Annotated in this window: 114 protein-coding genes (1 of these 114 running past the window's edge); 40 read left to right on the forward strand and 74 right to left on the reverse strand. The window is 59.2% G+C overall.

Going from position 1 to position 110,978, the window contains the following annotated elements:
• The 3 genes from D0544_RS01350 to D0544_RS01360 all read left to right on the forward strand — a co-directional run.
• Window positions 1-383: the 3' portion of a GNAT family N-acetyltransferase gene (locus tag D0544_RS01350; RefSeq protein WP_125014110.1), read on the forward strand. The gene continues 106 nt to the left of window position 1, outside the view; 383 of the gene's 489 nt are visible here — the last part of the coding sequence; its start codon lies off the left edge, out of view; its stop codon occupies window positions 381-383.
• A 112-nt stretch (window positions 384-495) separates the two neighbouring features.
• Window positions 496-999 (forward strand): cytochrome P460 family protein, encoded by a 504-nt coding sequence (locus tag D0544_RS01355; protein WP_125014112.1) that lies wholly within the window; start codon window positions 496-498, stop codon window positions 997-999.
• Between the two features lie 48 nt (window positions 1,000-1,047).
• Window positions 1,048-1,464 (forward strand): MAPEG family protein, encoded by a 417-nt coding sequence (locus D0544_RS01360; RefSeq protein ID WP_125014114.1) that lies wholly within the window; start codon window positions 1,048-1,050, stop codon window positions 1,462-1,464.
• Window positions 1,465-1,551: 87 nt separating this feature from the next.
• On the opposite strand, the gene D0544_RS01365 is transcribed toward D0544_RS01360, so the two are convergent.
• A complete protein-coding gene (locus D0544_RS01365; RefSeq protein WP_125014116.1) occupies window positions 1,552-1,872 on the reverse strand; it encodes a 2Fe-2S iron-sulfur cluster-binding protein in 321 nt (106 codons plus the stop codon).
• Between the two features lie 19 nt (window positions 1,873-1,891).
• Complete coding sequence (locus D0544_RS01370; RefSeq protein WP_125014118.1) at window positions 1,892-3,124, reverse strand: NAD(P)/FAD-dependent oxidoreductase; 1,233 nt, start codon at window positions 3,122-3,124, stop codon at window positions 1,892-1,894.
• Window positions 3,125-3,359: 235 nt separating this feature from the next.
• Between D0544_RS01370 and D0544_RS01375 the strand changes: the two genes are divergently transcribed.
• Window positions 3,360-3,959 carry a glutathione S-transferase gene (locus tag D0544_RS01375; protein ID WP_125014120.1) on the forward strand — a complete coding sequence of 200 codons (600 nt, stop codon included), beginning with the start codon at window positions 3,360-3,362 and terminating at the stop codon, window positions 3,957-3,959.
• A gap of 73 nt (window positions 3,960-4,032) precedes the next feature.
• Here D0544_RS01375 and D0544_RS01380 read toward each other — a convergent pair whose 3' ends face one another.
• Window positions 4,033-5,838, reverse strand: coding sequence for an acyl-CoA dehydrogenase (locus D0544_RS01380; RefSeq protein ID WP_125014122.1), 1,806 nt, complete (start codon window positions 5,836-5,838; stop codon window positions 4,033-4,035).
• Window positions 5,839-6,127: 289 nt separating this feature from the next.
• Between D0544_RS01380 and D0544_RS01385 the strand changes: the two genes are divergently transcribed.
• Entirely contained in the window at window positions 6,128-6,706 is a 579-nt protein-coding gene (locus tag D0544_RS01385; protein ID WP_125014124.1) for a lysophospholipid acyltransferase family protein, read from the forward strand.
• Window positions 6,707-6,730: 24 nt separating this feature from the next.
• Here D0544_RS01385 and D0544_RS01390 read toward each other — a convergent pair whose 3' ends face one another.
• The 4 genes from D0544_RS01390 to D0544_RS01405 all read right to left on the reverse strand — a co-directional run bounded on the left by D0544_RS01390 (window position 6,731) and on the right by D0544_RS01405 (window position 10,642).
• Window positions 6,731-7,804, reverse strand: coding sequence for a patatin-like phospholipase family protein (locus D0544_RS01390; RefSeq protein ID WP_125014126.1), 1,074 nt, complete (start codon window positions 7,802-7,804; stop codon window positions 6,731-6,733).
• Window positions 7,805-7,934: 130 nt separating this feature from the next.
• Window positions 7,935-8,729 (reverse strand): ABC transporter ATP-binding protein, encoded by a 795-nt coding sequence (locus D0544_RS01395; RefSeq protein WP_125014128.1) that lies wholly within the window; start codon window positions 8,727-8,729, stop codon window positions 7,935-7,937.
• Window positions 8,726-9,625, reverse strand: coding sequence for an ABC transporter permease (locus D0544_RS01400; protein ID WP_207905738.1), 900 nt, complete (start codon window positions 9,623-9,625; stop codon window positions 8,726-8,728). Before D0544_RS01400 ends, D0544_RS01395 begins: the two co-directional genes overlap by 4 nt.
• A 42-nt stretch (window positions 9,626-9,667) precedes the next feature.
• Complete coding sequence (locus tag D0544_RS01405; protein ID WP_243647218.1) at window positions 9,668-10,642, reverse strand: ABC transporter substrate-binding protein; 975 nt, start codon at window positions 10,640-10,642, stop codon at window positions 9,668-9,670.
• Between the two features lie 354 nt (window positions 10,643-10,996).
• Here D0544_RS01405 and leuA point away from each other — a divergent pair, with 354 nt between their 5' ends.
• From leuA to D0544_RS01425, 4 genes are all read left to right on the forward strand, one after another.
• The gene (gene leuA / locus D0544_RS01410) at window positions 10,997-12,670 is read left to right on the forward strand and encodes a 2-isopropylmalate synthase (protein WP_125014130.1); all 1,674 of its coding nucleotides are present in this window, start codon (window positions 10,997-10,999) and stop codon (window positions 12,668-12,670) included.
• A gap of 137 nt (window positions 12,671-12,807) precedes the next feature.
• Window positions 12,808-13,713: a 30S ribosomal protein S6--L-glutamate ligase gene (gene rimK, locus D0544_RS01415; protein ID WP_125014132.1), complete on the forward strand. Its 906-nt coding sequence runs from the start codon at window positions 12,808-12,810 to the stop codon at window positions 13,711-13,713.
• A gap of 5 nt (window positions 13,714-13,718) precedes the next feature.
• On the forward strand, window positions 13,719-14,759 hold the full coding sequence (locus tag D0544_RS01420; RefSeq protein WP_243647219.1) for a succinylglutamate desuccinylase/aspartoacylase family protein: 1,041 nt from the start codon (window positions 13,719-13,721) through the stop codon (window positions 14,757-14,759).
• A gap of 35 nt (window positions 14,760-14,794) precedes the next feature.
• Complete coding sequence (locus D0544_RS01425) at window positions 14,795-15,232, forward strand: ATP-dependent zinc protease family protein (RefSeq protein WP_207905739.1); 438 nt, start codon at window positions 14,795-14,797, stop codon at window positions 15,230-15,232.
• 30 nt (window positions 15,233-15,262) lie between these two features.
• Here the strand turns inward: D0544_RS01425 and D0544_RS01430 are convergent, their stop codons facing one another.
• Both D0544_RS01430 and D0544_RS01435 read right to left on the reverse strand, forming a co-directional pair.
• Window positions 15,263-16,234, reverse strand: coding sequence for a zinc transporter ZntB (locus D0544_RS01430; protein WP_125014134.1), 972 nt, complete (start codon window positions 16,232-16,234; stop codon window positions 15,263-15,265).
• Complete coding sequence (locus D0544_RS01435; protein ID WP_125014136.1) at window positions 16,227-18,338, reverse strand: mechanosensitive ion channel domain-containing protein; 2,112 nt, start codon at window positions 18,336-18,338, stop codon at window positions 16,227-16,229. Before D0544_RS01435 ends, D0544_RS01430 begins: the two co-directional genes overlap by 8 nt.
• Window positions 18,339-18,519: 181 nt before the next feature.
• Here D0544_RS01435 and ptsP point away from each other — a divergent pair, with 181 nt between their 5' ends.
• Window positions 18,520-20,778 carry a phosphoenolpyruvate--protein phosphotransferase gene (gene ptsP / locus D0544_RS01440; protein ID WP_164880782.1) on the forward strand — a complete coding sequence of 753 codons (2,259 nt, stop codon included), beginning with the start codon at window positions 18,520-18,522 and terminating at the stop codon, window positions 20,776-20,778.
• On the opposite strand, the gene D0544_RS01445 is transcribed toward ptsP, so the two are convergent.
• The 16 genes from D0544_RS01445 to D0544_RS01520 form a co-directional block, all read right to left on the reverse strand.
• A complete protein-coding gene (locus D0544_RS01445; RefSeq protein WP_125014140.1) occupies window positions 20,775-21,152 on the reverse strand; it encodes a Na+/H+ antiporter subunit G in 378 nt (125 codons plus the stop codon). The genes ptsP and D0544_RS01445 overlap by 4 nt on opposite strands.
• Window positions 21,153-21,161: 9 nt before the next feature.
• A complete protein-coding gene (locus D0544_RS01450) occupies window positions 21,162-21,431 on the reverse strand; it encodes a K+/H+ antiporter subunit F (RefSeq protein WP_125014142.1) in 270 nt (89 codons plus the stop codon).
• The gene (locus D0544_RS01455; RefSeq protein ID WP_125014144.1) at window positions 21,425-21,928 is read right to left on the reverse strand and encodes a Na+/H+ antiporter subunit E; all 504 of its coding nucleotides are present in this window, start codon (window positions 21,926-21,928) and stop codon (window positions 21,425-21,427) included. The genes D0544_RS01450 and D0544_RS01455 overlap by 7 nt, the downstream gene beginning before the upstream one ends.
• Window positions 21,925-23,430 carry a monovalent cation/H+ antiporter subunit D gene (locus D0544_RS01460; RefSeq protein ID WP_125015832.1) on the reverse strand — a complete coding sequence of 502 codons (1,506 nt, stop codon included), beginning with the start codon at window positions 23,428-23,430 and terminating at the stop codon, window positions 21,925-21,927. Before D0544_RS01460 ends, D0544_RS01455 begins: the two co-directional genes overlap by 4 nt.
• Window positions 23,430-23,777 carry a Na+/H+ antiporter subunit C gene (locus D0544_RS01465; protein WP_125014146.1) on the reverse strand — a complete coding sequence of 116 codons (348 nt, stop codon included), beginning with the start codon at window positions 23,775-23,777 and terminating at the stop codon, window positions 23,430-23,432. Before D0544_RS01465 ends, D0544_RS01460 begins: the two co-directional genes overlap by 1 nt.
• On the reverse strand, window positions 23,778-26,573 hold the full coding sequence (locus D0544_RS01470; RefSeq protein ID WP_125014148.1) for a monovalent cation/H+ antiporter subunit A: 2,796 nt from the start codon (window positions 26,571-26,573) through the stop codon (window positions 23,778-23,780).
• 266 nt (window positions 26,574-26,839) lie between these two features.
• Entirely contained in the window at window positions 26,840-27,409 is a 570-nt protein-coding gene (locus D0544_RS01475) for a NapC/NirT family cytochrome c (RefSeq protein WP_125014150.1), read from the reverse strand.
• A gap of 49 nt (window positions 27,410-27,458) precedes the next feature.
• Window positions 27,459-28,919 carry a multiheme c-type cytochrome gene (locus tag D0544_RS01480; protein WP_125014152.1) on the reverse strand — a complete coding sequence of 487 codons (1,461 nt, stop codon included), beginning with the start codon at window positions 28,917-28,919 and terminating at the stop codon, window positions 27,459-27,461.
• Between the two features lie 165 nt (window positions 28,920-29,084).
• On the reverse strand, window positions 29,085-30,029 hold the full coding sequence (locus D0544_RS01485; protein ID WP_125014154.1) for an AEC family transporter: 945 nt from the start codon (window positions 30,027-30,029) through the stop codon (window positions 29,085-29,087).
• 127 nt (window positions 30,030-30,156) lie between these two features.
• A complete protein-coding gene (locus tag D0544_RS01490) occupies window positions 30,157-31,302 on the reverse strand; it encodes an iron-containing alcohol dehydrogenase (protein WP_125014156.1) in 1,146 nt (381 codons plus the stop codon).
• Entirely contained in the window at window positions 31,302-32,693 is a 1,392-nt protein-coding gene (locus D0544_RS01495) for an aldehyde dehydrogenase family protein (RefSeq protein ID WP_125014158.1), read from the reverse strand. Before D0544_RS01495 ends, D0544_RS01490 begins: the two co-directional genes overlap by 1 nt.
• Window positions 32,694-32,836: 143 nt before the next feature.
• A complete protein-coding gene (locus tag D0544_RS01500) occupies window positions 32,837-34,207 on the reverse strand; it encodes a glutamine synthetase family protein (RefSeq protein ID WP_125014160.1) in 1,371 nt (456 codons plus the stop codon).
• A 114-nt stretch (window positions 34,208-34,321) separates the two neighbouring features.
• Window positions 34,322-35,413: a TRAP transporter substrate-binding protein gene (locus D0544_RS01505; protein WP_125014162.1), complete on the reverse strand. Its 1,092-nt coding sequence runs from the start codon at window positions 35,411-35,413 to the stop codon at window positions 34,322-34,324.
• A gap of 108 nt (window positions 35,414-35,521) precedes the next feature.
• The gene (locus tag D0544_RS01510; protein ID WP_125014164.1) at window positions 35,522-36,844 is read right to left on the reverse strand and encodes a TRAP transporter large permease; all 1,323 of its coding nucleotides are present in this window, start codon (window positions 36,842-36,844) and stop codon (window positions 35,522-35,524) included.
• The gene (locus D0544_RS01515) at window positions 36,841-37,350 is read right to left on the reverse strand and encodes a TRAP transporter small permease subunit (RefSeq protein ID WP_125014165.1); all 510 of its coding nucleotides are present in this window, start codon (window positions 37,348-37,350) and stop codon (window positions 36,841-36,843) included. Before D0544_RS01515 ends, D0544_RS01510 begins: the two co-directional genes overlap by 4 nt.
• Before the next feature lie 7 nt (window positions 37,351-37,357).
• Window positions 37,358-38,164 carry an N-formylglutamate amidohydrolase gene (locus D0544_RS01520; protein WP_207905740.1) on the reverse strand — a complete coding sequence of 269 codons (807 nt, stop codon included), beginning with the start codon at window positions 38,162-38,164 and terminating at the stop codon, window positions 37,358-37,360.
• 153 nt (window positions 38,165-38,317) lie between these two features.
• On the opposite strand from D0544_RS01520, the gene D0544_RS01525 reads away from it, so the two are divergent.
• On the forward strand, window positions 38,318-39,190 hold the full coding sequence (locus D0544_RS01525; RefSeq protein ID WP_164880783.1) for a MurR/RpiR family transcriptional regulator: 873 nt from the start codon (window positions 38,318-38,320) through the stop codon (window positions 39,188-39,190).
• On the opposite strand, the gene D0544_RS01530 is transcribed toward D0544_RS01525, so the two are convergent.
• Complete coding sequence (locus D0544_RS01530) at window positions 39,174-40,427, reverse strand: patatin-like phospholipase family protein (RefSeq protein ID WP_243647220.1); 1,254 nt, start codon at window positions 40,425-40,427, stop codon at window positions 39,174-39,176. The two genes, D0544_RS01525 and D0544_RS01530, sit on opposite strands and share 17 nt — an antisense overlap.
• A gap of 201 nt (window positions 40,428-40,628) precedes the next feature.
• Between D0544_RS01530 and D0544_RS01535 the strand changes: the two genes are divergently transcribed.
• The 4 genes from D0544_RS01535 (at window position 40,629) to D0544_RS01550 (ending at window position 45,518) form a co-directional block, all read left to right on the forward strand.
• Window positions 40,629-43,106, forward strand: coding sequence for an acyl-CoA dehydrogenase (locus D0544_RS01535; protein WP_125014169.1), 2,478 nt, complete (start codon window positions 40,629-40,631; stop codon window positions 43,104-43,106).
• A 144-nt stretch (window positions 43,107-43,250) separates the two neighbouring features.
• Complete coding sequence (locus tag D0544_RS01540; RefSeq protein WP_125014171.1) at window positions 43,251-44,000, forward strand: TIGR04219 family outer membrane beta-barrel protein; 750 nt, start codon at window positions 43,251-43,253, stop codon at window positions 43,998-44,000.
• A 196-nt stretch (window positions 44,001-44,196) separates the two neighbouring features.
• Entirely contained in the window at window positions 44,197-44,784 is a 588-nt protein-coding gene (locus tag D0544_RS01545; RefSeq protein WP_125014173.1) for a lipid-binding SYLF domain-containing protein, read from the forward strand.
• 29 nt (window positions 44,785-44,813) lie between these two features.
• On the forward strand, window positions 44,814-45,518 hold the full coding sequence (locus D0544_RS01550; protein WP_164880784.1) for a transporter substrate-binding domain-containing protein: 705 nt from the start codon (window positions 44,814-44,816) through the stop codon (window positions 45,516-45,518).
• 6 nt (window positions 45,519-45,524) lie between these two features.
• Here the strand turns inward: D0544_RS01550 and speB are convergent, their stop codons facing one another.
• The 8 genes from speB to D0544_RS01590 form a co-directional block, all read right to left on the reverse strand.
• Window positions 45,525-46,439, reverse strand: a complete 915-nt coding sequence (gene speB / locus D0544_RS01555; RefSeq protein ID WP_125014177.1) for an agmatinase — start codon at window positions 46,437-46,439, stop codon at window positions 45,525-45,527.
• A 120-nt stretch (window positions 46,440-46,559) separates the two neighbouring features.
• The gene (locus D0544_RS01560; protein ID WP_125014179.1) at window positions 46,560-47,363 is read right to left on the reverse strand and encodes a hypothetical protein; all 804 of its coding nucleotides are present in this window, start codon (window positions 47,361-47,363) and stop codon (window positions 46,560-46,562) included.
• A complete protein-coding gene (locus D0544_RS01565) occupies window positions 47,360-47,893 on the reverse strand; it encodes a DUF2878 domain-containing protein (RefSeq protein WP_125014181.1) in 534 nt (177 codons plus the stop codon). The genes D0544_RS01560 and D0544_RS01565 overlap by 4 nt, the downstream gene beginning before the upstream one ends.
• Before the next feature lie 4 nt (window positions 47,894-47,897).
• Window positions 47,898-49,175, reverse strand: coding sequence for an SAM-dependent methyltransferase (locus tag D0544_RS01570; RefSeq protein ID WP_125014183.1), 1,278 nt, complete (start codon window positions 49,173-49,175; stop codon window positions 47,898-47,900).
• 12 nt (window positions 49,176-49,187) lie between these two features.
• Entirely contained in the window at window positions 49,188-49,997 is an 810-nt protein-coding gene (locus D0544_RS01575; RefSeq protein WP_125014185.1) for a DUF1365 domain-containing protein, read from the reverse strand.
• Entirely contained in the window at window positions 49,994-51,253 is a 1,260-nt protein-coding gene (locus tag D0544_RS01580; protein ID WP_125014187.1) for an NAD(P)/FAD-dependent oxidoreductase, read from the reverse strand. The genes D0544_RS01575 and D0544_RS01580 overlap by 4 nt, the downstream gene beginning before the upstream one ends.
• Complete coding sequence (locus D0544_RS01585) at window positions 51,253-52,026, reverse strand: SDR family NAD(P)-dependent oxidoreductase (RefSeq protein ID WP_125014189.1); 774 nt, start codon at window positions 52,024-52,026, stop codon at window positions 51,253-51,255. Before D0544_RS01585 ends, D0544_RS01580 begins: the two co-directional genes overlap by 1 nt.
• Window positions 52,023-52,463: a nuclear transport factor 2 family protein gene (locus D0544_RS01590; RefSeq protein ID WP_125014191.1), complete on the reverse strand. Its 441-nt coding sequence runs from the start codon at window positions 52,461-52,463 to the stop codon at window positions 52,023-52,025. The genes D0544_RS01585 and D0544_RS01590 overlap by 4 nt, the downstream gene beginning before the upstream one ends.
• Before the next feature lie 290 nt (window positions 52,464-52,753).
• Here D0544_RS01590 and D0544_RS01595 point away from each other — a divergent pair, with 290 nt between their 5' ends.
• Entirely contained in the window at window positions 52,754-53,341 is a 588-nt protein-coding gene (locus D0544_RS01595; RefSeq protein ID WP_207905741.1) for a sigma-70 family RNA polymerase sigma factor, read from the forward strand.
• On the forward strand, window positions 53,338-54,021 hold the full coding sequence (locus D0544_RS01600) for a ChrR family anti-sigma-E factor (RefSeq protein WP_125014195.1): 684 nt from the start codon (window positions 53,338-53,340) through the stop codon (window positions 54,019-54,021). The genes D0544_RS01595 and D0544_RS01600 overlap by 4 nt, the downstream gene beginning before the upstream one ends.
• A gap of 30 nt (window positions 54,022-54,051) precedes the next feature.
• Here the strand turns inward: D0544_RS01600 and D0544_RS01605 are convergent, their stop codons facing one another.
• From D0544_RS01605 to folE, 4 genes are all read right to left on the reverse strand, one after another.
• Window positions 54,052-54,849, reverse strand: coding sequence for a substrate-binding periplasmic protein (locus D0544_RS01605; protein WP_125014197.1), 798 nt, complete (start codon window positions 54,847-54,849; stop codon window positions 54,052-54,054).
• 98 nt (window positions 54,850-54,947) lie between these two features.
• Window positions 54,948-55,319 carry a hypothetical protein gene (locus D0544_RS01610; RefSeq protein WP_125014199.1) on the reverse strand — a complete coding sequence of 124 codons (372 nt, stop codon included), beginning with the start codon at window positions 55,317-55,319 and terminating at the stop codon, window positions 54,948-54,950.
• Complete coding sequence (gene folM / locus D0544_RS01615; protein WP_125014201.1) at window positions 55,316-56,029, reverse strand: dihydromonapterin reductase; 714 nt, start codon at window positions 56,027-56,029, stop codon at window positions 55,316-55,318. Before folM ends, D0544_RS01610 begins: the two co-directional genes overlap by 4 nt.
• A 10-nt stretch (window positions 56,030-56,039) precedes the next feature.
• Window positions 56,040-56,678: a GTP cyclohydrolase I FolE gene (folE, locus tag D0544_RS01620; protein WP_125014203.1), complete on the reverse strand. Its 639-nt coding sequence runs from the start codon at window positions 56,676-56,678 to the stop codon at window positions 56,040-56,042.
• Window positions 56,679-56,874: 196 nt separating this feature from the next.
• Between folE and D0544_RS01625 the strand changes: the two genes are divergently transcribed.
• On the forward strand, window positions 56,875-57,321 hold the full coding sequence (locus tag D0544_RS01625) for a DUF3429 domain-containing protein (RefSeq protein ID WP_164880785.1): 447 nt from the start codon (window positions 56,875-56,877) through the stop codon (window positions 57,319-57,321).
• A gap of 12 nt (window positions 57,322-57,333) precedes the next feature.
• Entirely contained in the window at window positions 57,334-57,771 is a 438-nt protein-coding gene (locus tag D0544_RS01630) for a thiol-disulfide oxidoreductase DCC family protein (protein WP_125014207.1), read from the forward strand.
• An 87-nt stretch (window positions 57,772-57,858) separates the two neighbouring features.
• On the opposite strand, the gene D0544_RS01635 is transcribed toward D0544_RS01630, so the two are convergent.
• The 3 genes from D0544_RS01635 to D0544_RS01645 all read right to left on the reverse strand — a co-directional run bounded on the left by D0544_RS01635 (window position 57,859) and on the right by D0544_RS01645 (window position 61,817).
• Window positions 57,859-59,196, reverse strand: coding sequence for a magnesium transporter (locus tag D0544_RS01635; protein ID WP_125014209.1), 1,338 nt, complete (start codon window positions 59,194-59,196; stop codon window positions 57,859-57,861).
• Window positions 59,197-59,358: 162 nt separating this feature from the next.
• A complete protein-coding gene (locus D0544_RS01640) occupies window positions 59,359-59,670 on the reverse strand; it encodes a hypothetical protein (RefSeq protein ID WP_125014211.1) in 312 nt (103 codons plus the stop codon).
• A gap of 110 nt (window positions 59,671-59,780) precedes the next feature.
• Window positions 59,781-61,817 carry a putative bifunctional diguanylate cyclase/phosphodiesterase gene (locus tag D0544_RS01645; RefSeq protein WP_125014213.1) on the reverse strand — a complete coding sequence of 679 codons (2,037 nt, stop codon included), beginning with the start codon at window positions 61,815-61,817 and terminating at the stop codon, window positions 59,781-59,783.
• Between the two features lie 187 nt (window positions 61,818-62,004).
• Between D0544_RS01645 and bioA the strand changes: the two genes are divergently transcribed.
• The 5 genes from bioA (at window position 62,005) to D0544_RS01670 (ending at window position 66,927) form a co-directional block, all read left to right on the forward strand.
• Window positions 62,005-63,288, forward strand: a complete 1,284-nt coding sequence (gene bioA, locus D0544_RS01650) for an adenosylmethionine--8-amino-7-oxononanoate transaminase (RefSeq protein ID WP_125014215.1) — start codon at window positions 62,005-62,007, stop codon at window positions 63,286-63,288.
• Between the two features lie 58 nt (window positions 63,289-63,346).
• Window positions 63,347-64,666, forward strand: coding sequence for a Xaa-Pro dipeptidase (gene pepQ / locus D0544_RS01655; protein ID WP_125014217.1), 1,320 nt, complete (start codon window positions 63,347-63,349; stop codon window positions 64,664-64,666).
• A 110-nt stretch (window positions 64,667-64,776) separates the two neighbouring features.
• Window positions 64,777-65,025 carry a molybdopterin converting factor subunit 1 gene (gene moaD / locus D0544_RS01660; RefSeq protein WP_125014219.1) on the forward strand — a complete coding sequence of 83 codons (249 nt, stop codon included), beginning with the start codon at window positions 64,777-64,779 and terminating at the stop codon, window positions 65,023-65,025.
• A 106-nt stretch (window positions 65,026-65,131) separates the two neighbouring features.
• Window positions 65,132-65,689, forward strand: a complete 558-nt coding sequence (moaB, locus tag D0544_RS01665; protein ID WP_125014221.1) for a molybdenum cofactor biosynthesis protein B — start codon at window positions 65,132-65,134, stop codon at window positions 65,687-65,689.
• Window positions 65,686-66,927 carry a molybdopterin molybdotransferase MoeA gene (locus D0544_RS01670; protein WP_207905742.1) on the forward strand — a complete coding sequence of 414 codons (1,242 nt, stop codon included), beginning with the start codon at window positions 65,686-65,688 and terminating at the stop codon, window positions 66,925-66,927. Before moaB ends, D0544_RS01670 begins: the two co-directional genes overlap by 4 nt.
• A gap of 64 nt (window positions 66,928-66,991) precedes the next feature.
• Here the strand turns inward: D0544_RS01670 and crp are convergent, their stop codons facing one another.
• On the reverse strand, window positions 66,992-67,630 hold the full coding sequence (gene crp, locus D0544_RS01675; protein ID WP_125014223.1) for a cAMP-activated global transcriptional regulator CRP: 639 nt from the start codon (window positions 67,628-67,630) through the stop codon (window positions 66,992-66,994).
• Between the two features lie 223 nt (window positions 67,631-67,853).
• Between crp and D0544_RS01680 the strand changes: the two genes are divergently transcribed.
• Window positions 67,854-68,264 (forward strand): OsmC family protein, encoded by a 411-nt coding sequence (locus D0544_RS01680; protein ID WP_125014225.1) that lies wholly within the window; start codon window positions 67,854-67,856, stop codon window positions 68,262-68,264.
• A 27-nt stretch (window positions 68,265-68,291) separates the two neighbouring features.
• Here D0544_RS01680 and coq7 read toward each other — a convergent pair whose 3' ends face one another.
• Window positions 68,292-68,939: a 2-polyprenyl-3-methyl-6-methoxy-1,4-benzoquinone monooxygenase gene (coq7, locus tag D0544_RS01685; protein ID WP_125014227.1), complete on the reverse strand. Its 648-nt coding sequence runs from the start codon at window positions 68,937-68,939 to the stop codon at window positions 68,292-68,294.
• 86 nt (window positions 68,940-69,025) lie between these two features.
• Here coq7 and D0544_RS01690 point away from each other — a divergent pair, with 86 nt between their 5' ends.
• Window positions 69,026-70,507, forward strand: coding sequence for an AAA family ATPase (locus tag D0544_RS01690; RefSeq protein ID WP_125014229.1), 1,482 nt, complete (start codon window positions 69,026-69,028; stop codon window positions 70,505-70,507).
• Between the two features lie 7 nt (window positions 70,508-70,514).
• On the opposite strand, the gene D0544_RS01695 is transcribed toward D0544_RS01690, so the two are convergent.
• The 3 genes from D0544_RS01695 to D0544_RS01705 are packed head-to-tail and all read right to left on the reverse strand — an operon-like array spanning window position 70,515 to window position 71,665.
• A complete protein-coding gene (locus D0544_RS01695; protein WP_125014231.1) occupies window positions 70,515-70,706 on the reverse strand; it encodes a hypothetical protein in 192 nt (63 codons plus the stop codon).
• 1 nt (window position 70,707) lies between these two features.
• Complete coding sequence (gene efpL / locus D0544_RS01700; RefSeq protein WP_125014233.1) at window positions 70,708-71,274, reverse strand: elongation factor P-like protein EfpL; 567 nt, start codon at window positions 71,272-71,274, stop codon at window positions 70,708-70,710.
• Between the two features lie 4 nt (window positions 71,275-71,278).
• Entirely contained in the window at window positions 71,279-71,665 is a 387-nt protein-coding gene (locus D0544_RS01705) for a DUF3301 domain-containing protein (protein ID WP_125014234.1), read from the reverse strand.
• Between the two features lie 90 nt (window positions 71,666-71,755).
• On the opposite strand from D0544_RS01705, the gene D0544_RS01710 reads away from it, so the two are divergent.
• From D0544_RS01710 to D0544_RS17210, 3 genes are all read left to right on the forward strand, one after another.
• Window positions 71,756-72,496: a glutathione S-transferase family protein gene (locus D0544_RS01710; protein ID WP_125014236.1), complete on the forward strand. Its 741-nt coding sequence runs from the start codon at window positions 71,756-71,758 to the stop codon at window positions 72,494-72,496.
• A complete protein-coding gene (locus D0544_RS01715) occupies window positions 72,474-72,755 on the forward strand; it encodes a GIY-YIG nuclease family protein (RefSeq protein ID WP_125014238.1) in 282 nt (93 codons plus the stop codon). The genes D0544_RS01710 and D0544_RS01715 overlap by 23 nt, the downstream gene beginning before the upstream one ends.
• 219 nt (window positions 72,756-72,974) lie before the next feature.
• Window positions 72,975-73,916, forward strand: a complete 942-nt coding sequence (locus tag D0544_RS17210; RefSeq protein ID WP_207905743.1) for a M15 family metallopeptidase — start codon at window positions 72,975-72,977, stop codon at window positions 73,914-73,916.
• Between the two features lie 92 nt (window positions 73,917-74,008).
• Here the strand turns inward: D0544_RS17210 and D0544_RS01725 are convergent, their stop codons facing one another.
• The 11 genes from D0544_RS01725 to napF all read right to left on the reverse strand — a co-directional run bounded on the left by D0544_RS01725 (window position 74,009) and on the right by napF (window position 83,089).
• Entirely contained in the window at window positions 74,009-74,857 is an 849-nt protein-coding gene (locus tag D0544_RS01725; protein ID WP_125014240.1) for a polyphosphate kinase 2 family protein, read from the reverse strand.
• 15 nt (window positions 74,858-74,872) lie between these two features.
• On the reverse strand, window positions 74,873-75,871 hold the full coding sequence (yejK, locus tag D0544_RS01730; protein ID WP_125014242.1) for a nucleoid-associated protein YejK: 999 nt from the start codon (window positions 75,869-75,871) through the stop codon (window positions 74,873-74,875).
• Between the two features lie 93 nt (window positions 75,872-75,964).
• Window positions 75,965-76,714: a substrate-binding periplasmic protein gene (locus D0544_RS01735; protein ID WP_164880786.1), complete on the reverse strand. Its 750-nt coding sequence runs from the start codon at window positions 76,712-76,714 to the stop codon at window positions 75,965-75,967.
• 145 nt (window positions 76,715-76,859) lie between these two features.
• On the reverse strand, window positions 76,860-76,994 hold the full coding sequence (locus D0544_RS01740; protein ID WP_125014246.1) for a TIGR02808 family protein: 135 nt from the start codon (window positions 76,992-76,994) through the stop codon (window positions 76,860-76,862).
• A 9-nt stretch (window positions 76,995-77,003) separates the two neighbouring features.
• On the reverse strand, window positions 77,004-77,597 hold the full coding sequence (locus tag D0544_RS01745; RefSeq protein WP_125014248.1) for a cytochrome c3 family protein: 594 nt from the start codon (window positions 77,595-77,597) through the stop codon (window positions 77,004-77,006).
• Between the two features lie 39 nt (window positions 77,598-77,636).
• Window positions 77,637-78,086 (reverse strand): nitrate reductase cytochrome c-type subunit, encoded by a 450-nt coding sequence (locus D0544_RS01750; protein ID WP_125014250.1) that lies wholly within the window; start codon window positions 78,084-78,086, stop codon window positions 77,637-77,639.
• Window positions 78,083-78,949 (reverse strand): quinol dehydrogenase ferredoxin subunit NapH, encoded by an 867-nt coding sequence (gene napH, locus D0544_RS01755; RefSeq protein WP_125014252.1) that lies wholly within the window; start codon window positions 78,947-78,949, stop codon window positions 78,083-78,085. Before napH ends, D0544_RS01750 begins: the two co-directional genes overlap by 4 nt.
• Window positions 78,946-79,710, reverse strand: a complete 765-nt coding sequence (gene napG, locus D0544_RS01760; RefSeq protein ID WP_125014254.1) for a ferredoxin-type protein NapG — start codon at window positions 79,708-79,710, stop codon at window positions 78,946-78,948. The genes napH and napG overlap by 4 nt, the downstream gene beginning before the upstream one ends.
• Before the next feature lie 22 nt (window positions 79,711-79,732).
• Window positions 79,733-82,258, reverse strand: a complete 2,526-nt coding sequence (gene napA / locus D0544_RS01765; RefSeq protein WP_125014256.1) for a nitrate reductase catalytic subunit NapA — start codon at window positions 82,256-82,258, stop codon at window positions 79,733-79,735.
• On the reverse strand, window positions 82,255-82,596 hold the full coding sequence (locus D0544_RS01770; protein ID WP_125014258.1) for a chaperone NapD: 342 nt from the start codon (window positions 82,594-82,596) through the stop codon (window positions 82,255-82,257). Before D0544_RS01770 ends, napA begins: the two co-directional genes overlap by 4 nt.
• Window positions 82,580-83,089, reverse strand: coding sequence for a ferredoxin-type protein NapF (gene napF, locus D0544_RS01775; RefSeq protein ID WP_207905744.1), 510 nt, complete (start codon window positions 83,087-83,089; stop codon window positions 82,580-82,582). Before napF ends, D0544_RS01770 begins: the two co-directional genes overlap by 17 nt.
• A 274-nt stretch (window positions 83,090-83,363) precedes the next feature.
• Between napF and D0544_RS01780 the strand changes: the two genes are divergently transcribed.
• Entirely contained in the window at window positions 83,364-83,864 is a 501-nt protein-coding gene (locus tag D0544_RS01780; RefSeq protein WP_125014262.1) for a hypothetical protein, read from the forward strand.
• A 29-nt stretch (window positions 83,865-83,893) separates the two neighbouring features.
• Here D0544_RS01780 and D0544_RS01785 read toward each other — a convergent pair whose 3' ends face one another.
• Window positions 83,894-84,211, reverse strand: a complete 318-nt coding sequence (locus D0544_RS01785; protein ID WP_125014264.1) for a hypothetical protein — start codon at window positions 84,209-84,211, stop codon at window positions 83,894-83,896.
• Window positions 84,212-84,388: 177 nt separating this feature from the next.
• Between D0544_RS01785 and D0544_RS01790 the strand changes: the two genes are divergently transcribed.
• The 3 genes from D0544_RS01790 (at window position 84,389) to D0544_RS01800 (ending at window position 86,327) form a co-directional block, all read left to right on the forward strand.
• Window positions 84,389-84,829, forward strand: a complete 441-nt coding sequence (locus D0544_RS01790) for a GNAT family N-acetyltransferase (RefSeq protein WP_125014266.1) — start codon at window positions 84,389-84,391, stop codon at window positions 84,827-84,829.
• A gap of 95 nt (window positions 84,830-84,924) precedes the next feature.
• Window positions 84,925-86,007 carry a serine hydrolase domain-containing protein gene (locus tag D0544_RS01795; RefSeq protein WP_125015837.1) on the forward strand — a complete coding sequence of 361 codons (1,083 nt, stop codon included), beginning with the start codon at window positions 84,925-84,927 and terminating at the stop codon, window positions 86,005-86,007.
• Window positions 86,007-86,327 (forward strand): amidase, encoded by a 321-nt coding sequence (locus D0544_RS01800; RefSeq protein WP_125014268.1) that lies wholly within the window; start codon window positions 86,007-86,009, stop codon window positions 86,325-86,327. The genes D0544_RS01795 and D0544_RS01800 overlap by 1 nt, the downstream gene beginning before the upstream one ends.
• A 19-nt stretch (window positions 86,328-86,346) precedes the next feature.
• Here D0544_RS01800 and D0544_RS01805 read toward each other — a convergent pair whose 3' ends face one another.
• Together D0544_RS01805 and D0544_RS01810 are read right to left on the reverse strand one after the other, a co-directional pair.
• On the reverse strand, window positions 86,347-87,117 hold the full coding sequence (locus D0544_RS01805) for an enoyl-CoA hydratase (protein ID WP_125014270.1): 771 nt from the start codon (window positions 87,115-87,117) through the stop codon (window positions 86,347-86,349).
• Window positions 87,118-87,181: 64 nt separating this feature from the next.
• Window positions 87,182-88,153, reverse strand: a complete 972-nt coding sequence (locus D0544_RS01810; protein ID WP_125014272.1) for a 2Fe-2S iron-sulfur cluster-binding protein — start codon at window positions 88,151-88,153, stop codon at window positions 87,182-87,184.
• Window positions 88,154-88,390: 237 nt separating this feature from the next.
• On the opposite strand from D0544_RS01810, the gene D0544_RS01815 reads away from it, so the two are divergent.
• On the forward strand, window positions 88,391-89,920 hold the full coding sequence (locus D0544_RS01815; protein WP_125014274.1) for a fumarate hydratase: 1,530 nt from the start codon (window positions 88,391-88,393) through the stop codon (window positions 89,918-89,920).
• Window positions 89,921-90,001: 81 nt separating this feature from the next.
• Here the strand turns inward: D0544_RS01815 and D0544_RS01820 are convergent, their stop codons facing one another.
• Window positions 90,002-90,271, reverse strand: a complete 270-nt coding sequence (locus tag D0544_RS01820) for a late competence development ComFB family protein (RefSeq protein ID WP_125014276.1) — start codon at window positions 90,269-90,271, stop codon at window positions 90,002-90,004.
• A gap of 374 nt (window positions 90,272-90,645) precedes the next feature.
• On the opposite strand from D0544_RS01820, the gene D0544_RS01825 reads away from it, so the two are divergent.
• Window positions 90,646-90,930, forward strand: a complete 285-nt coding sequence (locus tag D0544_RS01825) for a hypothetical protein (RefSeq protein WP_125014278.1) — start codon at window positions 90,646-90,648, stop codon at window positions 90,928-90,930.
• 392 nt (window positions 90,931-91,322) lie between these two features.
• Here the strand turns inward: D0544_RS01825 and yacG are convergent, their stop codons facing one another.
• The 5 genes from yacG to pilB all read right to left on the reverse strand — a co-directional run bounded on the left by yacG (window position 91,323) and on the right by pilB (window position 96,258).
• Window positions 91,323-91,529: a DNA gyrase inhibitor YacG gene (gene yacG, locus D0544_RS01830; RefSeq protein ID WP_125014280.1), complete on the reverse strand. Its 207-nt coding sequence runs from the start codon at window positions 91,527-91,529 to the stop codon at window positions 91,323-91,325.
• The gene (gene coaE, locus D0544_RS01835) at window positions 91,519-92,142 is read right to left on the reverse strand and encodes a dephospho-CoA kinase (RefSeq protein WP_207905745.1); all 624 of its coding nucleotides are present in this window, start codon (window positions 92,140-92,142) and stop codon (window positions 91,519-91,521) included. The genes yacG and coaE overlap by 11 nt, the downstream gene beginning before the upstream one ends.
• 53 nt (window positions 92,143-92,195) lie before the next feature.
• Window positions 92,196-93,071: a prepilin peptidase gene (locus D0544_RS01840; protein ID WP_125014284.1), complete on the reverse strand. Its 876-nt coding sequence runs from the start codon at window positions 93,069-93,071 to the stop codon at window positions 92,196-92,198.
• A gap of 85 nt (window positions 93,072-93,156) precedes the next feature.
• Window positions 93,157-94,374 (reverse strand): type II secretion system F family protein, encoded by a 1,218-nt coding sequence (locus D0544_RS01845; protein WP_125014286.1) that lies wholly within the window; start codon window positions 94,372-94,374, stop codon window positions 93,157-93,159.
• Between the two features lie 180 nt (window positions 94,375-94,554).
• Entirely contained in the window at window positions 94,555-96,258 is a 1,704-nt protein-coding gene (gene pilB / locus D0544_RS01850; protein ID WP_125014288.1) for a type IV-A pilus assembly ATPase PilB, read from the reverse strand.
• 415 nt (window positions 96,259-96,673) lie between these two features.
• Between pilB and D0544_RS01855 the strand changes: the two genes are divergently transcribed.
• From D0544_RS01855 to D0544_RS01875, 5 genes are all read left to right on the forward strand, one after another.
• Complete coding sequence (locus D0544_RS01855) at window positions 96,674-97,144, forward strand: pilin (RefSeq protein WP_125014290.1); 471 nt, start codon at window positions 96,674-96,676, stop codon at window positions 97,142-97,144.
• Between the two features lie 68 nt (window positions 97,145-97,212).
• Window positions 97,213-97,662 carry a pilin gene (locus tag D0544_RS01860; protein WP_164880787.1) on the forward strand — a complete coding sequence of 150 codons (450 nt, stop codon included), beginning with the start codon at window positions 97,213-97,215 and terminating at the stop codon, window positions 97,660-97,662.
• Between the two features lie 9 nt (window positions 97,663-97,671).
• Window positions 97,672-99,582 carry a hypothetical protein gene (locus D0544_RS01865; protein ID WP_125014294.1) on the forward strand — a complete coding sequence of 637 codons (1,911 nt, stop codon included), beginning with the start codon at window positions 97,672-97,674 and terminating at the stop codon, window positions 99,580-99,582.
• A complete protein-coding gene (locus tag D0544_RS01870; protein WP_125014296.1) occupies window positions 99,569-100,447 on the forward strand; it encodes a glycosyltransferase family 2 protein in 879 nt (292 codons plus the stop codon). Before D0544_RS01865 ends, D0544_RS01870 begins: the two co-directional genes overlap by 14 nt.
• Window positions 100,447-101,646, forward strand: coding sequence for a glycosyltransferase (locus D0544_RS01875; protein ID WP_125014298.1), 1,200 nt, complete (start codon window positions 100,447-100,449; stop codon window positions 101,644-101,646). Before D0544_RS01870 ends, D0544_RS01875 begins: the two co-directional genes overlap by 1 nt.
• Here D0544_RS01875 and D0544_RS01880 read toward each other — a convergent pair.
• The 8 genes from D0544_RS01880 to sodB all read right to left on the reverse strand — a co-directional run bounded on the left by D0544_RS01880 (window position 101,598) and on the right by sodB (window position 110,878).
• On the reverse strand, window positions 101,598-102,533 hold the full coding sequence (locus D0544_RS01880) for a glycosyltransferase family 2 protein (protein WP_125014300.1): 936 nt from the start codon (window positions 102,531-102,533) through the stop codon (window positions 101,598-101,600). The genes D0544_RS01875 and D0544_RS01880 overlap by 49 nt on opposite strands.
• Before the next feature lie 9 nt (window positions 102,534-102,542).
• On the reverse strand, window positions 102,543-103,415 hold the full coding sequence (locus D0544_RS01885; protein ID WP_125014302.1) for a glycosyltransferase family 2 protein: 873 nt from the start codon (window positions 103,413-103,415) through the stop codon (window positions 102,543-102,545).
• A gap of 8 nt (window positions 103,416-103,423) precedes the next feature.
• Entirely contained in the window at window positions 103,424-104,143 is a 720-nt protein-coding gene (locus tag D0544_RS01890) for a hypothetical protein (protein WP_125014304.1), read from the reverse strand.
• Between the two features lie 201 nt (window positions 104,144-104,344).
• Entirely contained in the window at window positions 104,345-104,980 is a 636-nt protein-coding gene (locus tag D0544_RS01895; protein ID WP_164880788.1) for a sulfotransferase family 2 domain-containing protein, read from the reverse strand.
• Window positions 104,981-105,009: 29 nt separating this feature from the next.
• Window positions 105,010-106,290 (reverse strand): oligosaccharide flippase family protein, encoded by a 1,281-nt coding sequence (locus D0544_RS01900; protein ID WP_125014309.1) that lies wholly within the window; start codon window positions 106,288-106,290, stop codon window positions 105,010-105,012.
• A gap of 96 nt (window positions 106,291-106,386) precedes the next feature.
• On the reverse strand, window positions 106,387-107,397 hold the full coding sequence (gene galE / locus D0544_RS01905; RefSeq protein WP_125014311.1) for a UDP-glucose 4-epimerase GalE: 1,011 nt from the start codon (window positions 107,395-107,397) through the stop codon (window positions 106,387-106,389).
• An 88-nt stretch (window positions 107,398-107,485) separates the two neighbouring features.
• Window positions 107,486-109,462, reverse strand: coding sequence for an acyltransferase family protein (locus D0544_RS01910; RefSeq protein WP_164880789.1), 1,977 nt, complete (start codon window positions 109,460-109,462; stop codon window positions 107,486-107,488).
• A gap of 837 nt (window positions 109,463-110,299) precedes the next feature.
• The gene (gene sodB, locus D0544_RS01915; RefSeq protein WP_125014315.1) at window positions 110,300-110,878 is read right to left on the reverse strand and encodes a superoxide dismutase [Fe]; all 579 of its coding nucleotides are present in this window, start codon (window positions 110,876-110,878) and stop codon (window positions 110,300-110,302) included.
• Window positions 110,879-110,978 lie beyond the last annotated feature (100 nt).

Below are 110,978 nucleotides of genomic sequence, written 5' to 3' on the forward strand. Positions count from 1 at the left end.
AAAACGAAGGGAAAAAGCTATGGATGGAGTTGCCGCGCAAAACCTATGTGGTAGAAAACAATGAAGGAATACTAGGGACCTACTACATCAAAACAAATCAAGCTGGGCCGGGTAGTCATGTATGCAACTGTGGCTACATGGTTGCGTCCTCTTCTAGAGGGCAAGGTATCGCTACCGTCATGTGCGAGCATTCTCAAAAAATGGCAGTTGAGCTTGGCTATGAAGCAATGCAATTCAACTTCGTGGCCTCAACCAATGAAGGGGCTGTGCGCCTATGGCAAAAGCTCGGCTTTGGAATCGTAGGGCGGTTGCCACAGGCGTTTAAGCATCCGTCGAGAGGCTATGTTGATGCGCTGATCATGTATAAATGGCTCAAAACATAACAGGGTGCTCGCGTCGTTCGTCATTTTTCTCCTCACTGAGACCCACAGCTTAGCTGGCAGCCCCATAGCATGGCGTAAGCGTTTAAAAAAACTCAGGTATAGGGAAACCATTATGAAAAAAATTAGAATTTTAGTTTTAGGTCTACTTGCTGCTTCAGGTTGGGGAGCAGTTGCTTCAGAAAAAACACCGGAAGCGTCTCATGGGATTGAATATCCTAGTGGTTGGCAGAACTGGTCAACAATCGCCGTATCTCATAGAACAGATAACAACACGTTAAGGGTTATACTCGGAAATGAAATTGCAGTAAAAGCCGCTCGCTCTGGAAAAGTTAATCCATGGCCGGAGGGTTCAATCCTGGGTAAAGTGGTTTGGAAAGATACCGAATTAGAAAACTGGAAAACAGCAATTGCACCTGGAGATTTTGTTCATGCTGAATTCATGTTCAAAGACTCAAACAAGTATTCCAAAACTTATGGTTGGGGATGGGCGCGTTGGGTTGGTCTTGAGCAGGAGCCGTTTAAAAACGGGGCTCAAGTATGCACCTCGTGCCACACGCCTGTAAAAGAGCGTGATTGGGTGTTCACTGATCCAGCACCCTTTCCAGCATTAAATTAAGCTAACCAGTGGCCGCAGAACCATGCGATTTTGCCAGGAAGATAAGCCATGAACTCACCAACCGTCATTGCATTGTTAGGGTTTATTGGGTGGAGCCTCTTCTTACTCGTACTTATGGAGTCCATACGATCAAAGATGGTGCTTGCCAAAGAGATAGCTCCAAACGGCTTTAATCCAGAAAACTCCAATCTGTCGCCGTTTATGCAAAGGTTGGCTCGCGCGCATGCCAACTGCATCGAAGGGCTACCTGTCTTTGGGGGGCTGCTGCTTGTAGCGGTGGTTACCTCCAATACTTCCATTACAGATCCACTTGCTTATGTCTTCCTGGGCGCAAGAATAGCCCAGTCTTTAATTCATCTTGCCTCACTCAGCCCCTTGGCGGTCACGCTGAGGTTCAGTACTTTTGCCGTTCAAATGGGTATCGGTGTGTATTGGTGCTACACACTGTTTGAGGCATTGGTCTGAGGGTAATCCAGCTTAACTAGCGGGGTGTGTGTCCCGACCAACAAAAAACCCCGCCTGGGCGGGGTTTTGGTTACAGGCCCTGGCGGCTCAGAACTGGGCGGCGGGCAGGTGCACCACGACGCCGTCGAGTTCGGCGGTGACCTCGATCTGGCAGCTCAGGCGGCTGCGCTCGTCAGCGCCGGGAATCGCCTCCAGCATCTCCTGCTCGCTGTCGCCGGCCTCACCGGTCTTGTCACTCCAGTCGGTATCGACAAAGCAGTGGCAGGTGGCGCAGGCACCGGCACCGCCGCACTCCCCGAGGATGCCGTCGATCATGTTGTCGACGGCGCCCTGCATAATGGTATTGCCCACCGGCACTTCGGCCTCGTATTCGTTACCCTCGGCGGTAATGTATCGTACTAACGGCATTTCTCTCCCCTGTCAGGTCTTATTGGGTTGGATCGGCGAGCAGTGCTTTGGGGGCGACCTGTTCGTCGGCCAGCTGCTCTGCATCCACTTCGCCCCCCCGGCCGATCAGCTGTTTGGCTACCATAAACTCTTTGGGGCGGTTGATACAATCGGCCGCCAGCAGTTTACCCTGTTTCAGGTACCAGGCAACAAAGCTGGCGCTGTCCGGGTCGCCTCGCAGCACCACCTGGTCGTAGTGGCTGTTGAGGCCGGCGATCTGCAGCTTGAGGTCGTACTGATCGGACCAGAACCAGGGCAGGCTGGTGTTGGGAGTGGGGTGGCCGCAGAGGGTGGCGGCGGCGCAGCGGGCCTGTTCCATGGCGCTGGGCACCGACTCCAGGCGGATCGGCGCGGCGGCGTAGGGGTTGGGTTGCTGGCAGCAGTCCCCCAGGGCGACGATATCGGGGTCGCTGGTCTGGCCGCAGGCATCGACCACCACGCCGTTGGCAACCTCCAGTCCTGTCTCACTGGCCAGCTCCTGGTTGGGGATGACGCCGATCCCCACCACCACCAGGTCGGCGTCGAAGCAGCGTCCGTCGAGGCACTGCACCCGCTCCACTCGCGCGCCCCCCTCGAAGGCCTGCACCTGGCAGTTGAGCTCGAGGTTGACCCCCTGCTGCTCGTGATAGCGACGGTAGAAGTCGGAGACCGGGGGGGCGGTCACCCGCGCCAGTACCCGCCCCATCATCTCCAGTACCCACACCTGCATCCCCAGCTGGCGCAAGGAGGCCGCGGTTTCGAGGCCGATATAACCGCCGCCCACGATCACCGCCTTGCCGCCGGGGGTAACCCGCTGGCGGATACGCTCCACATCGGCACGGGTGCGCAGGTAGCAGACCCCCTCCAGACCGGCACCGGGCACCTCAATGGGGCGTACCCGCGCACCGGTGCAGAGGCCCAGCTTGCTGTAACCCAGGCGTTCGCCACTGCCGAGCTCAACCTCACGGGCGGCGCGGTCGATGGCGATGACCCGGCAGCCGGTGCGGAGCTGGATATCGTGTTTGGCGTAGAGCTCGGCCGGGCGGATCAGCAGGTGCTCGGCATCGCGCTTGCCCGCCAGGTACTCCTTGGAGAGCGGCGGGCGCTGGTAGGGGGGGGAGGGCTCATCGCCGATCAGAGTGATGGCGCCGCCCCACCCCTGCTGGCGCAGGGCGGTGGCCAGCTGGGCGCCGGCGTGGCTGGCGCCGATGATAATGGCGTGGTCGCTGTGCATGGATCGGTCCCGCATCGGTTAGCGGGGGCTCTGCCCCCTTTTTCGAATAACTCTAACGGGTATTCGATAGCGAGGCCAGATGGGTGCGGGCTAGTACGGAGCATGCGCCAATCATCACACTCACTGATGCCCGCTATGACGACAAATCGTTTTATGGGCTGCTCTCCTGCGCGTTACCCTGTGGCAAACCCATGCGCCGGTGATTGCTCCGGCCCCAACGCCCCAAGGAGACCCGATGAAACTGTACCTCAATACCACCTCCCCCTACGCCCGCATGGTGCGCATTGTGCTGCTGGAGACGGGGCTTGAGGAGCGCGTCGAGCTGTGCTGGTGTGATCCCTGGAGCGATGATGCTGCCCTGCTCGAGGCCAATGCATTGGGTCGCATCCCAACCCTGGTGACCGATCAGGGGGTGGCGCTGGCGGAGTCGCTGCTGATCGCCCTCTACCTCAACGACCTGGCCCCGGCTCCGCTGCCGATGCCCGCCGGGCGGGAGGCGACCCTGCAGCTGGCGGGGCAGGGGCAGGGGTTGATGGATGCGGCCTTTAACAGCGTCATTGCGCGTAAATACCAGGGGGAGGCGGCGGATGAATCGGAGCTGGGGCAGCGAAGGGCGCGGGCGATCGAGCGCACCCTGTCGCGGCTGGAGTCGCAGATCGACCGTCACTCCGGCGCGAATGGCCTCAGCCTCGGCGACATTGTGCTGGCAGTGGCGCTCGACTACCTGGCCTTCCGACTGCCGGAGCAACTGGACGCTGAGCGCTATCCCCGGCTGCAGGCCTGGCGCCAGGGGATCACCCATCGCCCGAGCTTCGACAGCACCGCCTTCGGTTAGGGGGGGATAGGGGCGCACCTGGCACCCACAAAAAAGGGGGCCGTAGCCCCCTGCTGTTTGGCACCGCCAGCGGCTAGAACCAGGCGTCCTGCATCTCGAAGGGTTCCGGGGCAAAGCGCTGCAGCAGCTCGGCCTGGGGCTTGATCTCCGGCAGCTCCCAGTTGATGAAGTAGCGGGCGGCCTGCAGCTTGCCCTGGTAGAAGTGGGCATCGTCACTGTCCGCCGGGCTGTTGGCCAGCCCCCCGGTCGCCACCAGGGCCTGCTTGATCCAGATCCAGGCCACCAGCACGCGTCCAAACATATCCAGGTAGACGGTGGCGTTGGCCAACGTGCGGTCCGGGTCGGCGGCCAGGCGGCTAAGGAGGGTGGCGGTGGTTTCGTTGAGCAGTGTCAGCCCTTCGGCCACGGCATCGGCCAGGGGGGCAAGCTCGGGGTGGGCGCGGGCGCTCTCCAGGTCGCGGTGGGCGGTTTCTGTGAACAGGCGGTAGGCCGCCATCTGCGCCATCGGTACCTTGCGGCCCAGCAGGTCGAGGCCGTGGATCGCCTCGGTGCCTTCATGGATCGGGTTGAGGCGGTTGTCGCGGTAGTACTGCTCCAGCGGGTATTCGCGGGTGTAGCCGGAGCCCCCCAGCACCTGGATGGCCAACTCGTTGGCCTTGAGGCCGTAGCGGGAGGGGAAGGATTTCACCATCGGGGTCAGCAGGTCGAGCAGGGCGAAGGCCTGCTCGCGCTCCTCGGCAGTGGGGGCCGTGTGGCTGTCCTCATAGAGGGCGCTGGCGTAGAAGCAGAGCGCCAGGGAGCCCTCGCAGTAAGCCTTCTGGGCCAGCAGCATGCGGCGCACGTCGGCGTGCTGGATGATCGGTACCTGTTTGGAGGACGGGTCCCGGTTGGAGGGCAGGCGCCCCTGGGGCCGGTTACGGGCGTAGTCGAGGGAGTGGTTGTAGCCCTGGTAACCGAGAATGGCGGCCCCCATCCCCACCCCGATACGGGCCTCGTTCATCATCTGGAACATGTAGCCCAGCCCCTTGTGAGGTTCACCCACCAGCCAGGCCTGGGCCCCCTCCTGCTCGCCAAAGCTGAGGACGGTGGAGGTGGTGTTGCGGTAGCCCATCTTGTGCAGCAGGCCGGCCAGGGCCACGTCGTTGCGCGCGCCGAGGCTGCCGTCGGCGTTGACCAGCACCTTGGGGCAGATAAACAGCGAAATCCCCTTGGCGCCGGCAGGCGCGCCTTCGATCTTGGCCAGCACCATGTGCACGATGTTCTCGGTCAGCGACTGGTCACCGCCGGAGATAAACATCTTCTGGCCATAGAGACGGTAGCTGCCATCGGCCTGGGGGCGGGCGGTGGTGGTGATGTCCGCCAGCGCTGACCCCTGTCCCGGCTCGGTGAGGGCCATGGTGCCGGCAAAGCGCCCATCCTGCATCGGCGGCAGGTAGAGCGCCTTCTGCTCCTCGCTGCCGAAGGTACGGATCAGGTTGGCGGCGCCGATGGTGAGGAAGGGGTAGCCGGAGCTGGAGACGTTGGCGGCGCTGATGTAGGCCATGGCGCTGCGCAGGATGATCTCCGGCATCTGCAGCCCCCCCTCGTCAAAATCGGCGTGGGCGGCCAGGAAACCGGCCTCTGCGAAGGCGTCCCAAGCGGCCTGGGTCTCCTCGATCATGTGCACCCGCTCGCCATCGAAGCGGGGCTCATTGGCGTCCCCCTTGGCGTTGTGGTTGGCAAAGTATTTGGTGGCGATGGTGCGGGCGGTGTCGAGGGTGGCGTTGAACACCTCCCGCGAATGCTCCTGGTAGCGCTCGCGGCTCAACAGCTGCTCGGTGTCGAGCAGTTCATAGAGCAGGAAATCGATATCGCGGTCGTTGATTAGCTGGTCGGTCATGGCGCTCTCCGGGTGGCCGTCAGGAGCCCTGGGGCTCGGCAAATAGGGTTGCGCCGACTATAGCATGGTGGCTCAGGGCTGGGTCGCCGCAGGGGTTATGGTGCTTTATCACACTGGTGAATGGGCTCGGGCCGGGCGGCCGTGTCTCAGGGGGCGCGGGTGGGCGAAATAAATGGGGGCCAGACTTAACCGAGGTTAAGCGGGGCGGACTATTATCGTGCTATAGTGCGCGCCTTTTCCGGGCCAGCCCTGCGCTACCCCCACCCACCCGGTTCTGAGGGCCAGGATCATGAGATTTACCGTATACGACACCCCCGTGGTGAGACCCCTGTGTGTGGGTCTGTCCTGGTGCCTGTTCAAACTGACCGGATGGACGCTGAAGGGGGCACCGCCGAAGGAGCGCAAGTTTGTGCTGATTGCGGTGCCCCACACCAGCAACTGGGATTTCCCCCTCACCATCGGCCTCGCCTTCCTGTTTGGCTTCAAGATCTTCTGGATGGGCAAGGCGTCGCTGTTTCGCGGCCCGGCCGGGCCGATCATGAAGTGGCTGGGGGGGATCCCCATCGACCGCTCCAAGGCCAACAATGTGGTCGAGCAGGTGGTCGAGGCGTTCAACCAAACTGATGAGCTGGTGGTCACCATCCCCCCCGAGGGGACCCGCTCGCGGGTGGATCAGTGGAAAACCGGCTTCTACCATATCGCCAGCGGTGCCGGGGTGCCGATCGCCCTGGGCTTTCTCGATTACGCCACCAAGACCGGCGGTTTTGGACCCACCTTCTACCCCAGTGGTGATATCGACAAGGATATCGCCGAGATTCGCCAGTTCTACGCCGACAAGATCGGCAAGCACAGCGACCGCTACGCCTGAGTCGGAGCGCGGGGTTGAGGGGGCTTAGCGGGGGGCGAAGGGCAGCGGCCTGAGCTGGTCGGCGAGCCGTCCCCCCTCCAGCGCCTCGTGCAGCTCATCCGCCAGCTGGCGGGTCATCTCCAGTACCTGTTGCCAGCGCGCGATGCGGGTGTCGTTATCCAGCTTCACGAAATCGTTGCGGTCGGGGATCTTGCCCCCCGGCAGGCGGGCAATGAACGCCGGGCTCGGGGTGACCAGGAGTACGTCCCGGTAGTGGTCGCGGCTCGGCTGGCGCCAGCGCAGGGCCTTGTCGAACCAGCCCGGTGCCACCCGCGGGGAGAAGTGGGGGTAAAGCACAATGCCTGGCCCTTCGCCGAAGGGGATATCGAAGTGGTAATCGGTTACGCCGCCGTCGCGGTAGGTACCGGCGGGCGCCTCGGCAAAGCCCCTGACCCCGGCCATCACCAGCGGAATCGAAGCCGAGGCCATCAGGGCCGGCTCGAGATCGTCCCGGGTCAGGGGGTAGATGCGGTGGGGCAGGTCCTGCAGTTGCCCGAAGGGGGTGGTGGTGGGATTGACGCTGAACAGGGCGCGTTCGAAGCTGAGCCCCAGGCTGCGGCGGCTGGCCAGGTTGCCCAGCGCCGCCAGGGTGACCCCGGCCGCCAGCAGCGGTTTGCGCTCGGAGGCGCACAGCCCCCGGCCCCGAACCGCCATGATGTTAAGGCGAAAGCGCGACTGCTCGATGGCGTACTCCGCCCCCCCGGGACCCAGCAGGGCCCGCAGGATGTCACGGCTCACCTGGCTTACCTCGGCGGGGGTGGGTTTGCGCTCATAGCGCTGGCCGAGGTAGGCCTGCTCGAAGCGTTCGAAGGCCGCCAGCGGGTCGGCACTGGCGTAGCAGGCGAAGCGCCAGCTGCCGATGGAGGAGCCCAGCAGCTGCACCGGTTGTTCGCTGTGGGGAAAGAACTGTGACAGCAGGTAGCGGTCAATTGCCCGCAACACCAGCCACTTGGGGCCGCCGGAGGCACCGATCATGGCGCGGATATCGGCCGGGTTGAGGCCGCGCTCTCGAATCCAGTGGCGGGCACCGTCGCCGGCATACAGGTGTAGGGAGGACATCGATCGACTCTCGGGTGGCTTCCTTGTGGCGGGCAGTGTAACAGTGAGCGGGGCGGGCGGGCCGATTATCGAGGCCTGCGATGGCGTGCCATAGCTCCCGCTTATGGCACGCCGCCCGTGAGGGGCGATCCTAGCCCAGCAACAGGCTGTCGTCCGCCAGCTCCTCCCCCTTGTTGTGGGCGAACAGCTCCAGCAGGTCCGCTACCTGTAGCCCCTCGCGCTCGCTTCCTGCAATATCGAAGGCGATCTGCCCCTCGTGCAGCATCACCGTGCGCTGGCCCACATCCAGGGCCTGGCGCATGCTGTGGGTCACCATGAGGGCGGTCAGCTGCTGCTGCTCGATGATGTCGCGGGTCAGGCGCAGGACAAAGTCGGCGGTTTTTGGGTCGAGGGCGGCGGTGTGCTCGTCGAGCAGCAGGATCTTCATCGGCTGCAGGGTGGCCATCAGCAGGCTGACCGCCTGGCGCTGGCCGCCGGAGAGCAGCCCCATACGGTCCTGCAGGCGGTTTTCCAGACCCAGACCGAGGGTGGACAGGCGCGCACGGAACTGCTCCAGGTATTCGCGACGGTTGGCCAGGTGCAGCCCCCGACGGTGGCCGCGGCGCATCGCCAGGGAGAGATTCTCCTCAATGGTGAGGTTTTCGCAGGTGCCCGCCATGGGGTCCTGGAACACGCGGGCGACATCGCCGGCACGCTGGTGGGTGGCCAGGCGGGTGACCTCCCGGTTGTCGATACGAACCGCACCGCTGTCGATCATCACCTCGCCGGAGAGGGCGTTGAGGAGGGTAGATTTGCCGGCCCCGTTACTGCCGATGACGGTGACAAACTGGCCCTCGGGAATGGTCAGGCTGAGACCGCGCAGGGCGGGGTTTTCCAGCGGGGTGCCGGGGTTGAAGGTGACGCGGATGTCGTCCAGCTGGATCATGGGTTGGCCCCCTGTCGCTTGCCGAACCAGCTTTTCCTGAGCCCCGGGAGCACGATGGCAACGGTCACCAGCAGGGCGGTGATCAGGTTCAGGTCCTGGGCCTTGAGGCCGATAAAGTCGGCGTTGAGGGCGAAGGCGATCGCCAGCCGGTAGAGGATCGCCCCCAGCACGCAGGCGATCACCGCCAGCACCACGGTGCGGGTCGACATGATCGCCTCCCCGCCAATGACCGCGGCCAGGCCGATTACAATCACCCCCACCCCCATGGTGACGTCGGCGCTGCCCTGGCTCTGGGCAAAGAGGGCGCCGGCCAGGGCCACCAGGGCATTGGCCAGGGCCATACCGAGAATGGTCATCCAGCCGGTGGCGATCCCCTGGGCGCGGGCCATGCGGCTGTTAGAGCCGGTGGCCCGCATCGACAGGCCGATCTCCGATTTCAGGAACAGGCACAGCAGCCCCATGATGACCACCAGCAGGAGGGCGAAGGCCAGCGGGATGCTGAAGTAGTAGGGCATGGCCCAGTTCTCTACCGGTGTCAGCAGGGTGGTCTCCCCCAGCAGGGCCACGTTGGGTTTGCCCATGATGCGCAGGTTGACCGAGTAGGGGGCGATCATCACCAGGATGGAGGCCAGCAGGTGGAGGATCTTCAGGCGTACGTTGAGCCAGGCGGTGAGGGCACCGGCCAGCGCACCGCCACCAATCGCCAGGGCGGTGGCCAGCCAGGGGTTGATCCCGGCGACGATGGCGCTGGCGCTGAGTGCGGCCCCGAGGGGGAAGCTGCCATCGACGGTGAGGTCGGGAAAGTCGAGGATGCGGAAGGAGATGTAGACGCCCAAAGCAACGAGACCGAACAGCAGTCCGGTCTCGATGGCGCCCATAAAGGCAATTAAGCTCACGGCGGGTCCTTTAATCTGGCGGGGTAGCGTTAGGGATGCCGGTTACTCGACAACGGATTTGGCGCTGTCGACCAGGGCGCTGTCGAGGGTGATCCCCATGCGCTGGGCGGCACCGGGGTTCACAAACAGCTCCACCCGCTCCACCCCCTCAACCGGCATATCGGCGGGGCTTTCGCCCTTGAGAATGCGCGCCACCATGATGCCGGTCTGGCGTCCCACTTCGTAGTAATTGAAGCCCTGAGCCGCCACCGCACCGCGGGCGACCGAGTCGGTATCGCCGGTGATGACCGGGATCCGGTTCTGCTCCGCCACCTTGATGATCGCCTCAAGGGCGGAGATCACGGTGTTGTCGGTGGGCAGGTAGATGGCGTCTACCTTGCCGACCAGGGAGCGGGCAGCGGTCTGTACGTCAGAGGATTTGGTGGCGGCAGCCTCGACCACACTCATCCCCTGCTTGGGGGCCTCCTCGTTCACCAGGGTCACCAGGGAGACGGAGTTGGCCTCTCCGGGGTTGTAGATCACCCCGAGCCGCTGGGCACCGGGTACCACCGCCTTGACCAGGGCCATGTGCTTGTTGATGGGGGACATATCGGTCATGCCGGTGATAAAGCGTCCGGGCTGGTCCAGCCCCTTCACCAGCTTGGCGCCTACCGGGTCGGTGACGGCGGTGAACACCAGTGGGATGCCGCGGGCCGAGGCCGCCGCGGCCTGGGCGGAGGGGGTGGCGATGGCGACGATTACATCGGGTGACTCGCCGGCAAACTTCTTGGCGATCTGAGCGGCGGTGGCGGGGCTGCCCTGGGCGCTTTCGTAGCTCCACTTGAGATTGGTACCCACGCTGTAGCCACGCTCGGCCAGCTCGTCCTGAACCCCCTGGCGAACGGCGTCGAGGGCGGGGTGCTCAACAATCTGGGTGATCGCCAGGTGTTTGTCGGCGGCCTGCAGGCCGGTGGCGGCCAGGGTCAGCAGGGCGCTGGAGGCGAGGGTCAGCAGGGATCTCTTGATCGGGGTCATCATGGGTACATTCCGGTGTGTGGTTGTCGTTATGCGGCTACCCTAGCACAGTTGCTCGGCCGGGAAAAAGTGAGCCCCTGTGGCCCGGGCGAGCGGCGCTGTAGGGAGGGATGTCGGGGGCAGCTGGAAGGGGTGATACATTGCTTTTTTAGGTTTATGGTTGGTTTATTGTTGCTGATTGATCTGTGTGGTTGGCTAATAAGCAATTAAAATGCGCGCCGTGTTGGTTATAATGTTTTTCATTGTCCGGTGCCTCGGGTTGTCCTGAACCGCTCAGCCCGTTGCCGCACCCCCCTATTCACATGACTGACCCCCGCCCCGCTGGCGGGGTTTTCGATAGACAGAGCGAGACCTGCCATGACGGCCTTCGATCACCGTAAGTACCAACCCTTTCCCCCCGTCAAGTTGACGGACCGCCAATGGCCCGATCGGGTTATCGATCGTGCCCCCCGCTGGTGCAGCGTGGACCTGCGGGACGGTAACCAGGCGCTGATGGAGCCCATGAGCGTGGAGCAGAAGAAACGCCTGTTCCTGCTGCTGGTGGATATCGGGTTCAAAGAGATCGAGGTGGGTTTTCCTGCCGCTTCGCAGCCCGACTTTGACTTCCTGCGCCTGCTGGTGGATGAGCGGCTGATCCCCGATGATGTCACCGTGCAGGTGCTGACCCAGGCCCGCGAGCCGCTGATCAAGCGCACTTTCGAATCGCTGGTGGGGGTCAAGAGCGCCATCGTGCACCTCTATAACTCCACCTCAAGGGTGCAGCGTGAGCAGGTGTTCGGGCTGGATACCGATGGCATCAAGCAGATCGCCGTCAAGGGAGCGAAGCTGCTGTCCGAGTACGCTGCCCGTTATCCCGACACCCACTGGACCTTCCAGTATTCGCCGGAAAGCTTTACCGGCACCGAGCTGGAGTATGCAGTTGAGGTGGTGGATGCGGTCACCGAGGTGTGGCAACCGACGGCCCAGCGTCCGGCGATCATCAACCTGCCGGCGACGGTGGAGATGTCGACCCCCAACGTCTACGCCGACCAGATCGAATGGTTCTGCCGCCGGGTGGCGCGTCGTGAGGCCCTGCTGATCAGTGTCCATACCCATAACGACCGCGGCTGTGGGGTGGCGGCGGCGGAGCTGGCGGTGATGGCCGGCGCCGACCGGGTTGAAGGCACCTTGATGGGTAATGGTGAGCGCACCGGCAACATGGACATCGTTACCATGGCGATGAACCTCTACAGCCAGGGGGTTGACCCCTGCCTGCAGCTGGGGGATATGGACCGTATCACCCGCACCTATAAGGAGTGTACCCAGCTGCCGATCCATCCCCGCCACCCCTATGTGGGGGAGCTGGTATTTACCGCTTTTTCCGGTAGCCACCAGGATGCGATCAACAAGTGCCTTTCCAGCTATAACCCTGGCGATTACTGGCAGGTGGCCTATCTGCCGATCGACCCCGCCGACCTCGGGCGCTCCTACCAGGAGGTGATCCGCATCAACAGCCAGTCCGGCAAGGGCGGGGTAGCCTATGTACTGGATCGCGAATATGGCTTGCAGCTTCCGCGCTGGATGCAGATCGACTTCAGCCAGGCGGTGCAGCGGCAGGCGGAGCAGGAGGCGACCGAGCTGTCGCCCACCGCCATCTGGAAACTGTTCAAACAGACCTACGTCTCCTGCAAATTGCCCTACCATCTGGAGGGCTATCAGGTGACCCGGCGCGATAAGCAGGACAGCCTGGTGGCCGAGGTCAGTATTGGTGGTGAACCGGTGAGCATTTCCGCCGCAGGCGGTGGTGTGGTCGATGCCTTTGTGCAGGCCTTGCAGGCCCAGAGTGATCACCGTATCGGTGTGGTGGAATACAGCGAGCACGCCATCGGTCAGGGGGAGGACGCCAAGGCCATTGCCTACGTGCTGCTCTCGGTCAATGGCGAGCGGGTGTGCGGTGTGGGCATCAGCGAAGATATCGTGAATGCCTCACTGAGTGCGATACTCAGTGCCCTTAATCGCTCTCCTGCCGCGGCCCAACCCCGCGCAGCCTAGCGACCGGGTGGTGAAAAGGTGCCTTGAGAGGCGCCTTTTTTATTGCCTGGCCGGGGCTCCGCAAAAGGCTAACGGCGCTGGGTAAGTTGTCATATACTTTATTGATTCAGCTCAATAGAGCGCAACAGGATAGTTAAATGAAAATTGCCATTCTTTCCCGCAACCCCAAACTCTACTCTACCCGACGCTTGAAGGAAGCGGGTGAGGCGCTCGGACATGAGGTCGATATCATCGATACCATGCACTGTTATATGGACATCACCAGCAGCAAGCCTTCTGTTCGCTACTATGGCCAGGCGCTTCCCAAGTACGATGCCGTGATTCCAAGAATAGGAGCATCTGTCACCTTTTATGGGGCGGCGGTTGTGCGCCAGTTTGAGATGATGGGCACTTTCAGCATCAACGAGTCGGTAGCCATCAGCCGCTCCCGCGACAAGCTGCGTTCACTTCAGCTATTGTCGCGCAAGGGGATTGGGCTGCCGCGCACCGGCTTTGCCCACCACCCCGACAAAATTGATGACCTGCTGAAAAATGTGGGCGGTGCGCCGGTGGTCATCAAGTTGCTGGAAGGAACCCAGGGGATCGGTGTGGTGCTGGCGGAAACCAAGAAAGCCGCTGAAAGCATCATTGAGGCCTTTATGGGGCTTAAAGCCAACATACTTGTGCAGGAGTACATCAAGGAGGCCGGCGGTGCTGACATCCGTTGCCTGGTGATCGGCGACAAGGTGGTGGCGGCCATGAAACGCCAGGCGGCTGAAGGTGAGTTTCGCTCAAATCTTCACCGGGGTGGCAAGGCGGAGATCGTGCGCCTCAGTCCGGCAGAGCGAAAAACCGCCGTGGATGCGGCACGCACCATGGGTCTTAATATGTGCGGGGTGGATATCTTACGCTCCAATAACGGCCCGGTGGTAATGGAGGTGAACTCCTCGCCCGGGCTGGAGGGGATTGAAAACGCGACCGGCAAGAACATCGCCGGGATGGTATACGATTTCATTTCCAAGAACGCCAAGCCGCACCGTACGCGAACCCGGGGTAAGGGGTAATCTCCGTGGCAGAGAGGCTGGAGATTGCCGGGTTTGAGATAAAACCGGGAGAGAGTAAACAGCTGGAGCTGCCAACCGTCCGTTTGTACACCGATACCAGTATGGGGATTCCGGTGTACGTGAAGCGGGGAAAGCGTGCCGGCCCTACCCTCTTTGTCAGCGCCGCCATCCATGGTGATGAGCTCAACGGGGTAGAGGTGATCGGTCGATTGCTAAAAAGTAAATCGATCAACAACCTGCGCGGCACCCTGATTGCCGTGCCGATTGTGAACGTGTACGGGGTGCTGGGGCAGAGCCGTTACTTTCCCGACCGCCGCGACCTTAACCGCTCCTTCCCTGGTTCCATGCGGGGCTCCTTTGCCGGCCGGGTGGCCAACCTGTTTCTCAAGGAGATCGTCACCAAGTGTGACTACGGCATCGACCTCCATACCGGGGCTATCCATCGCAGCAACCTGCCGCAGATTCGAGCTAACCTGGATGACGAGGAAACCCGTGCGATGGCCCGCGCCTTTGGCGTACCGGTGATGATCAACTCCAACCTTCGCGACGGCTCGCTGCGTGAAAGTGCCTCGGAGTTGGGGGTTCGGGTATTGCTCTACGAAGCGGGTGAGGCGTTGCGCTTTGATGAACTCTCGATCCGGGCGGGTTACCGGGGGGTGATCAATGTGATGCGCCATCTGGGGATGCTGGCCAGGGGGCGCAAAAGCGGACAACCCGAGCCCTTCGAGGCGCGCCAGAGTGCCTGGGTTCGCGCCTCGGAGAGTGGATTTATTACCCATCTGAAGCAGCTGGGGGATTACGTCAGCAAGGGAGATGAGCTGGCGGTGATCAAGGACCCCTATGGTGAGGTGCTGAACAAGGTGGTGACCAAATACGACGGCATTATCATCGGCAAACAGAATATCCCCCTGGTGCAGGAGGGGGAAGCGATGTACCACATCGCCTACTTCAAGAAGCCGGACGAGGTGATCGAGAGTCTGGAGATGATGCAGGACGAGCTGATTCCCGAGGATGAGTCCTATCCGCTGGGTGAACTCCCTGCTTAATGCCGGGTCAGGTGGATTGAGATAGAGGTTAGGTCATGGAAAGGGTGAACGGGAAAATGTTGGTGGGCGCCATCGAACAGTGCGACCTGCCGGAGTTTGAGATCAATGGCCTGCACGTGCGCATCGACACGGGAGCGCAGACCTCCTCGCTGCATGTCGATAACATCGAGGAGTTTGAGCAGGCGGGGGAGAGCTGGGTGCGCTTCGACATCCACCCCGATATTCACAAGGTGGAGTCGATTGTAAGGCGTGAAGCTCGGGTGGTGGCCCTGCGCAAGGTGATCAGCTCCAACGGTACCTTCCAGAAGCGTTACCTGATCGATACCCGGCTCTGCATGGGGGGCGAGGAGTGGCTTATTGAGCTGACCCTGACCGACCGCTCCGGTATGTCCTACCTGATGCTGCTGGGGCGCCAGGCGATGGGGGATCACATGATTGTCGATCCCTCGCGTGAGTACCTGCTGCGCAGCTAGACGTCGCGCTTTCTCCCCCTGGGGCGGGTTTTAAAACCAGCCCTTTTTCTTGAACAGCCACACCTGTAAACCGACGATGATGGTCAGGAACAGGCAGAAGGCGATAAAGGAGTAGGGGTTGTCCGCCCCGGGAATGCCCCCCACATTGATGCCCAACAGGCCGGTCAGGAAGCCCAGCGGCAGGAAGATCGCCGCCACAATGGAGAGCACGTACATGCGGTTGTTCATGTGCTCGGTGATGCGGTTGTTGAGTTCCTCATGGGCAACGGCGGCGCGGTCGCGTACGGAATCCAGGTCCTCGATATAACGAATCAGAACGTCGGTGGTTTCCCTCAGGCGGAGGCGGCAGTCGGGTGAGATCCAGGTGATCTTGTCCGATTGCAGTTGTGTCATGGCTTCACGCTGCGGCGACAGGTAGCGACGTATGCTAATCGCCTGCTGGCGCAGGGAGGCCACCTCACCCCGCTGGGGTGGCGTGTCGCCAATGGCCAGGGCCATCTCCAGTTCATCCAGCTTGTCGTTGATGCTGTCGATGGAGTGTTGCATGCGGATGATCAGGCGTGAGGCGAATTCGGTTACCAGTTCACCGGCGTTGTAGGGCCCCTCGCCGGAAGCGATGCTGTGTGAAAGATCCGCCGCCGACAGCAGGCGTCGCTTGCGGGTGCTGATGACGTGATGGCCGTCGCTCCAGAGCCGCAGGGAGACCATGTCCTCCGGATTGGAGTCGGGGTTGAGGTTGACACCGCGCAGGGCCAGCAGTAACCCGCCGTGAATGGAGCTGGCGCGGGGCCGGGTCTCCTCCGACAGCAGGGAGTCGGCAGCGATGGGGTCGAGCCCTGAGAGCTCGCGAATCCAGTGCTGGGTGTCGCTGTCGGTGTAATCGAAGTGCAGCCAGACGGCCTCGGCGGGAAGCCCGTTGGCCAGGCTCTCCCAACTGCAGGCGGTTCCCTTCAGGGCCGGGTCAAGGAAGTGGCCATAGACGAGGCCTGCCGGGTTACTCATGGTCTGGGGTGCCTTTCAGGTGCTGGGGTGGCTGGTAACGCGCCAGCAGTTTGTCGTCAACGCTTCTCAGGTGCAGGTCGCGTTGCGGGAAGGGGATCTCAATGTTATGGGCGCCCAGGGAGGTTTCAATGGCCCACAGGTAGGCGGCAATTGGATTCGTGTGCTTGGGGAGGCGATTGCCGCGAATCCACACCACCAGTTCAAAGTCGAGGCTGCTTTCGCCCATGTTGACCAGCCATACATCGGGTCCCCGGTCGCGGGTGTTGAGGGTGTAGTCGATGGTCAGGGCGGCTTCGATGGCGGCGGCCTTAACCTGCTCCTTGTCGGTCCCGTAGGCCACGCCGAAGGGGACGTGCAGTCGCCTGAGGTCGTCGGTATAGGTGTAGTTGGTGACTCGGCCACTGATGAACTCGGAGTTGGGCACCAGTATATCGATATTGTCCCAGGTCGCGATCTGCGTGCTGCGTACGTTGATCGACTTGATGCGCCCGCGGACTCCCGATTCCAGCTCAACCAGATCGCCGACCTTGAGGGGGCGTTCGAAAAGCAGAATCAGGCCGGAGATAAAGTTGTTGAAGATCGACTGCAGGCCAAAACCGATACCGACGCCCAGGGCACCGGCGATGATGGCCAGGTTGGAGAAATCAAGGCCGAGGGCAGAGAAGCCGATCAGCAGACCGGCGGTAATGATGATGTAGTGAAGAATGCGGCCGATGGTGAACAGGGCCGATTCGGAAACGGTCGTGCGGGACTGGCCAACGCGGGAGATCCCCTTGCGAATCAGGGAGGAAGCGACAAAGGCCAATAGCAGGATAAGCATAAAGCCGGACAGGCTGGCGATGGTGACGGGGGCTTCGTTCACCAAGAAGATGGGGTAATCCCACAGCTCATAGGCTCCGGTAAAGGCTTGTTTGAGTAGACGCCCTAAGGCAAATTTTTCGGGCTCCCACCAGCTGCGCTGTGCGAGGGCAACGGTTTCGTAACCGCTGAACAGATAATTGGTCTGGCGGCTACGGTAGGCCACGCTCTGCATCATCTGCCGCGCCTCGCTGAGGGAGTTCCAGGCCTCTTTCATGCGGGATGGTTTGTCGGAGCTGGCGGTGATGTCGAGGGTAGTCAGCAGGTCGGTAAAGTTGCTGTCGGCCTTTTGCAGGAGCGACTCCAGCTCGCTCCAGATCGCCTTTTGGGGTGGAGGCAGGGGGAGGTGGGTACCGGACAGCCCGCGTTCCAGCATCAGTTCAAGATCCAGGCTGCCCTGCTGCGCCCTCAGGTTGAGCCATTGTGCGTAGGTTTGGAACTCGCTCAGTCGCTCATCAATATTCTGTGCAGAGGGTTGCGCTGTGGTGGAGCCCGTTAGCTCGCGGAGCTTGGCTTTATAGGCTTCGACACTGTTGCTCTCGATGCGCTTTTGCAGTTTGTCCAGCTGCTCCTGCAACCCTTTCTGCCGCTCCGGAGTGGGGGTCAGGTTGCGGACGGCAAACTCCTGCAGGGCGAGCAGCTCCTTCTGCCGGGCCTCCAGCTGGGCGATCGCATTGGTAAGGCGCGAATTCTGGTGGCGGGAGATCACCAGCTCCAGTTGGTTGCGCACCACCAGCGCGGCCAGTTGCAAGCGTTCAATGGAGGCCTCGGGGGTGGCCCGGTAGCTGACCAGGTCGTTGGCGATGCTGCGGCGCAGCTCATCGATAAAGGTGGCCAGCCGCTCCTGGCGATGGCGATAGGTGAGCAGCTGGTTTTCATATTGAACCTGCAGCTGAAACAGTTCGAGCCATTGGGGGATGCTGTAGCTGTCGTTTTTGAGGGGAAGGTTGGCAATCACCAGCGGGGTGTCGTCGCCTTTGATCACCCGATCCATCAGCGAGTAGATCAGCTTCAGGGTTTGTTGGGTGTTGAGGTCACTGCTGCTGTCGAGTTGCGTCCTGAACTGGGACTCGATCCCTTTAAGGTAGGACGCTCGCTCCTCGCTGTTCATCCCCTCCAGCACACTCCACCAGCCGGGTTCGATCTTCTGGATTTTGATCACCGGGAGGTTGGCGAGGGGACCTTCGGCGCCAAGGGCAACGGCGGGAAACAGGAGGATAAACAGGCTTAAGAGGAGGGCTCGCATCGTGGTCCGGTGTTGGGGTAGGCAAAAGACTGGTGAGGAACAGTATAGTAAGAGGGGGGACACTTTATAGGAAGCTTTTTGACAGTTGCATCACAGTCGCTCCAAAGGCTTGCGCCCACGGTGCCATATACGGTTAAGTACAGGGTAGCGGGGCCCCCCGGACCTTATGATGGGTAAACCGATGAAAAATGTAATACTCGAGTTGGCCCGGATCGCGCAGGCGGTGTCGGGCAGCGAAGACCCCAAACAGCAGGCGGTCACCATTGTGGAGCTGATCAGCGACTCGATGGCGGTCGATGTGTGCAGCCTCTATATGGCCGATGAGGGGGGGGATATGCTGCTGCTGGCGTCCCACGGTCTGTCGGCGTCGGCGGTGGGTCGCGCCCGCCTGCCCAAGGGTAAGGGTCTGGTCGGGCTGGTGGCCAGCAGCCGCCACTCCATCAACACCGATAACGCGCAGCAACACCCGGCCTACCTCTATCTGGCTGAAACCCACGAGGAGCGTTTCGAAAGCTTCTGTGGTGTGCCGCTGGTGCGCAAGGGGCGAGTGGTGGGGGTGCTGGTGGTACAGGGGCGGCAGTCGCGCAAGATCAGCCAGGAGGAGGAGGCGTTCCTGGTGACCCTCGCATCGCAGCTCAGCCTGCTGCTCGACGGGGTCTCCCTGTCGATTGAACAGCCTGGTGATCGGGTGGACGCTCCGGGTATCAATCTGCGCCAGTCGGGTATCAAGGGGGCCAGCGGTATCGGCATCGGTGGCGTCTGGCTGTGCCGTGGTGCCGAACTCTATGGGGTCTCCGATTGCGGCTGCGATGATATCGACCAGACCGTTGCCCAGTGGCACCAACTGTTGCTGCAGGTGCGAACCGAAATCAGTGAACAGCAGCGTGACCTGACGCCGCAGCTGTCGGGTTCCATTTCGGCAATCTTTGACGCTTACCAGCTGCTGTTGGCCGACAAGGCCCTGATCGACAGTGTGGAGCAGCTGATTCGCCAGGGACACGACCTGCCCAGCTCCCTCAAGCGCAGTATCCAGAAGCTCTCCGAGCTCTTCCTCTCCATGGACGACCCCTATTTGAGGGCGCGCCACGAGGATATTCACCATTTGGGAAACAAACTCTACGGCGCCTGGCTGGGCGAAAGCCAACAGCGTGCCCCGATAGAGGGCCCCGTGGTGCTGGTCGGGGCACAGGTAGGGATTGCCGAGATCGCCCTGGTTCCCCCTGAACAGCTGATGGGCGTGATCTGTTACGAGGGATCATCGCTTTCCCACACCGCGGTAGTGGCCAAGGCGATGGGGGTTCCTGCCGTGCTCGGGGTCGGATCCCTCAGGGGGATCAGCGGAGGGGAGACCATCATCGTCGATGGTAACCAGGGTCAGGTGATTCTGCACCCCAGCCCTTCGCTGATCGCCGAGTATCGCAAACTGGTGGATGAGGACAAGGGGTTGCTGGCACAGCTGGCAGACCTCAGTGACCAGCCGGCGATTACCCTCGATGGGGTAGTGGTACGACTGCTGACCAACGCTGGGTTGCAGGCGGATATCGAGCCGGGCTTGCGGCATGGCGCTGAGGGGGTGGGTCTCTATCGAACCGAGATCCCCTTTATGGTACACAGCAGCTTCCCCTCTGAGGAGGAGCAGGTGTCGATCTATCAAAAGGTGATCCGCGCTTACCAGGGCAAACCGGTGACCATGCGCACGCTGGACATCGGGGGCGACAAGCAGCTGCCCTACTTTCCTATCAGCAACGAGGAGAATCCCGCGCTGGGGTGGCGGGGAATCCGTTTCTGTCTCGACAACGTGCAGCTGTTGATGACCCAGGTGCGGGCGATGCTGCGCGCGGCCGAGGGCCACGGCAACCTGCGTATACTGCTGCCGATGATCAGTTGCACGGAGGAGCTGGAGAGTTTTATCGAACTGCTGGATGACGCCTGCCGTCAGCTCAAGGCGGAGGGCTATGAGGTGGTACGCCCCAGGCTGGGGGTGATGGTTGAGATTCCTGCCACCATTTCGCAGTTGGAGCGCTGGGCCTCACGGATCGACTTTGTCTCCATTGGCTCCAACGACCTGAGCCAGTACCTGCTGGCGCTGGATCGTAACAACGCGCGGGTTTCGCAGCGTTACGACTCGTTGCACCCCTCGGTATTGGCGGAGATCAGCCGGGTGGTGGAGATCGCCGGTCGCTGCAAGCTCTCCCTCAGCCTGTGTGGGGAGATGGCCTCGGACCCTTCGGCGGTGTTACTGCTGCTTGGGATGGGGGTCAGGACACTGAGCCTGAGTGCCCCGCGCCTGCCCCGCATCAAATGGCTGTTGCGCTCCCTCAAGGAGGCCGAAGCTCGTGCCTTGTGGCAGGAGGTGGCAAAACTGGACAGTGCGACTGCGATTCGCGGGCGCGTGGAGCGCTTCCTGGACGAAAGAGGGCCGCAGGCGCTCGTCCGTTAGTCCTGGGGGGTGGAGGGCTCCGGCGGCTCCTGGGCGCGGGCGCGTTCCAGCAGTGCCTGGTTCTGGGTGCGGCGCACTGGATTCAACTGGTGGTGCAGGGCTGACTTGCTCAGCATGTGGGCGGTGACCGGGGCGGTGATCAGCAAGAACAGGGCGATCACCGGCTCCTTGAAGGTCAGGGTATCCAGATTGAGACCGAAGTCGAGCATGGAGGCCAGCGCGATACTACCGATTCCCAGCGTGGTGGCTTTGGTCGGCGCGTGCAGGCGGGTATAGAAGTCCGGCAGGCGGGCCAGGCCAATGGAGCCGATCAGCAGCATGGTGCCGCCGAGCAGCAAAATCGAAGTGATCAGTATCTCTGTCGTCGTATTCATGGGGCTGTCCTATTCGATGATATCGCCGCGCAGCAGGTATTTGGTGACGGCCACGGTGCTGATAAATCCCAGCATGGCGATCAGCAGCGCTCCCTCGAAGTAGAGCGGCGACTCCATGTGCATCCCCAGCAGCAAAAGCAGGGCGATGGCGTTGATGTACATGGTATCCAGGGCAAGTACGCGATCCTGCAGAGTGGGCCCCTTGAGCAGGCGCCACAGGTTGAGTAGCAGGGCGAGACCGATAAAGGCTCCGCAGAGCAGCATGGCACTCTCTAGCATCCAAAGATCTCCTTCAACGGGGTTTCGTATCGCTGCTTGATGGTGCGGATAAGCTCTTCCTCATCCTCCAGGTTGAGCACGTGTACATAGAGCCAACGGTGGTCTTTGGAGAGGTCCGTACTAACGGTCCCCGGGGTCAGGGAGATGGTGTTGGCGAGGATGGTGATGGCTACTTCGGCCTCGATATCGAGGGGAATGGCGATAAAGGCGGGACGGAGGCGACCGATCGGCCCCAGCACCTGGCGCGCCACCTGGAAGTTGGAGACGATGATGTCCCATACCACGCGCAGTACGTAAAGAAACGCTATCCAGGGTTTGTGGAAGGTCGGCTGGGGGTACTGCAGTGGAGCGGTCAATAGGGGAATTGCCACCGCCAGCAGGCTGCCGAGCACCACTTGCCCCGCCGACAGGCTGTTGTTCAGGAGCAACCAGACCAGCAGCAGCAGCAGGCTGGTACCCGGATGAGGGAAGAGTTTGAAGCCCTTGTTCTCGTTCATGGTTGATTCACCGCATTCATCATCTCTTTCACCGTTGGGTAGGCGAGCTGCATCTGGGCGGCGGCCGCTTCGGTGAACTCCGCGGCGGGGCCACCAAAGATCACCAGCAGGGGGGAGGCCAGCAACAGCCAAACCACCGCCGCCAGCTGCAGGCGAGTCGCGAGCGGGCTATCTCCCGGGTCGCCGGAGACCTTCCAGAACAGGGTGGTACCCGCGCGCGAGACCGCCACCAGGGCGGCGAGGCCGCTGAGCAGAATCAGCGACCAGACCCACAGCATCCCCGCACTGCCGTTGGAGGCCTGCAGGATCAACACCTTGCCCACGAAGCCGGAGAGGGGAGGAAGACCGACCACCGCCATGGCGGCGATAAAAAACAGGGCGCCCAGTACCCCTCCCTGAGTGATGGGGCGGGAGGGGACGAAACGGTCCTCCGCCTTGCCCCGCTGTTTGCCGATCAGGTCGGCCAGCAAGAACAGGGCACCGGTCACCAGCGTGGTATGGAGCATGTAATAGAGGCCGGCACCGAGTCCTGCGCCGCCCACCACCAGAGTTAACAGCAGGGTGCCTACCGAGACCAGCACCAGGTTGGCGGTCAGGGTGCGCAGGGTGGGGCTTGCGAGGACGCCGATGGTACCAATGATCAGGGTGAGGATCGCCAGCGGCCAGAGCCAGGGAAGGGCGACGTCGGCCAGCAGTCCGGCACCCTCACCAAAGATGACGCCGTGGACGCGGTAGATACTGTAGACCCCCACCTTGGTCATGATGGCAAACAGAGCGGCGACCGGTGCACTGGCACTGGCGTAGGTGCGTGGCAGCCAGAAGTGGAGCGGCAGCATCGCGGACTTGAGTCCAAACACCAGCAGCAGTAACAGGGCTCCGGTTTGGGCCAGTACGGCCTCCTGGGGGTGAAGGAGGGTCACCCGCTGCGCCATATCCGCCATATTGAGGGTGCCCAGGGTGCCGTAGAGGATACCGAGGGCGAACAGGAACATCGCCGACCCCACCAGGTTCAGGGTCACGTAGTGGACGCTGGCCTGGGTCTTCTGCTTGCCTCCACCGTGGATCAGCAGCGCATAGGAGGCGATCAGCAGGATCTCGAAAAAGACGAACAGGTTGAAGATGTCGCCGGTAAGGAAGGCGCCATTGATGCCGGTGAGCTGGAACAGGAACAGGGGGTGAAAGTACATCCCCGTGTTGTCCTCGCCTGCACAGGCGTAGAGCAGCGCGCCAAAGCCCAGCACGGTGGTCAACAGCACCATCATCGAGGAGAGGCGGTCGGCGACCAGGACAATGCCGAAGGGTGGGGTCCAACCCCCCAGGCTGTAGACCTGGGTGGCGCTGGTACTGGTGACCAGCAGCAGGGTCGCCACCGCTAATAGCGCCAGTACCGCCAGCAGGGAGCTGACCCGCTGGCGAAAGATATTGCTCTGCAACGGCGGTAGCAGTTGCAGGATCCCAACCAGCATGGGAACCAGGATCGGCAGTATCGCCAGATGCTGCATCATGAACGGCCCCCGTTCTTTTCGGGGGGGGCGCTGCCATCGACGTGATCGTCGCCCAGGTCGGCACGCGCACGCATGGCCAGGATCACTACGAAAGCGGTCATGGCGAAGCCGATGACAATGGCGGTGAGCACCAGCGCCTGGGGAAGCGGGTCGGCGTAGTGGGTGGAGATCCCCAGGATGGCGGCACCGTTAAGGCTCAGCCGTCCACTGGAAAAGAGGAACAGGTTGACGGCGTAGGAGAGCAGGGTGATCCCCATGACCACCGGAAAGGTTCGCCCCCGCAGGGTGAGAAAAATACCGCAGGTGGTGAGAACGCCCACACACAGGGCATAGAGCGCTTCCATCTATTCGTGCTCCGTTTGGGTGGGCCGCTCACCGGTGGTGAGTTTGCCCAGGTTGGCGAGAATCAGCAGTACCGCCCCGATCACGGTCAGGTAGACACCGAGGTCAAACAACATGGCACTGGCCAGCTCGAACTTGCCCACCACTGGCCAGTTGACGTAGTCGAACCAGCTGGTGAGGAAGGGGCGGTCAAAGAACCAGCTGCCCGCGCCGGTGGCGAAGGCGATCAGCAGGCCGCTGCCGATCAGCCATTGGTAGTCGATTTTCAGGCGCTCCTTCATCCAGTCGACACCGTGGGCTACGTACTGCTGGATCAGCGCGATGGCGGTGATCAGGCCGGCGATGAAGCCGCCCCCCGGCAGATTATGGCCGCGCAGGAAGATGAAAACCGATACCAGCAGGGCCAGGGGCAGCAGACCCTGGGAGATGACACCCAGAATCAACGGGTGTTTGTCCTGCGCCCAGGGGCGTCCGTCCATATCACTGGTGGGCATGAAAAGGCGCATCTGGGCGATCAGTTTGTAGATACCCAGGGCTGCGATCCCCAGCACGGTGATCTCACCGAAGGTGTCGAAGCCGCGGAAGTCGACCAGGATGACGTTGACCACGTTGGTGCCGCCCCCGCCCGTTTTGGCATTGGCGATAAAGAAATCGGAGAGTGTCTCGAAGGGGCGCGTCATGAGGGCGTAGTTGATGGTGCCGATGACACCACCGATCAGGGCCGCGATTCCCAGGTCACGAACGATCCGCGATGGGCTCGACTCCTTGGGGGTACGCTGGGGCAGGAAAAAGAGCGCCAGCATCAGCAGAATGACCGTGGCCACCTCCACCAGCAGCTGGGTGAGGGCGAGGTCGGGTGCCGAAAAGACCGCGAAGCTGATGGAGACGATCAGCCCTACCACCGAGAGCATCAGCAGGGCGATCAGGCGCTTACGGTGCCAGATCACGGTCGCCAGGGAACAGAGACAGAGCAGTATCGCGGCCGCGGCCATGATGTTGCTGACCGGAATCTGGGGACGCAGGCCGGCGGTGGTGTTGAGCTCCATCATGGGGATGCCGATCAACGCCAGTGCCAGCAGCATCAGGCAGAGCATGTAGCGCTGCAGGGAGCCGTTTTCCAGCCAGCCCATAAAGCTGGCGCAGCGGGCCAACACCCACTGGACCACGTCATCAAACACCACTTTGGCGTCGGGCTCCGGAAACTGGGCCTGGAAGCGGAACAGGTTGCGGCGGTTGTGGTAGATCAGCAGTCCGCCCCCCATCGCCACCAGGCTCATGACCAGGGGCAGGTTGAATCCGTGCCAGACCGACAGGCTGTAGCTGGGAGGCAAGCCCCCCAGTACCGCACTGGAAGCGGAGGCGAGCAGGTCACCCACCACAAACTCGGGGAAGACCCCCACCAGCAGGCAGAGTGCTACCAGAATCTCCACCGGTACCTTCATGTAGCGGGGGGGCTCATGGGGGGTACGGGGCAGGTCGACCGGCTCACCATTGAAGAACACATCGTGAATGAAACGGATGGAGTAGGCGACCGAGAAGGTGGCACCCACGGTGGCCAGTACCGGGATCATCCAGGAGAGGGAGCCAAAGGCGCCCTGGTCGAGGGTCTCGGCGAAGAACATCTCCTTGGAGAGGAACCCGTTAAAGAGCGGCACCCCGGCCATTGAGGCGGCGGCCACCATCGCCAGGGTGGCGGTGTAAGGCATGTAGTTCCAGAGTCCGTTGAGTTTGCGCATATCCCGCGAACCGGACTCATGGTCGATGATCCCCGCGGCCATAAAGAGGGAGGCTTTGAAGATCGCGTGGTTGATGATGTGGAATACCGCCGCTACCGGGCCGAGGTGGCTGTCGAGCCCGAGCAGCAGGGTAATCAGCCCCAGGTGGCTGATGGTGGAATAGGCCAGCAGTCCCTTGAGATCATGCTTGAAGAGGGCGATGTAGGCGCCCAACAACAGGGTCGCCAAGCCGGTCAAACTGACAATCAGGAACCAGAGTTCGGTGCCCGCCAGCACCGGGTAGAAACGGGCCAGCAGAAAGAGCCCCGCCTTGACCATGGTGGCCGAGTGCAGGTACGCACTCACTGGAGTGGGAGCCGCCATCGCATGAGGAAGCCAGAAGTGGAAGGGGAACTGGGCCGACTTGGTAAACGCCCCCAGCAGCACCAGCACCAGCACCACCGGGTAAAGGGGGTTGTTGCGGATCAGTTCACCGCTGGCCAGCACGGTCTGCAGGTCGTAACTGCCGACCATATCGCCAATCATCAGCAGGCCCGCCAACAGCGCCAGGCCACCTGCGCCGGTGATGCTCAGGGCCATCCGTGCCCCTTTACGGGCATCGCTGCGCTCCGACCAGAAACTGATCAGCAAAAAGGAGCTGATGCTGGTGAGCTCCCAATAGAGCCATAACTGGATCAGGTTGTTGGAGAGCACGATGCCCAGCATGGCCGTCATGAAAAGGATCAGGTAGGCGTAGAACCGACCCATGGAGTCCTTCTCGGAGAGGTAATAGCGAGCGTAGAGGATAATCAGCAGTCCGATTCCCAGGATCAGCAGGGCAAACAGCAGCGCCAGTCCATCCAGGCGAAAGGAGAGTTCCAGCCCGATGGCGGGTATCCAGCTCAGGGTCTGCTGTAAGGGTTGCCCGGCGAATACCTGTGGCAGGTAGCTCAGCACAATGGCCAGCGCCAGTGCGGGTGCCAGCGCTGTCACCAGCGCACAGGTGCTGCGGCCCCAACGCGCGCTGAGCAGAGGCATCAGGGTACCGAACATCGGCAGTAACGGTATCCAGAGAAGGCTCATAAGTTGAAGGAGTTCCTGTCTGACGGTTGATGTGTCCCGTGGCTGACGCTGAAGTGCACCGGACGTCCGAGGGACCGTTAAGGATATCCAGATTAAAAACGGTAGTCTATAAAGCTTCCGTTTATGAAAAAAACCGGGGAGCAGGCCTATGGCGGTTGGAAAGACGAACCTCTGTCACACGCATACTGCTGCTGGCCGAGATATAGGGTTTGCGCCAGAGGGTGAGGGAGAACAGGGGGCCTGATTGGCTTCAAGCCCCCTGGGCATCACCGGCTGGTGATTCGGTTGTGGGTAAGCCCCTGGTGACAGTCGATACAGGTCTCGCCGCGCTCATCCATCTGCTGGTGGTTGAGTCGGGCTCGCTGGGGTTGCGCTGCGAGATTAAAGTTGTCGCCCTGGTGACAGTGACGGCAGTTGGCTGAATTGTCAGCCTCCATCTGTTTCCAGACCGACTCGGCCATCGCCGGACGCAGGCTTTCAAAATTCTCCTTGGTCACGGTGCCTGCCAGCATATGGTAGATGTCGGCGGTAGCGACAATCTTGACCTTCATCTTGTCGATAAAGGGGTGGGGGACGTGGCAGTCGGCGCAGGTGGCCGGGATATCGACGCCATCGCCATAATGGCTCGATGCCTGGTACTCCTGCACGATGGTATCCATCTTCAGGTGGCAGCTGAAACAGAAGGCGTTCTGGTTAGAGAGAACCATGACTCCCTGAAACGAGGCCGCTCCTGCCACTAGCAGCACCACGCCAATGGGGATGCCCAGTAGCAAGGGGGTTTTGAGCCAGCTCCAGAGCCGTTGCCACCGGGTCGGTTTGTGTTCATCCGCGTTCACAATGACCTCCTCGGTTGAGGGGGGAGGGGCAAGCCCCTCCCGCCGGTTGCTATTTGGCGTCGTTCAGGTAACGGGCCTTAAACGCGTCCTGCGCTTCCTTGCGGGCCTTTTTCACCTCTTCGGGCTCATTGCCGCTGAACCAGGCGTGCTCGGGTCGGTTAAGGATCTCTTCCAACACTTTGCGGGCCCGGGCGGCACCCTCGGTGTTGCCGGCATGCTCCGCCTTTTCAACGGTCTCCAGGTATTGCGGTACCATCTCCACGTAGAAGCGTTCGGCCACCTCGAACATGCCGTGCCACTGCACGTAGTCGGGAGCCTGCATGGCGGCACCGTGGCGAGCTCGACGGCCTTCGTGGTGCCAGAGGTAGAACCAGGTCCACTCGATCTCCTCGTCAAAGCCGATGTCGGTGAGCATCTTCTCCTTCTTGAGGGTATCCATCAGGGTCTTGCCGGGGCTGGCGAACTTGTCGTTGTAGAGGTTCACCAGTGAGTCGAACTGCTGGTAGAAGTTATCCACCATGGACTTGGTATGGCAGGACTGGCACACCTCGGCCATATCCTTGCGACGTTCCTGCCAGCTCTTGATCTGCTTGCCCTGGGCCTTGGCCTTGGCGTCGATCTTTTCGGAGATGGCCGGGCGCAGGGTCCAGCTGATGCGATCACCAACGTCGTGGGTGACTGCCTGTTCGCGGGTAGCAGACATGTGGCAGGTAGCACAGGTAGGGGCCGCATCGTAATCCTCACCCACGATCCACTTGGCTGAGTCGAGGTTCATGCGGTCGACGTTGGCGTAGAAGTTGATACCGTGCTTGGACTCTTCGTAGATCTCCTTTTGCGGATGATCGGGGCCCAGGTGGCATTTGCCGCAGGCTTCGGGACGGCGCGCCTGCACCATGGAGAATTCATGGCGCTGGTGGCACGCGGTACAGGCACCAACGGAACCATCGGGGTTGAGACGGCCGATACCGGTGTTGGGCCAGGTAGCCGGGTCCAGGTCACCGTTATCCATCACCTTGACCACCGAACCGTGACACTGCCAGCAGCCATTGACCGCTGCCGGTGACTCTCCATTGAGGGTGAGCGCACCTTCTACCACCTCGGCGAGGAAGTTATCCAGCGAGCCGATAATCTGGCCTGCCTTGGCGTGGTGGCTCTTGGCAAACTGGTCGACTTCGGACTCGTGGCAGGTGGCGCAATCTTTCGGGGAGACAATCACCGCAATCGACTGGCCCTCATGTTTGATGGCGTCCGGGTCGGAGGGGTCGGCCTGGTGGCACTCATAGCAGCCCACATTGGCGCCGTAGTGCTTGGAGCGTCCCCATTGGGCGTAGATCGAGGGGTTCTTGTCCCTGTGGCAGGCGGCGCACTCGGCGCTCTCCTTGCTCAGTTCCTTGAAGGGTTTGAGCACCATCGGCTTGGGGGCGGCCATGCCGGGGGATGCGATAAAAAACAGGAGTGCTGCCAGCACGGTGCAGAGCACGGCGGGCAGGGGGAGTCGTTGGGTGTTCATGGGAGGGTCCTCTCAAGCGTCCTGCTGGGCTTTGATTCAAGCCAGGTACTGCCATCTCCGGGCAACTCATGACTGATACTAGGACAGGCTCAGGGAACCACCTTGATTGATGTCAAGAAACTGGTTTTTTGCTAATCCGGGTCGCCAGACTCGTCCGGCACGCGGTCAGGGGCGGATCCATGACAGCAGGGAGGGAACCCAGGGCAGCCAGCAGAGGAACACCAGGTTGCTCAACAGCCAGCAGGCGTTGGCAAGCCCCTGGTTCAGCCCGTAGAGAGAGGCCGGTACGATGGTGAGAACGGCCGCAGGCATACTGGCCAGGATCAATACGCTAGCGGCCAGCAACCCGTCGCCAAAGGTCTGCAGCCCCAGCAGCCACACCAGTCCCAGCCCCAGCGCGGGCAGCAGGATGACCCTTAAAAGTGCCAGCGGCAGGGCGCGCCCCAGCTCCGGCAACAGGGCGCGGAAACGAAACACCAGCCCCACGGAGATCATCAGCAGAAAGGAGCTGAGTGGCACCAGCAGCGAGGTGATCGACCCCATCCAGGCGGGGCGTGAAATACCTCCCAGGTTAAGTAGCATGCCACACAGCCAGCAGCCCACCACCGCCAGCAGCACCGGGTCGCGCCAGACGCGGGAGGGGGTGTCGACAGGGAACTGGCCATGGCGACGGGCGTAGGGGAACAGCAGGCCGAAGTAGATCAGCTCCTCGAACAGCTTGTAGAGGGGCAGGAGGGCGAGCCCCGGCTCGCCGAGATAGACAAACAGGGTGAGGGAGCCCAGGGCTCCCAGGTTGACGAATCCGCCGCCGGGTCCGTAAACCGCCAGTTCCGCGCCGCTCATACGCAGCTGCCGACCGACCACTAACCCCAGCTGAAAACCGGCCAGCATGATGGCGCCGCCGATGAGGGGGAGCCAGACGAGGGCCCAGTGCAGTTGCTTCAGGTTCCAGATCGCCAACAGAATGGAGAGCGGGACGGTGATACGCAGCGCCAGGGCGACGGCCAGGTTGCGCAGGCGGCCGCTGGTCTCGGGGCGCCAGGCAAAGAGCAGCTGTCCCAGCGTAAAACCGGCAACCATTACAACAAAGATCAGGACAAAGTCATTCACTGCGCCGGCTCGACGAGAAGGGCGGGCGGCCAGTGTGGGGCAAAGCGGCGCGCGTTGCCATTAGTCGCTGGTCGCAGGAACGCTGGCCCCCTTACCCCGCCGAGGCGGTGATCAGGGGGCGCGCGGCTCAGGTCAGCTCTTCGTAGAGGGCGCGAGTGGCCTCTACCGTCAGCGGGATCGGGTTACCGCCGGCGCTGGGGTCATCCACTGCCATCTGCGCCAGGAGATCGAGCTGCTCGCGGTCTACCCCGAGGGCACTGAGTTTCTCCGGGACCTCGAGGCGGCGCGAGAAGTCGATCACCCAGTCGTAAAAACCGTCAAAGCCGCCGGGGATGCCGAGGTAGGCCGCCAGCGGCGCAACCCGCTCCTCAATGGCGGGGCGATTGAAACGGATCACGGCGGGCAGGGCAATGGCGTTGGTCATGCCGTGGGGGGTGTTGTAGACCGCTCCCACCGGATGGGAAAGCGCGTGTACGGCTCCGAGCCCCTTCTGGAAGGCGGTCGCCCCCATGGCCGCGGCGCTCATCATATGGCCGCGGGCCTCGATATCGCTGCCATCGGCGAAGGCGCGGGGCAGGTACTCCTTCACCAGTCGCATCCCCTCGAGGGCGATACCCTGGGACATGGGGTGGTAGAAGGGAGAGCAGTAGGCCTCGAAGCTGTGAATAAACGCATCCAGCCCGGTTCCTGCGGTAATCACCGGCGGCATTCCCACCGTCAGCTCGGGATCGCAGATCACAATGGAGGGCAGGATTTTGGGGTGGAAGATGATCTTCTTTACATGGGTGCTGGAGTTGGTGAGGATGGAAGCGCGCCCCACCTCCGAGCCGGTGCCGGCGGTGGTGGGGACGGCGATAATGGGGGCGATGGCGCTGGCATCGGCCCGGGTCCACCAGTCATCGATATCCTCGAAATCCCACACCGGGCGGGTTTGGCCCGCCATAAAGGCGATCAGCTTGGCCAGGTCGAGCCCGGAGCCGCCGCCAAAGGCGATGACGCCGTCGTGCTGGCCAGAGCGATAAATCTCAAGGCCAGCTTCCAGGGCGTGATCGTCGGGGTTGGGGTGAACCTCACAAAAGAGGGCTCGACCCAGTCCCGCCTGTTCCATCAGGCCCAGGGTTGAGGTGGTAATGGGCAGCGAGGCTAACCCCTTGTCGGTCACCAGCAGAGGGCGTTTGATGCCCAGCTGCTGGCAGGCATCGGCCAGCTCGGCGATGCGCCCGGCGCCAAAACGGATAGCGGTTGGATAACTCCAGTTGGCGGTCAGTGACATCAGATGATCCTCTTGAAGTGGTACGACTTGGGGCGGGTCAGGTTGTGAAAACCGATCACCGAGAGGGCGCCGCCCCGGCCGGTGTTTTTGCAGCCGGTCCAGCACAGGGCCGGATCCAGGTAGTCGGCCCGGTTCATAAAAACGGTGCCGGTTTGCAACTGGGCCCCGATGGCCGCCGCGCGCTCAGCGTCAGCGGTCCAGAGGGAGGCGGTGAGCCCGAACTCGCAGTCATTCATCAGCTCGATCGCCTCGGCATCGTTCTCCACCTTCATGATCCCCACCACAGGGCCAAAGCTCTCGTCGCGCATGACCCGCATACGGTGGTCGACATTGGTGAGGATTTGTGGCGCCAGGTAGGCACCGCCATCGTCCTCAGGGAAGAGGGCAGGGTCGATGAGGGCGGTGGCGCCATCGGCAATCGCCTCCTGGATCTGCGCCCTGACCTCGGTGGCAAAGCGTTTGTTGGCCATGGGGCCGAGGGTGGTGGCCTCGTTGAGGGGGTTACCCAGTTTGTAGGTGGAGACCAGTTGCACCGCCTTCTCCACGAAAGCGTCGTAGAGGCTGGCGTGCACGTAGATACGTTCGATGCCGCAGCAGCACTGGCCGGAGTTGAACATGGCGCCGTCGATCAGGGTGTCGACGGCGGCGTCCAGATTGGCGTCCTCCATCACATAGCCAGGATCCTTCCCCCCCAGCTCGAGCCCGAGCCCGGTGAAGGTACCTGCAGCGGCGCGCTCGATCGCCTGTCCTCCGCCGACCGAGCCGGTAAAATTGATGAAATCGAACTGGCGCTGGGCGATCAGCTGCTCCATGGTGTCGTGGTCACAGAAGATGTTGATAAAGAGGTCCGCCGGCAGCCCCGCCTCAAGGAAGGCCTGTACCATCCGCTCGCCCACCAGCAGGGTTTGGGTCGAGTGCTTGAGCACCACGGCGTTGCCCGCGATCAGGGCCGGCGCCACCGTGTTGATGGCGGTCATGTAGGGGTAGTTCCAGGGAGCGATCACCAGCACCAGGCCATGGGGCTCACGCAGGATGCGACGCTCGAAAGCCTCCGACGCCTCGACCACCATTGGGGCCAGGGCTTCGGTGGCGATGTCAGCCATATAGTTGGCGCGCTCACTGACGCCCCCGAACTCGCCGCCATAGCGGATGGGACGCCCCATCATGCGAGCCAGTTCGGGGACGATCTCGTCGTTCATCTGCCCGAGTCGCTCGACACCGGCGCGTACCAGTGCGATCCGTTCGCGCAGCGGTTTCGTGGACCAAAGGGTTTGCGCCTTGCGAACCGCCTGGATTCGTTGCTGCGCGTCGGAAATCGACAGCACCTCGCGTTCGGCATAGACCGAGCCATCGATGGGGCTGATGCACTTCAGGGTGGTGGCAGTATTCATGGGTAGGATCTCAATGGCCAACGTCGTGTCGGCGGGTTTTACGCAGTCGGCCCCCGTCACAGGGGCCGAGTTATCGGCTAACCGGGTGGCTGTCGGCCACGGGGTCGTTGTACACACCGGTACCCGAAGGGACCGGCGCTCAATCAGGCGCGCTCGAAGCCGCGCTGTACCTCCCAGTCGGTGACTCGGCGGTCGTACTCGAGCTGTTCCCAGCGGGCGGCGTGGACGTAGTGATCGACCACTGCATCACCGAATGCGCTGCGTAGCAGGGTCGACTGTTCCAGGGCATCGGCGGCATGGCGCAGGGTGGTGGGGATCTCCCTCACCTCGGCGCCACCCTTGTAGGCATCCCCCTTGAATTCCGGCTCCAGCTCGCGCTGGTTTTCGATGCCGTCGATGCCGGCGGCGATCAGTGCCGCCATCGCCAGGTAGGGGTTGAGGTCGGCGCCCCCGACCCGGCATTCAACGCGTACCGACTTGCTGTTCTCTCCGCACACCCGGTAGCCTGCGGTGCGGTTATCGAGACTCCAGATCGCCTTGGTGGGGGCGAAGGTACCTTCGACAAAGCGCTTGTAGGAGTTGATGCAGGGTGCCAGGAAATAGGTGATGTCACTGGCGTTGTGGAGCAGGCCCGCCATGTACTGGCGCATCAGGGGCGACATGCCATGTTCCGCCTCGCGGTCGTAAAAGAGGGGGGTGCCCTCCAGCGACCAGAGCGACTGGTGCACGTGGGAGGAGCTGCCGGCGGTGTCGAAGTGCCACTTGGCCATAAAACTGACGGCGTGGCCCTGCTGCCAGGCGATCTCCTTACAGGCGTTTTTGATGATGGCGTGGTTGTCCGCCATGGTCAGGGCCTCGGCGTAGCGGACGTTGATCTCCTCCTGTCCGGCGGCCGCTTCCCCCTTGGAGTTCTCCACCGGGATATTGGCCCCCTGCAGGCCGTTGCGGATCGCCCGCATCACATTCTCCTCCTTGGTGGTCTGGAAAATGTGGTAATCCTCGTTGTAGGGGCTGATCAGCTCGAGGTTGCGATAGCCCTTGGCGTGGGCCTGTTCAAAACTGTCCCGAAACAGGAAAAACTCCAGCTCGGTGGCCATATAGGGTTTCATTCCCATGGCGTGCAGGCGCGCTATCTGCTTTTTCAGGATGGCGCGCGGCGAATGGGCAACCTCCTGGTGAGTGTGGTGATCCAGCAGGTCGCACAGCACCAGGGCGGTCCCTTCGAGCCAGGGGATGCGCCTGAGGGTGCCGAGGTCGGGCTTCATGACGTAGTCACCGTATCCCGCCTCCCAGCTGGTGGACTGGTAACCGGGGACGGTTTCCATCTCCATGTCGGTGGCCTGCAGGTAGTTACAGCTGTGCGTTTCCTGCCAGGCGCTGTCGACAAAGAATTCGGCCTGGAAGCGCTTGCCCATGAGGCGTCCCTGCATATCGACCTGACACGCGAGCACGGTATCGATCTGTCCATTGTTGACCTCGGATTTGAGCTCTTCGAGGGTCAGTTTTCCCGCCATGTTGTTACCCTTTGCTGTTTGCTGATGAGTGTGTAAGGGCTAGGTTGCCCTTGTGGCTGGACTGGAAAACCCGGCGTACAGCTTCCGGGTGCTCCAGGTCCAGGGGTGGATGAGCTAGCTGCAGCGATAGGGCTTGCCGGCTTTTTCCATCACCGCGGAGTACTCCTTGAGGATCTTAACCACCCGGGCGTTACGCTCACTCTTGGCAGCGATCTCATCCCAGAACTTGTGCGCCTCGGCTTCCACGGTCGCCCATTCGGCATCGGGGATCGAGGTCAGCTTCATCTTGGTGCCGCTGGTACGCAGATGAGCTTCCCCTCCCCAGTACCAATGCTGGCGGTAGTAGTGGGAGCTGTCCATACAGAGTTTGAACAGGGTCTGGAGGTGCTCCGGCAGCTCATTCCAGCGGTCGCTGTTGGCGAAGTAGGAGCCCACCCAGGCGCCGGAGATGTTGTTGGTGAGGAAGTAGTTGGTGACGTCGGCCCAGCCTACCGTATAGTCCTCGGTGATTCCGGACCAGGCGATTCCATCGAGCTCACCGGTTTGCACCGCGACCTCGATATCTTCCCAGGGCAGGGTGACCGGCACCACGCCGAAACGGGAGAGGAACTTGCCCGCGGTAGGGAAGGTGAAGACCCGCTTGCCCTTGAGGTCAGCCAGGCTGTTGATCGGTTCCACCGTGGCAAAGTTGCAGGGATCCCAGGAGCCGGCACCCAGCCAGGTTACCCCCTCCACTTCGCTGTAGGCCTCTTCCCAGATCTCGTTGAGGCCGTACTGGTTGAACAGCACGGGGACGTCAAGGCTGTAACGGCTGGCGAAGGGGAAGTAGCCGCCGAACACCGAGATATCCACCGGCGCCGCGATCGAGTCATCGTCACTCTGTACCGCATCGATGGTACCGCGCTGCATGGCCCGGAACAGCTCACCGGTGGGAACCAGCTGGTCGGCGTAGTAGAGCTCAATCTCCATCTCACCGTTGGCGACCTTATTAAAGGCATCAATGGAGGGCTTGATGACGTGCTCAGCCAGGGCCGGGCCGGCGTAGGTTTGCAGCCGCCATTTGATCTTCTTGTTGCTGGCCGCGTGAACGGCGGGCGCGCCCAGCACTGATGTTCCGACTACGGCGGCGGATGCCGCTCCGGCTTTCTTGAGAAAATCGCGACGAGTATTGGACTCGTTTATATCCTTATCTTTCTTGTCAGTCATGTTTTTCTCCTGCTTAGGGATCTTGGGTACATGGATCATCAGATTCAAATGACGGTCTTGGTTACAGCGGACTCCTCCTTGGTGATGTGTGGCTAATCAGTCAAAATATCAGTTTCCATAGTAGGCTTCCGGAAGCCAGAGCGCGATCTGCGGGAAGGCCATGATGAGCACCAGTGCACAGGTCATGATCAGAACAAAGGGGATGACGGAGCGGTAGATATCCCCCAGGGAAACCTCCGGTGGTGCCATGGCCCGCATCAGGAACAGGTTGTAGCCGAAGGGCGGCGTCATGTAGGCGATCTGGCAGGTGATGGTGTAGAGAATGCCGTACCACACCAGGTCGAAGCCGAGGGCCCCCACCAGGGGAATAAAGAGCGGTGCAACGATCACCAGCATGGCGGTGTCATCGAGGAACATCCCCATGATGATGTAGGAGAGCTGCATCATGATCAGTATCTGCCAGGGACCCAGACCGAGCTGGTCCACAAAGAAGCCTTCGATGGCCCGCACGGCCCCCAGGCCGTCGAACACGGCGCCGAAGCAGAGGGCGGCCAGGATGATCCACATGAACATGCAGCTGATGACTAGCGTCTTCTTCAGGGTCTGGTCCATCACCTGGCGGGTCAGGCGGCGCTTAAAGAGGGCGGCCAGGGTGGCGGCAGTGGCGCCGTAGGCGGCGCTTTCCACCAGGCTGGCATAGCCCATCAGGAAAAGGCCAGTCATGGAAAAGAAGATCAGCAGCGGCAGTATGCCGGCCCGGAGCAGCGCCAGTTTTTGTGGCCAGGGTACCTTGCGCTCCTCCTGGCTGAGGGCGGGCCCCATCTCCGGCTGCAGGCGGCAGCGTACTACGATGTAGATGACAAACAGGGCGGCCATCATCAACCCCGGTAGCACTCCCGCCATCCAGAGTTTGCTGACCGGCTGGCGGGCGATCATGCTGTAGAGCACCATCACCACGCTGGGGGGAACCAGAATGCCGAGGGAGCTGCCCGCCTGAATCACCCCGGTCACCATAATCTTGTCATAGCCGCGCCTGAGCAGTTCAGGCATGGCGATGCTGGCCCCGATCGCCATGCCGGCAACGCTGAGGCCGTTCATGGCGGACACCACCACCATCAGGCCGATGGTGCCGATGGCCAGTCCGCCGTTGAGGGGCCCCATCCAGACATGGAACATCTTGTAGAGATCTTCGGCGATGCCGGACTCCGACAGCATGTAGCCCATGTAGATGAACAATGGCAGGGTCAGTAGGGGATACCATTTCATCAGTTTCATGGCCGCACTGAAGGCCATTTCCGATCCCCCGTCACCCCACATCAACAGGGCAGAGATCACGGCCACAAAGCCGATGGCGGCGAATACCCGTTGACCGGTCATCAGCATCACCATCATGGAGGCGAACATCAGCAGTGCGATCATCTCGTAACTCATGAGAGCTGCTCTCCTTTCAGCTTGGCGACATCCTTGAACAGGCAGGAGATCGCTTGCAACAGCATCAGGAAGATACCGATGACCATAATGATCTTGATGGGCGCCATGGAGGGCGCCCAGGCGGAGTAGCTCTCCTCACTATATTTGATGGCGTACTGGGTGCTGAAGAGTCCGCCGTAGAGCAAAAAGCCCAGGTAGGTGATCAGGAAAAGGACGGTGACCGCGTCAACCAGGGTGCGGGTGCGGTCGCTCCACTGGCTGTAGAAGAGATCCATGCGCACATGGCCATCCTCTTGCATCGAGTAGGCTCCCCCCACGAGGTAATAGGCGACCATCACAAACTGCGCCATCTCCAGGCTCCAGAGGGCAGGAATGAAAAAGGTTTTCATAAACGAGGAGTAGAGCAGTATTCCCATCATGGCGAAGATCAGGTACATCGCGCAGCGGCCGACCACCCGGTTCACCTTATCAACGTAATGGACATAGAGGCGGATCGCTTTTGGCATATCGGGGTTACTCGGTAGGGGGTGGGGTGGGGTGGTCGCTGAGCAGGGAGCGGGCGGCGCGCTGCAGCTGCTGCTGCAACAGGTCGGCAATCTGCTGTTGCCCGGCGCTCTGCTGCAGTAGGTCGTTGCGTATCTCGATCATGACGTTGGGCAGGCCCAGGGGCAGCGCGTGCTCCTTCAAGGTGTGGGTTACGCCGTCTGCAGGGCCGTAGGGCTCATTGCGACGAACGACCCGTGGCGGGCTGTTGAGGGGAGCCTCGAGCATCAGGTCCGCGAGACGTGAGTCACTGTCATGCAGGATGCCGATCTCCACCTCGCGGGGCACCCCTTTATAGACCGGGACAAAGGAGTGGAGGGTCACCAGCAGGGTGGGTTGCTGTCTGGTGACCCGGTTGGCGAGCAGGTTGGCGAGGGTTTGGCGAAAGGGCTCGTAAACCTGCTCGACCCGTGCCTGGTGCTGGGCTGGTGTCAGGTTGAGGTTGCCCGGTATGGGGTCGTTTTCGCTGAGGGTGCAGACCGCGTCGGGCGACTCAGGTGGGCGGTTGCAGTCGTAGACCAGGCGTGACACGCAGGCGGCGACCAGGGGTGCATCCAGGGAGCTCGACAATCGCCTGGCTACCTCCAGGGCGCCCGGGTCCCAGGCGATATGGCTTTCGATCTGCTCGGGAGAGAGCCCCAGCCGATCAAGGGCAGGAGGAATCCGGTTGCTGGCGTGCTCACACACCAGCAGGAAGTGACTGGAGCCCTCCGGGTTGATGGTTTCAACGGCTTTATGAACCCACTGCGGCATATCCTTTGGCGCGTTGTGTTTCACGTGATCGTCTCGTTGTGAAAGTGTTGGTCGAGTATTTCAGAAATAAAAAAAACAGGCAAATTTATTTCTGAAACAAATGCTACAATATAGGGCACACTGGATTCAGGCCTTTGACATGCTATGGTGCAGGCCGCCAAAACGAGGACACCAATAGTGAGCAAAGCCCCCTTTACCGTTGCCGAGCGCATCCGCAATCAGTTCGAGCGCCTGACCCGTACCGAGCGACGGCTGGCTAACGCCCTGCTGGAGAACTATCCGGTCTCCTGTCTTGGTAGTATTACCGCGATCGCTGCAACGGCGTCGGTTTCAACCCCTACCGTGGTAAGGATGGTGAAAAAGCTGGGCTTCAGTGGGGTGGCGGATTTCCAGGCATCGCTGCATGCTGAGCTGGAAGAGAGCATCAGCAACCCGATCACCAAGTTTAACCGCTGGAGCGACAGCGCCCCGGACGAGCATATCCTCAACCGGTTTGCGGACGCGACCATGAACAACCTGCGCCAGTCCCTCAAACAGATCGACCCGGCCACCTTTGATGCGGTGGCTGAGTTGCTATCGGATACGGAGCACGCGATGCATGTGGTGGGCGGGCGCATTACCCACTCCCTGGCAGACTATCTCTTCACCCACTTGCAGGTGATGCGCAAGGGGGTCACCCGGGTGGCCTCCAACTCCAATACCTGGCCCCACTACCTGCTGAACATGGAGGAGGGGGACCTGCTGGTGGCCTTTGACATCCGCCGCTATGAACACAACATCCACCACTTTGCCAAGATGGCCCGCGCCCGGGGGGTACGGCTGGTGCTCTTTACCGACCAGTGGGGATCACCGGCGGGGCAATACGCCGAACAGGTGTTCAACCTGCGCATTGAGGCACCCTCAGCCTGGGATTCTTCGGTGGTGATTCTGTTTGTGATCGAAGCCCTGATCGCGGCGGTTCAAAGTCGCATCTGGGATCAGAGCAAGGAGCGCATGGGCGAGCTGGAGTCCCTGTTCGATGAGACCCGCCTGTTCAAGAAGTTTTTCTGATCCCTACCTCGGCATCGGCGCGGGTGGGCACGGGGGTCGGGGGGGCACCGTTGCTGGCGCTGAGGTCGAAGAAGGATTCGATCGCTGCCCGCTCCCACATGGTGTCCTTGTAGCCGAGGTCGATCAGGGTGCCACAGAAATCCGCGGTAAAGAGCAGGTAACTGGCTGCGGTAGCGCCGCCGCCGCGTTTGGTGGCCCCCACGGCGTTGAGGGCAAAACGCAGTGCGCGGGACAATGAGCGCACCTTACGTCCGGCGATCAGGTCAATCTCCTCGGATGGGGAGACAATCAGGCTCTCGACTCGCCTGAGGGGGAGCCCCTCCTGGCGTCGGGTCTCTTCGGGTATGAGTCCGAGCAGGCGATTGATTCGCTCCAGGTGCTCAATATCGCTTTCCATTGCATCAATAAAAGCGCTATTGAACATCTGCCCCATGATCTGGGCCATGGAGGGGGTGTGGCGGACCGAACGTCGCCTTCCCCAGTGCACCGGATTGCGGTTGCCACTGACTCCGACCACCAGTATGTGATTGGCCCCCAGGTGGAGGGCGGGGCTGATGGGGGCCATCTGCCGCAGGGCGCCGTCGCCAAAGTACTCCCGGTGGATCTTAACGGCGGGAAAGATGGTGGGGATGGCGGAGGAGGCGAGCAGGTGGTCGTGGGTCAGCTCGCAGGGGGAGCCCACCCGCTGTGCCCGTCGCCAGGGGAGCAGCTGTGGATGTCCCTGGAAAAAGCTGACCGACTGGCCGGTACTGTAACCCATGGCGGTGACACAGAGGGCCTCAAGGGCGCCGCTACCGATGGCGTCATCGAGACGGTCGAAATCAACTTCCTCCCTGAGCAGGGTCATGAGGGGGGCATTGTCGAGCAGCGAGAGGGGTTTTGTTTCGGTGGCGCCCTGGTTAAACAGGGAGAGGCCGATCCGCAGCAGGCTACGCAGTAACGAGCGGGTACTGGTGTGGTAGATACGCTCGGGACTAAGGTTGCGCCAGACCCTCTCCAGGTTATCCACCGACTCCTGGAATGTGCCCGGGTGGCTGGCCAGGGTCGCGGCGTTGATGGCCCCGGCCGAGGTGCCGCAGATGATGGGGAACGGATTAGGGGCTTGCTCGGGAAGAATTTCGGCAATCGCCTTGAGAACGCCCACCTGGTAAGCCGCCCGGGCGCCGCCGCCGGAGAGCACCAGTGCGCGCTTGTCGATAATAGGGTCGGGGAGCTGCTTTTTTTTCCTGAGCATCATTGTCGGGCTTACATCCTTGGCCAATCCATAGGGAAATTCTAACCGCTTTTGAGCGCCAGCGTAGCCCTCTGTCGATTCGTGCCCAGTTTTTTCCGGGGCTTTGGGGGGAAGATGGCTAGGGGAGGTGCCAGCTCCTATACTGGACCAGCAATGGCCCTGCATGAGGGCGGCTGACGACGACAAGAGGGAACTGGGACCACTATGAACCACTTATTGCTGATTATCCTCGTGATAGCGGTGCTACTGCAGCTGCTTAAACGCGAATCCGGTGCGCTGATCATAACCCTGACGCTGGTTGTGCTGGCCGTGGTGGGGCGCCTGATGGGCTCGTCCCTGCTTGCAGTGTTGCTACTACTGGGCGCTGTAGGTGTCGCGGTTTGTGGCCTGCCCGCCATTCGCCAGCAGTGGTTGAGCCCGAAATTGTTAGCCCTGTTCAAATCGGTTGCTCCCAAGGTCTCCGAAACCGAACGGGTGGCGCTGGAGGCGGGCACCGTGGGCTGGGACGGTGAACTCTTTTCCGGTCAGCCGGACTGGAACCGCTTGCTGTCGAACCCCGATAAGGGGTTGAGCAAGGAGGAGCGTGCCTTCTTGAAGAAGCAGTGCAGTGTCGCGGCCGGCATGTGCGACGGCTGGGAGATCTCGGTTGAGCGGGCGGACCTGCCCGGTGATCTATGGAAATACCTCAAGAAAGAGAAGTTCTTCGGCATGATTATCCCGCAACAGTACGGTGGTCTCGGCTTTTCCGCCAAGGCACAATCGGCGGTGCTGCAGAAGCTGGCGTTCAATGACACCCTGATGGTGGTGGTAGGGGTGCCCAACTCACTGGGCCCGGGAGAGCTGTTGCTCAAGTACGGTACTGAAGAGCAGAAAAACTACTACCTGCCCCGCCTGGCCGACGGGCGCGAGATCCCCTGCTTCGGCCTGACTGCCCCCCGCGCCGGTTCCGATGCCACCTCCATCCCCGATGTGGGGGTGGTCTGCAGGCAGGAGGTGGACGGAGAGGAGGTGCTGGGGATTCGGCTCAGTTTTGAAAAGCGCTGGATCACCCTGGCACCGATCGCCACCGTGGTGGGGTTGGCGTTTCGCATGTTCGACCCCGAGGGGCTGCTCGGTGATACCGACGATATCGGCATCACCTGTGCACTGATCCCAAGGGACACCGAGGGGCTCGAGATTGGGCGACGCCACTACCCGATTGGAGCTCCTTTCATGAATGGTCCCCTGCGGGCGAAGGATCTCTTCATCCCACTGGACTGGATCATCGGTGGCCCCAGGATGGCCGGACAGGGCTGGCGCATGCTGGTGGAGTGCCTGTCGGTCGGGCGCTGCATCACTTTGCCCTCAGGTGCCAGCGGTTGTGGGCGCTATGTGACGGGCTATGCCGGCGGCTTCACCCGCATTCGGCGCCAGTTCAATATGCCAGTGGCCGAGATGGAGGGGGTGCAGGCGCCCCTGGCGAGGATCGCTGCTCAGGCCTACATCGCCCGGGCCACCGTTCGTCATACGGCCAATATGATTGATGCCGGTGAAAAGCCGGCGGTCCCCTCCGCTATACTCAAGAGCCAGTTGACCGAGTTCCAGCGCCAGATGCTGATCGATGCCATGGATGTGCATGGCGGCAAGGCGGTGACCCTGGGTCCCCGCAACTACCTTGGGCTGAGCTATGCCGCTACCGCCACCTCCATCACCGTGGAGGGGGCCAACATCATGACCCGCAGCCTGATGATCTTTGGCCAGGGCGCGGTGCGTTGTCACCCCTGGGTGCTGCCGGAGCTGGAAGCGGCCAACAGTGACAACCTGAGCGCTTTTGATAAAGCGATTTTCTCTCATATTGGTATGGTGGCCGGCAATGCGGCCCGCGCTTTCAGTGCCGGACTGGGGCTGCCGATGGAGCAGACGCCACTGCCGGGCGAAGCACAGGTCTATGGCTGGGCCGTTAACCGTTACAGCGCCGCCTTTGCCCTGCTGGCCGATGCCGCCATGGCCAGCCTGGGGGCTTCTCTCAAACAGCGCGAGATGCTCTCGGCCCGGTTGGCTGACATGTTGTCCAACCTCTATATGACGACCATGGTACTCAAGCACTGGCACGAGACGCGGGGGGTTCAGGCCGAAGAGGCCCTGTTCCGCTACAGCTGTGAATGGCTGCTCTACCGGACCGAGCAGGCAATGGTGGAGCTGTTGGAGAACCTGCCCGGACGTGGATTGGCTCGAGGGTTGAAGATGCTGGTGATGCCCTTCGGCCGTAGCCGCAAACTGCCGTCGGATGACCTGACCCGCACCATCGCCGAGGCGGTCTCCACCGACTCCGCGTTGCGACGCTTCCTGCTGGAGGACACCTGGCAGGAGCAGGCCAAGGGGCAGAAAAATAACCCACTGGCACGCTACAACCATCTGCTGGAGGAAAACCCGCGGGCCACCGAGCTTTACCGGCGGGTGGACAAGGCCTACGCCAAAGGAGAGCTTCCCAACCAGGCGCTACACCCTGAGGAGCGCTTCGCCTGCGCCCTGGACAAGGGGATTTTGAGCCAGGAGGAGTACGACTTTATGCAGGGCTATGAGGCAGAGGTACTGGAGATGCTGACAGTGGATGACTTTGCCCTCAACGAGCTGGCCCGCAACAAGAGCAAGGTGATCTGGCATAACGGTAAACCCAAAACCATGCCCAAGCCGATCCATTAGCAGGCTTTTACCATCCAATCTGGCCCGGGATCGCAAACTGTGATCCCGGGCGAGCTTCCCGCTGTTGATTTGCCGTAGAATCCGCGACTGAGTTCCCGACCACAGGCGGGACGTATTCATTTTACAGGCAGGGGAGTAACACGAATGCAGAAGATCAGCAAAGCGCTGGCATGGACTACACTGGCGCTGGCTGCCCAGGCGTCGGCAGATACGGTGTTGGGGGTGTACGCCGGAGCCGGCTACTGGGATGTCGACTACAGCGGGGATATCGGTAAAAGCAATGCCAGGCTCAACCCGCTGGATATCAAGGACGACAACCATAATTTCTACTATATCGCCCTGGAACATCCGGTCCCCCTGCTGCCCAATATCCAGTTGCAGCACAATGACATCTCCACTCAGGGGACCAGCGTCCTGGCGGCTAACCAGGTGGTGCTGGGGGGGAACTATGGTGCCGGGAGTACCCTGCGTACTGAGCTCGACCTGACCCATACCGATGCACTTTTCTACTACGAGCTGCTGGACAACTGGGTGAATCTCGACCTCGGGGCCGGGGTGCGCAAGTTTGACGGCTTCGCCAAAACCACCGATGGCACCAGCACTAGCCGCCGGGATCTTGATGGTTACCTGCCGATGGCTTACCTTAAAGCTCAGGGGGACCTTCCTCTCACCGGTTTCTCTGTAGCGGCGGATCTGCGCATTCTGCGGGGCCTCGACGACGAGGTTACCGATTACAGCGTCAAACTGGCCTATACCACCGATCTGATACCGCTGTTTGATCTTGGCATTGAGCTGGGTTATCGCTCCATGGAGTTGAAGCTGGAGGACCTCGACCAGCTGGAAACTGACCTCAAGCTCGATGGCCCCTACGCCGGTGTCAACTTCCACTTCTAAGGGTTGTTCCTGACCCGGGAGCACCCCGCTTCCGTTTCCCGCTGCCCCGCTTGATAAGGGGGGGTGGCGGGGGCAAACTCCCGTATCCTAACTATACTTGCAGGCGGAGCTGTGCCAGTGCCGGGTTGGCGAAAAGTAACCCGTTGTGCGGCGCCTGGTCAGCTGTGCCCGCCCCCCATCGATCGAGGAGAAACCCATGAACACCTTTGTAAGACGCTCACTACTTTGGCTCTCCCTGTTGCTGGCGCTGCCCGCCTTTGCAGCCCAGAAAGTTGAGGACTACTCGGAAACCATCAACAATTTCAAAAAGATTGACCAGGTTAGGCCCTTCTTTTCCTCGGCCCACGGCTACGCCGTATTTCCTACCATTGGCAAGGGGGGGATGTTTATCGGGGGCGCCTACGGAAAGGGGCAGGTGTACCGGGGGGGGAAGGTGGTCGGCGTGACCTCGGTGACGGATCTTTCGATCGGTTTCCAGCTCGGCGGGCAGGCCTACAGCCAGGTTATCTTTTTCAAGGATCAGCGCGCCTTTGATGCCTTCACCCAGGGCAATTTCGAGTTTGGAGCCAAGGCAGGCGCCATCGCGGTGACCAGCAGTGCTAACGCGCAGACCAGCACTGGGGGTGGAACCTCTGCGGGAGCCGCGACTTCGGCCGAGGCCGGCGGCAAGCAGGCCAGGGCGGATTACTACAAAGGAATGCTGGTGTTTGTCCTGGGCAAGGGGGGGTTGATGTTTGAGGCCACAGTTGCCGGCCAGAAGTACAGCTTTGAGGCCCTGAAATAGCTGTGTACCCACTGCCTAGATGGCTACTGGTGGTATTGCTCCTGCCCGTTCCTGGGCAGGCCGATGAGCCGCTTCGCTGCGGGGTGGCGACGGGTTTCCCTCCCTTTCAGTATGTGCTCGATGGCCAGCCTGCGGGGCTGGATGTAGCGGTGATCCACGCCCTAGCGCGTGAATTGAATCATCCGGTCGAGATTGTGCAACGGCCCTGGGAAGAGGTGCTCAGGTTGCTGCGCAAGGGTGAGATCGAGTGCGTTGCCGGCATGGAGGTGACCGAGGAGCGATCCCGCTACAGCCGCTTTACGGTGCCCTACTACTCACGCCAGGCGGTTATTTTTGTGCGCGCGGACAATGCCAAGGTGATCGATGAGCGCTCACTGGAGTGGTCGATGGTGAGCGGCGATCACGATTCCGAGATCGAGAGGCGCATCCAGAGCTCGACCGGGGATGGTTCGCACCCTCGTTTCTTCCCGGTGGCCAGCAAACGGGACGCCATGGAGCTGCTGCAACGGGGGCTGGTGGAAGCCAGCATTATGCCGCGTGAGGTGGGGTTTTACCTGGCCGCCGAACTGGGGCTGAAGGTAAGGGTGGTGGGCAGGCCGGGCAAAGCATCACCGGTGGTGATCGGTGTTGCCCGGGACCTGCCCCAGCTCCATCTTTCGATAGAGCGGGGACTGGTCAGCCTCATCGAACGGGGCGAGATCAAGCGCCTGTCGAAGGAGGCTTTCCTCCGTTAACCGGCGTTAGCCCCGGCGGCTGGCCACCAGGTAGAGCATCTCCAGTCCCAGGGTGGCCCCGGCCAGGGAGGTGACTTCGGCGTGGTCGTAGCAGGGGGCCACTTCCACCACATCCATTCCTACGATGTCGAGATCCTTGAGCCCGCGCACAATGGCCAGAGCACGATCGCTGCTGAGCCCGCCGATCACCGGGGTGCCGGTACCGGGCGCGAAGGCGGGATCGATGCAGTCGATGTCAAAGGTCAGGTAGGCCGGTCCCTCCCCCACCACCTGCTTGATGCGTTCCACCACCTGTTCGACCGACTGCTCATTGGCCCAGCGGGCGTCAAGTACGGTGAAGGGGTGGTCGTCGTAGCCGTATTCGGTACGAATGCCCACCTGCACCGAGCGACTGGGATCGATCAGCCCTTCGTTGGGGGCGTGGTGGAACATGGAGCCGTGGTAGTAGCGACTGGGGGTGCTCTTTTCAGTGTCGGTGTGGGCGTCGAAATGGATCAGCGCCATCTTGCCGTGGTGCTTGGCGTGGGCCCGCAGCAGCGGCAGGGTCACGAAGTGGTCACCGCCAAAGCTGAGCAGGGTCTTGCCGGCCGCGATGATCTCGCTGGCAGTCTCCACCACGGCGTCGACCATGGTCTGGCTCTCGCCCGGGGTGAACTCGATATCGCCGTAGTCGATCACATTCAGGCGATCGAAAGCATTGAAGCGCCAGGGCCAGCGCATCTCCTCCCAGCGCAGGTTGCTGGAGGCGGAGCGGATTCCCTGGGGGCCAAAGCGGCTGCCGCTGCGACCGGAGGTGCCCAGGTCGTAGGGGATTCCCAGGACAACGGCATCGGCGCTGCGGTAATCGCGGCTCAGGGGGCGGCCCAGGTAACCGAAGTTATTGCCGAAGAGAGAGTAGGTAGGAAAACTGTTATCGGACATTGATCAATTCCCGTGAAGTATCGAATGACAGGGAACGGCGTGTAGCGCTCTCTCAGAGTGCCCCATGGTGAACTCTGACGGACATCTGGTTTGGGTCGTGATGTTTGCGACGCTGATATGCTAATCAAACACCGCAGCGGGTTCAATGTCACCTCGAGAGGATACCCGGCCAGGGGAGGCGTCGCAGGGACAGTAGCGGTAGTCCAGATTCACGCGCATGGGCTGCCCCCCTTCGGTCAAGAGGTTACCGACCCCACGATAACGCACCAGTTGCTGTTGGTGGTTGTATTGCAACTGGATGGGGTCGAGCAGCCAGCGCAGCCATAGGCTGTCGGCTTCCACCCACAGGCAGTAGGCAGCCTGTGGGTGGGGCGGGGCGCCACAGTCGGCCATGGGCTGCAGGCGAACGCGCAGTGGCAGCGAGCGCTGGTGGACCGGCGAGGCAAAGCGGGCCGGAATCGCCGAGCCGGAGAGCAGGGCCTGCCAGTGGCGCTGGACAAAGTGTTCAAAACCGGCGTCCACAATATCCACCTGGCCGGCGGGCAGGGCGGTCTGCTCGATCTCTCCATGTTGGCGCGGGCGGTAGCTCAGCAACAGCGTCCCGTCGATCCACTCCGTCTGCCGCAGCTCTCCCCCTCGCAGGTCAATCTGGTGCAACCAGGGGCGGGCGGGATCGCGGTGCTCCTCATTGAGCTGCTTGAGGGCGATGAGTCCCTTCTCCGGTGCGTGGTACTCAACCCGGGTGGTCGCTGCCGAAGTAGCAGGAGCGCTTTGGGGATTCGGGTGAGCGGCTGCAGGGTAATGGTATTCACAGTAGTGCAGTCGACCGCTGTCGGGATCGGTGGCGGTACCAATAATGGCGGCGTCACCCGGCGCGGGACACGCGGAGAGAAGGGCCATGCCGAGCGCCAGCGACAGGCTCATGGGGCCACCCCCTGGCCCTCTATCCAGTGGCGCCACTGTAGACGGGTCAACTGGTAAAGCAGCAGCGACCAGACCACGGCCAGCACCATAAGGCTTTGCCAGAGAGGCGCGCCCAACTCGATCTGGGGGTTAAGCTGGGTGCCGCTGTAATAACTGGCGGGTCCCGCCAGGGCGCCACAGGCCAGGCTGGCCCAGCCTCGGCCGTGAAGCCAGCTGAGGCAATGGTTGAGGGTGGTCGCAAAGATACCCCACAGGGCCATCAGCCACAGGGGGGGGAGCAGGGTGCCATCGGTTCGATCCAGAATCCCCAGGCCAAGCAAGAGGGTGTCAATGGCCACCCCCAGAGCGGCGATCGCCAGCACCATGCACCACTCCCGTAAATTTTGGCTGACGAACCTGAAGTGCAGGGCCCATACCAGCACAAGGGCCAACAGGGCCGCGTTGTTGCCGCCCATCACACAGGCAAACCAGCCCAGCTGGAAGAGGAGGGCGTTGAGCAGAATCGGCCGGCTTATCATGGGTTCACCCATCGGATTAACGAACCTGGGGCAGCTGTCGGCAAGCGGGCTTGGCCATCAGCAACTGGGCGGTTGAGATGACCCGCTCCCGGAAGCCCCCTTCGCAGTAACAAAGATAAAACTCCCACATACGCACGAAGCGATCGTCAAAGCCGGCGTTGTGCACCTCGCTGAGCTGGGCAAAGAAGCGCTCGCGCCAGTGACGCAGGGTTTCGGCGTAGTCGAAGGTAATATCCTCGAGGCCGACCAGCTGCATATCGGTATGACGGCAAAGGTGATCGGTGATCACGCTGACCGAGGGGAGCGAGCCGCCGGGGAAGATGTACTTCTGGATAAAGTCCACCGACCCCAGGGCTTGTCGATAGCGCTGGTCGGCGATGGTGATGGCCTGGATCAGCCCGATCCCTTCAGGCTTCAGCAGCTGGCTGCAGCGGCTGAAGTAGTCGGGGTAGTAGTCGTGGCCGACCGCCTCGATCATCTCCACCGAGACCAGTTTGTCGTACTGACCCTCCAGCTTGCGATAGTCCTTCAGAAGCAGGGTGATGCGCTCCTCCAGCCCCTCGCGTTCTACCCAGTCACGGGCATAATGGTACTGCTCTTGTGACAGGGTGGTGGTGGTCACCCGGCAGCCAAAGTGTTTGGCCGCGTAGATGGCGAGCCCTCCCCATCCGGTACCGATCTCCAGCAGGTGATCCTGCTCCGACAGCTGCAGGCGTTCGCAGATGTGGCGTAACTTGTACTCGGCGGCGCTATCGAGATCCATCTCCGGGCTGGCAAAGATGGCGGAGGAGTAGATCATGTTGCGGTCGAGGAACAATGAAAAAAGCTCATTACTGAGATCGTAATGTGCGGCTATATTCTGTCGGGATCCCTTTAATGTGTTGGCCGTGATCCGGTGGTAGATCGATGAGAGGAGACGACGCAGCGGATTCCTTTGCTGGTCCATCGCTTGCAACATCTCCATATTAGCCACCATCAGGCGTACCACCTTGACCAGGTCGGGACTGCTCCAGGCCGCCTCCATATAAGCCTCGCCGGAGCCGACACTGCCATTGAGCAGTACCCGTCGGTAGAGCGAGGGGTGATGGACATGGATTACCGCATGAAGCGGCTCGGGGGATTCTGGGTCGCCATATTCATGGGTCCCTTCGCTATCGTGGACACTGAGACGACCGCGGCCGATGCGGGCCAGCAGGCGATGCACTGCTCGTCTGGCCAGGTTATCGCTCCAGTGGGCCTTGGACGGAAGGCTATAGGTTGCCTCCTCAATGCTGCAGCTTTTGGCTGATTCCATGGTGGGTGTCCTCTATTGTTCTTTGGTGTGTGGAGAGGGGGGATCGAAGGCGGGGGAGTCGCCGGGATGGGTGTACAGGGGTACTCCCTTGACCCACAGTTTGAGGGCCTGCCAGTAGATCCGCCAGGCAACCTGCAGGGTCATGAGTGGGAATCGCCACAGTACTCGGCGCATACTGGCCGCGGTTAGGGGCTGCCGTTCTAGGTGCATGCCGGCGCTGAATCGATGCTCATCCCCCAGCCAGTTCTGGATACTCAGGTAGAGTGAGTCGGCGGGCAGGCTGCTGTGCAGCCGGTAGCTCATCGCCATCGGCATAAACGGGGAGACGTGCATCGCCTTGTCGAAACTCGCCTGAAACGACTCGCCGCTGGCATCTGGCTGAAGGCAATAGTGAATGCGCTCTCCCCAGGGGGTGTTGGTGACCTCCGCCACCAGTGCCTTGAGGGTCCCTTGCGCGTCAAAGCAGTAGTAACAGCTGATGGGGTTGATCATGTAACCGAAATAACGCAGGTTGGTGAGCAGGCAGATCTCTCCGTCGGGACGTTCGCCCGTGTGCCGCTCAACGTAGTCCCTTACCGAGTCGGCCAGGGGGCCGGCTTCACCATCCCAGTAATCCTGGCGTCGGAAGCGGGCCGGCGCCCAGCGGCTACTCGACCACCAGCGGCTGCGGGAGAGGTCCTGCTCAAGCCGGTCTAGGTTAAGGTAGACCATAAAAATGCGGTAGTGGAAATCGTGGAGTTTGGGGGCAAAACGCCGATGGAAGAGTCGCCCCTCGTAAAGGGCGCTCTGTTGCGGCAGCTGAGGGCTCTGCTGCAGGCTCATAAGCTCTCCCCGCCAAGGGCTTGGGCGACCCTGAGCCCGCTGCTGACACCGTCTTCATGGAAGCCATTACCCCAGTAGGCGCCACAGAACCAGGTGCGCTGGACGCCATTGATGGAGCGCCACTGCTGCTGGGCATCGATGCCGGCAATGGAAAACTGGGGGTGGGCGTAGGTGTAGCGCCCCAGAATCTGCGTGGGATCAATGGTGCCGGTATCGTTGAGGGTGACGCAGAAGGTGGTCTCGGAGTCGATGCCCTGCAGGATGTTCATGTTGTAGGTGAGCACCGGCAGGTTATCCTGGTCCTGCGGACCCGCCTTCAGGCGGTAGTTCCAGCTGCTCCAGGTGGCCTGGTTGTGTGGCAACTGACGGGTGTCGGTGTGAAGAATTACCTCGTTATCCAGATAGGGGATCGCTCCCAGAATCTGCTTTTCCAGTGGGGATGGATCGGCCAGCAGCGCCAATGCCTGGTCACTGTGACTGGCGATGATCACCTGGTCGAAATGCGCTTCACCTTCCGCGTGGCGCAGGAGAACACCGTCGCTGCTTCGTGTAATGGAGGTCACGGGGCAGCTGAGGTGGATGCGGTCGCGGAAGCTGGCAATCAGTGGTGACAGGTAGGCACTGGACCCCCCCTTGATCACCCGCCACTGGGGGCGGTCGTTGATGTTGAGCAGGCCATGATTATTGAAAAAGCGCAGGAAGAAGAGCGCAGGGAAGTCGAGCATGTGCTGGCGGCCTGATGACCATATGGCTGCCCCCATGGGGATCAGGTAAAAATCCCGGAAGGCGCGGGAGTAGTCATGACTGTGCAGGTAGTCTCCCAGGCTGAGCTGTGAGGAGATTCGCCCCTCCAGCAGGTGGACTTTGGCCTCACGGTTGAAGCGCACAATGTCCCGCAGCATCCGCCAATGGTCGAGCCTCAGCAGGTTGCGGCGCTGGGCAAAGAGGGTGTTGAAGCTGTTGCCGCTGTACTCGAGACCGGTCTGCTCACAGCTGACGCTGAAGCCCATTTCAGTGGCTTGGGAGTGGACACCAATGCGCTCCATGAGTCGGATAAAATGGGGGTAGGTCCAGTCGTTGTAGACAATAAAGCCGGTGTCGATGGCATAGTCACGATTGCCGACCGAAACGTTCATGGTGGCGGTATGGCCACCGATGCGGGAGGCGCCTTCAAAGAGGGTGATCTCATGCTCCTGGTGAAGCAGGTAGGCGGCGGTCAGTCCGGAAATACCGGTTCCTACAATGGCAATGCGCATCAGATGGAGTTCTCTCGTGTCAGCTTGGGACCGATCCAGCGGTACCAAAGGGTGGGCAATTTGTTCGCTAGCCACAGGGGTAGCCAGAGCCGTTTGGGGAAAATAACCGTACGCTGCCGGCGGCTGACAGCCTGGATGATGCGCTGAGCGGCCTCATCGGCACCCATCATGAAGGGCATCGGGAAGTCATTATTGGCGGTCAGTGGGGTGCGGATAAAACCGGGCCTCACCACCGTGACATCGATGCCCCGGTGGCTCAGGTCCAGTCGCAGGGCGTCAAGCAGGTAATGCAAAGCCGCCTTGGAGGCGCCGTAGGCTTCGGCTCGGGGAAGCCCTACCTCGGTGGAGAGGCTGGAAAGGCCAACAATTTGCGGGCGACCGGAGGCCGCACTGAGTAGAGGCAGGCAGGCGCTAATACTATTGACGGCAGTGAAAAAGTTGCCCCGCATCACCCGCTCGAAGAGGGCTGGCTCCCAGTCGATACCGTCTACGTATTCACAGCAACCGGCGCTCATCAGCAACAGGTCGAGATGATCGGTGACCCCCTTCAGGGCCTGCTGGAGCTGCCGGGAAGCGTTCTCATCGCCGAGGTCAAGGGGCAGCGGGTGAATGCGAGCCGGGTCCGCTTGCTGGAGATGTGACAGACGGTGGCTGTCACGCCCCACGGCGATGACAAAGTTGCCCGCCCGTGCCAGCTGCAGTGCCAATTCACGTCCAATGCCGGAGCTGGCACCGGTTACCAGTACGGTTTTATCAGTGATGGACTCTTTCATGGACGTGTGCTCCCGCGCAGCAGGCGCTGGTTGAGGGATCGAACGGCCCAACCCAACAGGGGCAGGTGTTGATAGAGCATGGCCCCCATATCATAGAAATCCTCGTGAAAGAGTACCCGGTCATCAAAACGGATGTGGGTAACCCCGTTAAGGCTGAGGGCTTGCCCCCCCTTTATACGGGGGTGAGCGTAGTGCATGGTCCAGTGGAAGTAGGCGCAGCTGGCGTTGACCATTTCGTGCAGGAATTCGAAGCGACAGTGGGTGAGGTCGCGACTTAATTCCTCGAAATAGAGTTGCACCGCTTCAAGCCCATCGAGCTGGTGGAGTGGGTCACGAAAGTGCATGTCGACGGCATAAAGCTCGCCGAGTGACTCGACTGACTGCTGGTCAAAGTCGCTGTAATAGTCTTTGAAGCGCTGGATAATCGGTGGGTTCAACCGTTCTCTCCTTCAGAAAAGTGGCGCTGGGTACAGCCGCCCGTTGCACAGGTATACGTTCACTTTTCGGGAACGGATCAACCCGGGCCGGGGCAATGGATCTGTTCTTTTTTTAGATGGTGTGATCCACGCGCTGTTATTGGTCGTACAGTCAGTCAAAGGTTCCAGCTTCAACCCACAGCTTAGTTAACCATAGCTTAGTAAGAGTACCCCAAGTATCCAGCTGCCAACGGAGAGATGAACAGGTTATCATGACAGTTGTTTCCATACACAAGGGTCGGGCCAAGCGCGTGAGCACCCAAGAGTTCGCAGAGGATATCGAGCACTGGAGCCAGCTGTTGCAGCGGGTAGGTGAGTCGAGGGATAGAGATGCTTTTGTACAGCTGTTCAACCACTTTGCACCCTCCATCAAAGGGTACTTTCTCTCCCTGGGCAAAGGCGTTGCTCCGGAGCTGGTGGATGACATGGTGCAGGAGGCGATGATTAAAGTGTGGAACAAGGCCCCCCAGTTTGACTCCAGGCGCGCCGCTGCCTCCACCTGGATTTACACCATCGCTCGTAACACCCGTATCGATCTACTGCGTCGTAAAGGTCGTCATAGCGTAGAGGAACCGCTGCTCGCGGATGATGTCTGGCCCGATTGCGAAACCTCCGAGCCTTTATCACAACTGCAGCAAGCGCGCTCCGTTGAGCGGGTTAACCAGGCCCTGCAATCCCTGCCCCGTGAGCAAGCCAACATTCTTGCTATGGTCTATCGCGAGGGTAAGTGCCACAGCGAAATTGCCGCTGAGTTGGAACTGCCATTGGGAACCGTGAAATCGCGGATTCGCCTGGCACTCGTAAAATTAAACACTCTTTTTAGCCGGTCACCCTTATGATTAAGCAACACCCTTCAACTGACCTGTTAGCCGAATACGCCGCCGGATGCCTGCCCTGGGCTCACGCTATCTGTGTGACGACCCATATCCATTATTGTGGCCGCTGTAGAGAGCAGGTTGACCAGCTCAACCAACTGGGCGCCGACCTGATGGAGGCGTCTGCGGGGGCCTCCTCGGTCGACCTCCCGGTTGATCACGGACTACTCGATCGGGTGTTGGGGGCGATTGATACCCCCCCTGCCAGTGAGCCCTCTCCAACGGTCTACCATCGTCCGGTCACGGGTGCCCGGTCACGGGCTGACCTTCCCCCCATCGTTGATCGCCTGATCAGCAATCAGGGGGTTAACTGGAAACGGGTTTCCAGTGGCCTAAAGGTAGCGCGCTTGCAGGCGGGTGATGACAACCATGAAGTGGCGCTGCACAAAATCTGCGCCGGTGCCAAGGTGGCTCACCATGACCATCGGGCCACCGAGGTAACCGTGGTGCTGCGCGGCAGTTTCTCCGACGAAGACGGTGTCTATGCGGTGGGGGATTTCCTGCTGAGAGAACCCGGAGAGCCTCACCGTCCGATGGCGGCGCAGAACCAGGATTGCCTCTGCCTATCGGCCCAGCAGGCACCTATTCGGCTAACGGGCCCCTGGCGCTGGATTAACCCTTTCCTGCGCATCCAGCCGGGCTGATGGCCCCTGTCCCGGCTCGCGACCCTTACCTCAGAGAGAGCTTTGCGCCGTCATGATCGCCTCGCGGTGCTCCTGATAGGCTGGGCTCATTATTGCGTTGTCGAGCCTGTCGAGCAGAGTTGGGAGGTTTGGGTAGTCCTTCTTGACGCCAATATGGAAGGGTATTTTGCTGTTGGGAATAAACTCGACCGGCCTGATGGCCATGCTCTCCTGATAACCATGTTTGCGTGCATAATGGCTAGCCTGGATCGCATTCATTACACAAAAGTCAGCCGTCTTGCGCAGCAGAATCAGGTGCAGAGCGGTTTCCTGGCTGGTGGCATACACGCGGTTAATAAAGGCTGGGATGTTATCCGTCTCCCAGGAGGATCCACGCTCTGCTGCCATCCTCAGTGACGCGAGATCCTCAAAGGAGGTGGCTGCTTCTAAGCGTTCGGCTTCAGGCCCCTGACGGCGATAGACCAGGTAGCCATAACTCCATATAAACAGGGGGTGGCGACAAAAAACGGCGAACTCTTTTCGCTCATCGGATGGGTAGGTGCAAAGGGCGTCAGCAGCCCCCTGTTTGACCAGCGCCTGTGCTCGGGCCCAGGGATGAAGGGAGAGCTGGTAATTCACTTCAGGCACCTGCTCGATGAGGGTGTAGAGCAGCTCCGGCAGGAGACCACGTACCTGCTGTTGATCATCCAGGTAACTGATGGGATGACCCTTGGAAGCTCCCACAAAGCGCAGGGTTTGCACAAGGCGGTCGGCTTCGCTATGAAAGCTGGCTCCTGCCGCCCCCAGCAGTGTGTACTGTAGAAAGTGTCGGCGCGAAATCATGGTCACCAGGTTTCCAGCCCTAAACGTGGATTATAGCAAATAACATTAGCACTCTCTGGCCCTGACGCGGCAACCGCAACGGGCCAGATCGCAGAAATGTGACCTCAGGCTGACATTGCCCGCCTGCTGCCGGCGATAAACAGCAAGGCGATCGTCACCTCCAGCAGCAAGAGCATCAGCAGCTCGCTGGAGAGGCCGCCCAGGCTGAACAGGCTGAACAGGCGAAACAGGGCAAGCAGGGAGGAGAATAGGGCGCTCATCAGAAGGGCCCCGGGCAGGCAGCGGGCAATCGCGCTACAACCGATCATGGCCACCCCGAGCCCGCACTGCAGACCGCCATAGACGGTGAAAAACTCCGCACGGCCACTGGCGGAGAGTGAGCCGTAACCTAGAAACGCGGCTGCCTGCTCCGGGGCGAACGCACACCAGAGTCCAGACAGGAGGTAGAGCAGTCCGATACTGCGCAGCAGCCTCATTTCAGATGACGCCCTCCATCCAGGTGCAGGGTACGGCCGGTGACGTAGCGGCTCTCCATCAGGTAGGTGACGGCGTGAAGCACCTCCGCCTCGCCTGGCTCACGGGGTAACAGCGCCTTGGCCAGGGTGTGCTCCCGATAGTCGTCGCTGTCTCCCTCATTGAACAAAATCAGGGAGGGGGCGATGCTGTTGACCTTCACTTGCGGCGCCAGCAAACGGGCAAAGGAGCGGCTGAGGTTTTCGGAGGCCGCCTTGCTGGCTGAGTAGGCGATGTGGTGTTTGCTGCCCTTGTCGACGGCAAAATCGGTAATGTGAATGATGTCGGCCACCGAATCGGGGCAGTTACGCAGTAGCGGAGCCAGGGCCAGGTTGAGCTGGTAGGGGGCGTAGGCATGCACCCGCATCATGCGCTCCATCACCTGTTCGGGCGACAGCTCCGACTGCCCCTCGGCGATCCAGTCGGAGGCGTTGTGGATGATGCCCCGCAGAGCCGGGTGGTAGCGCTGCAGGGAGTCGATCAGCCGATGTACATGGTCGCTCTCGCAGAAGTCGCAGTGGTAGAGCTGTACCCCCATCGCTTCCAGCTCACCCAGTGCCGGCTGCTGGCGTCGATAGGTGCCGATCACTTCAACACCCTGCTCACGCAGGGATCGGGCGATGAAGAGGCCGATGCGCTTGGCGGCGCCGGTGATTAGGACTGGTGCACTCATGCCGTTCCCCCTAGCGTAGAAATTCGGCGCGTGTTTGTGGGTTGCTTTTAAAGCTGCCACCGAGGGCTGTGGTCTCGGTAAAGGAGTTGGCATCCATGATGCCGCGCGCCTTCACGCAGTAATGGGTGGCGTTGATGGAGACAGCTACGTCATCGGTTTCCAGCAGGGTTTGTAGCGCCACCAGTATCTGCTGGGTCAACCGCTCCTGCACCTGCGGGCGCTGGGCAAAAAAGCGAACGATGCGGTTGAGTTTGGACAGGCCGATAATCTTCTGGTCTGGCAGGTAGGCAACCTTGGCAGCCCCGTCGATGGTGATGAAGTGGTGTTCACAGGTGCTGGTCATGCGAATTTCGCTCACCTTTACCATTTCGTCCACCCCCATTTTATTGTCGATCACGGAGATGCTGGGGAAGTGTTGGTAATCCAGCCCGACAAAGAGATCGTCCAGGTACATGCGCGCGATTCGGTGCGGTGTCTCCTGCAGGCTGTCATCGCTCAGGTCAAGACCCAGGGTAGAGACCACCTCGGTCATTAAGCCTTTGATGCGTTCGTATTTCTGTTCACGGCTGAGACCGGTTTCCAGTAACGGAGTTTCCAGCCCTTTTTCAATCAACATCTCCCGGACCCGGGTGGCTTCTGCAGAGATCATTGGCGTTTCCTGATGTTAGTTAGGACGAGTGTTCACAGCACTGAATACGCGCTCGAGCCAGCAATGGATCATTTAATTGTTGGGCTGGTGCCGGGCTGCAATGGCGGGAAGGGGATCGTCACTGATCCAAATGGAGCGTCTGTTCGTAAACTGGTCAGTGGTATCGGCCCTTGGGCCTAACGTGGGAGACTCTGCGATGGAGACAAACAAGCGACTGATGTACGGGCTGGGTGGGCTGGGATTGATCCCTTTTCTGGTTTGCCTGCTGGCTGCCAGTAGTGGCGCGGAGTGGCTGGGGGTTGATCCGGTGGCCTGGTTTATCGCCTATGGCGCTGTGATACTGAGCTTCCTCGGCGGCATCCTGTGGGGGAGGGCTCTCGCCTGTGACGAGCCGAGGCTGGTCGCTCCACTGTTGTTGCTCAGCAACCTGTTCGCCTTGCTGGCCTGGCTGGGCTTGCTGTTGCGCTGGTACGAGGCCTCATTGCTGGTATTGAGTGCGGGCTTTGTGATGGTGTTGTGGACTGAGCTGCGTTTTGCCCCCCCATCATCCACCCAGCGCCTCAGGAGCTATTTGACCCTGCGCTACTGGTTAACCGGGTCGGTGCTGGGGCTGCATCTGCTGCTGTTATGGCAATACCGCTAGCGGAGGGCCAATATGCATAACCCGATTGAGTTGAGCATCTATTTCGATAGCCGCTGCCCGCTCTGCGTAATCGAGATGCGGGCCCTCAAAGCCCGTGACACTGCGGGGCGCATCCTGCTGGTGGATATCCATGCGGAGGGGTTCAGTGAGCACCACCCGCAGGTAGACGCCACACGAGCCAGTGAAATCCTCCATGGTATCAAGGCCGACGGCACCCTGTTACTGGGGCTGGATGTCAGCGCTTATGCCTGGTCCCTGGTAGGACGCAAGCCCTGGTTACGCTGGCTGCGCCGCTGGCCCCTGCGAGGGCCCAGCAACCTGGCCTATAAGCTGTTCGCCCGTTATCGCTACGGCATTTCGCGCTGGCTGACGGGCCGTGCCTACTGCGGGGTGTGTGAGCAGTCCGTTTGCCCGAGCGCTTCCAGGCGCTCCGCCAGCAGGGAAAGGTAGGGCCTCATCCAGCCGAGGGGCGCCGACCGCCGTGAAGGCCTCCCGCCACGGCATTATGGACGGATACCCTTGCGGTGGCCCCAGCGGTCAGATCAGCAGGAGCGCACCCAGGCCGAGAAACACAAAGAAGCCGACCACATCGGTGACGGTGGTGAGAATCACCGACCCCGAGAGGGCCGGGTCGATCTTCAGGTGGTCCAGCACCATGGGCACCATGACCCCGGAAAAGGCGGCTGCCACAATATTGACCGCAATGGCGATGGCAATCACCAGCCCGATCAAGGGGCTGGAGAACCAGACCGATGCGATCACAGCGATCACAAGGGCCCAGATGAGGCCATTGACGCCGGCAATGCCCAGCTCCTTCTTCAGAAGAGAAACCAGATTGCCCCGGGAAACCTGTTTTAGTGCTAGGCCTCGAATCATCAGGGTCAGGGTTTGGCTTCCGGCGATGCCGCCCATGGAGGCGACGACCGGCATCAGCACCGCGAGCGCAACTACCTGTTGCAAGGTGGCTTCGAATAGACCGATGGTCCAGGAGGCGAGAAAGGCGGTCAGCAGGTTGATGCCCAGCCAGGTGGCGCGGCGACGAGAGCTGCGCAACACCGGAGCGAACAGGTCTTCCTCCTCATTCATACCCGCCCGCGCCATCAGCAGGTTTTCAAAGTGGCTCTGTTGCAGCACCATCGCGTCGTGGAGCGTGACTCGACCCAGTAGGCGATTTTGCTCGTCGACCACCGGCAGCGCCATGGCACCGGACTCTTGCACCGCAGTGGCGGCGGCATAGAGTTCGGCCTCTCCCGAGAGGGGCTCTGCGTCCTCGTCAATCTGGGTGCTGAGGTGGATATGGCCGGGAAGCGTGAACAGCTGGCTGGTGCTGACGGTACCCTGAAAACGCCCCGAGCGGTCAAACAGGTAGATGCTGTCGGTGTAGGGGGGGAGGGGGCGTCGCAGCAGGCGGTCGGCATCCTGCACCCGGGCGGCGGCCGGCAGCATCAGCAGGTTATGATCCACGTAGCGGCCGATCTGCTCTTCGTTGTACTGCAGCGAGCGTTCAAAATACTCCCGCTGCTCGGCATCCATGTGCTCGAGAGCGTCTTCCACCACGGACTGGGGAAGTGAGTCCCCGATCTCAATCAGGTCCTGGGCATCCAGCTGCCCGATCAGTCGCTCCAGCTGCTCGGGGCTCAGCGCGCGGATGATGCTGTTGCGGGCATCACCCCGCATCTCGATCAGGATGGCGGCCTGCTCCTCGCTCGGAATCGAGTGCCAGCGCAGCATCCGCTCATCGATCGGCATCGCCTCCAGCAGCAGGGCCAGGCGGGTTTCACCAAACTCTTCGAGTACCTCGTCCATGACCGCCGGTTTGTCGGTTTCGGGGGTGTGGCTAAAGCGGTCGATGGTCTCGTTCAATTCTTCGCTCAACGTGGACTTCCTTGGGGTCAGAAACGGCCGCTGGGCTCCCCTTCGCGCAAAGGACGGCTAAGGGGGCTGCAGGCGCGGATGTGAAAGGCAAGCGGCGGGGCCGCTCGCCTGGGCAGTGCCCACAACGGCCCCACGGACGATGGAGGAGTGTGGGCCCGGTTTCTAATGACTCAGGCGGCGGGCAACCTCTTTCAGCGCATTGGATAGCTGAACCAGGTGCTCGCTGGTTTCAGCAGTGTGTTGCGCGTTTTTACTGTTTTTCGATGCAATTGAGGTTATCTCCGTGATGTTGCGGGTGATCTCCTCCGATACGGAGCTTTGCTCCTCGGCGGCAGTGGCGATCTGGGTGTTCATGTCGCTGATCGCATCGGCCAGCTGCTGCCCACCCCAGAGGGAGGTTAGTACCAGCAGTAACATACCGCTGACGATGCCGGCACAGGCCTTGGCCAGAAGGGAGCGCTTAATCCAGTTCATGTGGGGTAACTCCGTTACACAGGGAACTGTATGAGTGTAGATCAGGGGTGTATCGGCTGGGGAGGCTTATTTCTTGAAGTCACAGCCCCGTATACGGGGGCTGTCGCCCTTTAGGCGGCCTGATTGGATTTGCGCAGGTATTCGATAAAGAGAGGGTCGGGAACGGGTTTGCAGTAGTAGTATCCCTGCCCCTCCTGGCAGCCGTGCTGGATCAGGTAGGTTTCGTGGGCGGCGGTTTCCACCCCTTCGGCAATCACCTGTAGCTCAAGGCTTTCGCCAAGCTGGATGATCGCTCGAACGATAGAGGAGTCATCGTGGCTATCGGTAATCTCCTGCACAAAGCTCTTGTCGATCTTGATCTTGTCGAAGGGCAGCTGTTTGAGGTAGCTGAGGGAGGAGTAGCCGGTACCAAAGTCATCCAACGCCAGCAGGACACCCGATTTCTTGATCGCTTTGAGCGCCGTCGCCGCCGCCTGCAGGTCCTCCATGATGCCGGTTTCGGTCATCTCCAGCTCCAGGGTCTGGGGAGGTAGCTGGTGCTTGCTCAGCGTCCTTACCACCAGGTCCGTGAGGTCGGTCTGCTTGAGCTGAACCGCCGACAGGTTGACCGCCATGCGCAACTCCGGAAAGCCCATGCCATGCCAGACCTTGAGCTGGGCGCAGGCGCGGTCGAGTACCCACTCGCCAATCGCGATGATCAGGTCGCTCTTTTCAGCCAGCGGAATAAAAATCTCGGGGGAGATCCAGCCCTGCTCAGGGTGTTCCCATCGCAGCAGCGCTTCGGCGCCTGCCACCTGGCCCGTACGAAAGTCGATCTGGGGCTGATAAACCAGCTGCAATTGGTCCATCGCCAGTGCCTCGGACAACTCCCGCTCGAGGCGTTTGCGCTCGCGGATTTCGTTGTCGACGCTGGCAACGTAAAACTGGTAGCGGTTGCCGCGGGTCTTGGCCAGGGTCATGGTCTGCTCCGCCTTCTGCAGCAGTTTTTCCGGGTGTCTGGCGTCGGCGGGGAAGAGCGCGATCCCGAGGGTGGCGTCGAGAGTGATCGGTTGCCCATCGACCACAAAGGGCTCCTGCAGCTCCGCGAGGATACTCTGGGCCAGCTCGGCGGCTTCGTAGGGCTGCTGCAGTTTGTCCTGAATAATGGCGAACTGGTCCCCCCCCAGCCGCCCTACCGCGCGGACCGGAATCTGCTGGTTACGCAGGCGGTCTGCCAGGCTCATCAGCAGGTAGTCGCCGATCTTGTAGGTATGCTGTTCGTTGATGCTTTTGAAGTCGTTGATTCCGCAACAGAGCACCGCCGCCAACTGCCCGCGCTGCTCGGCCTCGGGAAGGATGCGTTGCAGCTGCTTTTGCAGCATGATGCGGTTGGGAAGACCGGTGAGAAAATCGTACTGGGCCAAACGGAGTACGTGGGCTTCGGCTCGTTGGCGCTTGGAGTTGTTACGCTCAATCGACTCCAGTAACTGGTTGATGGTGCGGACCCAAAGCCCCAGCTCGTTGCGCTCATTGCCTTCGATCATGGGGACCTTAACATCGCCCGGCTGATCCGGGTTGATGTGGGCGAGGCTGGTTGCGATCTGGATCAGGGGGCGGGTGACCAGCCAGGTGAAGATCAGGTAGAGCACGAAGGCCATCGCCATGGCGCGCAGGATACCCGAGGTAAAGATGATTACCGCGCGGTCCACAAAGGCAGTCCCGTAGGAGGCGGTGTCGAGGGTAATCTGCAGGTCGCCGTAGTATTCGTTGTAGGGGAGCTTGCCGTAAAGGCTGACCCGGTAGTTGCGCTCGGGCTGGAACACCCGGTCGGTGAGCCAGCGGTAGGGCTCCTCCTGCAGGGGACGGCGTTTGGAGGCCAACACCTCTTCGTTGGGGTGGCCAATGGCGGCGAAGCGTACGGAGTGGTCCTCGAACAGCCCCTCCACGACCTGCTCGGCCATCTCGCGGTCGAGGCTGTAAACCGCCTGAATGGCAGGGTCCCGCACCATCGCCAGTACACTCTGGGCGCGCTCATCGATCTCCTGCTGTGAGTTGACGGCGTCCATAGCAATCTGCGCCGCGCTCAGGATAGTGCCGACGAGGCAGGCAGAGGCGAGCACAACCCGCAATAGTTTGAGGGACAGGCGGTCCCGCTTTTCGATCAACAAAATGGCTCCTTATCTCAGGACGCACCCCGGCGTACGCCCTCTTCCGTGCGCAAAAGCAGTCCACGAGTATCGGAAATCTGACGCTGGCGGTCAAAATTAATTTCCAGCGGGGGAGCGCTCAAGGCGTGGTATCCCTGGGTGGCTCAGGCTATGATGGGCACCGCATCTCCACACCGGACCGGTCGCTATGAATCCTGTGATTACCGCCGATGATATGCGCTTTGACGCCGAGCATATCTGGCACCCCTACACCTCCATGAAAAACCGTTACCCCCAGTTCCCCGTAGTGGCGGCCGAGGGGGTCATGTTGACCCTGGGGGACGGTCGCCAGCTGATCGACGGCATGTCCTCCTGGTGGTCGGCCATCCATGGCTATAATCACCCGCACCTCAACGCCGCCATCAAGCAGCAGACCGCCTGTATGTCCCACGTGATGTTCGGCGGACTGACCCACAAACCGGCCATCGAGCTGGCTCGGCGGCTGTTGAGCATGGTGCCCGAAGCCCTGCAGCAGGTCTTTTTTGCTGACTCCGGCTCGGTGTCGGTGGAGGTGGCCATCAAGATGGCCATCCAGTACTGGCACGCCCTCGGCAAACCTGAGAAGAACCGCTTGCTGACCATCCGCCACGGCTACCACGGTGATACCTTCGGCGCCATGGCGACCTGTGACCCGGTAAACGGCATGCACGAGCTGTTTAGCGGGGTGCTGGCGCAGCATCTTTTTGCTCCAGCCCCCGACTGTGGCTACGACGAGGAGTGGGATGAGAACGACATCAAACCGCTGCGGGAGCTGCTGGAACGCCACCACCAGGAGATCGCCGCGCTGATCATGGAACCTGTGGTGCAGGGGGCGGGGGGGATGCGCTTTTACTCTCCCCACTACGTGCGCCGCGCCCGCGAGTTGTGTGACCAGTTTGGTGTGCTGCTGATCCTTGATGAGATCGCCACCGGTTTTGGCCGCACCGGCAGTCTCTTCGCCTGCCAGCAGGCGGGCATATCACCGGATATCCTCTGCCTGGGCAAGGCCCTGACCGGGGGCTACATGACCCTTGCCGCCACCCTTTGCACTCAGCAGGTGAGTGATGCGATCTCCGCAGAGGGGGTGTTTATGCATGGCCCCACCTTTATGGCCAACCCCCTGGCCTGCGCGGTGGCCAACGCCAGCCTTGAAATTCTCGAAACCGGAAGCTGGCGCAGCCAGGTGACGGAGATCGAAATGGGCTTGCGGCGCGGTTTGGCGCCCTGCCGGGCGCTGCCTTCGGTCGCTGATGTACGGGTGATGGGCGCGATCGGGGTGGTGGAGCTGAAGGAGCCGGTCGATATGGCGCAGATCCAGCCCCGCTTTGTGGAGCAGGGTGTCTGGGTCCGGCCCTTCGGCAAGCTGGTGTACGTGATGCCGCCCTATATAATGAACGCCGATCAGGTAGATCGCCTGACCTCGGGTATCTACCGCGTACTGACCGCCAAGTAACGACCGTTCTGCCACCTTTACCGTTCTCTTTAAACCATGACTCTATGGAGTGTTCGCCATGCGTGATATCCAGGTGCTTTACCAAGCCCACCTTCAACAGCTGTTGAGCGAAACCGGCCCGCTGCTGGAGAGCCTGGGATACCAGGGGCTGCTGGTGGCCTCCGGTTCGCCCAGGCCCTGTTTTCTCGATGACCATGACTACCCCTTCGTGGTGAATCCCCATTTCAAGCGATGGCTGCCGCTGACCGACAACCCCCACTGCTACCTGTTGCTGCGGGTGGGGGAGCGCCCCCGCCTGCTCTACCATCAACCCCGTGATTACTGGCACGCAGCGGCCGGGGCTGCTGAGGGGTACTGGGTCGACAGTTTTGATATAGAACCGGTTGCCGATGCCGAAGCTGCCCTCAAGACGCTGGCGGGCTGGGACCTGCATGGGGTCGCCTGCATCGCCGAGGCGCCAGAGCCTGCGGCTGAGCTGCCGGGAGTAGCGACCAACCCCCCTGCGCTGATGGCAGCACTGCACTACGCACGGGCCTGCAAGAGTGAATATGAGCTGCATTGCCTGCGCGAGGCCAACCGTATTGCTGCCAAAGGGCACCGGGCTGCGCGCGATGCCTTTTTTGGGGGCGACTCGGAGCTTGAGGTGCACCTGCGTTATCTGGCGGCCTGCGGGCATACCGAGGCCCAGAGCCCCTACGGCAATATCGTTGCCTTTAACCAGAATGCCGCCATTTTGCACAACGACCGTTATGGGGTGAAGCCCCCTGCTCAGCGCCATTCGTTCCTGATCGATGCGGGTGCCACCTTTGAGGGCTATATCGCCGACATCACCCGCACCTATGCGGCCCGCGAAGGGCTCTTTGCTGACCTGGTGGCGCGTATGGACCAGGAACAGCAGGGGATCGCGTCCGAGGTAAAAGCCGGGGTCGAGTTCGTGGCCCTGCATGAACGCATGCACCAGCGGCTGGCGGCGGTACTGAGCGACAGTGGTATCCTCAACTGCGATGCCGATACCGCCTTTGGCGAGGGGATTACCCGACTCTTCTTTCCCCACGGGCTGGGTCACCTGATCGGCCTGCAAACCCACGATGTAGGCGGGTGGCAGATCAACGCCGCCGGCGATCGCTGTCCACCCCACTCCGACTACCCGGCGCTGCGCCTGCAGCGCACCCTGCAGGAGCGGATGGCGGTGACCATTGAGCCGGGGCTCTATTTTATCGACCAGCTGCTCGAGCCTCAGCGGGAAAATCCGCACCTTAACTGGCCCTTGATCGACACCCTGCGTCCCTGTGGTGGAATCCGTATCGAAGATACCCTGGTGGCGTTGCCGGGGGGGGCGGAAAACCTGACGCGTCCTGCTTTTACCGCCCTCGACTGAGTATTAGGGGATCGCCTGCGCCGGCTTGCCGGTGCGGTGGCGTTCGGTGGTAGAATCGATGGGCAGCCGCAGGCTGCCCACCTCGACCAAGCCAGAAAGGAGAGTGCCCGGTGATCAAAGTGTTGTTTTTCGCCCGTTATGCCGAAGAGCTGGGGTTACGTGAACTGGAGTGGCCCCTGGAGGGCGAGCTTCGGGTGGCGCAGCTGCTGGAAGCGTTGCAGGCGCGGGGTGAGCGTTGGCAGGCGGTGCTCGACAACCCCAACCTGATTGTGTCGGTCAACCAGGAGGTGGTCAGTGCTCAGGCACCGCTCCACAGTGGCGATGAGGTTGCCCTGTTTCCACCGGTGACCGGTGGCTAGGGATAACCGGGTAACTTGTTTGCGATCAATAGCACCACTGCAGTAGTTACGGCATACTGCGGCTTGCGTACGAGATCTACCACCAGATTTTAAGGAACAATCCAGCATGAAGCAGCACGGTAATGTAGTCGATTTTATCCCCCTCAGCATCGCGGTCCTGACGGTGAGTGACACCCGTAATGAAGAGACCGACACCAGCGGTGGCTTTCTGGCTGGAGCGGTTCAGGAGGCAGGGCATAAGCTGGCGGACAAGCGGATTGTAAAGGATGATGTGTACCAGATCCGTGCGGTGCTGTCGCAGTGGATCGCCGATGAGTCGGTGCAGGCCGTGGTGGTGACCGGTGGAACCGGGTTTACCGCCCGTGACAGCACCCCCGAGGCGGTGAAGGTACTGTTCGACAAGGAGGTGGAGGGCTACGGTGAACTGTTCCGCCAGCTCTCCTATCAGGAGATCGGCACCTCTACGGTTCAGTCCCGGGCCTTTGCCGGCATGGCCAACCGCACCGTTATTTTTTGCATGCCGGGCTCTTCCGGCGCCTGCCGGACCGCCTGGAACGGCATTATTCGCGAACAGCTGGACTCCCGTCATCGCCCCTGCAACTTTGTTGCCGAGCTGTCGGTTCCCCAGGAGGTGATCGACACGGCCTGCGGTAGCCGCTCATGAGTTGTTGCAGCGCTCCTGGCCTGATGCCGGTGAGCGAGGCGCTGGAGCGGATGCTGGCTCAGGCCGTTCGTCTCACCGATGTCGAATGGATTGCTACCGAACAGGCGTTGGGACGGGTACTGGCTGAAACCCAGTGCTCCCCCGTGGCGGTGCCGCCGCTGGATAACAGCGCGATGGACGGCTACGCGCTGCGTTGGGCGGACCTGGATCCCGAGCAAGCCGTGCGGCTGCCGATCTCGTTGAGGGTGCCCGCCGGAGCGGCTCCGTCGGAGCTGCAGGCAGGGAGTGCGGCGCGTATCTTCACCGGCGCCCCCATTCCCGCCAATGCGGATCTGGTGGTGATGCAGGAGGATACCCGGGATGATCCGCAGGGGGTTGAGTTTCCCCCCCAGTCGTCCCTCAAGCCGGGGCAGCATATACGGCCGGCCGGGCAGGATATCGCCCGCGGCCAGTCGGTGCTGGAGGCCGGTACCCGGTTGCGGGCCCAGGAGTTGGGTATTCTGGCCTCCATCGGCGTGGCCCGGGTGCCGGTGATTAGGCGTTTGCGGGTGGCGGTACTGTCGACGGGGGATGAGCTGGTCGAACCGGGTCAGGAACCGGCCCCCGGGCAAATCTTCAACTCCAACCGTTACACCCTGGCGGGGTTGGTCGCGCAGTTGGGGATGGAGTTTGTCGACCTGGGTATCGTCGAGGATACTGCTGAGGCCACTGAAAAAGCGCTGTTGGCCGCTGCCGAGCAGGCCGATGTGGTGATCAGCAGTGGCGGTGTCTCGGTGGGCGAGGAGGATCACGTCAAGGCGACGGTGGAAAAGCTGGGACAACTCAAACTCTGGAAGCTGGCGATCAAGCCGGGTAAGCCGCTGGCGTTTGGCGAGGTGGCGGGGGTTCCCTTTATCGGCCTGCCCGGCAATCCCACCTCGGTCTTCGTTACCTTCCACATAGCGGCCCGGGCCTTTCTGCTGAAAATGCAGGGGGTCAGTGAGCTGGCCTGCCGGAGTTACCGCCTGCCGGCGGCCTTTGCCCGACCGCGCCCGGCTCATCGCCAGGAGTACCTGCGGGTGCGAGCCGAGGTCGATGCCCAGGGGGGGATGCGCCTGGCCTGTTTCGACAACCAGAGCTCGGGTGTACTGTTTTCTGCGGTTTGGGGCACGGGCCTGGCCGTTGTGCCCAGTGACACCGTGGTGGAGGAGGGGGACCTGGTAGAATACCTCCCCTTCGCGGAGCTGGCTGGCGGGTGATTGACGCAAGTGAGCATAAAAAAAGCAGCCAGGGGGCTGCTTTTTTTATGGAGTTTGAAGTGAGCTAGCGGGTGCCGAATACCACCATGGTTTTACCCTTGACCGACACCAGTCCCTGTTCCTCCAGGGTTTTGAGCACGCGTCCCACCATTTCGCGGGAGCAGCCCACGATGCGACCGATCTCCTGGCGGGTGATCTTGATCTGCATGCCGTCGGGGTGGGTCATGGCGTCGGGCTGCTTGCACAGGTCCAGCAGTGTGCGGGCCACACGGCCGGTAACGTCCAGAAATGCCAGGTCACCTACCTTGCGGGTGGTGTTGCGCAGCCGGTTGGCCATCTGGGCACCGATCTCGAAAAGCATGTCCGGGAACTGGGAGGAGAACTCGCGGAACTTGTTGTAGCTGATCTCAGCCACTTCGCACTCGGTCTTGGCGCGCACCCAGGCGCTCCGCGACCCTTCCTCGTCAAGGAACAGGCCCATCTCTCCAAAGAAATCGCCGGCGTTGAGGTAAGCGATGATGATCTCACGGCCGTCGTCATCTTCGATCAGGATCGTCACCGACCCCTTGATGATGTAGTAGAGGGAGTCGCTGTTGTCTCCCGCGTAGATCAGCGTGCTCTTGGCGCTGTAGCGACGGCGGTGACAAAGCGAGATGAAGGTGTCGAGACCCTTGATCTGCTTGGGGGGCGTAATTGTAACCATCTCTGTTCCCGCACTGGTTTTGTTGGTATTACGAATGAGCCCATTATGGCGGGAATGGGCAGGGAGTACCAGTTTTCACGCCAGGCATAGAGTCATCTTATGACAGGCATCCACTTTTGGGCTGGGTTGGCTGGAAAAATGGGCTGCGATGCGGGTGGGCAGCCTGCGGGGTTGGTGATACTCTGCCTGCTCCCAGTCATAGACAGAGTGTGAGAAGTACAGCATGCAAGTAGAGGTTAAGTGGTTAAAAGAGCGCCAGTTTGAAGGGGTTTCCGGCAGCGGTTCCCGTGTGCTGATCGATGGTGCCCGGGAGGACAATCAGGGGGTACGACCGCTGGAGATGTTGTTGCTGGGGGTGGGAGGTTGCTCCTCCTACGATGTGATCGGCATGTTGGAGAAGGCGCGCCAGCAGGTTACCGGTTGCCGGGTTGAAATCAGCGCGGAACGTGCGGATGCGGTGCCGGCGGTGTTCACCCGGATCCACCTCCATTTTGTGGTCACAGGTCAGGGCCTCAAGGACAACCAGGTCAAGCGGGCGGTCGAGTTGTCGGCCGAGAAGTACTGCTCGGCCTCCATTATGCTGGCGGCGGGCGGGGTCGAGATCAGCCATGATTACCAGGTGGTCGAGGCTTAATCCCGGTTTCCGGTCCCCGGCGGACAGTTAAATCCGGTAGGAGCTGGCGGTCATCGCCCGGGAGACGAGGGTCATCAACTGGCGAACGGGGGCCGGGAACTGGGCGCCGCCCGCTTCCATGGCCATCTGCTCATGCTCGGCCTCATCGGCTTTCATCTGCTCAATAATGGCTCGGCTGCGGGTGTCGTGGGTAGGCAGCTGCTCAAGATGGGACTCCAGGTGGGCGCACACCTGGTGCTCGGTGGCGGCTACGAAGCCCAGGCTCCACTTGTCCCCCAGCGCGCCTGCCATGGCGCCAATCGAAAATGAGGTGGCATACCAGAGTGGATTCAGCAGGCTGGTGTGGCTACCCAGTTGGTCGAGGCGCTGCTCGCACCAGACAAGGTGGTCAATCTCTTCGCGGGCGGCCCGGTTCATCGACTCGCGCACATCGGGCAGTTTAGCTGTCAGGGCCTGCCCCTGGTAAAGGGCCTGGGCGCAAACTTCGCCGGCGTGGTTGACCCGCATTAACCCCGCCACGTGACGCTTCTCTTCATCGCTGAGCCGGGCTTCCTCCAGGCCGCTGGCGGGGGAGGGGCGCTCGGCGGTATTGGCGGCAGGGCTGAGGGTGCGAACCACCTGATCGACACCGATCAATAGTTGGTCGATGGCGCTGTAATGTCGTTTGCTGCTCATAATGGGTCACCGGATTATCCTGTGGCTTATGGTACCCTTATTTGGGCTTGGGAAACATACGCCGGCTTCGGCGGACAGGGGGTAAAGTGCAGGCACAGGTACGTGATCTTGAGGTGATGCTCGATGCCGGGGCAGGGTTACTGGTGATCGAGAGTCCCGATGAGCCCCAGGTGTTGCAATTGATGACCCGGCTGGCGCTGGCGCGGTCCCTGCCGCTGTTTTGCTGGTCGGTGGCCGACGGATTACGCAGCCTCGGCTTCGGCGAACGCGTGGACAGCCAGCAATACACCGAGCCCGAGCCGCTGTTGCGGCACATCAGGGGGTATAGCGGGGGCGGCCTGTTCGTCCTCTGCGATTTTCACCCCTACCTCAAGGATGAGCCCCTCAATACCCGCCTGCTCAAGGAGATCGCCATGGGGGAGGCGCAACCGCGTAGCACGGTGGTGCTGCTGAGCCACGCCTTCAGCCTGCCGGACGAGCTAACGCACTACGCCGCCCGTTTCGAACTGGGTATGCCCTCCGATGACCAGCTGCTGGGTATTATCCGTGAAGAGGCCCAGCAGTGGTCCGCCAGTAACCGTAACAAGCGGGTTAAAACCGACAGTCGCAGCCTCAACCAGCTGGTGGAGCACCTCAAGGGGCTCAGCTGGGGTGAAGCACGGAAGTTGGCCCGCAACGCGATCGTCAATGATGGTGCGATTGATGCCACTGATGTGGAGATGGTCCAGCGTGACAAGTTTACCCTGATGAATCGGGACGATGTCCTGATCTACGAGTTTGATACGGCCCGTTTCGCCGATGTCGGCGGGCTGGAAGCCTTTAAAGCCTGGTTGTCCCAGCGCCAGCAGGCATTTCTTGAGCCGGGACCGGAGCTGGACAGCCCCAAAGGGGTGATGCTGTTGGGGGTGCAGGGGAGTGGCAAGAGCCTGGCGGCCAAGGCGGTGGCCGGAGTCTGGAACCTGCCGCTGCTGCGTCTCGATTTTGGGGTGCTTTACAATAAGTATTTCGGCGAGACCGAGCGTAACCTGCGCCGTGCCCTGCAGCTGGCAGAGGCGATGGCGCCCGCGGTATTGTGGGTCGATGAGATCGAGAAAAGCCTGGCCTCCGGGGATAACGACCAGGGCACCTCGAAACGGATTCTGGGCACCCTGCTGACCTGGATGGCCGAGCGAAAAAGCCGGGTGTTTTTGGTGGCCACCGCCAACGATATTACCCGTCTGCCTCCGGAGCTGATGCGAAAGGGGCGCATGGATGAGATCTTTTTTGTGGATCTTCCTTCGGCAGCGGTACGCGAGGCCATCTTCTCCATTCACTTGCAGAAGCGGGGACAGGAGCCGGATCGCTTCGACCTTGGCCGGCTGGCCGGGCTCTGTGAGGGGTTTTCCGGTGCGGAGCTTGAACAGCTGGTGGTGTCCGCACTCTATCGAGTGCAAAGCAGCGGTGGCCTGTTGAGCCAGGAACAACTGGAGCAGGCGGTGCTCAGTACCCAACCCCTGGCCGTGGTGATGGCCGAGGAGATCGACTCACTGCGGGCCTGGGCGAGGGAGCGGACCGTACCCGCTCATTAGAAGGGGTTCAGGTAGTCGGATTGGGCATCAACAGCTCGTGTCCGACCACCTCGTCCATTCGTTGGTAGGGGATCCGGTAGAGCTCTCCCTGATACTTCACCACAGCGTAGTCGAAGCACATCTTGATCACCGTGCAGTTGTGCACCTGCCGGCCGTCGGTGACGCGCACGATATTGTGGTTGTGCAGGGAGAGGGTCACGTCAGGCCCGACTCATGAATTTGCCGGTGACCGTGTTCACCTTCACCTTCTCGCCGGTGGTCAGGTATTCCGGTACCTGGATCTCCAGTCCGCTGGTCAGCGTGGCAGTTTTGGTACGGCCGGCGGCAGTGGCGCCCTTAATGGCCGGCGCGGTATCCACCACCTCCATGGTGACGGTGGGCGGCAGCTCGATGGCGACCAGTTGACCTTCGATGATCAGCAGCATGATCTCTTCCAGGCCGTCGACCAGATAATCCTTTTGCTCATCCAGCTGGTCCGCTGAAAGAGTGTGCTGACTGTAATCCTCGGAGTCCATAAAGGTAAACATATCGCCCTCACGGTAGAGGAAAGAGGCCCGGCGGCGCAGCAGGTCGACCTCTTTGAGCATGATGTCGCCACTGTAGCTGCCCTCCACTTTTTGACCGTTACGCACGTTGCTAAAACGAACCTTGTAGAGAGTTTGGGCGCCCCGGGAGGAGGGGGATTTAACATCGATCTGTTTGGCCTGGCAGGGCTGTCCGTTGATGTCGACAACCTGGCCTTTTTTGAGTTCCGACGCTCTGGGCATGATTTCAGGAATCCTGGCTGGGTGGTTTAAAGGGGATGATCCTGGCGGTGGTTTCGGGAGGGGGGGCACTCGAGCTCTCAGTGGAGTCAGACTCCCTGCTTTGCAGCCACACTGAACCGGCCCGATGGCCGATCACCTCGACGCTCCCCTGGTAGCGATCATCGCCGTCGGTACAGTACTCGAAGCCATAACGGCGGGCAATAGCCAGCTGGCCGCTGGATGAGCGGGTAAGGCGGTGGCGAGTGACCTGCACCGTCTGGTCAAGCAGTTGAACACTGGCCCGTTGACAATAGTGGCGAGCCGCCTTGAGGGCGCATTCGCGTGCTTTGAGGCCACTGTACCAGAGGTAAAGGGCGGCACTGATAAGGGTGAGCAGGATCAGCTCGTTCATCGACACTCCTGCGCTTGTTAATTGACAGTCAGGGCTCTATAGAAGAAGGTAACAGCAAGGGATGATAGCAAATGAGAGAGGGGGATCGTTATGATCAAATTCTTCAGCTTCGGTCCGGCGTTTGGGTTACCCAGCCCCAGCCCTTTCTGCATGAAGCTCGAGGTATGGATGAAGATGGCGGGGATCGAGTACCGGACCAAGGTGCGTAAAGACCCGACACAGGGGCCAAAGGGAAAACTCCCCTTTATCAAGCATGGCGGAGTAGTGGTTGCGGACTCTGACATTATCATCGACTACCTCAGCCAAAGTTTCGAGGTGGAGCTGGATCGGGAGTTGACGCCCCACCAGCGGGCGACGGGCTATGCCATCAGCAAGATGCTTGAGGATCACCTCTACTGGGCGATGCTTTACAGCCGCTGGGTGGATCCCAATAACTGGAAAGCGATGCGTACACACTTTATGGGGCACATGCCCTTGCCGGTTCGACGCATCATGGCCGGACTGGTAAGGCTGAAGGTTAAAAAGGACCTTCACTCACAGGGCATGGGACGCCACTCTGCCCAGGATGTTTACTGGGCGGCCAAGCGGGACCTGAGGGTCGTCTCCACCCTGCTCGGGGATAACCGGTTTCTGTTCGGAGATGAGCCCTGCAGCTACGATGCTGTAGTCTATGGGTTTATTGCCAATGTCATCGACTGCGAGCTGGAGTCACCCTTGAAGGAGTTTGGCCGTTCCCACGATAACCTGGTGCACTACTGCCAGCGTATGCACGAGCGTTACTACGCAGCGACAGAAGTGAAGAGCGTCGATGGACAGCCCCAAGCCGCTTGAATCTCCCTGGTTTCTCTATGTGATTCTCTGCTCCGACCGCTCTTTATACACCGGTATTACCACTGACATTGAACGCCGCTTTTCCGAGCATGCCCGGGGGCGGGGAGCGCGCTTCTTTCGAGGTCGCCAGCCGCTGAGGGTGGTGTACCGGGAGACCCATAATGACCGGGCCTCGGCGAGCCGGCGAGAGTACCAGATCAAGCAGCTAAGCCGTCAACAGAAATTGGCGCTGGTTGCCGATGGGAGTGGGGAGGGCTGAAGGCGCGATGGTTATTTGTCGTATCGCTACGAGCCGCTTTCTGGCGCCATGGATTTGACTGTTTTTGGCTTTTTAAAGCGTTTTGCTCGGTCTTTGTCGCACTTTGGTTGTCAGTCGTGTGAATTAGATCGTATAGTTGGGTCTATTGGGGCGATTTCCTATGGTTTTTCAGGATGGGCAGGAGAGAGGCGTTGTACCTAGGCCTCTCAGGGTTGTTGGGTGAAAAGGCGTGATTTTTTAGAGGGGGTGTTTGTAGGGACGGCGGTGACCGCCTCTAGCGCATTCCTATGGGGAAAACTCAATCAGAAGCCCTCTGTGCCGGTGGCCGCTGCACCGACGGCGCCTGCACAACCAACAACGACCCCGGCTGCGACCCCGCCCGTCAGCACCCCCGAGCCCGTTCAGCCTGCGGTGGTTCATAAGGAGCCGCCGGAAATCTCTGAGGACCGGGCCTATCTCTCCAAAATTCAAAATTTCGATGCTGAGCATCTGGGCGATATCCACCTGACCCCCGAGCGCTTTGAATTATTGAAGGCAACCCTCGCCAGCCTCGATGAGGCCCAGCGCCTTATTGGACACGGACGTTTTAATATCATCGGCTTTGACCAGATGATCTCGGTGGTGAATCGTTACTCTCAACGGGGACCGTTTCCTAAAGAGCACCTTAACCTGATTGAGGAGCTGTTCGAATTCAATGCCAAGGATTACGGTTTCTATGGAGAAAAAATCGTAACCCGGCTGACCTCGACCGTTCCCGAGCGGGATATCGAAAAGATCCCTTATACAGGGCACTATCTCTACAAGGGAGATTCCAAGCGTCTCTACAATACCCTGCGCCGTGATGTCGGTGAGACCATTGTGCTGACGTCGGGTATTCGCGGTATGGTCAAACAGACGCACCTGTTTATGGCCAAGGCGCTGCAGTCGGAGGGCAATCTGTCCCGGGCATCTCGTTCCCTGGCGCCTCCCGGCCACTCCTACCATGCGATTGGAGACTTCGACGTAGGTAAGGTGGGTTATGGTAAGCGGAACTTCACTCGTGATTTTGCCCAGACCGATGAATACAAGCGCCTGCAGGACCTGGGTTATGTCGACATCCGTTACACTTCCGATAACCGCTTCGGGGTTCGGTATGAGCCCTGGCACGTGAAGGTCGTCTAAGGCTCTCACCGGGGTGACCCATGGCTCACCCCCGCTTATCTAATCCGATGATACCGGTACTGCCCCTTGCCGAGGAATCTCAGCAAGGAGGGTTAGCGTTGGCTGCTGCTGCGTTGGCCGAGCGCCTGGGCGAGCGCGTCCAGGTCTTCAAGGGTATAGGGCGGGGGAACCTGTGGGCGTCGCGGCCTCATCTGCTGCAGGGTTTTGCAAATGATGTGTCCGATCAGCCAGTCCCGGAACCACTGCTTGTTGGAGGGGATGATGTACCAGGGGCTTTTACTGCTGTGGGTCTGGCTGATCACCTTTTGATAGGCGGCGATGGTGTTGTGCCAGTTCGCGTGGGTCAACAGGTCCGACTCGGTTAGTTTCCAGTGCTCCTGTGGGTTACTTAAGCGCTTTGCCAGGCGGCGACGATATTCGGTGCGGCTGATGTGCAGGTAAAACTTGATGACCCGGATGTTATTGTCTTGCAGCAAACTTTCAAAATTGTTGAGGTGCTTTGCCCATCCGCTCAATAGTGATGGGTCCTCGTTATTATGGGCGTAATGGCTAATTAATGGCTCATAATAGCTGCGGTTGAATACGCCGATCGATCCCTTAGCGGGAACTGCATTGTGGTAGCGGTGCAAAATATCGTACTGAAGCTCTTTTTTTCCCGCTGTATTGAAGCTGTGGATATCAAGGCCTTGCGGATTAACGCCAGCGAACAGAGTGCGGATATTACTGTCCTTGCCGGCGGTATCCATCGCTTGATAGATCAGCAGCAGCCCCTGCTTCCCTTCGGCATGCAGCTGCTCCTGCCAGTGGATGATCTCCTGGTTGTAGACACTGGTTTCGCCGATGGCAACCGTGCGGTCGGCGTTAAACGTATAACCCGGATCAAACGCCTTCAAACCAAGCTCGCCCTGGGATGGAGGTGTAAAGTAGGCGAGATCGATCATGCGTTTGCTCTCTTGTTAGCGCTGTCGTTTTTGTAACTGCTTCTTGAGGTTATCAGGGATGTTGGTAATTGTCAGGGTTTGGCTGGCTGCATCATAGTGAACGGTATCGCCAAGGTGATGAGCGTTAAACGAGAGACTTAACCCTTTGGCCCGGCCAGAGTAGCGGACCAGCTGTTGCAGTTGGCTTTTCTCGGGTTGTACCTCCTCGGCAACATCGTAGTCACGGGTGTTTACAAAGCGTGCGAAGTGGTCAGGCTCATCCTGGTCAAGATAACCTGAAAGTTCTTTAATCAGTACCGAGTCACCATTTTTAGCCTGATCGCTGCAGTACTCGAAAGCCTTGCGTTTAAGCTCTTCACTTTTTTCATCTTCGAACTCTGCTTCATTGCAATAGGCTTCAAAGGTGGTGAGCAACCGCTCGGTCTCTTTCTTACTGTCACCGGTTTCACTGCAGCCGATAAAGTCTCGGAAGTAGTCGGAGACTTTGCGGTTGTTCCTGGGCTTTAAAAAGGAGATATAGCGTGTGGCTTTTGTGTTGTTTTTCCACTCGCTGATATTAATCCTGGCCGCCATGTGCAGGCGGGTAAGGTCGAGGTACTGGCTGCTGTTGATTTCGAGCTTATCGTCCACGCTTACGGCGTCGGTATTATTAAGCATCAGGATCATCAGGTAATCGGTGAGCGCCTGTTTGTACTGGATAAACAGCAGGAAGCCTCCGGTGGCAAAATTGGACTGATCAATTTGCGCTTTAAGCAACCCCATGGCGTCCAGGGAGAAAGCAACAAAATCACAGTCACCGGCAAGCGTGTTAGACAGCAGTTGTGAAAAGGGGCTTTCTGTATTGAAACAGCCGTAGGCTTTGCCGTTTTTACTGTTGTAGCTCTGGGTGAGGTCTGCCAGCAGGCCTTCCATTTCGGGCGTCACCGGCAGGGTGCTGGTACGAGGGATCAGTACCGACTCATCCCCGTCGGCGCGCTTTTCAAGACGGTGTACTATGCAGTTCTCAATTGCCATGGCAGGGCTCTCTCGGCGGGGTAGGGGTCAACAGGAGCCGCTTATTGTAGTCGAGAGCTTCAGGCGGGGAAACGTTAGCGGGGTTGTCCCCGGTTAAAGGTTAAGCCCCATCCACTGATAGAGTGCATCGTTGGCGAGCTGATCGATCTCGGCGTTATCATGCATGGCTTCAAGGGCCGCGGATATTTTGTCCACCGGAAGTTGGCATTTTATGTGTTTGGAGACACCAATGAAGAAGTCGTTGCTTGCAATCTCGACCGGGGCTTTACGCAAGGTACCTTCGTAATTGTAGAGCGATACCAGCAGATCAGCGTGAATCAACGGGTAGATGGCGTACTCGACGCGCCGTGCCTCCAGCATCAAAAGCCCCTGCTGGGCGCGCTGTACCCGGGTTAAGGGTAGGTAGCGGGCGGCGTAATGCTCAAACTCACTGCCGAGATCGAGGTCGCGGGAGACCACCCCCCTCAGCCTTTTGAGGCTCTCCCAGCTATCGGGCATGAAACCGGAGTCTTTGCGCACCATGACCAGGTAGTTGGTGGTATACAGCGCGGGGGCTAACAGGTTGACGGCACCCATGATGGCCGGCTCGCGTGTGGCGGTGAGGGTGATATCAACCCGGCCATCCTCCAGGTCCTTTAGCAGCCGCTGTGGGCTTCCGGACCGGATGGTCGCTACTCGGATATTCTCTTTGGCCAGTATGCGGCGCAGCGCGACAATACCTGCGCCATGCATCTGCTCCTCCGTGAACCAGGACAGGGGGGGCAGGTTGCTGTGGCCTGAAACCCGGACTTCGCGACAATGCTCTGCCGCCGCTGCAATGCCGCTGAAAAGAGGCAGTAACAAGAAGGGGGCAATCATGCACCTAAGGTGTTTGAGTATAAACAACCGCCTGGTACTCCGACTGGTTAACTAACCGAGTTTAGGCGAACCCTTAAAGCAGAAGCAAGAAAACGAGCCCCACCAGGAGGCTCGGGCAGGGTTCACCTGGTCAACTCTCGGTATCGCTGGTCAGGTCGAGTACGAAACAGGTAAAGGCGGCGGTAATCAAAAAGCCGATAAGAAAAATGGTGGGCATGGCAGCATACCCAAGAATGGTCCAGATCATTGATTCCAGTGCGCTCATAGGGGTCTCCTAGTTCCAGCCTTCTACACCGCTCATGTCGGGCAGCCCGTGGGCAATACCTTTATGGCAGTCGATACAGGTCTTGTCGCCTGAGGCGAGAGCGGTGTCGTGTTGTTCAACGGCGCGCCTGCCCTGCTCACTGAAGTCCATATACTCGAAGTTGTGGCAGTTGCGGCACTCCAGCGAGTCGTTATCTTTCAGCCGTTTCCACTCGCGCATGGCGAGGGTCTTACGCTCAGCAAGAAATTTATCCCGTGTGTCGATGTAACCGGTCAGCTTGCCCCACACCTCCTTGCTGGCTGCAATCTTGCGAATAATCTTATCGGTCCACTTTTTGGGGACGTGGCAGTCCGGGCAGGTCGCCCTTACCCCCGAACGATTGCTGTAGTGGATCGTTTCTTTATACTCCTCATAGACGTTATCCCGCATCTCATGACAACCAATACAGAACTGCTCTGTATTGGTGATCTCCAGGCCCGTGTTGAACCCTCCCCAGAAGATGATGCCGGCGAAAAAACCGATGGCGAGAATGGTCCCCATGGCTACTTTCGCCGGGGTAGTCAGTATTCGCCAGTAACGCACTAGTATGTTTTGTTTAGCCATGGTCTGCTCCTTAAAGCCTGTGAGTTCGGTTGAAGAGAACTATTTGTTGAGCGCTTCAACGGACTTGAACTCGTTCCCAACCAGCGGTTTGGCATCCGCCTGGGGGACATGGCATTGAGAGCAGAAGTAGCGTCGGGGTGACACATCCGACAGCTGCTGGCCGTCTCTCGTTTCGAAGTGGGTCATACTGATTTTTGTCGCCCCGGCCTGTTTGTAATTTGACCAGCTGTGGCAAGAGAGGCATTTGTTGCTGTTAAGGTTTACCTCGTAGCCACGGACCTGGTGAGGGATCAGCGGCGGCTGGTGCAGATAGTCGCGTTCGTAGGTCTCGCGATCCTTGGGGATTCGTTTGAACTCATCGGCCGGTGCGTCACTTTCAAGTTGGGTGCTGCGCAGGGAGTTAAGGCCTCCGGTGTCAGCACTGCTTGTCGGTGCGAACAGGAATAGAGTCATTAGTGAGGTCAGGATCACGGGGATTATTTTTTTCATGATGGTCTCTCCGCCTTGTTGGCAAATCGGGTAGAAAATTCAAAAACAGATTCGCTGCAGACATCGATGCAGCGACCGCAGTTGGTGCATTCGGGAGCTAAAATGAGTGAGCTGTTACCAAGGGGTTCTCCCTTGAGTGCGGGTTTGATCACCTGGGGTTCGGGGCACAGGGCGTAGCAATCCATGCAATCATTACAACGACTGCGTTGGGATGCATTAATGCGGAGCGGACTCAATCGGCCCAGCAGCGCGTAAAACGCACCCAGCGGGCAGAGGTGGCCGCACCAGCCTCGACGCACCATGAACAGGTCAAAAGCAAAGATCGCCACGATCAGCCCCCATCCCGCACCCATGCCATAGAGCAGACCGCGCATCGTCAGGGAGACCGGGTTAACCAATTCCCAGACCAGGGCTCCCGTCACCAGCGGCAGTGCCAGCACCATCCCCAGCATCCAGTAGCGGAGCGAACGGGAGAGAGTGCCTGAGCGGTTAAGGCCCAGCCTGCGGCGCAGCCAGCTGGCGGCGTCGGTGACAGGGTTGACCGGACACACCCAGGAGCAGAATACCCGCCCACCGAGCACCAGGTAGATGCCGGCCACCAGCAGTGCGCCCAACCCCAGGCTGAGCTCAAGGGCTTTGCCTGCCAGCAGGGTTTGCAGCCAGACCAGCGGGTCGCTCAGGGGGATGGTGTCGAGCAGCACGCTGGCCGCGAGATTGCCTTTGAGCACCCAGATACCGGCTAAGGGCCCCAACAGGAACAGCGCCAGAACCGTTAGCTGGCAGAGGCGACGCAGCAGGAGGAAACGGTGGCTAAGCCACCAGCCTTTCTGCGCCACGGCAGCCTGTCCAATCGGCGTGGTCATGGCTTGGCTCCCGAGTCGGGCATACGGTCCGGAAGATCCAGTGCGTCAGGAATCAGTGACCTCCCTGCGCGCTCTTTCTCTTTCCAACCCCAGCGGTAATGGCTTCCCAGCTGCCCCTTGGCGAGGTCGCGGGGGATCACCTTGATCGCCGCCTCCTCCAGTACACAGGCGTGCTCGCACTTGCCACAACCGGTGCAGGCATCGGAGTGGACGGTAGGGACGAACAGGGCGTGCACTCCGGTGCGGGTGTTGCGCTGTATCTCGAGGGTGATCGCCACATTGATCAGCGGGCAGACCCGATAGCAGACGTCACAACGCAGGCCCTGCATGTTGAGGCAGGTTTCGTGATCGATCAGTACCGCTACCCCCATGCGGGAGTGGTCGATATTGTCCAGCGCCGGGTCCAGCGCGCCACTGGGGCACGCCTTTACGCAGGGGATATCGTCGCACATCTCGCAGGGCACCGCGCGGGCATTGAAGTAAGGGGTTCCGGTGGCTACCGGGTCCAGCAGTCGGCCGAGTTTCAGGGTGTCCCAGGGACAGTCCCGTACACAGAGGCCACAGCGAACGCAGGCACCCAGGAAGTCCGCTTCCGGCAATGCCCCCGGGGGGCGCAAGGCTTGGGAGGCGGACACCTGGCTGGACTCACCGTAGAGGGCCAACCCCAACCCCGCCAGGGTGACACCGCACGCCGCCCGCGCCGAATCCGCCATAAACTGGCGACGGCTGGGGCTTTTGGCGGTGTCTGGCTTGCGGCTCATGCTTCAGCTTCCTGAAATCAGCTCAGACCTTGATCACTTTGACGGCGCACTTCTTGTAATCCGTCTCTTTCGAAAGCGGATCGGTGGCGTCCAGGGTGATCTTGTTGGTCAGCTGACGGGCGTCGAAGAAGGGCATAAACACCAGCCCCTTGGGCGGGCGGTTTCTGCCTCGGGTTTCTACCCGGCTGCGAATCTCTCCGCGGCGGGAGATCAGGCGCACCTCTTGTCCACGCCGGACACCGCGATCCTTGGCATCGTCAGGATGCATAAAGATCACCGCATCGGGGAACGAACGGAAAAGCTCGGGGACGCGCCGGGTCATCGAACCGGAATGCCAATGCTCCAGTACCCGTCCGGTGGAGAGCCACAGATCGTACTCATCATCAGGAGACTCCGCGGGGGGCTCGTAGGGCAGGGCAAAGATCCAGGCCTTGCCATCGGGCTTGCCGTAGAAGTTGAAATCCTCTCCCGCCTTTACGTAGGGGTCATAGCCCTCGCGGAAGCGCCACAGGGTCTCCTTGCCATCGACCACCGGCCAACGCAGGCCACGGGCCTTGTGATAGGTCTCGAAGGAGGCCAGGTCGTGAGCCTTTCCGCGCCCGAAGGCGGCGTACTCTTCGAACAGCCCTTTCTGCACGTAGAAACCAAAGTCTTTGGCTTCATCATTGCCCTTGTCTGGGTTGGTTTCGCTCAAGGGGAACTGGTCGACCTGACCGTTCTTATAGAGCACCTCGTACAGGGTTTTGCCTTTGTACTCGGGGTTCTTGGCCAATAGCTCGTCGCTCCAGACCTCATCGGTGGTGAAACGCTTGGAGAACTCCATCAGCTGCCAAAGATCCGATTTGGCCTCGCCCGGTGCGGCTACCTGCTGATACCAGAACTGGGTGCGGCGTTCGGCGTTACCGTAGGCTCCCTCTTTTTCGACCCACATGGCGGTGGGGAGAATCAGGTCAGCCGCCTGGGCGGTGACGGTGGGGTAGGGTTCGGAGACAACAATAAAGTTGTCGGGATTACGGTACCCCGGTAGCCCCTCCTCGTTCATGTTGGGGGCAGTTTGCATGTTGTTGTTGCACATCACCCAGTAGGCGTTGAGCTTGCCATCCTTGAGCATGCGGTTTTGCAGCACCGCATGATAGCCAACCTTGCCCGGAATCGTACCCTCCGGCAGCTTCCAGATCTTCTCGGCTCTGTCGCGGTGGGCTTTGTTTGCCACCACCATGTCGGCTGGCAGGCGGTGGGCAAAGGTGCCTACTTCGCGAGCGGTACCGCAGGCGGAGGGCTGGCCGGTAAGGGAGAAGGGGCCGCTGCCGGGGGTGGAGATCTTGCCGGTCAGCAGGTGGATGTTATAGACCATGTTGTTGGCCCAGACACCACGGGTGTGCTGGTTGAAGCCCATGGTCCACAGTGACATCACCTTCACATCAGGGTCTGCGTAGAGTTTGGCCAGCGCCTCCAGGTTCTCCTTGGGCACACCGCTCATCTCGTGGGCCTTGTCCAGGGTGTACTCGGCAACGAAGGCGGCGTACTCATCAAAGCTGATCTCTTTGGAGGCACCGCTGTTGGGGTTGGCCGCCTTCATCTGCAGCGGGTTGTCGTCACGCAGCCCGTAGCCAATATCGGTCACACCGAGGCGGAAGTGGGTGTGTTTGTTGATGAAATCCTTATTTACATTGCCCGACTGGATGATGTAGTTGGCGATGTAGTTGAGAATCACCAGGTCGGTTTGGGGGGTGAAGATCATCGAGTTGTCGGAGAGCTCAAAGCTGCGATGCTCGAAGGTAGAGAGCACGGCGACCCGAACATGGTCCGCGCTCAGGCGCCGGTCGGTGATACGGGACCAGAGAATGGGGTGCATCTCGGCCATGTTGGAGCCCCAGAGCACAAAGGCATCGGCTTTTTCCATGTCGTCATAGCAGCCCATCGGCTCATCGATACCGAAGGTGCGCATGAAACCGCCCACGGCGGAGGCCATGCAGTGGCGCGCATTGGGGTCGATGTGGTTGGAACGAAAGCCTGCCTTCATCAGTTTGGCGGCGGCGTAGCCCTCCCAGACGGTCCACTGGCCGGAGCCAAACATACCCACGGTGGAGGTCATCTTTTCGACCGGGACCCCCTTGTTGGCTTCCTTGTCCTTGGCCAGGGCCGCTTTCCACTTCTCGGCCATGATATCAAAGGCCTGATCCCAGCTGATGGGGGTGAACTGGCCCTCTTTATCGAACTGGCCGTCACTCATGCGCAGTAATGGCTGGGTCAGGCGGTCCTCACCGTACATGATCTTGGAGAGAAAATAGCCCTTGATGCAGTTGAGTCCCTTGTTGACCGGTGCATCGGGGTCACCCTGGGTGGCCACCACCCGCCCCTCCTGGGTCCCCACCAGTACGCTGCAACCGGTACCGCAGAAGCGGCAGGGAGCCTTGTCCCACTGGATGCTGGTGTCCTTGGAACTGGTGATCAGGTTGGTGGCCGAGGCGGGCAGACTGACGCCCGCTGCTGCCGCCGTAGCGACCACAGCCTGGCTTTTTATAAAGTCTCTGCGGGTTTGCTTCATGATGTTATCTCCAGGTTATGATCGGAATGCTCGTGGGCATCCATCTGGTTGTAGACCAGTGAGGCGCTGAGAACCCCCGGTAGTTGATTGATCTGATTGATGCGGTCAACCATGGTGTGCTCGCCGGCCTCCTCTTCAACGGTGACCACCAGCTTGCCCTTGCCGTTGTCGGCGTGAACCTCCACGCCGTCGAGTATGTTGAGCGCGTCAATGACCGCCGCCACTTTCCGGGGTTGGCACATCACCACCAGGCCGCTGACGTTATAACTGTCTTTGGGATATTCCTGCGGAACCGGGTTGGTCGGGATGACGCCCAGGCGGCTATCGGGTTCGGGCATGATGGGGTGCTCCTTGATCGGGATCGGTGGGGTGTTCCGGGTTGGATAGGTTAATGGCGTGGCTGGGGCAGACGCTGACACAGGCACCGCAACCGGTGCACTGGTCGGCCTCTATCCGGGGCGAGGCGACGCCGCCTGCCAGTGGGTCGAACCGAATGGCCCGGGTTTCGCAAAGGTCTGCACAGCTTCGGCACACAACCTGTTGTTGGGTCAGGCACTGCGCGTTGATACCCGCCTTGATATTCCAGGGGGGGGTGATGGCGGCATTGAGGGCACCGGTTTCACAGTGGCTCAGGCAGCCCTGGCAAAAGGTGCACTCGCCACGCGCGAAATCAACGGTGGGAAAGCCACCGTCGCCCTTGACCAGAATGGCCGTCTCGCACACATCTATACAATCGCCGCAGCGGGTACAGTGCTGGGTGAAGAGGCTCTCCTCCAGGCTCCAGGGGGGGCGCAAGGGGGGCGTTGGTGCTGAGCGTCGACCGCGCAGCAAAGCTCTCCTCCCTTGGTCAATGGCTAAGGTCATCTAATCTCGCTCTTACTGCTGCCCCTTCTTCCTGAAAGGGCCTGAATCATGTATAGCAGAGATTAGTCTTAGGCATGATTTGATAACATGATAATTATCAAGTTTTTTAGAAGCTATGGAGGTAAGGGGCGTCGCTTGATCTGGGGCAGGCGCTGCTGTTTGAATGGAGATCTGTCTGTGCTGATAATGCCGGGCGTATTGGCACCGCCTTGTATTAAAAATGGAAAGGAAACCCCGGGTCATGGAACTGCCGCTGTTTATTGATTACGAGGCGTCTAGCCTGCATGAGGGCAGCTACCCTATCGAGGTGGGGGTGGCGATGGCAGATGGCTCGTCACTCAGCTGGTTGATCCGGCCGGAGCCGGGCTGGAATGATTGGGACCCGGTGTCTGAGTCGGTCCACAAAATCCCCCTTGCGTTGCTACAGCGTGAGGGCCGTGGGGCGCGCGAAGTGGCCTACGAGCTGAACGCCCGCTTCGCGCGCAAGGTGCTCTACTGCGACGGCCTTCCCTACGATAGTTACTGGCAGCAGCGGCTGTTTGAGGCAGCGGGGTTTTCGGCTGCTTTTGAGTTACGGTCGGTGGCCTCCCTGCTGGACCCGGCCCAGCGGGCATGCTGGCAGGCGGTACGGGACGCTATCGCGGCGAGTGAGGCGGTCGTATTACACCGAGCGGACAACGATGCGCGTCTGCTGCAACAGACCTGGCGTCGTCTCCGGGCGCAGCGCGGGCGAGCATACTGAGCACGTTATCCTGGCTCCTGCTCCATTCATCAGGGGTCAGCCTGCGGCCGGCACTGCCCGCTAAGCAGCGTGGCGGGATAGGGGCTGGAGGTCAGGTTCAGACTGGTCAGGCGGTTGAACCGCAAAGATCGTTTATCGACCACAGCCACCACCAACCCCTTGAGCTGTTGATACAGAAGGTAGTGGTCACTTTCACCCATTTTCATGGAGGGGTAGAAGAGGAAAATGTCGTCGCTGCCATCGAGCTGGCAACGGAGGGTGGGTGTGGGTTGGGGCGGCAACAGAGTACAGCCGGCCAGTAGGGAAGCGCAGCAGATGATAACGAATAGTCGGTGTGATCTGAGCATGGGTCTTGGCCTGCTAGGGCAAGCCATCACTCTTCATCGCCTGCCGAGTCGTGGGTAGGGTTACCCGAGCGCATACAGTATAGTAGAGACTCTGGGACAGACTGGACACTAAGGGCAGGCTAAGGCTGCTCAGGTCTCGGCCCCCTGTTGGTAATCGGTGGTGCTTTAGGAGCTATGATGTCGTTGGAGATAGGGTGGTTGCAGCGCGAGTTTCATCAGCTGAGTGCGGATGAGTTATATCAGCTGATGCGGTTCCGGCAGCACCAGCTGAGTGGGCTCGGGCTCCTGCAAGAGGTCGACGCCGACGGCCGGGATCCCCTGGCCTGGCATCTGATGGGGTTTGCCCATGAGCGCGGGCTGGTGGCCTGCGCCCGGTTTTGCCTGCCGGGTGAGGAGGGGGCTCTGATCAGGGTTGACCGCCTGTTGTGCGAGCCGCTACCCGGGCTTGAGGAGCAGTTGTTCCTGCAGGTGATGGAGCGGGTGGAACGTATCTTCAAACTGCCGCTTGAGTGTGAAGTCACGGATGCACAGATACCCCTGCTGAAAAAGAGGGGGTTTGACATTGTGGTGGACCGTCCCGCTGCCCGCAGCGGCATGGTCTGCCTGCACAGGGGGTAAGGGTGGATTCACAGTGGAGAGCCTCTGGCGGCAGGCGTCTGGTATCGGTGTATAGGGGGGGCGTCTGCCGGCTCGGCCTGTTACTGGTGGGGTTGATGGCCTTGCCTGCCCTGGCTCAGGATCCTTATCCCTCCCCCCGCTGGGAGCAGGCTCCCGCCCCGGAGAGCCCGCAGGTGAAAGCCTTGCTCGATTACAGCTTTCCTCCACGTGCCGCTGACCGCAGCGGAGTGCGCACAGACGGGTTGGTGGTTATCCGCGGTGGCCGTCTGGTGCTGGAGCGCTACCAGCTCCCTTATGATGCAAATAAGCCTCACCTGGCCTGGTCGGTTTCCAAGAGCTTTATCAACGCCCTCTATGGTGTGGCTGAGCAACGCGGGCTGGTGAAACTCAGCGACCCGGTTGGACGCTACTATCGGCCGTTGCAGCAGGAGGGATATGACCGTATTCGGGTTGAGCACCTGCTGCACTGGGCATCAGGCCTGGACTGGGCGGAAACTTACGAAAGCGCACCCTTGACCTCGTCGGTAGTGGCCATGCTCTATACCCTGGGGCGTGACGATATGGCGGCCTGGACGGCGAGCCACCCGATCAAGGTTGAGCCCGGGCAGAGGCACAGTTACTCCAGCGGAGACACCAACCTGCTATCGGCTGCCCTGCGGGGGGTGGTCGGGGAGGAGGCCTACCGGGAGTTTCCCTGGGCGGCCCTCTTTGAACCGCTGGGAATGACCAGTGTGACCTGGGAGCAGGATGCCAGTGGCACCTACGTGGGCTCTTCCTACCTTTACGCCACGCCCCGGGATATGGCCCGTTTGGGGTATCTCTATCTGCGCCGTGGTCGCTGGCAGGGGGCACAACTGATTCGTGAGGCGTGGGTCGATTTCTCTACCCGGCTGGCACCGGCCTACGGTCATGAGCCGGTGGCCATGGATGATGACAGCCGCCCCGGTGGGCACTGGTGGGTCAATCAGGGGGTTGAGTCCCAGGACCAACCCTTGGCCTGGCCGTCGGCGCCGGCGGACACCTATACCGCCTGGGGGCACTGGGGGCAATATATTTTCGTGATCCCCTCCCTCGATCTGGTGGTGGTACGTACCGGGGACGATCGTGACGGGAGCTTTGACCGCAACCGCTTTTTGGGCCACGTTGTGGCCGCCTTCGGCCGCGCGGAGGGGGAGTAATGGTGGCTCGTATCGGGATACTGCTGGTACTGTTGACCGTTTTGGCGACCGGGCTCTGGCTCAAGCCTCGCTGGCATTTCGTGGAGGCGTTTCCTGACCTCATCCCGGCTTACTACGCGAAGGAGTTTTGCTCCTGCTACTTTGTGGTGGGAAACGATGAGGCCTACTGCCACGCCTATGTGGAGCAGTGGCTGCCGATCAGTGACTTCCAGCTCAATCCGGCCCAGCGCTGGGTGCAGGCCAGTGGGCTGGGGCGTACCCAACGGGCCAGCTACTTCGGGCCGCGCCAGGGTTGCGGCCTCGAGCCTTACGGGCGCTAGGCCGCGTTTGCCGCGGGGACTACTCGACGCGGCTGAAATCGGCAGGCCGCTTCTGTAAAAAAGCGGAAAAAGCTTCTTTTGCTTCAGCCGAGCGGAGTCGTTCAGCGAACGCCGCCCCCTCCCGCTTTATCACCTGCTCCAGCTGTCCGGCCTGGTGTTCCTTCATCAGCTGCTTGCTCAGGCAAATCGCATCGGGTGCCATCGCGGCCATTTTTTGAGCGCTCTTCAGGGCCAGGGGCAAGCTTTGGTCGGGGGCGGTAACGCGATTGACAAAACCCAGCTCCAGCGCCTGTTGGGCGTCCATTTTCTCCCCCAGCAGCAGGAGCTCAGCGGCCTTGCGGTGCCCAATCATCTGGGGTATCAGCAGACTGGAGCCCGCTTCCGGGCAGAGGGCGAGGTTGGCAAAGGGCATCTGCAGTATCGCATTGTCCCCGGCGTACACCAGGTCGCAGTGCAGCAGCAGGGTCGTGCCGATGCCGATTGCTGGCCCGTTGACGGCGGCGAGCAGGGGTTTGCGGGCCTTTGATATGGCCTCCATAAAGCGGAACACCGGTGCGTCATCCTCCAGCGGCGGGTGTTGCATAAAATCCATGATGTCATTGCCGGCGCAGAAGCTGGTTTCGCTGCCGTGGATCAGGGTGGCCCGGATCGACGGGCTCTCTTCCGCTTCCCGGATCGCGTCGTTCATGCGGAAGTACATGCTGTGGGTGAGGGCATTTCTGCTCTCCTCCCGGTTGATTCGAATCAGCATCACGCCGGTATCCACCGTGCATTGAATCACGTCGCTCATTGGGAAGGGCTCCTGTTGTTATTGTGGGTTGGGGCAGGTTAGAGCCACTTAGTTGACCTGTCAATTAAATAGGGTCGGGAAGGGAGTCCAGCTGTTGGGCGTCAAAGGTGTCGCTGTGAATTTGTGATTCGTTCAACCCTGCATCCCTTAACCGGCGAGTGGCCTCGGTGACCAGGCGCGAGGCACCGCACAGATAAGCCTGGGCGCGTCGCTGGTCGCAGCGGTCGATCGCCGCATCCAGCAGTGGAGCGAGCGCCTCCACGGGGCCCACCAGTGAGGAGTAACGCAGGTTAGGATGCTGCCGGGCAAGCTGTATGAGCTCATCCTGCAGGTAGAGGTGGTGTTCATCCCGGGCCAGGTGCAGTAGCTCAATGGGGCCGCGGTGAAGCTGGTTGAGGGCATCGCGCAGTAGTCCATAAAGGGGGCCCAGCCCGGACCCGGATCCGATCAGTAGCAAGGGGGCGCCGGGTTGCGGGCTCCCGTAACGGCAATCACCCTGGGCACTGCCAAGCTGCAGCAGGCTCCCCACCTCGGCCTGGGTGTGCACCCAGTGGCTGAATTGGCCGCCGGGAACCGCCTGAATGTGAAACAGCAGGTCGCTATCCAGAGCTGGAACGCTGGCCAGGGAGTAGTGGCGGGTAAGGTAGGGACCATGCCACAGGTCGATATGCTGGCCGGCCTGGTAGCTAATCGGACTACGGGGGGAGAGCCGCAGCTCCATGATGGCGGGGCTCAATGCGCGTATCCCGGACACCATGGCATCGGTACGCCGGGCGCTGTGGGGGCGCCTTACAGTCAGGGGGCTTTCCGGTCTGCACTGGCAGGCGAGCAGGAGATCCTGCTGGCACTGGTCAGGGCTGAGCCCCACCTGGGCAGCCCGGGGGATAGTGCCCGACTGCGCCTGCAGCAAGCAGCTGTGACAGAGGCCCGCAACGCAGGAATAGCTGGGGTTGGCCCGTGCCCGAACCAGTGCCTGCAGCAGGGTCTCTCCCGGTTTCAGGTCGATGGTTTTACCTTCAAAATGGATCTGCACCATGGGCGGTTTCCTGGATCGGCTATAGGGGCGTCGGGATCGGGTAAGTCTACGATAGACGCCGGGGCAGTACGAGGTGAGTCGGTGCCCGCGTTGCACCAAGGTCGAGGTCGAAGGGGGCCATGGGGCGATATAAAGGTGTTATAATGCGCCCCCGATATAGACCCTTCGACTCGGCGCACTGCGGACACAGAATCCAGCGAGCACGAGCGCGAGATTTGTACCTAGGAGCCCCGTGATATGACCCTGATCCGTCAAGATGACTTTATCGACAGTGTGGCCGACGCACTGCAGTTTATCTCCTACTACCACCCCCTGGATTTTATCCAGGCGGTCCACGAGGCCTATCAGCGGGAGGAGTCCCAGGCGGCCAAGGATTCGATGGCGCAGATCCTGATCAATTCGCGCATGTGTGCCGAAGGTCATCGCCCGATTTGCCAGGATACCGGCATTGTCACCGTGTTCCTCAAGGTGGGTATGGACGTACAGTGGGATGCCACCATGACCGTCAACGAAATGGTCAACGAGGGGGTTCGGCGTGCCTACACCCATCCGGACAACGTGCTGCGCGCCTCCATCCTCGCCGACCCGGCCGGTGCACGCCGCAACACCAAGGACAACACCCCGGCGGTGATTCATACCGAGATTGTGGCGGGTAATACCGTTGACGTTCAGATTGCGGCCAAGGGCGGCGGCTCCGAAAACAAGTCCAAGATGGTGATGCTCAACCCGAGTGACAGCATCGTCGACTGGGTGGTTAAAACCGTTCCCACCATGGGCGCCGGCTGGTGCCCACCCGGTATGCTGGGTATTGGCATTGGTGGTACCGCCGAAAAGGCGGCGGTGCTGGCCAAGGAGTCACTGATGGATCCCATCGATATCCACGAGCTGCGGGCCCGGGGCCCCCAGACCCGGGTCGAGGAGCTGCGTCTTGAGATCATGGACAAGGTCAATGCGCTGGGCATCGGCTCCCAGGGCTTGGGCGGCCTCACCACGGTGCTGGACGTCAAGATCAAGGATTACCCCACCCACGCCGCTTCGCTGCCGGTGTGCATGATCCCCAACTGCGCGGCAACCCGCCATACCCACTTTGTTCTCGATGGCAGCGGCCCGGCCCTGCAGAAAGCCCCCAGCCTGGACCAGTGGCCCGAGATCACCTGGGATGCCGGCCCAACCGCCCGCAAGGTGAACCTCAATACGGTCACCCGTGAGGAGATGGCGCAATGGCAGCCCGGTGATACCCTGCTGCTCTGCGGCAAGATGCTGACGGGCCGTGACGCGGCCCACAAGCGTATGGTGGATATGATGGCCAACGGCGAAGAGCTGCCGGTGAGCCTGCGCGATCGCTTTATCTACTACGTTGGCCCGGTCGATCCCGTCGGGGATGAGGTGGTTGGCCCTGCGGGTCCCACCACCTCCACCCGGATGGACAAATTTACCCACACCATGCTGGAGAAAACCGGCCTGATGGGGATGATCGGTAAGGCCGAGCGGGGACCGGTGGCGATCGATGCGATCAAGGAGTACAAGGCCAGCTACCTGATGGCGGTGGGCGGTGCGGCTTATCTGGTCGCCAAGGCGATCAAACACGCTGAAGTGGTGGCCTTCCCTGAGCTGGGAATGGAAGCGATCTACGAGTTCGATGTGGAGGATATGCCGGTCACCGTTGCGGTGGATGTCAACGGCACCTCGGTGCACCAGACTGGGCCGGCGCTGTGGCAGAAGAAGATTGCCGAGGCCGCCAGCGCCAAGGCGGTTGAGGTGAAGTAGCCCTAAAAAACCGGGCATAAAAAAGGGAAGGCTGTGCCTTCCCTTTTTTATGCCCGGTTGATAGAGGAGCGCTGTTTGCGCCTAGTCGTCCCGCTTTTTGGTGACGACAAAATCCACCGCCAGGTTGACGGCGTGTTGAACCTTGTCGTCCATCTCCCGTTTCTCCTCGGGGGACAGGTAGTAGGCCATATCGATATCGTAATGGATGTATCTCGGAGGCAGGTGGTTGAGTGCGACACAGGCGATATCGGGAAACAGGGGGTGCAACTCAGCCTGATCCGAAAAACGCTGTTGCAGATCAGCCACTACCAGCTTCTCATAGTAGTTGTGAAACTCTTCCTGCAGTGCCATAGCGGTCTCCTTAAAGGGTTGCCTTCAGTGTAGACGATCCATCACCTTTGCCGGGCTGGGTTGGTGGTAAAAAAAATGGCGGCTTTTCAGACTTTTATCACATAAGACTAAAGTCTAATATCTCGCGCTGTTTGGGTCATCGAAGCGCGTGGCCTGTTCTCCGGGGTTGGCTATCAGCATACGGCTTCCGGTTAAATCCTTATTTTTCAAACAATTAACTGAATGCTCCGTAGTGGGGGGAGGCCGAATCCGGTACGGGTGACGGGTTCAGGGTGGTTGAAAAACAACCGGTTTTGTGGGGTGCCGGGGTGTTGGCGCCATGGCGGCGGCTGATCTAGGTTCGAATTAGGCATCGATAAAACTGGGGATGCAAGATGAACAAGTTTGTATATCGCTACTTCTTATACCTGAGCCTCTACAGTCTGGTGGCGTTCGGCGGATGGCAGCTGGGAACCCTGCTTGGCAGCCATGCCATCAGTTTTATGCTCAGTGTCTGGTTCGGTATCGGGCTCTGCTACCTGGAGCAGCATTGTGACCTGCGCCCCCGGCCGTTGCGTACCTCCGACTGGGGCAAATTGATGTGGCTCGGCCTATTCTGGCCACTGGTGATCCAGCCCGATGTGGTGATGGAGGAGCGGGGACCCCATATCGATGCCTGAGACTTCAGGCACCGAACAGGTTGTGCATCTGCAGCCGCCCTCCGTGCATCCGTAACTTCCAGAGGGAGACCAGGGTGTATACCTGCTGGTCCTTGAACAGCATCAGCTCGGCGTCAGCCCCCACTTCAATAGGATATTTCCCGCTGGTTTAAGCGTGTCGGTCGGGCTGCGACTCACGACCGCGGCGCCTTTTCAAAATCAACCCCGGCAGCGACCGTGTGCCACAGCGCTTCGGTCAGTGGGCCAATCCTGGCGATCTCGAGGCGGGTCAGGTTGCCATGAGAATCGAAGGCGGGATGCTTGGCCTGGGCATCGGCCCCTCGCAAGCAGGGTAGCTGAGTAACAGGTTCAATGAAGCTACCTCAGCAAGCGGTGATGACAAGCGAGCGGCATTACTGGCCAGGAAAGGGATAGACGTTGTCGCCGTTGAGTTCGCCAGAGAGGAGATCATCAAACTCGGGGTCGCCGGCGATTCGGTTATCCTCATTGGCCCAGCTGCCGAAGTCGATCAGTTTGCAGCGCTCACTGCAAAAAGGGCGGTAGGGGTTTTGTGGGCTCCACTCAACCTGTTTTTGGCAGTGGGGGCAGTTAAGGGTCATTCTTTTCTCCCGTCGGGTGGTGCGCTGCAAGCTGGAGGTAGCGTTCGTGTAAGCGATCAAGCTGTTGGTAGAGATGGGGCAGGTCCCGGCTATTATCCACGCTGTCATCGGCGCTTTCGAGTCGTTGCTGGCGGCTGGCCTGGGTGGCCATGATGGAGCGAATCTGCGCCTCGCTGTTATTATCCCGTGCCATGGAGCGCTCAAGTTGAAGCGCTTCGGGCAGGTCGATAACAAGTACCCGGTCGACCCATTGATGTTGCCGGGTTTCCAGCAGCAAAGGGGAGGAGAGCAGGGTATAGGGGGAGGATGAAGCGCTAAGCTGGGCCTGGATTTCCTCCTCTATCAGGGGGTGCAGCAAAGACTCCAACCAATGGCGCTGAGCGCTGTCGGCAAATATACGCGACCGCAGTGCCGCCCGATCGAGGGTGCCATCGGCCTGCAATAGGTCGGTACCGAAATGGTCTGCGATCGCTTGCAGGGCCGGCTGCCCCGGCTCGACCACGATACGGGCGGCTAGGTCGGCGTCCACGACGCTGATCCCCTTAGCTTGCAGATAGCGGGTTGCAGCGGTTTTACCGCTCCCTATGCCGCCGGTTATGCCAACGATATACATGATCAGCCCTAACTCTGCCCCTGTCGCTCTGTTAAGCGGGCAGGGTAACAGAATCAGCCCAGCAGTTGCAGGTAACTTTGGGTAATCCGGTCGCCATAGAGCAGGGCGATAAAACCGGCGATCGCCAGGTAGGGGCCAAAGGGGATTGGTGTAGCGCGGTCTCGTCCCTGAACAACCATCATCAGTATCCCCAGCACCGCACCCACCACCGAGGAGAGGAGAATGATCAATGGCAGGGATTGCCAGCCCATCCAGGCGCCCAGTGCGGCCAGCAGTTTGAAGTCGCCGTAGCCCATCCCCTCCTTTCCGGTCAGCAGCTTAAACAGCCAGAACACCGACCACAGGCTGAGATACCCGGCTGCCGCCCCGATTACGGCATCGTTGAGGTTGGTAAAAAGGCCAAAGCAGTTGGCAAGCAGTCCCAGCCAGAGCAGGGGGAGGGTGATGTTGTCGGGCAGTAGTTGATGATCGATATCGATCATGGTCAGCGAAACCAGGGACCAGACCAGCAGGCAGGCCAGTGCCAGGGGCCAGCCCAGGCCGAGCTCCCAGGCGAGCAGCAGGGTCAACAGGCCGGTGGCCAGTTCAACCAGCGGGTAACGCCGCGAGATAGGGGTTTTGCACTGGGAGCACTTGCCTCCCAGTAGCAGGTAGCTCACCAGGGGAATGTTTTCCCAGGGCTTGATCTCCTTGTCACACTGGGGGCAGTGGGAGTTGGGAGTGATCAGGTTAAAGCGGGGGGGGTGGCCATCATCGGCTAGGGCGACCTCCTGCTCGAGCAGCTCGGCACACTGCTGGCGCCATTCCCGCTGCAGCATGATCGGAATGCGGTAGATCACCACGTTAAGAAAGCTGCCTACGATCAAGCCCAACAGCAGGGCGCCGGGAAGGACGATGGCGGGGTGGGTAAAGGGTTGCAGATCCAGCATGGTGCTCAATATTGGTGTGACGCCAGGTACAGAGTGACGAAATAAAAAAGGGCCAGTCGATCCGGCCCCTTTTCAGGTGTGGTAATTAAACGGCCTGACCCAACTGGAATATCGGCAGGTACATGGCAACCACCAGTCCGCCAACCAATACACCCAGGACCGACATAATGAGCGGCTCCATCAGGCTGGTAAGGCCATCCACGGCATTGTCGACCTCCTCCTCATAGTAGGAGGCCACCTTGTCGAGCATCTCGTCCAGGGCGCCGGACTCCTCACCGATCGACACCATGGAGGTGGCCATGGGGGGAAAGAGGCCGGAAGCTTTCATGGCAAACTGCAGCTGTTGGCCGGTGGAGACATCCTCCTTGATACGATTGGTGGCGTCATAGAACACCACGTTACCGGCAGCACCGGCTACCGAGTCCAGGGCATCCACCAGGGGAACACCGGCGGCAAAGGTGGTGGCCAGCGTACGAGCAAAGCGGGCAACCGCGGCCTTGTAGAGAATATCCCCGATAACGGGGATTTTGAGTACAGCTCTGTCCTTGGCATCTCGTAGTGATTTTGATTTCTCCAGAGCCTTGCTAACAGCAAAACCAAACGCACCAGCCGTCAACAGAGCGTAAAACCACCACTCCTGCACAAACTCCGATATGCCGACAACAAACTGGGTAAAAGCGGGAAGCTCGGCGCCAAAGCTTTGGAACACGTCTTCAAACTGGGGAACCACTTTGATCAGCAGAATACCGGTCACCACGACCGCGACGCAGATGACGGCAATGGGGTATTTCATCGCCTTTTTGATCTTGGCCTTGAGTTGCTCGGTTTTTTCCTTGTAGGTAGCGATTCGGTCCAGCAGGGTTTCCAGGGCACCAGACTGCTCACCCGACTCAACGAGGTTGCAGTAGAGGTCATCAAAGTATTCGGGACGTTTGCGCAGGGCATCCGCCAGACTGGAGCCCCCGGACACCCCGTTCTTGACGTCGTTGATCAGGTTTTTCATATTGGGGTTGTTGACCCCGTCGGCGTTGATCTCAAAGGCCTGGATAAGGGGGACCCCCGCCTTCATCATGGTGGCTAGCTGGCGAGAGAAGACGGCGATATCCATGGGGGTGATCTTTTTACCACCACTACCAAAGCTCATCCCTTTTTTGCGAACCTTGGTCGGGTTGATCCCCTGCTTTCTAAGCTCAGCTTTCACCAGTGCTGGGGATGAACCAGAGGTTTCCCCCTTGGTTTTGCGCCCCTGCTTGTCCTTGCCTTCCCATAAAAAGACGACACTTTTTGCTGCTTGTTCTGCCATGGTACTGTCCTGATGTTGGGCGCCTGCGCTCTTTGTTATCGGGTAGCTTAGCAGGCGGATCAACGAATTCCCTGAGTGTAACCTACTTTTTTGACCGGATTGTACCGGCAACGGCCTGGTTTATGTTGTATCTGCCAACTGGGTCATGATCGCTAGCGCCGCTGCCAGGGAGGCGGCCGTTTACTCCTTGGTAACCCGGTTAACCTCCTCCAGACTGGTGACCCCCTGCAGCGCCTTCAGCAAGCCAGAGGTACGGAGGTCTTTGAAACCTTCCTTTTTAGCCTGCTCGGCAATCTGTATGGCGTTACCCTCCTCCATGATGATGCGGGAGAGACCGGGGGTGATCTTGACCACCTCATAGATGCCCACCCGTCCCTTGTAGCCCTTATTGCAGGAGTCGCAGCCGTGCTCGCTGGGGCCATAGATCTCTGCACTTTTGGCCTGCTCTTCGGTAAAGCCCTCTTCGATCAGGGTGTGCTCCGGAATGTCGACCCTGACCTTGCACTTGCTGCACAGACGGCGTCCAAGGCGCTGGGCGATGATCAGGTTGACAGAAGTGGCGATGTTAAAGGCGGGAACCCCCATGTTGATCAGGCGGGTGAGTGTTTCCGGGGCGCTGTTGGTGTGCAGGGTCGACATCACCATATGGCCAGTCTGGGCCGCTTTGATGGCGATGTTGGCGGTCTCCAGGTCCCGGATCTCCCCCACCATGATGATGTCCGGATCCTGGCGCAGGAAGGCACGGAGGGCGTTACTGAAGTCCATGCCCCGCTTGGTCGAGACGTTGACCTGGTTGATCCCCTCTAGGTTGATCTCGACCGGGTCCTCCGCGGTGGAGATATTCACCTCAGGTGTATTGAGGATATTCAGGCCGGTATAGAGGGAGACGGTTTTACCGCTACCGGTGGGGCCGGTGACGAGGATCATCCCCTGGGGCTGCGACAGGCAGTCCATATAGAGCTTCTTCTGGTCCTCTTCGTACCCCAGCGCGTCAATACCCATCTGCGCGCTGGTGGGGTCGAGGATACGGAGCACTACTTTTTCGCCCCAGAGGGTAGGTAGGGTATTGACCCGGAAGTCGATCGCCTTGGTCTTGGAGATCTTCATCTTGATGCGCCCATCCTGGGGAACCCGTTTTTCGGCGATATCCATGCCGGACATGATCTTGAGGCGCGAGGCAAGGCGGGGGGCCAGCTGGATAGGGGGACGCGCCACCTCATGAAGCATGCCATCGGTGCGAAAACGCACCCGGTAGGAGCGCTCGTAGGGTTCAAAGTGCAGGTCCGATGAGCCCCCCTTGATGGCGCTGAGGAGCATCTTGTTAACAAATTTTACTACCGGTGCATCGTCGGCATCAGATCCTGTTTCCTCCTCCTTATCATCGGTGACCGCCGATACATCGAGCCCCTCGAGCTCTTCATCTTCGAGGTCACCAAGGGAGGTGTCGCTGGCGTCGAGGAACTTCTCGATGGCGCGGGCGAGTTTGTCCTCCTCCACCAGGATGGCGTCGACGGTGAGGCCGGTGTTAAAGCGGATCTCGTCGAGGGCGACCAGGTTAGTGGGGTCGGCCACGGCCACAAAGAGTCGGGTGCCGCGTTTAAACAGCGGCAGGGTGTGGTGTTTGCGGATAAGCTTTTCGTCCACCAGTGCCTTGGGCAGCATATCGGGCGCGAAGGCGGTCACGTCGAACAGGGGGGAGCCGAATTCGTCCGAGGCGACGCGGGCAATATCGGCCGCCGACACCGTATTGGATTGCACCAGGTGGGTAACAAAGGGGATCTTCTGCTTGGATGCCTGCTGGTAAGCGGCGCTCGCGATAGACTCTTCCAGTAGGTTATCGTCGACCAGCCGCTTGGCCAGTCCGGTGAGAATAATGTTTGCCATAAGTGAGAAACGTCGCCAGTGCTTTCCTTTGGAGATCAATCATATAGCCTAGACCTTTTCAAGTATAGCGTGAAGCCCGGCGGCGATGTATCACTGTGCTGGACGCAGGGCTCTTGCTATTAATGAAGGGGCGTTAAGCGCATAGTGGTCAAATGTGTCAGCCTTTTTGGGGCAGTGGGTGACAAAATTGGTCACCTATCAAACCTGTGAGCCGAGGCTTGAGATGTTAGAGTTAGGCCACTCAAAGGTCTTTTTCGCTGGAAGCTGCCAAGAAATGTGAGCCAGTCCCTTTCCTGAGTCTGTTTGAGTGCGCTGGGCATGGACTGGCACACCCCTTGCTGTTAAGTTCGCCGAGAGTAACAAGTTTGTTGCTAATCACACTGAATTAATTTTGAACACACGTGGAGTATTCACCATGAAATCAGTACAAAAAGGTTTTACCCTGATCGAATTGATGATCGTAGTAGCGATCATCGGTATTCTGGCGGCCGTCGCCATCCCTGCTTACCAGGACTACATCGCCCGCTCGCAGGTGACTGAGGCGGTTAACTTGACTGCAGGCCTGAAAGCGCCGTCGGCTGAATTTTTCCAGAACACCAATACGGTTCCTTCCCTGGATGATTTGGGTGCTACCGTATCAGGCAAGTACGTAGCTGACTTGACTATTCACAACCTGAGCGGCGCTGCTACTACTGGCGCATTTGCAATCGAGGCGGTCATGAGGTCTTCAGGCGTTAACGGAAACATCATCAGCGACTCTTTCATCATTGAAACTAGCGATAGTGGTTCAACTTGGACCTGCGTGGCAGCCGATATTACTGCAACCCCCAAGTTGGGTGATACTGTTCTGATTGATCCTTCTTACCTGCCCAGTGCTTGTAAGTAATCCTGTGGTTTGCTTGAAGTAGTTTAAAAAAGGGGCGCATGCGCCCCTTTTTTGTAAGGGAGCGGTCCATGGATACCACACATCAAAACGGCTTTACTCTTATTGAGTTAATGATCGTCGTCGCGATTATCGGAATACTCGCGTCGGTCGCTATCCCTGCGTATCAAAGTTACGTAGCCCGAGCCCAGGTCAGTGAGGCAATTCTGTTGGCTGGCGGTGTTCGGGTCCAGGTAGCTGAGAGGGCTCAATCCCAGGGCGTTGCACCTGTGATGGGAGACCTGAACGTGACGCCCAGTGGCAAGTACGTGCAAAGTATTACTATTTTCAGTCTAAGCACTAATCAAATAGTGATTCAGGCCGCTTTTCGTACAACGGGGGTAAACGGAAGCATTGCCAGCAAAACCCTGGCGTTCGCTACACCCGACGGTGGCCAGCTATGGCAGTGTGGTAACGGGGGGGCTCTATCCGATACCTACACCACGCTGGACGACACCTATCTCCCTGTATCCTGCAAATAGTTTTTATATATGACAAGAAGTCCCTTTCAGCCCGGCTTTCTGGGCCTTTTTTTTGCTCTTGCCCCTGTTCTTGCCGCCACGCTGCTGCTCTATTGGGGCGGGCTCTCCGGCACGGTTGTACTGGACGACCGTCATATTATTGATGGTCTAAGGGCGATAGACACGGGCACCTCGTTGCAGGACTATCTTTTGAAGGGGGTCGGTGAGCTAAATCGACCGATTGCCTATCTGACCTTCTATTGGCAGCGCGATCTGGTTGAGCCGACCCTTTGGTCCTTTAAAGTGGTGAACCTCTTTCTGCATCTCGCGAACGTCGTTCTTGTCTTCGCGCTTTTGTACCAGTTGATCAGGCATACGCGCTATAAACCCCAAAAGTTATGGCTGGCAACAGGGGCAACGGCGATCTGGGCCTTATCGCCATTGCAAGTCTCCACGGTCCTCTATATGGTCCAGCGAATGACGGAGCTGTCAGCGCTTTTTGTCCTAGCTGCGCTGCTCTGCTGGTATCAGGGCCGTTTCCCCAGTAAGGCGCAATACCGACGGTTAGCCTGGCTGTATCTGGGTTTTGGTATCTGTATGCTACTTGCGCTGCTGAGTAAGGAGAGTGCGATTACCGGATGCGTAATGGTCTTGGTGCTGGATGCAACTTTACTTGGGAAAGAATCCAAGGATCGCACTTACAGGATCTGGCGGTGGCTGGCGATCTATTTACCGTTGATGCTTGTGGCACTTTATTTCTTTATAAAATGGAAAAGCATTGCCACGTATGGAGGGCGGGAGTTTACCCTTGAGGAGAGGCTGCTGACCCAACCCCGCATCCTCTTCGACTACATTGCCAAGTTTGTTGCTCCCCGGTGGGGGGGGTATGGGCTGTTTTATAATGAGTATCCTTTTTCTAGATCGCTGACCGATCCACTTACTACGTTGATAGCCGTAACCGCCATAGCCGTAGGTGCGGGCGTGGCTATCTGGAAGAGAACGGCCTGGCCAATCGCCAGCTTTGCTGTGCTGTTTTTTTTAGCGGGACATTTAGTCGAGTCAACTTTTATACCCTTGGAGCTCTATTTTGAGCACCGGAACTATCTGCCTACGGTGGCGATAGCCTTGTTACTGGCAACGGCGGTAGGACAGATAGTACAGCGAGTGCACAGAAAGCCACTATTGGTGTTAGTGTGCCTTTCCACCGCTATTTGGTTGGTGGCCATGGTTGCTGTATCGCGAAATGAAGTGAGGATGTGGGGGGCGCCGCTGCCCCAGGCCCTGCACTGGTACCAACAACACCCTGACTCCCATCGGGCGCACAGCCATTTGGGAGAGCTGATGTTCAATCTCGGGATGCATCAGCAATCTGCTCGCTTTTATGAGCAAACCATCGAACGCTTCCCGAATGATCCCTCAAAGATGTTGTTATGGTGGGAGCTAGGCTGCTTCCCTTCTGTGGAGTTGAGGCCCGAACTGGAACGAGTCAAACAGGTTTTGAGAAGTGGCGATCACTATCGAGAAACGATCTCTGTTCTCAAAGCAATGTTGGAACTGGTGGAGTCCGGTAAGTGCCAGTCGTTGTCACTGGATGATCTGTTGGCTGCTGCCGATACCTTACTGAGTAATCCAAGCTACAAAAAACATGTAAAGTCTATTCTTGTGTTGATGTCGAGGCTGTATGAGCTGAAGGGGGATGGCCGGAAGGGGCTTGAATATTTGGAGATTGCTGCTTCCAAATACCAAACTTTGGACATCCTGCTGGCGCTATCCCAGCGGTACTATCTAACTGGTCAAATTAACAAGGGCGATCGCACCTACGCCTTGATAGAATCCAAATGCAGCTCAATTTCACGGGCGTGCTGGCAGCAGGAACAGTCGATCGTCCAGTTAAGGGCATTAAAAGAAAGAGTCAAAAGAGGGCGAGATGCCAACAATTAGTGTTGTACTTCCAGCCAAGAACGAAGCTGAAGGGTTAAAAAGAGTGCTTCCTGCGCTTTTGGAGATGAAGGTCCTATTAGAGATTATCGTGGTCGATGATGGCTCAGAGGACGATACGGCAAAGACGGCTGCTGACTTGGGAGTTACAGTTATTTGTCACCCTTACTCAATGGGAAATGGCGCCGCTATTAAAACAGGTGCACGCGCCGCCACTGGTGAAGTGATCGTCTTTATGGATGGAGACGGGCAGCACCAAGCCAAGGATATACCGGCGCTGCTCGCGATGCTGGAAGAGGGCTATGACATGGTGGTGGGTGCCCGCTCAAGTGGCTCACAGGCGAGTGTTGGGCGCTGGGCGGCCAATAGTTTTTATAATCGCCTCGCCAGCCTGATGGTAGGGCATAAAGTAGAGGATCTGACTTCAGGGTTTCGGGCCGTTCGGGCCGATCGCTTTCGAGAATTTCTATATTTGCTACCCAATGGCTTCAGTTACCCGACTACATCAACCATGGCCTTTTTCAGGGCAGGATACTCCGTAGGTTATTACCCGATTACGGCTTTAAAAAGAGAAGGTAAAAGTCATATCAACCTATTGCGAGACGGAGTACGGTTCCTGTTGATAATTTTTAAAATTGGCACGCTGTATTCGCCACTAAAGCTCTATCTACCAGTAAGTGTACTGTTTTTTTTATTGGGATCGGGTTACTACCTCTATACCTTTCTGGCCATAGGGAGATTTACCAATATGTCGGCATTGTTGTTGAGTACTTCGGTAATCATATTTTTGATCGGTTTGGTATCGGAGCAGATAACCAGCTTGATGTATCAGCAAACGGCTGAGGTCTCAAAAAAGGATAAAGCCTAGTGGCCACTCTGATGGTTCTGGCCACCACCTATCCCCGATGGAATAGTGATGTTGAGCCTACATTCGTTCATCAGCTCAACAAACAGCTGGCTAAAAAACACTCTATTCATGCTGTTGTACCCTGGGCTCCGGGTAGTTTATTGGAAGAATGGGTCGATGGTGTCTATGTGCACCGCTTTCGCTACTTCCCGTCGGTCTTTCCATTGCTGGCCTACGATGGCGGTATTGCGCCAAAACTAAAGCGTCACCCATGGATGCTGGTCCAGATCCCCTTTATGTGTCTTGCTATGCTGGTTTGTGCGGTAAGGGTGGGATGGAGATACAGGGTGGAGCTTATTCATGCCCACTGGTTGATTCCCGCAGGTGCTATCGGGTTAATGGCCAGCTGGTTAATTCCTGGTCCAGTTCGTTTGATGGTGACCAGCCATGGAGCGGACCTTTTTTCCTTTCGTGACCCCATTTCCAGTTGGTTAAAGTCAGTAGTGATGCGCCGAGCCAAGCGAGTGACGGTCGTTAGTCGGGCGATGAAGGCGTTTTGCGAACAGAGCTTCAAGGTAGATACTCCGATTTCGGTTCAATCAATGGGAATCGATTGCCAGAGCATCTTTGTAAACCGTACCCCTTGGGCCGAGCGGCGAGGAATTGTTTTCGTGGGGCGCCTGGTAGAAAAAAAAGGGGTGCCGTTTTTATTAGAGGCCTTTGCTAATCTCGCGGATGAGTTCGATAGCGACTTGACCATTGTTGGGGATGGGCCTGAGAGGGGGAAACTCGGGTTGTTAACCCATCAACTGGGACTGACTCAGCGCGTCAAGTTTGCGGGTTCAGTGCCTTCAGAATCAGTAGGGAACTGGTTTAACCAGGCAAAAATTGCCGTCATGCCCTCGGTAATTGCACAGGGTGGTGATCAGGAGGGTCTCGGCTTGGTCGCCGGAGAGGCGACCGCCTGCGGCTGTATCGGCCTGGTTTCGGACCTGCCCGCCATTCAGGATGTCCACGATGAACCCCGGCTGCAGTTTACCGCCGGTAGTGTAGAAAGCCTTGAGGATCGCTTGCGTTGGGTGCTCGACAATGAAAACCACGCTAAGGAGCTGGCAAGCCAGCTGCGGGTAAGGGTAATCGAACGATTCGACTGGCCAACCGTAGGGCAGCGTTACTCCGGATTAGTGGACGCCTGCCTGGCGAAACAGCCCCGAGCATAGGCCAGAGCCATAACCGATTGGGCGAGGATTTTACGAATAGTAAAGGGAAGCCAGTCGATCTCCAGCAAGGGGCTGACCCACTTACATAGCCACGGCTGAAGCGGGCTGATAAAGCGGGCAAACCTGGGTAGAAAACCGCGGTTAACCCGGGGGTCGAGTTTGCCGTAGGCGCTGCTTGCATAGACCGCAGGGTGGCGACTATGGAAAAGCATTGCAGAAAAACGAGCCGCCTCATAAAGCTTGCTACATAAATCGGAAATCAGCAGATGATCGTTATGTAATACGGAGGCCGGAATAAAGCGAATCTGGTCATTGTTAATCTGTGTACTTAATCCAAGAAAAAAGTCTCTGTCCTCAAAGCCGTAGTGTTTGTAGCACTCAGGAAATCCGCCGCTTACAGCGAACGCTGTGGCTGTTATGGAGAAGTGGGCGCTGGTTTGATGACAGAGGTCTTGCTTGAAGTATCTGTTGATAAAAGTGGTGTTTTGATACTCAGCTAAAAAACTGGAGTTTGGGTTTTTTAGCGTCCCGAAACAGATTTGGCATCCAGAATCAAGTGCCTCCAGGTGCTGTTGGAGCAGGGTAGGTTCATCAGGGCTGCAATCGCTGTCGATAAACAAGAGATGGCTACCCGAAGCATGCCGGGCACCTGTATTACGTGCTGCACTGCGTCCCTGGTTCCTAGTTAAGTTGATAACTTTTGCAGTGTTAAGTTCGAATGACTCTAGAATAGCAAGGGTCCGGTCTGTAGATGCATCGTTAACCAGAATGATTTCAAGCTCCAGCCCCGCCGGTAAGACCTGGCTTGTAATAGAGTTAACGGTTTGTTCAATCGTAGCCTCGCAGTTGTAGCAGGGGATGATGATGGAAATAAAAACGTTGTTCATTGCTTTGAGTTAGTGTTTATTAAGCGTAGATGAAATCAAATTCTTAATGCTATTTATTGTTTTTTTGTCAATAAACAAGGGGTGATTGTTTTTAATGGTTTTAATCAAGTGTTTAAATGCCAAAGAAGGGCTGATAGTGAATGCTTTTGAGATATAAAAATAAGAGCTTATCTGATGTTCTTTATAGCCTGAATTTTCGAGTATGACATTGAAACGCTCGATGGCTTCGAGGCGTTGTGCAACACTTATTCTTGTCAGCTCTTGAGTTAGTGAGGTTGTGCCCTGTTCGATCTTATAGAAAGTTGTTTTTTGTGCAATGATATTTTTAGCTAAAATGCCCGCTTTTAGGGAAAAGCAAATATCGTTAGCATGAAGAGTCTCGTCAAAAAAAATGTCATTATTTATGATTAGGTCTGCACGGTATATTTTGCTGTAAGGGGGGTAAAAATGGAAGCGTATGCTTTGTGAGTCCGACTCAAAGTGATCTACAAGTTGCTTAAATTTAATGTGTCTGTTGCCTTGGTGGTGAGTAGCATCTTCAAGAAAGCTGTCGGGTGGAAAGTAGGTAATATCGGCGTCGTTTTCGATAGCAATGTTTTTTAGATTGTTTGTGATAAACAAATCATCGGAGTCAGCAAAGGTTAAATGAGTTCCAGTCGCATATAGCAAGCCGGTGTTTCTTGCTCCACCAGCTCCCCTTTTTCGTTCATTAAGGTAAAAGTGGACATGAGGGAAAAGAGGTTCAAGTAAAGCAGCAGGCTCTTCGCCGTTATCATCAACAACGATGACTTCGAAGCCATTTTTGGGAATTGTGGCGAGCAGTCGAGCAAGTTTCTTGTTTGAGTTGAATGAAGGTATTATTACAGAGGTGAGTTGCTGCATCTGTTGCTCTACTTACAAGGGGTTTCTTTGTTCTGGTTGCTGAAGTATGAGTGAATTTTTCGGTAAGCAATGTCATTTTCACAGGCCGTAAAACCTGCGGCACCCGCTATATTAGACCATAGGTAGCGCTTCACTTTATTGCTAAAAGTTTGGGTGGTTGGCCAGTTAATGTTTTCTAGCCCGTCGTTATGATTAATAAAGTAGAGCTGTTCTAGTAGCGATGGGATAACTACAATTTCGTTGTTGTTGTTTTGTAGTAGTTTTGAATACCAAAGGTCATCTGATGTCGGTGCTAGTTCTAAGTATGCGTCATTATAAATATCGGATTCTTTGAACATTTGCCGGGTAAGAACGGCGCCGCCACCAAAGGTTATAATATAGTCTCTGTCGACCGTTATTGGTTTTTCGATAAGCTTCCAGTGTAAATAAGATGCCGTTACACCGAATAAATTTTTATTAATTGATCGCACTCTGCAGGCAACAGGTTTTCCGCCGGATTCATTGTAGGTCTTTGTTAGGTGTAAAAGCCAATCTTTGCCGTAAAAAATGTCATCATCAGCCGTTACAAAAATATCTTCTGGTGAGGCTTGGCGAAGCATAGGTATAAGTTTTCGATATGGGCCTGTATTTGGTGTCCACCTGATCGATATTTCTGTTTTTGAAATTTCGGGAATGGTGTTTATCAAAAAGTCAGTGGTCTGGCTTTTTGATAAACCAGTATCGCTCAAGTGTGGTTTGCAGGATACCCATAAGTTTATCTGATCTGGCAACCGCGTCTGCATTAAAAGAGAGGTTAATGCGATTCTGCATAGACCCAATCTTTGTGAGGTAGTAGTTAAGTTGACAGTTAACAAGTCATGACCTTTGTAGGCTGTTTTTTTGCTTTGTATTAGTATGGTTATGGTGGTTTTTTGATGTGTATTTTTGGTTTAATAACCAAAAATATCATAATCATCTTTATATAGCTCACGGATTATTTTTTTGGTGTTCTCTTCTACAGTTTCTTTCGCCTCTTTTGACTGATTTAGTTTTTGCAAGATGTTAGTGTTGGTTATCTTTAGTTGCGCCGCAACGGCTTTAAAATCAAAATCTATATTTTCAAATTTTCCAACAAAGTCTACCTTTATTTCACCCTTCCAGTTGCAGAGATAGCAGGTTTGCGTTCTAAATATTGGGTGATAAATCATTTTGCCGCTAATTAGCTCGGCTTCAACAAACTCATTGAAACAGCTATATTTTTTGATCTGTTGTGAAACAACAAGATCTTCCATCTGGTTTCCACCCGTTTTTAAGTAATTATAGCCTGAAAAGGTTCGATCAAGAGGGTTTCTAACGAAGGCGAATTTGTAGAACTCTTTGAATTTTCTTGGCGACGCTTGTTCGTATACCCACCATGGAATGTGAAGGCGTCCTCTTGCAGATTCTCCTAATGCTACTCGGACTGATGTGCCTGCTGCTTTAGGTATGTGTATAAAAATCGCTTTCCTTTTCAATTCTGTAGGTGAAAATGGATAGCATGCCCTTTGGTATAAGCGGTTAAGTTTTTGTGGAAGTATTTTGATCATCTGGTTAGTAGTGGCAGTTAAAAATATTTTTAAAAGGCTGTTGAAATTATACCAAGGTGTCTTTTGACGCGTATATATAAAAATATATTCCAGAAAATCGTGCTTAAGGTAACGCCCGTTGCTGCCCCAGCTGCTCCAAACGTGGGCGCCAGCGCAATACATAGCGTAAAATTAAGAATAAGAGCAATGGACTGTATTTTTAGGGTTTCTCTTTCATGCCCGCACATAGATAATAAGAACGCAACTGAGCCAAAATAAACATTAAAAAGCTGACCTGCTGATATGATTACTAATGGCCAGTTTGAAATGTCTGTGTACTCAGGTCCAAATGCAAACCTTATTATTGGTCCACCGGCTAAAATAAACGCAGCTGCGATAGGCGCGGCTAATAGGAAGCTGCCTCTAGCTGATGTCCGAGCTATCTTCTGGAGCTGTTTTTTTTCACCTTCCTGATGTGCCTGTACAATGTACGGGGCAATCACCATGTTAACGACCGTCAGTGACATTGCTACAATTTGCCCTCCTCGCTCAGCAATACGCATGGCTCCAGCCTGCTCATCCGTACTTAGTAAGCCCAGAGCTATAACTCCAACCTGCATATTAAGAGCACCAATCAAGGCAATCATAGTAAAAGGTAATAAGGCACCACACCATTTATCTAGATGGTAACTGGCCTTGCTTGTTGTGACCGCGTTTGGCTTAACTTTAAGGTATACCCAATTTGAGAGTAAGAGTATAAAAATGGCTACTACTACTTGGGTCCAGATTGCAGCCCTGATATTTAACAGACCTTGCCAAGCCAAAATGCTAAGGATAAATAGCAGGGCCGTAGGCCCCACCAGCTGCTGGGGTGCCTCCGCATAGACTGGCATACCCAGGCCCTTTATGATACCTGTCCATACCGAGGCTAAACCAACAAGCGGCACCATTAAAACTGCTATGCCTAGTAACGACCATTTGCCGACAGTTGGTAGTATGCTAAATTCAAAAAGCGCCCAAACAGTTACAAGCACAATAGTTGATAATATAGCTACCCAGGCATGGGCAGACTGTACAGCCCCTCGGTATAAAGACCATCTATTTGCGCGAGATAATGCAGCTACCTCTCTGGTAAGCAGCTGGGGAAGTCCGCCACTTACTGTGAGGCAGATAATCGGCACAAGGGCTAAGATAAAAGCATACTGGCCAAACCCCTCTGGTCCCAATGTCCGAGCCAGTATGATGCTGGTCCCAAAGCTTATGGGTATCGAAAGGAGCTTTATTGCGCCTACGCCTAGGAAGCTTCTGATAAGTTTTCTTTTAAGGCTCAATCTGAATTATTCCCGCGGGTATTGTCGCTTGGAAAGGTTAGGTATCTCCCTAACGAAATTTATTGTGTCTCTGAGACCTGTTTCTTGGGCGCTCAGTCAGAACCCATCCGGATTGCTCTGCTGCCAGTTCCAGCCATCACGCACCATGGCGTCTAGTCCCAACTCTGCTCGCCATCCCAGTTCGCGGGCGGCCAGGCCTGCATCGGCGTAGCAGCTGGCGATATCGCCGGCCCGGCGGTCGACGATGCGGTAAGGGATTTCACGGCCGCTGGCGCTGGCGAAGGCCGCGACCATCTGCAGTACGCTGTAGCCGCTCCCGACTCCCAGGTTGTAGGCCTTGCAGCCGGGGCTGCGATCCAGGTGCTCGAGGGCCTTGAGGTGGCCACGGGCCAGGTCCACCACATGGATATAATCGCGTACGCCGGTGCCATCGATCGTGTCATAGTCGCCCCCGAACACCTGCAGCTGCGATAGCTTGCCGATGGCTACCTGGCTGATGTAGGGCATCAGGTTGTTGGGAATGCCGTTGGGGTCTTCCCCGATCAGGCCGCTGGGGTGGGCGCCAGCGGGGTTGAAGTAACGCAGCAGCAGGATGTTCCATCCCGTATCGGCTAGCGATAGGTCCCGCAGCATCTCCTCGATGATCAGCTTTGAACGCCCGTAGGGGTTGGTCGCCGACAGCGGAAAATCCTCGGTGATCGGCAGGCTGGCCGGGTCGCCGTAGACCGTGGCCGAGGAGCTGAAGACCAGATTGCGACAGCCATGAGCCTTCATGGCCAGGCACAGATTGAGGGTGCCGGTGACGTTGTTCTGGTAATACTCCAGCGGCAGCTCACAGGACTCGCCTACTGCCTTAAGGCCGGCAAAGTGGATCACGGCGTCAAAGGCGTGCTCGCTAAACAGACGGTTCAGCGCATCGGCATCGCGGATATCGATCTGCTCGAAGGCGACGTTTGTCCCGGTGATCTGCTCCACCCGCCGGAGCGACTCGCGGGAGCTGTTGCTGAGATTGTCGATCACCAGCAGCTCAAAGCCCGCCTCGATCAACTCAACACAGGTGTGGCTGCCAATATAGCCGGCACCGCCGGTAACCAGAATTTTACCCATCGCTCTCTCGGTGGTCCTTATAGGGGAGTGGTGAAAGAATAATTCAGTTCAGGCTGAATAACCATGCGCTGCCGCACGGGGTTAGGCTTTAATCTGAGGGGGGCGCTGTGTCGGTTCCAGCAGAAGCTAAAAGTTGTTGGATGCGGGCACGGATCTCCGGCACTCGCGAGCGGACGAAACTGTCCGTCAGGTGCTTGCTGTCACGATAGACAATGATTCCCTGTTCTGAAAGGGAGAGGCAGAGACCATTGGGGCAGATCAGGTCGTTGAGGTTGAGTAAATAGGCATTGGGGAATAGGCCTGTGCTTTTTGCCAGGTAGCCCGCAACCACCGGGGCTTGGGTGTCGGCAATCGACTTTGTACAGATATTTGTCGGTGTTGCGAGGCTTTTGGGGTCATTGCGGTATGTGCGAGAAATACAACCGGGCACATCCTTCGATAGCTCAGGGGCACCGGCAATAATCAGAACTTGGTTGCTGATTTTGCTCAGGGTTTTGAGAATACGTGCACTGCCCTGGATCCATTGCTCGGCACTGAAGTCATAGGTTCCAGAACTGCCGATGATCGTGGTATCCACCCTTCTCGTTTTTAGCTGTGCCAGCAGGTTGTCCCGCCACTCCTTACACACCGCGTACACGGCACCTATACGGGGGTAGAAGTAATCTTCGTCCACGATGGGGCAGGCGGACTTGGTATAGACCTCGATTCGCCACTGGCCATCACCATAAATGTCAGCCAGCGCGGAGTACCATTGCGCGCCGATACTGTCGCCGATAAACACCAGGGTCTGATCGGCACTGGGGTTACCCCCAATGCAGGCCTTGACCTCGGCGTTGTAGTACCAACTGTCACAGCCCGCTGAATAGATCTCAGGCAGGTCGGTCCTGGCCTGGGCAATCACGCGCTGTACCGGATCGGTGGAAGGGGGAGTCCGGGCATTGATCTGTAAAAGCCCCGCGCTGGCAGCTACCACCATTGCCAGCATCGAAACCAGAATCGTTCGTCCAGGGGCCGCTTGGCTCAGTGGACCTCGCCAGAAGGGCAGTTCTATCCAGCGATAGCTCAGTGCGCTGGCGGCCAGGGCTCCAGCCGCCAGCAAGAGATTCATCAAAAGCGTGGGACTTCCTCCCATCAGCGAGGGCCCCAACATCAGAAACGGCCAATGCCAGAGGTACCAGGCGTAGGAGCGGTCACCGATCCATCGCAGCAGGGGGTGGGATAAGAATGCGCTGGGGGTGTTGGAGCCCGAGGTGGCCAGCAGTAATGCGGCGCCGAGTGAGGGGGCCAGCGCCCAGAGGCCTGGGTAACCGATCTCCGGGGAGAAGAGGATCGAACTCAACCCGATCAATAGCAGCGCGGCCAATCGCATGAGGGTGCTGTGGGTTGTGAGCGGGCGATCTTGAAAGATCACATAAACCAGCGCCCCCAGTGAGAACTGCCAAATACGCATGGGCATCAGGTAGAACGCATAGAGGCTGTTTTGGGTTGACTGGTAAACACACAGGGCCAGGCTGGTGAAAAATAAAAAGCCGAGAAACCGGACCACACTGGGCTTATGGCCGGTGATCCCCAGGCTGCCGATAAGACTGATCAACAGCGGCCATAGCAGGTAAAACTGCTCCTCGACTCCCAGAGACCAGGTGTGCAGGAAGAGGTCTTTGCTGGCCAGCTCGGCAAAGTAGTCGGCGTCAGAAAAGGCAAAGAAGAGGTTGCTGGTCCAGGTGATGGCATAGATCAGTGAGCCCATCTGCTCCCGTAGTTCAAACCCGGAAAGCACAAAGGAGGCTGCCACCGTAGTGGCCAGAATGACGGCCAGCAAGCTGGGTAAGAGCCGTTTAAGCCGCCTCCCAATAAAGCGCGCATACTGGATACGGCCACTGCCTTGATGCTCACGCAGCAGTAACCCGGTGATCAGGTAGCCTGAAATCACGAAGAAGAGGTCAACCCCGATAAAGCCGCCACCGAACAGGAACAGGTTGGCGTGGCACAGCACGACCAGCAGTATAGATATCGCCCGCAAACCCTGAATATCGGGTTGAAAAGGGAGTTGGGTGTTCGGATTCATGCAGGGGTAGTGCCTTTTGGGGGGCGTCTGTGAATTCAGCGCTAACCCTATCATGAGACGAGAGAGAGATCAGTTTCTATCACTCCCAATGAGGGGCGGTCCTCAGCCCGCCCCTCATTGGGAGTGTTGGCGAAAATAATGAGAGGTGCAGACTGCACTAAGATTTCACCTTCTAAGCCGCCGCCCCTGACTCCCGCGGCATACGATCCACATGGATGTGGGGGGTGCCTATTGTGCAGGAGCACGATAGTGGACCGTAATTCCTGTAGATAAGCCGCTCCTGGTCGTCCATGACCCCGACCCACAGGGAAGTGGGAAGTGCCGTTTTTGCAGGAGCAAAAAAAAACGGCCGCGGCATACCCCACGCAGCCCTCTGATCGCTCTCGCCGTCCCTGGCTCTCGCGATCTACGACCTACATGGACGTAGGGAGTACCGGTTGTACAGGAGCACTACAACCGGCCAGCCCGTCCTGTAGATAAGCCGCTCCTGGTCGTCCATGACCCCGACCCACAGGGAAGTGGGAAGTGCCGTTTTTGCAGGAGCAAAAAAACGGCCGCGGCATACCCCACGCAGCCCTCTGATCGCTCCCGCCGCCCCTGGCTCTCGCGATCTACGACCTACATGGACGTAGGGAGTGCCGGTTGTGCAGGAGCACTACAACCGGCCCGCCCGTCCTGTAGATAAGCCGCTCCTGGTCGTCCATGACCCCGCGGCATAGCGTACATCCCTTTGATCGCTATCGGCATCCCTGCCTATCGCGATCTACCTACCTCCTTGTAGGCAATAAAAAAAGGCCGGAGAGGGGAGTCACCGGCCTTGGGCATTAGCGCTGGGGATCAGGCAAAGTTGCTTTGCGCGAACTCCCAGTTGGCCAGCTGCCAGAACGCCTTCAGGTAGTCGGGGCGTACGTTGCGGTAGTCGATGTAGTAAGCGTGCTCCCACAGGTCGCAGGTCAGCAGGGGCTTCTGGTCACCGGTCAGCGGGGTGGCAGCATTGCTGGTGTTGACGATAGCAACGGTACCGTCGGGGTTCTTGACCAGCCAGGTCCAGGAGGAGCCGAAGTTGTTGACGGCGGAGTCGGTGAACTTCTCCTTGAAGGCTTCGAAGGAGCCGAAGGCCGCGTTGATGGCCTCTGCCAGCTCGCCGCTCGGTTCGCCGCCGCCATTGGGGCTCAGGCTGTTCCAGTAGAAGGTATGGTTCCAGATCTGGGCAGCGTTGTTGAAGACGCCACCTTCGGAGTTCTTGACGATGGTTTCCAGGTCCTTACCGGCCAGGTCGGTGCCTTCGATCAGGCCGTTCAGCTTGACCACATAGGTGTTGTGGTGCTTACCGTAGTGGTACTCGAGGGTTTCCTGGGAAATATGGGGCTCAAGCGCATTCTTTTCATAGGGGAGTGCGGGAAGTTCGATAGCCATGGTGAATGTCCTCCAGATCAGGTTTATTTGTTGTTTTGCGAAGCCCCCAGGGGGCTGCACGTTGAAGCGTGACGACTCGACGGTCGTTTTGCGCGAGTAG

The sequence above is a fragment of the Aestuariirhabdus litorea genome (assembly GCF_003864255.1).
Lineage (GTDB): Bacteria > Pseudomonadota > Gammaproteobacteria > Pseudomonadales > Aestuariirhabdaceae > Aestuariirhabdus > Aestuariirhabdus litorea.

Excerpts from the sequence above, each read along its gene's own strand:
- D0544_RS01355 (WP_125014112.1), top strand. The coding sequence starts at position 496 with ATGAAAAAAATTAGAATTTTAGTTTTAGGTCTACTTGCTGCTTCAGGT.
- D0544_RS01360 (WP_125014114.1), top strand. The coding sequence starts at position 1,048 with ATGAACTCACCAACCGTCATTGCATTGTTAGGGTTTATTGGGTGGAGC.
- D0544_RS01365 (WP_125014116.1), bottom strand. The coding sequence starts at position 1,872 with ATGCCGTTAGTACGATACATTACCGCCGAGGGTAACGAATACGAGGCC.
- D0544_RS01370 (WP_125014118.1), bottom strand. The coding sequence starts at position 3,124 with ATGCACAGCGACCACGCCATTATCATCGGCGCCAGCCACGCCGGCGCC.
- D0544_RS01375 (WP_125014120.1), top strand. The coding sequence starts at position 3,360 with ATGAAACTGTACCTCAATACCACCTCCCCCTACGCCCGCATGGTGCGC.
- D0544_RS01380 (WP_125014122.1), bottom strand. The coding sequence starts at position 5,838 with ATGACCGACCAGCTAATCAACGACCGCGATATCGATTTCCTGCTCTAT.
- D0544_RS01385 (WP_125014124.1), top strand. The coding sequence starts at position 6,128 with ATGAGATTTACCGTATACGACACCCCCGTGGTGAGACCCCTGTGTGTG.
- D0544_RS01390 (WP_125014126.1), bottom strand. The coding sequence starts at position 7,804 with ATGTCCTCCCTACACCTGTATGCCGGCGACGGTGCCCGCCACTGGATT.
- D0544_RS01395 (WP_125014128.1), bottom strand. The coding sequence starts at position 8,729 with ATGATCCAGCTGGACGACATCCGCGTCACCTTCAACCCCGGCACCCCG.
- D0544_RS01405 (WP_243647218.1), bottom strand. The coding sequence starts at position 10,642 with ATGATGACCCCGATCAAGAGATCCCTGCTGACCCTCGCCTCCAGCGCC.
- leuA (WP_125014130.1), top strand. The coding sequence starts at position 10,997 with ATGACGGCCTTCGATCACCGTAAGTACCAACCCTTTCCCCCCGTCAAG.
- rimK (WP_125014132.1), top strand. The coding sequence starts at position 12,808 with ATGAAAATTGCCATTCTTTCCCGCAACCCCAAACTCTACTCTACCCGA.
- D0544_RS01425 (WP_207905739.1), top strand. The coding sequence starts at position 14,795 with ATGGAAAGGGTGAACGGGAAAATGTTGGTGGGCGCCATCGAACAGTGC.
- D0544_RS01430 (WP_125014134.1), bottom strand. The coding sequence starts at position 16,234 with ATGAGTAACCCGGCAGGCCTCGTCTATGGCCACTTCCTTGACCCGGCC.
- D0544_RS01435 (WP_125014136.1), bottom strand. The coding sequence starts at position 18,338 with ATGCGAGCCCTCCTCTTAAGCCTGTTTATCCTCCTGTTTCCCGCCGTT.
- ptsP (WP_164880782.1), top strand. The coding sequence starts at position 18,520 with ATGAAAAATGTAATACTCGAGTTGGCCCGGATCGCGCAGGCGGTGTCG.
- D0544_RS01445 (WP_125014140.1), bottom strand. The coding sequence starts at position 21,152 with ATGAATACGACGACAGAGATACTGATCACTTCGATTTTGCTGCTCGGC.
- D0544_RS01450 (WP_125014142.1), bottom strand. The coding sequence starts at position 21,431 with ATGCTAGAGAGTGCCATGCTGCTCTGCGGAGCCTTTATCGGTCTCGCC.
- D0544_RS01455 (WP_125014144.1), bottom strand. The coding sequence starts at position 21,928 with ATGAACGAGAACAAGGGCTTCAAACTCTTCCCTCATCCGGGTACCAGC.
- D0544_RS01460 (WP_125015832.1), bottom strand. The coding sequence starts at position 23,430 with ATGCAGCATCTGGCGATACTGCCGATCCTGGTTCCCATGCTGGTTGGG.
- D0544_RS01465 (WP_125014146.1), bottom strand. The coding sequence starts at position 23,777 with ATGGAAGCGCTCTATGCCCTGTGTGTGGGCGTTCTCACCACCTGCGGT.
- D0544_RS01470 (WP_125014148.1), bottom strand. The coding sequence starts at position 26,573 with ATGAGCCTTCTCTGGATACCGTTACTGCCGATGTTCGGTACCCTGATG.
- D0544_RS01480 (WP_125014152.1), bottom strand. The coding sequence starts at position 28,919 with ATGAACACCCAACGACTCCCCCTGCCCGCCGTGCTCTGCACCGTGCTG.
- D0544_RS01490 (WP_125014156.1), bottom strand. The coding sequence starts at position 31,302 with ATGTCACTGACCGCCAACTGGAGTTATCCAACCGCTATCCGTTTTGGC.
- D0544_RS01495 (WP_125014158.1), bottom strand. The coding sequence starts at position 32,693 with ATGAATACTGCCACCACCCTGAAGTGCATCAGCCCCATCGATGGCTCG.
- D0544_RS01500 (WP_125014160.1), bottom strand. The coding sequence starts at position 34,207 with ATGGCGGGAAAACTGACCCTCGAAGAGCTCAAATCCGAGGTCAACAAT.
- D0544_RS01505 (WP_125014162.1), bottom strand. The coding sequence starts at position 35,413 with ATGACTGACAAGAAAGATAAGGATATAAACGAGTCCAATACTCGTCGC.
- D0544_RS01510 (WP_125014164.1), bottom strand. The coding sequence starts at position 36,844 with ATGAGTTACGAGATGATCGCACTGCTGATGTTCGCCTCCATGATGGTG.
- D0544_RS01515 (WP_125014165.1), bottom strand. The coding sequence starts at position 37,350 with ATGCCAAAAGCGATCCGCCTCTATGTCCATTACGTTGATAAGGTGAAC.
- D0544_RS01530 (WP_243647220.1), bottom strand. The coding sequence starts at position 40,427 with ATGATGCTCAGGAAAAAAAAGCAGCTCCCCGACCCTATTATCGACAAG.
- D0544_RS01535 (WP_125014169.1), top strand. The coding sequence starts at position 40,629 with ATGAACCACTTATTGCTGATTATCCTCGTGATAGCGGTGCTACTGCAG.
- D0544_RS01540 (WP_125014171.1), top strand. The coding sequence starts at position 43,251 with ATGCAGAAGATCAGCAAAGCGCTGGCATGGACTACACTGGCGCTGGCT.
- D0544_RS01545 (WP_125014173.1), top strand. The coding sequence starts at position 44,197 with ATGAACACCTTTGTAAGACGCTCACTACTTTGGCTCTCCCTGTTGCTG.
- speB (WP_125014177.1), bottom strand. The coding sequence starts at position 46,439 with ATGTCCGATAACAGTTTTCCTACCTACTCTCTCTTCGGCAATAACTTC.
- D0544_RS01560 (WP_125014179.1), bottom strand. The coding sequence starts at position 47,363 with ATGAGCCTGTCGCTGGCGCTCGGCATGGCCCTTCTCTCCGCGTGTCCC.
- D0544_RS01565 (WP_125014181.1), bottom strand. The coding sequence starts at position 47,893 with ATGGGTGAACCCATGATAAGCCGGCCGATTCTGCTCAACGCCCTCCTC.
- D0544_RS01570 (WP_125014183.1), bottom strand. The coding sequence starts at position 49,175 with ATGGAATCAGCCAAAAGCTGCAGCATTGAGGAGGCAACCTATAGCCTT.
- D0544_RS01575 (WP_125014185.1), bottom strand. The coding sequence starts at position 49,997 with ATGAGCCTGCAGCAGAGCCCTCAGCTGCCGCAACAGAGCGCCCTTTAC.
- D0544_RS01580 (WP_125014187.1), bottom strand. The coding sequence starts at position 51,253 with ATGCGCATTGCCATTGTAGGAACCGGTATTTCCGGACTGACCGCCGCC.
- D0544_RS01585 (WP_125014189.1), bottom strand. The coding sequence starts at position 52,026 with ATGAAAGAGTCCATCACTGATAAAACCGTACTGGTAACCGGTGCCAGC.
- D0544_RS01600 (WP_125014195.1), top strand. The coding sequence starts at position 53,338 with ATGATTAAGCAACACCCTTCAACTGACCTGTTAGCCGAATACGCCGCC.
- D0544_RS01610 (WP_125014199.1), bottom strand. The coding sequence starts at position 55,319 with ATGAGGCTGCTGCGCAGTATCGGACTGCTCTACCTCCTGTCTGGACTC.
- folM (WP_125014201.1), bottom strand. The coding sequence starts at position 56,029 with ATGAGTGCACCAGTCCTAATCACCGGCGCCGCCAAGCGCATCGGCCTC.
- folE (WP_125014203.1), bottom strand. The coding sequence starts at position 56,678 with ATGATCTCTGCAGAAGCCACCCGGGTCCGGGAGATGTTGATTGAAAAA.
- D0544_RS01625 (WP_164880785.1), top strand. The coding sequence starts at position 56,875 with ATGGAGACAAACAAGCGACTGATGTACGGGCTGGGTGGGCTGGGATTG.
- D0544_RS01630 (WP_125014207.1), top strand. The coding sequence starts at position 57,334 with ATGCATAACCCGATTGAGTTGAGCATCTATTTCGATAGCCGCTGCCCG.
- D0544_RS01640 (WP_125014211.1), bottom strand. The coding sequence starts at position 59,670 with ATGAACTGGATTAAGCGCTCCCTTCTGGCCAAGGCCTGTGCCGGCATC.
- bioA (WP_125014215.1), top strand. The coding sequence starts at position 62,005 with ATGAATCCTGTGATTACCGCCGATGATATGCGCTTTGACGCCGAGCAT.
- pepQ (WP_125014217.1), top strand. The coding sequence starts at position 63,347 with ATGCGTGATATCCAGGTGCTTTACCAAGCCCACCTTCAACAGCTGTTG.
- moaB (WP_125014221.1), top strand. The coding sequence starts at position 65,132 with ATGAAGCAGCACGGTAATGTAGTCGATTTTATCCCCCTCAGCATCGCG.
- D0544_RS01670 (WP_207905742.1), top strand. The coding sequence starts at position 65,686 with ATGAGTTGTTGCAGCGCTCCTGGCCTGATGCCGGTGAGCGAGGCGCTG.
- crp (WP_125014223.1), bottom strand. The coding sequence starts at position 67,630 with ATGGTTACAATTACGCCCCCCAAGCAGATCAAGGGTCTCGACACCTTC.
- D0544_RS01680 (WP_125014225.1), top strand. The coding sequence starts at position 67,854 with ATGCAAGTAGAGGTTAAGTGGTTAAAAGAGCGCCAGTTTGAAGGGGTT.
- coq7 (WP_125014227.1), bottom strand. The coding sequence starts at position 68,939 with ATGAGCAGCAAACGACATTACAGCGCCATCGACCAACTATTGATCGGT.
- efpL (WP_125014233.1), bottom strand. The coding sequence starts at position 71,274 with ATGCCCAGAGCGTCGGAACTCAAAAAAGGCCAGGTTGTCGACATCAAC.
- D0544_RS01705 (WP_125014234.1), bottom strand. The coding sequence starts at position 71,665 with ATGAACGAGCTGATCCTGCTCACCCTTATCAGTGCCGCCCTTTACCTC.
- D0544_RS01710 (WP_125014236.1), top strand. The coding sequence starts at position 71,756 with ATGATCAAATTCTTCAGCTTCGGTCCGGCGTTTGGGTTACCCAGCCCC.
- D0544_RS01715 (WP_125014238.1), top strand. The coding sequence starts at position 72,474 with ATGGACAGCCCCAAGCCGCTTGAATCTCCCTGGTTTCTCTATGTGATT.
- D0544_RS01725 (WP_125014240.1), bottom strand. The coding sequence starts at position 74,857 with ATGATCGATCTCGCCTACTTTACACCTCCATCCCAGGGCGAGCTTGGT.
- yejK (WP_125014242.1), bottom strand. The coding sequence starts at position 75,871 with ATGGCAATTGAGAACTGCATAGTACACCGTCTTGAAAAGCGCGCCGAC.
- D0544_RS01740 (WP_125014246.1), bottom strand. The coding sequence starts at position 76,994 with ATGAGCGCACTGGAATCAATGATCTGGACCATTCTTGGGTATGCTGCC.
- D0544_RS01745 (WP_125014248.1), bottom strand. The coding sequence starts at position 77,597 with ATGGCTAAACAAAACATACTAGTGCGTTACTGGCGAATACTGACTACC.
- D0544_RS01750 (WP_125014250.1), bottom strand. The coding sequence starts at position 78,086 with ATGAAAAAAATAATCCCCGTGATCCTGACCTCACTAATGACTCTATTC.
- napH (WP_125014252.1), bottom strand. The coding sequence starts at position 78,949 with ATGACCACGCCGATTGGACAGGCTGCCGTGGCGCAGAAAGGCTGGTGG.
- napG (WP_125014254.1), bottom strand. The coding sequence starts at position 79,710 with ATGAGCCGCAAGCCAGACACCGCCAAAAGCCCCAGCCGTCGCCAGTTT.
- napA (WP_125014256.1), bottom strand. The coding sequence starts at position 82,258 with ATGAAGCAAACCCGCAGAGACTTTATAAAAAGCCAGGCTGTGGTCGCT.
- D0544_RS01770 (WP_125014258.1), bottom strand. The coding sequence starts at position 82,596 with ATGCCCGAACCCGATAGCCGCCTGGGCGTCATCCCGACCAACCCGGTT.
- D0544_RS01780 (WP_125014262.1), top strand. The coding sequence starts at position 83,364 with ATGGAACTGCCGCTGTTTATTGATTACGAGGCGTCTAGCCTGCATGAG.
- D0544_RS01785 (WP_125014264.1), bottom strand. The coding sequence starts at position 84,211 with ATGCTCAGATCACACCGACTATTCGTTATCATCTGCTGCGCTTCCCTA.
- D0544_RS01790 (WP_125014266.1), top strand. The coding sequence starts at position 84,389 with ATGTCGTTGGAGATAGGGTGGTTGCAGCGCGAGTTTCATCAGCTGAGT.
- D0544_RS01795 (WP_125015837.1), top strand. The coding sequence starts at position 84,925 with ATGGCCTTGCCTGCCCTGGCTCAGGATCCTTATCCCTCCCCCCGCTGG.
- D0544_RS01800 (WP_125014268.1), top strand. The coding sequence starts at position 86,007 with ATGGTGGCTCGTATCGGGATACTGCTGGTACTGTTGACCGTTTTGGCG.
- D0544_RS01805 (WP_125014270.1), bottom strand. The coding sequence starts at position 87,117 with ATGAGCGACGTGATTCAATGCACGGTGGATACCGGCGTGATGCTGATT.
- D0544_RS01810 (WP_125014272.1), bottom strand. The coding sequence starts at position 88,153 with ATGGTGCAGATCCATTTTGAAGGTAAAACCATCGACCTGAAACCGGGA.
- D0544_RS01815 (WP_125014274.1), top strand. The coding sequence starts at position 88,391 with ATGACCCTGATCCGTCAAGATGACTTTATCGACAGTGTGGCCGACGCA.
- D0544_RS01820 (WP_125014276.1), bottom strand. The coding sequence starts at position 90,271 with ATGGCACTGCAGGAAGAGTTTCACAACTACTATGAGAAGCTGGTAGTG.
- D0544_RS01825 (WP_125014278.1), top strand. The coding sequence starts at position 90,646 with ATGAACAAGTTTGTATATCGCTACTTCTTATACCTGAGCCTCTACAGT.
- yacG (WP_125014280.1), bottom strand. The coding sequence starts at position 91,529 with ATGACCCTTAACTGCCCCCACTGCCAAAAACAGGTTGAGTGGAGCCCA.
- coaE (WP_207905745.1), bottom strand. The coding sequence starts at position 92,142 with ATGTATATCGTTGGCATAACCGGCGGCATAGGGAGCGGTAAAACCGCT.
- D0544_RS01840 (WP_125014284.1), bottom strand. The coding sequence starts at position 93,071 with ATGCTGGATCTGCAACCCTTTACCCACCCCGCCATCGTCCTTCCCGGC.
- D0544_RS01845 (WP_125014286.1), bottom strand. The coding sequence starts at position 94,374 with ATGGCAGAACAAGCAGCAAAAAGTGTCGTCTTTTTATGGGAAGGCAAG.
- pilB (WP_125014288.1), bottom strand. The coding sequence starts at position 96,258 with ATGGCAAACATTATTCTCACCGGACTGGCCAAGCGGCTGGTCGACGAT.
- D0544_RS01855 (WP_125014290.1), top strand. The coding sequence starts at position 96,674 with ATGAAATCAGTACAAAAAGGTTTTACCCTGATCGAATTGATGATCGTA.
- D0544_RS01860 (WP_164880787.1), top strand. The coding sequence starts at position 97,213 with ATGGATACCACACATCAAAACGGCTTTACTCTTATTGAGTTAATGATC.
- D0544_RS01865 (WP_125014294.1), top strand. The coding sequence starts at position 97,672 with ATGACAAGAAGTCCCTTTCAGCCCGGCTTTCTGGGCCTTTTTTTTGCT.
- D0544_RS01870 (WP_125014296.1), top strand. The coding sequence starts at position 99,569 with ATGCCAACAATTAGTGTTGTACTTCCAGCCAAGAACGAAGCTGAAGGG.
- D0544_RS01880 (WP_125014300.1), bottom strand. The coding sequence starts at position 102,533 with ATGAACAACGTTTTTATTTCCATCATCATCCCCTGCTACAACTGCGAG.
- D0544_RS01885 (WP_125014302.1), bottom strand. The coding sequence starts at position 103,415 with ATGCAGCAACTCACCTCTGTAATAATACCTTCATTCAACTCAAACAAG.
- D0544_RS01895 (WP_164880788.1), bottom strand. The coding sequence starts at position 104,980 with ATGATCAAAATACTTCCACAAAAACTTAACCGCTTATACCAAAGGGCA.
- galE (WP_125014311.1), bottom strand. The coding sequence starts at position 107,397 with ATGGGTAAAATTCTGGTTACCGGCGGTGCCGGCTATATTGGCAGCCAC.
- D0544_RS01910 (WP_164880789.1), bottom strand. The coding sequence starts at position 109,462 with ATGAATCCGAACACCCAACTCCCTTTTCAACCCGATATTCAGGGTTTG.
- sodB (WP_125014315.1), bottom strand. The coding sequence starts at position 110,878 with ATGGCTATCGAACTTCCCGCACTCCCCTATGAAAAGAATGCGCTTGAG.